Annotated in this window: 99 protein-coding genes, 5 tRNA genes and 3 rRNA genes (2 of these 107 cut by a window edge); 59 read left to right on the plus strand and 48 right to left on the minus strand. The window is 60.2% G+C overall.

Translation table 11 applies throughout. From position 1 onward, the window contains the following. Nucleotides 1-507, minus strand: the 5' portion of a protein-coding gene (locus AC5O5R_RS01780) for a ComFC family protein (RefSeq protein WP_172222982.1). The gene continues 225 nt to the left of window position 1, outside the view; only the first 507 of its 732 coding nucleotides appear in the window; its start codon is at nt 505-507; the stop codon falls past the left edge of the window. Between the two features lie 90 nt (nt 508-597). Here AC5O5R_RS01780 and bioB point away from each other — a divergent pair, with 90 nt between their 5' ends. The 9 genes from bioB (at nt 598) to AC5O5R_RS01825 (ending at nt 11033) form a co-directional block, all read left to right on the plus strand. Then, nucleotides 598-1656, plus strand: coding sequence for a biotin synthase BioB (gene bioB / locus AC5O5R_RS01785; protein WP_172222979.1), 1059 nt, complete (start codon nt 598-600; stop codon nt 1654-1656). 1 nt (nt 1657) lies between these two features. After that, nucleotides 1658-2830: an 8-amino-7-oxononanoate synthase gene (gene bioF, locus AC5O5R_RS01790; protein WP_172222976.1), complete on the plus strand. Its 1173-nt coding sequence runs from the start codon at nt 1658-1660 to the stop codon at nt 2828-2830. Beyond that, entirely contained in the window at nt 2823-3554 is a 732-nt protein-coding gene (locus tag AC5O5R_RS01795) for an alpha/beta fold hydrolase (RefSeq protein ID WP_172222973.1), read from the plus strand. Before bioF ends, AC5O5R_RS01795 begins: the two co-directional genes overlap by 8 nt. Continuing rightward, a complete protein-coding gene (gene bioC / locus AC5O5R_RS01800) occupies nt 3547-4365 on the plus strand; it encodes a malonyl-ACP O-methyltransferase BioC (protein WP_172222969.1) in 819 nt (272 codons plus the stop codon). The genes AC5O5R_RS01795 and bioC overlap by 8 nt, the downstream gene beginning before the upstream one ends. 10 nt (nt 4366-4375) lie before the next feature. Then, nucleotides 4376-5056, plus strand: a complete 681-nt coding sequence (gene bioD, locus AC5O5R_RS01805; RefSeq protein ID WP_172287092.1) for a dethiobiotin synthase — start codon at nt 4376-4378, stop codon at nt 5054-5056. A 143-nt stretch (nt 5057-5199) separates the two neighbouring features. After that, complete coding sequence (locus AC5O5R_RS01810) at nt 5200-5496, plus strand: pyrroloquinoline quinone biosynthesis protein PqqE (RefSeq protein ID WP_172225163.1); 297 nt, start codon at nt 5200-5202, stop codon at nt 5494-5496. A 286-nt stretch (nt 5497-5782) separates the two neighbouring features. After that, nucleotides 5783-7588, plus strand: coding sequence for a phenylacyl-CoA dehydrogenase (locus AC5O5R_RS01815; protein ID WP_172225160.1), 1806 nt, complete (start codon nt 5783-5785; stop codon nt 7586-7588). 258 nt (nt 7589-7846) lie between these two features. After that, on the plus strand, nt 7847-9130 hold the full coding sequence (locus AC5O5R_RS01820) for a GGDEF domain-containing protein (RefSeq protein ID WP_172225157.1): 1284 nt from the start codon (nt 7847-7849) through the stop codon (nt 9128-9130). 124 nt (nt 9131-9254) lie between these two features. Continuing rightward, entirely contained in the window at nt 9255-11033 is a 1779-nt protein-coding gene (locus AC5O5R_RS01825; protein WP_172225154.1) for an acyl-CoA dehydrogenase C-terminal domain-containing protein, read from the plus strand. A gap of 253 nt (nt 11034-11286) precedes the next feature. Here AC5O5R_RS01825 and AC5O5R_RS01830 read toward each other — a convergent pair whose 3' ends face one another. Continuing rightward, nucleotides 11287-12210 (minus strand): LysR family transcriptional regulator, encoded by a 924-nt coding sequence (locus AC5O5R_RS01830; protein WP_172225151.1) that lies wholly within the window; start codon nt 12208-12210, stop codon nt 11287-11289. A gap of 210 nt (nt 12211-12420) precedes the next feature. Between AC5O5R_RS01830 and AC5O5R_RS01835 the strand changes: the two genes are divergently transcribed. Then, nucleotides 12421-13701, plus strand: a complete 1281-nt coding sequence (locus AC5O5R_RS01835) for an aspartate aminotransferase family protein (RefSeq protein WP_172225148.1) — start codon at nt 12421-12423, stop codon at nt 13699-13701. A gap of 147 nt (nt 13702-13848) precedes the next feature. Continuing rightward, on the plus strand, nt 13849-14007 hold the full coding sequence (locus AC5O5R_RS01840) for a YqaE/Pmp3 family membrane protein (RefSeq protein WP_033727371.1): 159 nt from the start codon (nt 13849-13851) through the stop codon (nt 14005-14007). Nucleotides 14008-14127: 120 nt separating this feature from the next. Here the strand turns inward: AC5O5R_RS01840 and AC5O5R_RS01845 are convergent, their stop codons facing one another. From AC5O5R_RS01845 to AC5O5R_RS01890, 10 genes are all read right to left on the minus strand, one after another. Next, a complete protein-coding gene (locus tag AC5O5R_RS01845) occupies nt 14128-15951 on the minus strand; it encodes an alpha/beta hydrolase family protein (RefSeq protein ID WP_172225145.1) in 1824 nt (607 codons plus the stop codon). Continuing rightward, on the minus strand, nt 15917-17077 hold the full coding sequence (pqqE, locus tag AC5O5R_RS01850; RefSeq protein ID WP_172225142.1) for a pyrroloquinoline quinone biosynthesis protein PqqE: 1161 nt from the start codon (nt 17075-17077) through the stop codon (nt 15917-15919). Before pqqE ends, AC5O5R_RS01845 begins: the two co-directional genes overlap by 35 nt. Next, nucleotides 17049-17324: a pyrroloquinoline quinone biosynthesis peptide chaperone PqqD gene (pqqD, locus tag AC5O5R_RS01855; protein ID WP_172225139.1), complete on the minus strand. Its 276-nt coding sequence runs from the start codon at nt 17322-17324 to the stop codon at nt 17049-17051. Before pqqD ends, pqqE begins: the two co-directional genes overlap by 29 nt. After that, the gene (gene pqqC / locus AC5O5R_RS01860; RefSeq protein ID WP_172225136.1) at nt 17321-18076 is read right to left on the minus strand and encodes a pyrroloquinoline-quinone synthase PqqC; all 756 of its coding nucleotides are present in this window, start codon (nt 18074-18076) and stop codon (nt 17321-17323) included. The genes pqqD and pqqC overlap by 4 nt, the downstream gene beginning before the upstream one ends. 102 nt (nt 18077-18178) lie before the next feature. Beyond that, the gene (pqqB, locus tag AC5O5R_RS01865; RefSeq protein ID WP_172225133.1) at nt 18179-19090 is read right to left on the minus strand and encodes a pyrroloquinoline quinone biosynthesis protein PqqB; all 912 of its coding nucleotides are present in this window, start codon (nt 19088-19090) and stop codon (nt 18179-18181) included. A gap of 95 nt (nt 19091-19185) precedes the next feature. Beyond that, nucleotides 19186-19257, minus strand: coding sequence for a pyrroloquinoline quinone precursor peptide PqqA (pqqA, locus tag AC5O5R_RS01870; RefSeq protein ID WP_003243383.1), 72 nt, complete (start codon nt 19255-19257; stop codon nt 19186-19188). Nucleotides 19258-19428: 171 nt separating this feature from the next. After that, nucleotides 19429-21717, minus strand: coding sequence for a pyrroloquinoline quinone biosynthesis protein PqqF (gene pqqF / locus AC5O5R_RS01875; RefSeq protein ID WP_172225130.1), 2289 nt, complete (start codon nt 21715-21717; stop codon nt 19429-19431). A gap of 134 nt (nt 21718-21851) precedes the next feature. Next, complete coding sequence (locus AC5O5R_RS01880) at nt 21852-22646, minus strand: carbon-nitrogen hydrolase family protein (RefSeq protein ID WP_172225127.1); 795 nt, start codon at nt 22644-22646, stop codon at nt 21852-21854. 14 nt (nt 22647-22660) lie between these two features. Further along, nucleotides 22661-24343 carry a flavin monoamine oxidase family protein gene (locus tag AC5O5R_RS01885; RefSeq protein ID WP_172286312.1) on the minus strand — a complete coding sequence of 561 codons (1683 nt, stop codon included), beginning with the start codon at nt 24341-24343 and terminating at the stop codon, nt 22661-22663. Between the two features lie 161 nt (nt 24344-24504). Then, nucleotides 24505-24819, minus strand: a complete 315-nt coding sequence (locus tag AC5O5R_RS01890) for a helix-turn-helix domain-containing protein (protein ID WP_172228707.1) — start codon at nt 24817-24819, stop codon at nt 24505-24507. 550 nt (nt 24820-25369) lie between these two features. Here AC5O5R_RS01890 and AC5O5R_RS01895 point away from each other — a divergent pair. Continuing rightward, nucleotides 25370-25660 (plus strand): hypothetical protein, encoded by a 291-nt coding sequence (locus AC5O5R_RS01895; protein ID WP_172228709.1) that lies wholly within the window; start codon nt 25370-25372, stop codon nt 25658-25660. 12 nt (nt 25661-25672) lie between these two features. Here the strand turns inward: AC5O5R_RS01895 and AC5O5R_RS01900 are convergent, their stop codons facing one another. Then, a complete protein-coding gene (locus AC5O5R_RS01900; protein ID WP_172228711.1) occupies nt 25673-26134 on the minus strand; it encodes an Lrp/AsnC family transcriptional regulator in 462 nt (153 codons plus the stop codon). 274 nt (nt 26135-26408) lie between these two features. On the opposite strand from AC5O5R_RS01900, the gene AC5O5R_RS01905 reads away from it, so the two are divergent. From AC5O5R_RS01905 to drt3b, 5 genes are all read left to right on the plus strand, one after another. After that, nucleotides 26409-26963, plus strand: a complete 555-nt coding sequence (locus tag AC5O5R_RS01905; RefSeq protein WP_172228713.1) for a serine acetyltransferase — start codon at nt 26409-26411, stop codon at nt 26961-26963. A gap of 84 nt (nt 26964-27047) precedes the next feature. Then, nucleotides 27048-27290, plus strand: coding sequence for a DUF4160 domain-containing protein (locus AC5O5R_RS01910; protein WP_172228719.1), 243 nt, complete (start codon nt 27048-27050; stop codon nt 27288-27290). Next, nucleotides 27287-27820, plus strand: coding sequence for a DUF2442 domain-containing protein (locus AC5O5R_RS01915; RefSeq protein ID WP_172228715.1), 534 nt, complete (start codon nt 27287-27289; stop codon nt 27818-27820). Before AC5O5R_RS01910 ends, AC5O5R_RS01915 begins: the two co-directional genes overlap by 4 nt. A 311-nt stretch (nt 27821-28131) precedes the next feature. Then, nucleotides 28132-29484 carry an antiviral reverse transcriptase Drt3a gene (drt3a, locus tag AC5O5R_RS01920; protein ID WP_372242448.1) on the plus strand — a complete coding sequence of 451 codons (1353 nt, stop codon included), beginning with the start codon at nt 28132-28134 and terminating at the stop codon, nt 29482-29484. Continuing rightward, nucleotides 29477-31525 (plus strand): antiviral reverse transcriptase Drt3b, encoded by a 2049-nt coding sequence (gene drt3b, locus AC5O5R_RS01925; RefSeq protein ID WP_494514931.1) that lies wholly within the window; start codon nt 29477-29479, stop codon nt 31523-31525. The genes drt3a and drt3b overlap by 8 nt, the downstream gene beginning before the upstream one ends. Before the next feature lie 302 nt (nt 31526-31827). Here the strand turns inward: drt3b and AC5O5R_RS01930 are convergent, their stop codons facing one another. The 12 genes from AC5O5R_RS01930 to rpsU all read right to left on the minus strand — a co-directional run bounded on the left by AC5O5R_RS01930 (nt 31828) and on the right by rpsU (nt 47456). Continuing rightward, nucleotides 31828-32598, minus strand: a complete 771-nt coding sequence (locus AC5O5R_RS01930) for a hypothetical protein (RefSeq protein ID WP_274141703.1) — start codon at nt 32596-32598, stop codon at nt 31828-31830. A gap of 607 nt (nt 32599-33205) precedes the next feature. Continuing rightward, nucleotides 33206-34600, minus strand: a complete 1395-nt coding sequence (gene trbL / locus AC5O5R_RS01935) for a P-type conjugative transfer protein TrbL (protein ID WP_172230320.1) — start codon at nt 34598-34600, stop codon at nt 33206-33208. 201 nt (nt 34601-34801) lie between these two features. Continuing rightward, nucleotides 34802-35557 (minus strand): P-type conjugative transfer protein TrbJ, encoded by a 756-nt coding sequence (gene trbJ / locus AC5O5R_RS01940; RefSeq protein ID WP_172230323.1) that lies wholly within the window; start codon nt 35555-35557, stop codon nt 34802-34804. Between the two features lie 37 nt (nt 35558-35594). Next, the gene (gene traJ, locus AC5O5R_RS01945; RefSeq protein ID WP_104960669.1) at nt 35595-35969 is read right to left on the minus strand and encodes a conjugal transfer transcriptional regulator TraJ; all 375 of its coding nucleotides are present in this window, start codon (nt 35967-35969) and stop codon (nt 35595-35597) included. A gap of 303 nt (nt 35970-36272) precedes the next feature. After that, nucleotides 36273-36515: a TraK family protein gene (locus tag AC5O5R_RS01950; RefSeq protein ID WP_172230326.1), complete on the minus strand. Its 243-nt coding sequence runs from the start codon at nt 36513-36515 to the stop codon at nt 36273-36275. A gap of 916 nt (nt 36516-37431) precedes the next feature. Further along, nucleotides 37432-37650, minus strand: coding sequence for a helix-turn-helix domain-containing protein (locus AC5O5R_RS01955; protein ID WP_028633554.1), 219 nt, complete (start codon nt 37648-37650; stop codon nt 37432-37434). A gap of 206 nt (nt 37651-37856) precedes the next feature. Further along, nucleotides 37857-38948: a site-specific integrase gene (locus AC5O5R_RS01960; protein ID WP_156311185.1), complete on the minus strand. Its 1092-nt coding sequence runs from the start codon at nt 38946-38948 to the stop codon at nt 37857-37859. Between the two features lie 126 nt (nt 38949-39074). Next, a tRNA-Ile gene (locus AC5O5R_RS01965) sits at nt 39075-39151 on the minus strand. Between the two features lie 16 nt (nt 39152-39167). Continuing rightward, the gene (locus AC5O5R_RS01970) at nt 39168-42911 is read right to left on the minus strand and encodes an EAL domain-containing protein (RefSeq protein ID WP_172286309.1); all 3744 of its coding nucleotides are present in this window, start codon (nt 42909-42911) and stop codon (nt 39168-39170) included. Between the two features lie 127 nt (nt 42912-43038). Then, the gene (rpoD, locus tag AC5O5R_RS01975) at nt 43039-44889 is read right to left on the minus strand and encodes an RNA polymerase sigma factor RpoD (RefSeq protein ID WP_172229638.1); all 1851 of its coding nucleotides are present in this window, start codon (nt 44887-44889) and stop codon (nt 43039-43041) included. Between the two features lie 67 nt (nt 44890-44956). Beyond that, complete coding sequence (gene dnaG, locus AC5O5R_RS01980) at nt 44957-46939, minus strand: DNA primase (RefSeq protein ID WP_172229641.1); 1983 nt, start codon at nt 46937-46939, stop codon at nt 44957-44959. 301 nt (nt 46940-47240) lie between these two features. After that, nucleotides 47241-47456: a 30S ribosomal protein S21 gene (rpsU, locus tag AC5O5R_RS01985; RefSeq protein ID WP_003255575.1), complete on the minus strand. Its 216-nt coding sequence runs from the start codon at nt 47454-47456 to the stop codon at nt 47241-47243. Nucleotides 47457-47660: 204 nt separating this feature from the next. Between rpsU and tsaD the strand changes: the two genes are divergently transcribed. Next, on the plus strand, nt 47661-48686 hold the full coding sequence (tsaD, locus tag AC5O5R_RS01990; RefSeq protein WP_172229643.1) for a tRNA (adenosine(37)-N6)-threonylcarbamoyltransferase complex transferase subunit TsaD: 1026 nt from the start codon (nt 47661-47663) through the stop codon (nt 48684-48686). A gap of 16 nt (nt 48687-48702) precedes the next feature. Here tsaD and plsY read toward each other — a convergent pair whose 3' ends face one another. After that, nucleotides 48703-49272, minus strand: coding sequence for a glycerol-3-phosphate 1-O-acyltransferase PlsY (plsY, locus tag AC5O5R_RS01995; RefSeq protein WP_172229645.1), 570 nt, complete (start codon nt 49270-49272; stop codon nt 48703-48705). Between the two features lie 74 nt (nt 49273-49346). On the opposite strand from plsY, the gene folB reads away from it, so the two are divergent. Both folB and folK read left to right on the plus strand, forming a co-directional pair. Continuing rightward, nucleotides 49347-49703: a dihydroneopterin aldolase gene (gene folB / locus AC5O5R_RS02000; RefSeq protein WP_027907305.1), complete on the plus strand. Its 357-nt coding sequence runs from the start codon at nt 49347-49349 to the stop codon at nt 49701-49703. Beyond that, a complete protein-coding gene (gene folK / locus AC5O5R_RS02005) occupies nt 49694-50203 on the plus strand; it encodes a 2-amino-4-hydroxy-6-hydroxymethyldihydropteridine diphosphokinase (protein WP_172229647.1) in 510 nt (169 codons plus the stop codon). The genes folB and folK overlap by 10 nt, the downstream gene beginning before the upstream one ends. A gap of 260 nt (nt 50204-50463) precedes the next feature. On the opposite strand, the gene AC5O5R_RS02010 is transcribed toward folK, so the two are convergent. The 11 genes from AC5O5R_RS02010 to AC5O5R_RS02060 all read right to left on the minus strand — a co-directional run bounded on the left by AC5O5R_RS02010 (nt 50464) and on the right by AC5O5R_RS02060 (nt 64477). Further along, nucleotides 50464-51570 (minus strand): multifunctional CCA addition/repair protein, encoded by a 1107-nt coding sequence (locus AC5O5R_RS02010; protein ID WP_172233055.1) that lies wholly within the window; start codon nt 51568-51570, stop codon nt 50464-50466. 55 nt (nt 51571-51625) lie between these two features. After that, nucleotides 51626-53194, minus strand: a complete 1569-nt coding sequence (locus AC5O5R_RS02015; protein WP_172286314.1) for a SpoVR family protein — start codon at nt 53192-53194, stop codon at nt 51626-51628. Then, on the minus strand, nt 53191-54462 hold the full coding sequence (locus AC5O5R_RS02020; protein ID WP_172232959.1) for a YeaH/YhbH family protein: 1272 nt from the start codon (nt 54460-54462) through the stop codon (nt 53191-53193). Before AC5O5R_RS02020 ends, AC5O5R_RS02015 begins: the two co-directional genes overlap by 4 nt. 119 nt (nt 54463-54581) lie before the next feature. Next, on the minus strand, nt 54582-56504 hold the full coding sequence (locus AC5O5R_RS02025) for a PrkA family serine protein kinase (protein WP_494512000.1): 1923 nt from the start codon (nt 56502-56504) through the stop codon (nt 54582-54584). A gap of 282 nt (nt 56505-56786) precedes the next feature. Then, entirely contained in the window at nt 56787-57116 is a 330-nt protein-coding gene (glpE, locus tag AC5O5R_RS02030; protein WP_172230696.1) for a thiosulfate sulfurtransferase GlpE, read from the minus strand. A 15-nt stretch (nt 57117-57131) separates the two neighbouring features. Beyond that, nucleotides 57132-57998 carry a symmetrical bis(5'-nucleosyl)-tetraphosphatase gene (locus tag AC5O5R_RS02035; RefSeq protein ID WP_172230699.1) on the minus strand — a complete coding sequence of 289 codons (867 nt, stop codon included), beginning with the start codon at nt 57996-57998 and terminating at the stop codon, nt 57132-57134. Beyond that, nucleotides 57998-58378, minus strand: a complete 381-nt coding sequence (gene apaG / locus AC5O5R_RS02040; RefSeq protein ID WP_172230702.1) for a Co2+/Mg2+ efflux facilitator ApaG/CorD — start codon at nt 58376-58378, stop codon at nt 57998-58000. Before apaG ends, AC5O5R_RS02035 begins: the two co-directional genes overlap by 1 nt. A 205-nt stretch (nt 58379-58583) precedes the next feature. Continuing rightward, the gene (rsmA, locus tag AC5O5R_RS02045; protein WP_172230705.1) at nt 58584-59387 is read right to left on the minus strand and encodes a 16S rRNA (adenine(1518)-N(6)/adenine(1519)-N(6))-dimethyltransferase RsmA; all 804 of its coding nucleotides are present in this window, start codon (nt 59385-59387) and stop codon (nt 58584-58586) included. Then, nucleotides 59384-60373, minus strand: a complete 990-nt coding sequence (pdxA, locus tag AC5O5R_RS02050; RefSeq protein ID WP_172230708.1) for a 4-hydroxythreonine-4-phosphate dehydrogenase PdxA — start codon at nt 60371-60373, stop codon at nt 59384-59386. Before pdxA ends, rsmA begins: the two co-directional genes overlap by 4 nt. Further along, nucleotides 60370-61689 (minus strand): peptidylprolyl isomerase SurA, encoded by a 1320-nt coding sequence (gene surA / locus AC5O5R_RS02055; protein WP_494514932.1) that lies wholly within the window; start codon nt 61687-61689, stop codon nt 60370-60372. Before surA ends, pdxA begins: the two co-directional genes overlap by 4 nt. Then, nucleotides 61670-64477 (minus strand): LPS-assembly protein LptD, encoded by a 2808-nt coding sequence (locus AC5O5R_RS02060; protein ID WP_172230366.1) that lies wholly within the window; start codon nt 64475-64477, stop codon nt 61670-61672. Before AC5O5R_RS02060 ends, surA begins: the two co-directional genes overlap by 20 nt. 130 nt (nt 64478-64607) lie before the next feature. Here AC5O5R_RS02060 and AC5O5R_RS02065 point away from each other — a divergent pair, with 130 nt between their 5' ends. Genes AC5O5R_RS02065 through AC5O5R_RS02075 form a run of 3 tightly spaced genes read left to right on the plus strand, consistent with a single transcriptional unit; the run spans nt 64608 to nt 67067 of the window. Beyond that, nucleotides 64608-65627, plus strand: a complete 1020-nt coding sequence (locus AC5O5R_RS02065) for an aminoglycoside phosphotransferase family protein (protein WP_172230364.1) — start codon at nt 64608-64610, stop codon at nt 65625-65627. Further along, entirely contained in the window at nt 65624-66298 is a 675-nt protein-coding gene (gene murU / locus AC5O5R_RS02070; RefSeq protein ID WP_172230362.1) for an N-acetylmuramate alpha-1-phosphate uridylyltransferase MurU, read from the plus strand. The genes AC5O5R_RS02065 and murU overlap by 4 nt, the downstream gene beginning before the upstream one ends. A 1-nt stretch (nt 66299) precedes the next feature. Further along, nucleotides 66300-67067, plus strand: a complete 768-nt coding sequence (locus AC5O5R_RS02075; RefSeq protein WP_172230360.1) for a TerB family tellurite resistance protein — start codon at nt 66300-66302, stop codon at nt 67065-67067. Nucleotides 67068-67083: 16 nt separating this feature from the next. Here the strand turns inward: AC5O5R_RS02075 and AC5O5R_RS02080 are convergent, their stop codons facing one another. After that, nucleotides 67084-68082: an alpha/beta hydrolase family protein gene (locus AC5O5R_RS02080; RefSeq protein ID WP_172228134.1), complete on the minus strand. Its 999-nt coding sequence runs from the start codon at nt 68080-68082 to the stop codon at nt 67084-67086. 95 nt (nt 68083-68177) lie between these two features. Here AC5O5R_RS02080 and AC5O5R_RS02085 point away from each other — a divergent pair, with 95 nt between their 5' ends. The 9 genes from AC5O5R_RS02085 (at nt 68178) to trpE (ending at nt 79153) form a co-directional block, all read left to right on the plus strand. Beyond that, the gene (locus AC5O5R_RS02085; protein ID WP_172228132.1) at nt 68178-70619 is read left to right on the plus strand and encodes a PAS domain-containing sensor histidine kinase; all 2442 of its coding nucleotides are present in this window, start codon (nt 68178-68180) and stop codon (nt 70617-70619) included. Further along, on the plus strand, nt 70576-71205 hold the full coding sequence (locus AC5O5R_RS02090) for a response regulator (RefSeq protein WP_172286743.1): 630 nt from the start codon (nt 70576-70578) through the stop codon (nt 71203-71205). Before AC5O5R_RS02085 ends, AC5O5R_RS02090 begins: the two co-directional genes overlap by 44 nt. Before the next feature lie 295 nt (nt 71206-71500). Beyond that, nucleotides 71501-72625 carry an ABC transporter ATP-binding protein gene (locus tag AC5O5R_RS02095; protein WP_172228128.1) on the plus strand — a complete coding sequence of 375 codons (1125 nt, stop codon included), beginning with the start codon at nt 71501-71503 and terminating at the stop codon, nt 72623-72625. Nucleotides 72626-72665: 40 nt separating this feature from the next. Beyond that, nucleotides 72666-73700: an ABC transporter substrate-binding protein gene (locus tag AC5O5R_RS02100; protein ID WP_172228126.1), complete on the plus strand. Its 1035-nt coding sequence runs from the start codon at nt 72666-72668 to the stop codon at nt 73698-73700. A gap of 61 nt (nt 73701-73761) precedes the next feature. Continuing rightward, nucleotides 73762-75009: an ABC transporter permease gene (locus AC5O5R_RS02105; RefSeq protein WP_172228124.1), complete on the plus strand. Its 1248-nt coding sequence runs from the start codon at nt 73762-73764 to the stop codon at nt 75007-75009. Between the two features lie 11 nt (nt 75010-75020). Beyond that, entirely contained in the window at nt 75021-75848 is an 828-nt protein-coding gene (locus AC5O5R_RS02110; RefSeq protein ID WP_172228122.1) for an ABC transporter permease, read from the plus strand. 264 nt (nt 75849-76112) lie between these two features. Then, the gene (rpe, locus tag AC5O5R_RS02115; RefSeq protein WP_172228120.1) at nt 76113-76787 is read left to right on the plus strand and encodes a ribulose-phosphate 3-epimerase; all 675 of its coding nucleotides are present in this window, start codon (nt 76113-76115) and stop codon (nt 76785-76787) included. Then, complete coding sequence (locus AC5O5R_RS02120; RefSeq protein WP_172228118.1) at nt 76784-77602, plus strand: phosphoglycolate phosphatase; 819 nt, start codon at nt 76784-76786, stop codon at nt 77600-77602. Before rpe ends, AC5O5R_RS02120 begins: the two co-directional genes overlap by 4 nt. A gap of 69 nt (nt 77603-77671) precedes the next feature. Further along, nucleotides 77672-79153, plus strand: coding sequence for an anthranilate synthase component I (gene trpE / locus AC5O5R_RS02125; protein ID WP_172288472.1), 1482 nt, complete (start codon nt 77672-77674; stop codon nt 79151-79153). Between the two features lie 32 nt (nt 79154-79185). Here the strand turns inward: trpE and estP are convergent, their stop codons facing one another. Further along, nucleotides 79186-81078 (minus strand): esterase EstP, encoded by a 1893-nt coding sequence (gene estP / locus AC5O5R_RS02130; RefSeq protein WP_494514933.1) that lies wholly within the window; start codon nt 81076-81078, stop codon nt 79186-79188. Between the two features lie 368 nt (nt 81079-81446). Here estP and AC5O5R_RS02135 point away from each other — a divergent pair, with 368 nt between their 5' ends. The 4 genes from AC5O5R_RS02135 to AC5O5R_RS02150 all read left to right on the plus strand — a co-directional run bounded on the left by AC5O5R_RS02135 (nt 81447) and on the right by AC5O5R_RS02150 (nt 84712). Further along, nucleotides 81447-82040, plus strand: coding sequence for an aminodeoxychorismate/anthranilate synthase component II (locus AC5O5R_RS02135; RefSeq protein ID WP_172229499.1), 594 nt, complete (start codon nt 81447-81449; stop codon nt 82038-82040). Between the two features lie 9 nt (nt 82041-82049). Continuing rightward, nucleotides 82050-83099, plus strand: coding sequence for an anthranilate phosphoribosyltransferase (gene trpD, locus AC5O5R_RS02140; protein WP_172229497.1), 1050 nt, complete (start codon nt 82050-82052; stop codon nt 83097-83099). Then, nucleotides 83096-83929, plus strand: coding sequence for an indole-3-glycerol phosphate synthase TrpC (trpC, locus tag AC5O5R_RS02145; protein ID WP_172229495.1), 834 nt, complete (start codon nt 83096-83098; stop codon nt 83927-83929). The genes trpD and trpC overlap by 4 nt, the downstream gene beginning before the upstream one ends. Before the next feature lie 78 nt (nt 83930-84007). After that, nucleotides 84008-84712 (plus strand): lipoate--protein ligase family protein, encoded by a 705-nt coding sequence (locus AC5O5R_RS02150; RefSeq protein ID WP_172229493.1) that lies wholly within the window; start codon nt 84008-84010, stop codon nt 84710-84712. Here the strand turns inward: AC5O5R_RS02150 and crp are convergent. Further along, nucleotides 84709-85353: a cAMP-activated global transcriptional regulator CRP gene (gene crp / locus AC5O5R_RS02155; protein WP_172229491.1), complete on the minus strand. Its 645-nt coding sequence runs from the start codon at nt 85351-85353 to the stop codon at nt 84709-84711. The two genes, AC5O5R_RS02150 and crp, sit on opposite strands and share 4 nt — an antisense overlap. Nucleotides 85354-85545: 192 nt before the next feature. Between crp and AC5O5R_RS02160 the strand changes: the two genes are divergently transcribed. Next, nucleotides 85546-85968 (plus strand): OsmC family protein, encoded by a 423-nt coding sequence (locus tag AC5O5R_RS02160; protein WP_004376171.1) that lies wholly within the window; start codon nt 85546-85548, stop codon nt 85966-85968. Between the two features lie 43 nt (nt 85969-86011). Here the strand turns inward: AC5O5R_RS02160 and AC5O5R_RS02165 are convergent, their stop codons facing one another. The 6 genes from AC5O5R_RS02165 to hemJ all read right to left on the minus strand — a co-directional run bounded on the left by AC5O5R_RS02165 (nt 86012) and on the right by hemJ (nt 90437). Next, complete coding sequence (locus AC5O5R_RS02165; RefSeq protein ID WP_494514934.1) at nt 86012-87052, minus strand: DUF2157 domain-containing protein; 1041 nt, start codon at nt 87050-87052, stop codon at nt 86012-86014. A gap of 9 nt (nt 87053-87061) precedes the next feature. Continuing rightward, complete coding sequence (coq7, locus tag AC5O5R_RS02170; protein WP_494514935.1) at nt 87062-87709, minus strand: 2-polyprenyl-3-methyl-6-methoxy-1,4-benzoquinone monooxygenase; 648 nt, start codon at nt 87707-87709, stop codon at nt 87062-87064. A 65-nt stretch (nt 87710-87774) separates the two neighbouring features. Then, a complete protein-coding gene (locus tag AC5O5R_RS02175) occupies nt 87775-88113 on the minus strand; it encodes a histidine triad nucleotide-binding protein (RefSeq protein WP_172229755.1) in 339 nt (112 codons plus the stop codon). A gap of 63 nt (nt 88114-88176) precedes the next feature. After that, a complete protein-coding gene (locus AC5O5R_RS02180; RefSeq protein WP_172229753.1) occupies nt 88177-88959 on the minus strand; it encodes an SDR family NAD(P)-dependent oxidoreductase in 783 nt (260 codons plus the stop codon). Between the two features lie 67 nt (nt 88960-89026). Then, nucleotides 89027-89983, minus strand: coding sequence for an NAD(P)H-dependent flavin oxidoreductase (locus AC5O5R_RS02185; protein ID WP_172229751.1), 957 nt, complete (start codon nt 89981-89983; stop codon nt 89027-89029). Nucleotides 89984-90011: 28 nt separating this feature from the next. Next, nucleotides 90012-90437: a protoporphyrinogen oxidase HemJ gene (hemJ, locus tag AC5O5R_RS02190; protein ID WP_172229749.1), complete on the minus strand. Its 426-nt coding sequence runs from the start codon at nt 90435-90437 to the stop codon at nt 90012-90014. 142 nt (nt 90438-90579) lie between these two features. Here hemJ and argC point away from each other — a divergent pair, with 142 nt between their 5' ends. After that, nucleotides 90580-91614, plus strand: a complete 1035-nt coding sequence (gene argC, locus AC5O5R_RS02195) for an N-acetyl-gamma-glutamyl-phosphate reductase (RefSeq protein WP_008089527.1) — start codon at nt 90580-90582, stop codon at nt 91612-91614. A 146-nt stretch (nt 91615-91760) separates the two neighbouring features. Further along, the gene (gene erpA, locus AC5O5R_RS02200) at nt 91761-92111 is read left to right on the plus strand and encodes an iron-sulfur cluster insertion protein ErpA (protein ID WP_172229747.1); all 351 of its coding nucleotides are present in this window, start codon (nt 91761-91763) and stop codon (nt 92109-92111) included. 59 nt (nt 92112-92170) lie between these two features. On the opposite strand, the gene AC5O5R_RS02205 is transcribed toward erpA, so the two are convergent. Then, nucleotides 92171-93262: an anhydro-N-acetylmuramic acid kinase gene (locus AC5O5R_RS02205; RefSeq protein ID WP_172229745.1), complete on the minus strand. Its 1092-nt coding sequence runs from the start codon at nt 93260-93262 to the stop codon at nt 92171-92173. 3 nt (nt 93263-93265) lie between these two features. Continuing rightward, nucleotides 93266-94687: a peptidoglycan DD-metalloendopeptidase family protein gene (locus AC5O5R_RS02210; protein ID WP_172286700.1), complete on the minus strand. Its 1422-nt coding sequence runs from the start codon at nt 94685-94687 to the stop codon at nt 93266-93268. Between the two features lie 213 nt (nt 94688-94900). On the opposite strand from AC5O5R_RS02210, the gene tyrS reads away from it, so the two are divergent. From tyrS to rpoC, 20 genes are all read left to right on the plus strand, one after another. Continuing rightward, a complete protein-coding gene (gene tyrS, locus AC5O5R_RS02215; protein WP_172233284.1) occupies nt 94901-96100 on the plus strand; it encodes a tyrosine--tRNA ligase in 1200 nt (399 codons plus the stop codon). 647 nt (nt 96101-96747) lie between these two features. Next, nucleotides 96748-98284: ribosomal RNA gene (locus AC5O5R_RS02220) — 16S ribosomal RNA — on the plus strand. A gap of 318 nt (nt 98285-98602) precedes the next feature. Continuing rightward, nucleotides 98603-101494 (plus strand): 23S ribosomal RNA (locus AC5O5R_RS02225). Between the two features lie 143 nt (nt 101495-101637). Next, nucleotides 101638-101753: ribosomal RNA gene (rrf, locus tag AC5O5R_RS02230) — 5S ribosomal RNA — on the plus strand. The 16S, 23S and 5S rRNA genes sit together here, the layout of an rRNA operon. A 165-nt stretch (nt 101754-101918) precedes the next feature. Next, the gene (gene birA, locus AC5O5R_RS02235; protein ID WP_172221099.1) at nt 101919-102878 is read left to right on the plus strand and encodes a bifunctional biotin--[acetyl-CoA-carboxylase] ligase/biotin operon repressor BirA; all 960 of its coding nucleotides are present in this window, start codon (nt 101919-101921) and stop codon (nt 102876-102878) included. Continuing rightward, nucleotides 102868-103617, plus strand: a complete 750-nt coding sequence (locus tag AC5O5R_RS02240; RefSeq protein WP_172221102.1) for a pantothenate kinase — start codon at nt 102868-102870, stop codon at nt 103615-103617. The genes birA and AC5O5R_RS02240 overlap by 11 nt, the downstream gene beginning before the upstream one ends. A 7-nt stretch (nt 103618-103624) precedes the next feature. Continuing rightward, nucleotides 103625-104050: a hypothetical protein gene (locus AC5O5R_RS02245; RefSeq protein WP_172221105.1), complete on the plus strand. Its 426-nt coding sequence runs from the start codon at nt 103625-103627 to the stop codon at nt 104048-104050. 153 nt (nt 104051-104203) lie between these two features. Beyond that, nucleotides 104204-104287, plus strand: a tRNA-Tyr gene (locus AC5O5R_RS02250). 24 nt (nt 104288-104311) lie between these two features. After that, a tRNA-Gly gene (locus tag AC5O5R_RS02255) sits at nt 104312-104385 on the plus strand. A gap of 29 nt (nt 104386-104414) precedes the next feature. Next, nucleotides 104415-104490: transfer RNA gene (locus AC5O5R_RS02260), tRNA-Thr, on the plus strand. Nucleotides 104491-104568: 78 nt separating this feature from the next. Further along, complete coding sequence (gene tuf, locus AC5O5R_RS02265; RefSeq protein ID WP_172221108.1) at nt 104569-105762, plus strand: elongation factor Tu; 1194 nt, start codon at nt 104569-104571, stop codon at nt 105760-105762. 54 nt (nt 105763-105816) lie between these two features. After that, nucleotides 105817-105892: transfer RNA gene (locus tag AC5O5R_RS02270), tRNA-Trp, on the plus strand. A gap of 44 nt (nt 105893-105936) precedes the next feature. Further along, nucleotides 105937-106305, plus strand: a complete 369-nt coding sequence (gene secE, locus AC5O5R_RS02275) for a preprotein translocase subunit SecE (protein ID WP_112249307.1) — start codon at nt 105937-105939, stop codon at nt 106303-106305. 9 nt (nt 106306-106314) lie between these two features. Beyond that, entirely contained in the window at nt 106315-106848 is a 534-nt protein-coding gene (gene nusG / locus AC5O5R_RS02280; RefSeq protein WP_043199430.1) for a transcription termination/antitermination protein NusG, read from the plus strand. A gap of 119 nt (nt 106849-106967) precedes the next feature. Beyond that, nucleotides 106968-107399: a 50S ribosomal protein L11 gene (gene rplK, locus AC5O5R_RS02285; RefSeq protein WP_003255500.1), complete on the plus strand. Its 432-nt coding sequence runs from the start codon at nt 106968-106970 to the stop codon at nt 107397-107399. After that, nucleotides 107399-108094, plus strand: a complete 696-nt coding sequence (gene rplA / locus AC5O5R_RS02290; protein WP_172221111.1) for a 50S ribosomal protein L1 — start codon at nt 107399-107401, stop codon at nt 108092-108094. Before rplK ends, rplA begins: the two co-directional genes overlap by 1 nt. Before the next feature lie 197 nt (nt 108095-108291). After that, nucleotides 108292-108792 carry a 50S ribosomal protein L10 gene (gene rplJ / locus AC5O5R_RS02295; RefSeq protein ID WP_172221114.1) on the plus strand — a complete coding sequence of 167 codons (501 nt, stop codon included), beginning with the start codon at nt 108292-108294 and terminating at the stop codon, nt 108790-108792. Nucleotides 108793-108870: 78 nt separating this feature from the next. Continuing rightward, nucleotides 108871-109236: a 50S ribosomal protein L7/L12 gene (rplL, locus tag AC5O5R_RS02300; protein ID WP_033703494.1), complete on the plus strand. Its 366-nt coding sequence runs from the start codon at nt 108871-108873 to the stop codon at nt 109234-109236. Between the two features lie 220 nt (nt 109237-109456). Further along, complete coding sequence (gene rpoB, locus AC5O5R_RS02305; RefSeq protein WP_172221117.1) at nt 109457-113530, plus strand: DNA-directed RNA polymerase subunit beta; 4074 nt, start codon at nt 109457-109459, stop codon at nt 113528-113530. Nucleotides 113531-113593: 63 nt separating this feature from the next. Further along, nucleotides 113594-115343, plus strand: partial view of a DNA-directed RNA polymerase subunit beta' gene (gene rpoC / locus AC5O5R_RS02310; protein WP_172221119.1) — the start only. The gene runs 2450 nt beyond the window's last position; the window shows 1750 of its 4200 coding nt (coding positions 1-1750); its start codon is at nt 113594-113596; its stop codon lies beyond the right edge, outside the window.

Genomic DNA, 115343 nt, shown 5'->3' on the forward strand with positions numbered 1-115343 from the left:
CCGCGTGCGCAGGAGTATGCGCTGGTCGCCGGGGATCCCGAGTTGTGACGACAGCCATCGCCCCAGCATCCCGGCCTGGTTGAACCCCCGCTCACGCAGTCGACGCCTGGCCAGGGGCACAGGCAACAGCAGGTCGGGGCGCGGCAGCCCCTCTGCAAAGCGGTGCAAAAGCCCATGCCCGAGCAATTCGGCCATCAATCGCCCCAGCGGCCATTGGCGGTTGTGTTTGAAACGACTGATCAGGGTGTCCACTGGAAAGCCGAAATGCCACAGCGCTATCACCTGGTCGAACGCCGGTGGTCGACGGCAGCACTGCGCACAGGTGAGCCCGGCCATAGGCAAGGGCAGGGCGCAGCGGGTGCATTGATCGCCCAGCCAGGGCAGCGCCTGTTCGCAGGCAACGCAGACTGGGTAGGTCTGCCCGGCAGGCTCGTCACATAACAAGCACGACTGATTAATAAGTGACCACTTGTAAACCAGTTGTTTCAAGTGCGGTTGACAGTTCATAGGGCTTCCATGACTATGCGAGCTATCCGTGATGCGCTGGCGGGCTTTCCCTGTCCCGGCGCCAGCTTCAGCCTACACAAGGAAACGCCGATGAGCGCCAGCACAACTGCAACAACACGTCACGACTGGTCCCTGGCCGAGGTCAAGGCGCTGTTCCAGCAACCGTTCAATGACTTGCTGTTCCAGGCGCAGACCGTGCACCGCGCGCATTTCGACGCTAACCGCGTGCAGGTGTCGACCCTGCTGTCGATCAAGACTGGCGCCTGCCCGGAAGATTGCAAATATTGTCCGCAGTCCGGCCATTACAACACCGGGCTGGAAAAACAGAAGCTGATGGAAGTGCAGAAGGTGCTGGAAGAAGCCGCCCGCGCCAAGGCCATCGGTTCTACGCGCTTCTGCATGGGCGCGGCCTGGAAGCACCCGTCGGCCAAGGACATGCCCTACGTGCTGGAGATGGTCAAAGGGGTGAAGGCCATGGGCCTGGAAACCTGCATGACCCTCGGCAAGCTCGATCAGGAGCAGACCGCCGCGCTGGCCCAGGCTGGCCTGGACTACTACAACCACAACCTCGACACCTCGCCGGAGTTCTACGGCAGCATCATCACCACCCGCACCTACAGCGAGCGCCTGCAGACCCTGGCCTACGTGCGCGATGCGGGGATGAAGATCTGCTCGGGCGGCATCCTCGGCATGGGCGAGTCGCTGGACGACCGCGCCGGCCTGCTGATCCAGCTGGCCAACCTGCCAGAGCACCCGGAATCGGTGCCGATCAACATGCTGGTCAAGGTTGCCGGCACGCCGTTGGCCGAGGAAGAAGACGTCGACCCGTTCGATTTTATCCGCATGCTGGCGGTAGCCCGCCTGCTCATGCCCAAGTCGCATGTACGCCTGTCGGCCGGCCGCGAACAGATGAACGAACAGATGCAGGCATTGGCCTTCATGGCTGGCGCCAATTCGATCTTCTACGGCGAAAAACTGCTGACTACTGCCAACCCGCAGGCCGACAAGGACATGCAACTGTTCGCGCGCCTGGGCATCAAGCCCGAAGCGCGTGAAGAACACGCCGACGAAGTGCACCAGGCAGCCATCGAGCAGGCGCTGGTCGAGCAGCGCAGCAGCGAGATGTTCTACAACGCCGCGTCGGCCTGAGATGGCCTTCGACCTGGCGACGCGCCTGGCCGAACGGCGCGCCGCAGACCTGTATCGGCAGCGACCATTGCTGGAAAGCCCGCAGGGGCCGGAAGTAGTGGTTGATGGTCAGCGTTTGCTGGCCTTCTGCAGCAATGACTACCTCGGCCTGGCCAACCACCCCGAGGTGGTCGCCGCCTGGCAGGCCGGTGCCGAGCGCTGGGGTGTCGGCGGCGGTGCCTCGCACCTGGTGATCGGCCATAGCACCCCGCACCACCAGGTTGAAGAGGCGCTGGCCGAGCTCACCGGGCGCCCGCGTGCGCTGCTGTTCTCCACGGGCTACATGGCCAACCTGGGCGCCATCACCACGCTGGTGGGGCAGGGTGACACCGTGCTGCAAGACCGTCTCAACCATGCCTCGCTGCTGGATGGCGGGCTGCTTAGCGGTGCCCGCTTCAGCCGCTATCTGCACAACGACCCGGTCAGCCTGGCCAGCCGCCTGGACAAGGCCGTCGGCAATACCCTGGTGGTCACCGATGGCGTGTTCAGCATGGATGGCGACCTGGCCGACCTGCCGACGCTGGCCGAAGTCGCCCGTGCCCGCGGCGCCTGGCTGATGGTCGACGATGCCCATGGCCTGGGCACCCTCGGCGCCCAGGGCGGCGGTATTGTGGAGCACTTTGGCCTGGGGCTGGAGGATGTGCCCGTGCTGATCGGCACGCTGGGCAAGGGCTGCGGTACTGCCGGCGCCTTTGTTGCCGGCAGTGAAGAGCTGATCGAGGCGCTGGTGCAGTTCGCCCGCCCGTACATCTACACCACCAGCCAGCCACCGGCACTGGCCTGCGCCACGCTCAAGAGCCTGGAGCTGCTGCGCCGTGAAACCTGGCGCCGGGAACACCTGGCGGCGTTGATTCGCCAGTTCCGCGAAGGCGCGCAGCAGATCGGGCTGCAATTGATGGACAGCCCGACACCGATCCAGCCGATCCTGATCGGCGACAGCGCGCAGGCCCTGCGCCTGTCACGCATGTTGCGCGAGCGCGGGCTGCTGGTGACCGCCATCCGCCCGCCTACCGTGCCGGCTGGCAGCGCGAGGCTGCGAGTTACGCTGAGCGCCGCGCACAGCGAAGCGCAGGTGCAGCTATTGTTGAATGCATTGGCCGAGTGTTATCCACAACTGGAGAACGCCGATGCGTAATCGACTTGTTCTACTGCCCGGCTGGGGCCTGGGCACTGCTTCCCTGGAGCCGCTGGCGGCCAGCCTGCGCGCCCAGGACGCACGCCTGCAGGTGGAGCTGATGCCGCTGCCGGAACTTGCCCACAGCGATGTCGAGGCTTGGCTCGACCACCTTGATCGCAAGCTGCCGAGCGATGTCTGGCTGGGTGGCTGGTCGCTCGGCGGCATGCTGGCTACTGCGCTGGCGCGCAAACGCGGTGACCACTGCTGCGGCCTGCTGACCTTGGCCAGCAACCCCAGTTTCGTCGCCCGCCCGGACTGGCCCCACGGCATGGCCGAAGACACCTTCGGCACCTTCCTCGACGGCTGCCGCAGCCATACCCAGGTCACCCTCAAGCGTTTCCGCAGCCTGTGCAGCGATGGCGCCCTGCAGCCGCGCACGTTGTTGCGCCAGCTGGGTGTGGGGGTACCTGACACCGACCCGCTGTACTTGGCCACTGGCCTGGAAGTGCTGGCCAAGCTGGATACCCGCGAAGCCCTTCAGGCCTACCCCGGGCCGCAACTGCACCTGTTTGCCGGCAGCGATGCGCTGGTGCCGGCAGAGGCGGCAAAGGCATTGAGCGAGTTGTTGCCCGATGTGGAAGTGGGCCTGGTCGAAGACAGTTCCCACGCGTTCCTGCTGGAGTACCCACAGGAGCTGGCGTCGGGCATCAAGATTTTCCTGCATGAGAGTGGCGATGACTGATCTATCCCGTCCGACCCTGCCCGGCGCGCTACCCGACAAGCGCCAAGTGGCTGCTTCGTTCTCCCGCGCTGCGGCCAGCTACGACAGCGTGGCGGCGTTGCAGCGGGCTGTGGGCCTGCACTTGCTCGAGCAATTGCCGCAGGGTCTGCAGCCGTCGCGCTGGTTGGACCTGGGCAGCGGCACCGGTCATTTCAGCCGGGCCCTGGCCGAGCGGTTCGTGCAAGCCAGCGGTGTGGCGGTGGATATCGCCGAAGGCATGTTGTGCCATGCCCGCAACGAACAAGGTGGGGCGCACTACCACGTGGTCGGTGACGCCGAGCGTTTGCCACTGCGTGATGTCAGCGTCGACCTGGTATTCAGCAGCCTGGCCGTGCAATGGTGCGACCAGTTCGCCAGCGTGCTGGCAGAAGCCCTGCGCGTGTTGCGCCCGGGTGGTGTGCTGGCCTTCAGCAGCCTGTGCGTGGGCACCCTCGACGAGCTGCGCGCAAGCTGGCAGAAGGTGGATGGCCTGGTGCACGTGAACCGCTTCCGACGTTTCGAGGACTACCAACGCCTGTGCGCAGCCAGTGGCTTCGAACCACTTGGGCTGCAGCGTTGCCCGCATGTGCTGCACTACCCGGATGTGCGCAGCCTGACCCACGAGCTGAAGGCCCTCGGTGCGCATAACCTGAACCCTGGGCGGCCTTCCGGCCTCACCGGCCGGGCCCGTATGCAGGGCCTGTTGCAGGCCTATGAGGCATTTCGCCAGCCAGAGGGGCTGCCAGCCACCTATCAGGTGGTCTATGGTGTGTTGCGCAAGCCACAGGCGTAAGGGGAGCGAGATGAACCAGGCCTATTTCATTGCCGGTACCGACACCGATGTCGGCAAGACCACCATTGCAGCGGGATTGCTGCATGCAGCGCGCTTGCAGGGGATGAGCACGCTGGGGGCCAAGCCGGTCGCTTCCGGCTGCACGATGACGGCGAAGGGACTACGAAACAGCGATGCCCAGGCGCTGATCGATGAAAGCTCGATCAAACTGCCCTACGAGCAGGTCAACCCGTTTGCCTTCGAACCGGCCATTGCCCCGCATGTAGCGGCCCGCGAGGCCGGGGTGACGCTTGGCGTGACGCCGCTGCTGGCGGCGATGCGCAATGTGCTGGATCAACGGGCCGACTTCACCCTTATCGAGGGGGCTGGCGGCTGGCGTGTGCCGCTGGCTGGCCTGGAGAACTTGTCCGATCTGGCCGTCGCCTTGGACTTGCCGGTGATCCTGGTAGTAGGGGTGCGGCTGGGTTGTATCAGCCATGCCTTGCTGAGCGCCGAGGCGATTGCGCGGGATGGCTTGCAGTTGGCGGGTTGGGTGGCGAACATCATCGAGCCCCGTACCTCGCGACTGGAAGAAAACCTGGCCAGCCTGGCCGAGCGTCTGCCAGCGCCTTGCCTGGGGCGGGTGCCCAAGCTGAAGCAGGCCAGCGCAGACATGGTGGCCGAGCACCTGCAGCTGGATCTGCTGGATTAGTGGCTTGCCGGCGATAGGGCCGGTGCAGGAATGCCCAAGGCCTATCAACTGGCACCAGGCCATTAGGGATTTAAACGGGCCTTTTTGCCTGTGGCCTGCTTTAATTGGGCCTGTTAGTCATCCAGCGTCAATGGAGTAATGACATGGAAATCACCGGTAGCTCCGCCTACTATGCCGGCCTGAGCGCGATCCAGTCCGGCCAGAACCGCATCGATCAGGCCGCCGGCCAGATCGCCAACACCAGCGCCGAACGTACCGCAACCAGCCAGTCCAGCGACTTCCAGGCCGAGCGCCTGCGCGCAGTTGACCGCAGCCAGCAGATGGACCTTGCCACCAGCACCGTGCAGATGGCGGTGGGCAAAACTGAAGTCGAGCTTGGCGCAAAGGTCGCCAAGGCATCCGACGAAATGCTCGGCCGGTTCATCGATACTTACGCCTGACGGAACCCCTCGAATCAAACACAGCCCCCTGTGGGAGCGGGCGTGCCCGCGAATGCGTCAGGTCAGGCACCTCAAGCGTCTGGCCGGGCCCTTTCGCGGGCACGCCCGCTCCCACCGGGGCAGCGGTTTTTCTGAGATTGGCGTAAAAGCCATTTTTCGTGGCGTAAATGGCACTATAGTCCATCCTTGACATAAGTCCGTGCTAAACGTAAGTTTCAAACAACTGTTTGATCGACGGCCGCTCTGAGCTCGTCACCCCACGGAACTGACACAGAGGTTCACCGCAATGCCTGATTACAAAGCCCCCTTGCGTGATATCCGCTTCGTTCGCGACGAGCTGCTTGGCTATGAGGCGCACTATCAGAGCCTCCCGGGCTGCCAGGACGCAACGCCGGACATGGTCGATGCGATCCTCGAAGAAGGCGCCAAGTTCTGTGAGCAGGTGCTGTCCCCGCTGAACCGTGTCGGTGATCTGGAAGGCTGCACCTGGAGCGAGTCCGGGGTTAAAACCCCGACTGGCTTCAAGCAAGCCTACGAGCAGTTTGTCGAAGGCGGCTGGCCGAGCCTGGCGCACGACGTCGAGCATGGCGGCCAAGGCTTGCCAGAGTCCCTGGGCCTGGCGCTGAGCGAAATGGTCGGCGGTTCGAACTGGTCGTGGGGTATGTACCCAGGCCTGTCGCACGGCGCGATGAACACCATTTCCGCGCACGGTACCGAAGAGCAACAGCACACCTACCTGACCAAGCTGGTATCCGGCGAGTGGACCGGCACCATGTGCCTGACCGAGCCACACTGCGGCACCGACCTGGGCATGCTGCGCACCAAGGCCGAGCCACAGGCTGACGGCAGCTACAAAGTCTCGGGCACCAAGATCTTCATTTCGGCCGGTGAGCACGACATGGCCGATAACATCGTCCATATCGTCCTGGCCCGCCTGCCGGACGCACCGGCCGGCACCAAGGGTATTTCGCTGTTCATCGTGCCGAAGTTCCTGCCCAACGCCGAAGGCGGCGTGGGCGAGCGCAACGGCGTGAGCTGCGGCTCGCTCGAGCACAAGATGGGTATCCACGGCAACGCCACCTGCGTGATGAACTTCGACAGCGCCACTGGCTACCTGATCGGCCCGGCCAACAAGGGCCTGAACTGTATGTTCACCTTCATGAACACTGCGCGTCTGGGCACCGCTCTGCAGGGCCTGGCGCACGCCGAAGTGGCCTTCCAGGGTGGCCTGAAATACGCCCGTGACCGCCTGCAGATGCGTTCTCTGACTGGCCCGAAAGCGCCGGACAAGGCCGCCGACCCGATCATCGTGCACCCGGACGTGCGCCGCATGCTGTTGACCATGAAAGCGTTCGCCGAAGGCAACCGTGCCATGGTGTACTTCACTGCCAAGCAGGTGGACATCGTCAAGTACAGCCAGGACGAAGAAGAGCGCAAGAAGGCTGACGCCCTGTTGGCCTTCCTCACTCCGATCGCCAAGGCGTTCATGACCGAAGTCGGCTTCGAGGCTGCCAACCACGGCGTACAGATTTACGGCGGCCATGGTTTCATCGCCGAGTGGGGCATGGAGCAGAACGTGCGCGACAGCCGCATTTCCATGCTGTACGAAGGCACCACTGGCATCCAGGCGCTGGACCTGCTCGGTCGTAAGGTGCTGATGACCCAGGGCGAGGCGCTGAAGGGCTTCACCAAGATCGTGCACAAGTTCTGCCAGGCACAGGAAGGCAATGCCACGCTCAAGGAGTTCGTCGAGCCACTGGCGGCGATCAACAAGGAGTGGGGCGAACTGACCATGAAAGTGGGCATGGCCGCGATGAAGGACCGCGAGGAAGTGGGTGCGGCCTCGGTCGACTACCTGATGTATTCCGGTTACGCCTGCCTGGCCTACTTCTGGGCCGATATCGCCCGCCTGGCGGCCGAGAAACTGGCAGCCGGCACCAGCGAAGAGGCCTTCTACACCGCCAAGCTGCAGACTGCGCGCTTCTACTTCCAGCGTATCCTGCCGCGTACCCGTACGCATGTGGTGACCATGCTGTCGGGTGCCAGCAACCTGATGGACATGGACGAAGAAAGCTTCGGCCTGTCGTACTGATCCACCCGCTGTAGCCAAAACCCGCCTGCCTTCATCGGCAGGCGGGTTTTGTGCGTTTTGGGGCCGCTGTACGGCCCATCGCCGGCAAGCCAGTTCCCACAGGAATCAAGGTGGCCTGAAAGGCAGTGCAGTACCTGTGGGAGCTGGCTTGCCGGCGATGAGGCCATCTGATCCAACCGCAAATTCAACTGTTCATGTGCACTGCCGATGAAGTAAGGGCACAATGCCATCATTGATCTGCCGGGTTGGAGATTACCCTTGTTTCGTTTTAATGCTGTTCGGGCAAGCCATTTTCTGCCTTCGCTGTTTTTGTTGCTGGCAGGGCTGGCCGCAGCCTACGTTAGAGACCTCAGTGTCTTTTTCACTTCGCTGTTCAATGTACTACCCACCTTGGTCCTGCTGCTGGGCGGCGCTTACTGTGCGGTTTACCGGCGCCAGCGGGAGCTGTTCCTGATGCTCACGGTGTACATCGCCTACTTCCTGCTCGACGCCCAGACCGACTTCTACCGGGATCACGGCCGCGTGCGCGAGGACGCGGCGGTAATCTTCCATCTGGTGTGCCTGCTGCTGCCGGCCCTGTTCGGGTTGTACGGGGCCTGGCAGGAGCGTACCCACCTGCTGCAGGACCTGGTTGCCCGCGGCGCCGTGCTGTTTGCCGTGGGCAGCGTGGCGGTAGCCCTGGAGCAAAGCTACCCGCAGGCGCTGCTGAGCTGGTTGGCGGAGATCCGCTGGCCGGCCTTGCATGGCCAGTGGATGAGCCTTATCCAGCTGGTCTACCCGATGTTCATTGTCGTGTTCATCCTGCTGGTGGTGCAGTACCTGCGTGCACCACGGCCACTGCACGCCGCGCAAGTGACGGGCTTGCTGGGCATTTTCTGGATGCTGCCGCAAACGTTCATCCTGCCGTTCACCCTGAACATCATGTGCAGCCAGGTGATGCTGATGATCGCTGCGGCGGTAGCGCATGAGGCCTACCAGATGGCCTTCCGCGACGAGTTGACCGGCCTGCCCGGGCGGCGCGCACTGAACGAGCGCATGCAGCGCCTGGGGCGCAATTATGTGATCGCGATGACCGATGTCGACCATTTCAAGAAATTCAACGACACCCATGGCCACGACGTCGGCGACCAGGTGTTGCGCCTGGTTGCCAGCCGCCTGGCCAAGGTTACCGGCGGTGGTCGCGCCTATCGCTATGGCGGCGAAGAGTTCGCCCTGGTGTTCGCCGGCAAGACCGCCGAGGAATGCGTGCCGCACGTGGAAGCCGCGCGCGAACTGATCGCCAACTACGTGATGCACCTGCGCGACCAGCATAGCCGCCCGCAGGATGATGCAGCCGGGCGTCAGCGGCGGGCCGGCAGCGCTGGGGGGACAGTTTCGGTCACCATCAGTATTGGCGTGGCCGAGCGCCAGATCGACCATCGCAACCCCGAGGCCGTGTTGAAATCCGCCGATCAGGCGCTGTACAGCGCCAAGGGCGCGGGGCGCAATTGTGTCATGGTGCATGGACAACAATCGCAGCGTGGAGCAGTACGTACGGCGTGACCGAAACGGACCCTGCGGTCTATTGATGACCCTATGTCTCGTAAAAGTTGTTCGGTTACACTGCCAGTAACCCCAGTGTCGCGGTTCTCCGAGACCGCGCCGACCCGATTAGCGAGAGGTTGTCATGGCTGACTATAAAGCGCCGCTGCGCGACATGCGCTTCGTACTGAATGAAGTCTTCAACGTGGCCGAGCAGTGGGCCCAGTTGCCCGGGCTGGCCGAGGTTGTCGATGCCGAAACAGCCATGGCTGTGCTGGAAGAAGCCGGCAAGGTCACCGCCAGGTCCATCGCGCCGCTCAGCCGCGCCGCCGATGAAGAGGGCTGCCACTGGGAAAACGGCGCGGTGCGCACACCGGCCGGTTTCATCGAGGCCTACAACACCTACGCCGAAGGCGGCTGGGTAGGCGTGGGTGGCGACCCGTTGTTTGGCGGCATGGGCATGCCCAAGGCCATCTCGGCGCAGGTCGAGGAAATGGTCAATGCTTCCAGCCTGGCATTCGGCCTGTACCCGATGCTGACCGCCGGTGCCTGCCTGTCCATCAATGCCCATGCCAGCGAGGCACTGAAGGAACAGTATCTGCCAAACATGTATGCCGGCGTGTGGGCCGGCTCCATGTGCCTGACCGAGCCGCATGCCGGCACCGATCTGGGCATCATCCGCACCAAGGCCGAGCCCCAGGCCGATGGCAGCTACAAGGTCAGCGGCACCAAGATATTCATTACCGGTGGCGAGCACGACCTCACCGAGAACATCATTCACCTGGTGCTGGCCAAGCTGCCGGATGCCCCGGCCGGGCCGAAAGGCATTTCGCTGTTCCTGGTGCCGAAATTGCTGGTCAACGCAGACGGTAGCCTGGGCGCACGCAACCCGGCCACCTGTGGTTCGATCGAGCACAAGATGGGCATCCAGGCCTCGGCCACGTGTGTGATGAACTTCGACGAAGCGGTCGGCTACATCGTCGGCGAGCCGAACAAGGGCCTGGCGGCCATGTTCACCATGATGAACTACGAGCGCCTGGGCGTTGGCATCCAGGGCCTGGCGTCTGCCGAGCGCTCCTACCAGAACGCCGTGGACTACGCTCGCGACCGCCTGCAAAGCCGTGCCCCGACAGGCCCGCAGGCCAAGGACAAGGCCGCGGACCCGATCATCGTGCACCCCGATGTGCGGCGCATGTTGTTGACCATGAAAGCGCTGATCGAGGGTGGCCGAGCGTTCTCCACCTACGTGGCGATGCAGCTGGACAGTGCCAAGTACAGCGAAGACGCCATCGTGCGCAAACGCAGCGAAGAACTGGTGGCGCTGCTGACGCCGGTGGCCAAGGCGTTCCTGACCGACCTGGGCCTGGAGTGCACGGTGCACGGCCAGCAAGTGTTCGGCGGGCATGGTTACATCCGGGAGTGGGGCCAGGAGCAGCTGGTGCGTGACGTGCGGATCACCCAGATCTACGAAGGCACCAACGGTATTCAGGCCCTGGACCTGATGGGCCGCAAGGTAGTGGCCAGTGGCGGGGCGTACTACAAGCTGTTCTCCGAAGAGATTCGCCAGTTCATTGCCAGTGCAGGGAGTGAGTTGCAGGAATTTGCCAAGCCACTCGGCGCTTCGCTCGACAAGCTCGACGGGTTGACCGAGTGGGTGCTGCAGCAGGCCAAGGGCAACCCGAATGAGATCGGCGCGGCTTCGGTCGAGTACCTGCATGCCTTTGGCTATGTCGCCTACGGCTATATGTGGGCGCTGATGGCTCGCGCGGCGCAGGCTGGCGAGGGGGATGAGGGCTTCTATTCGGGCAAACTGGGCACGGCGCGGTTCTACTTTGCGCGGTTGCTGCCAAGGGTGGATTCGCTGGTGGCTTCGGTGCAGGCAGGCAGCGAGTCACTGTTCCTGCTGGACGCCGAGCAGTTCTGACACTTCGGCGGATTTGCGAGTGAATCCCCCTGTGTAAGCTTTTTCCTACACGCCGTGGTGACTTTTCACCACTGTTCTCAGATTGGATCCACGGTTAATCTTTACCACATGGACGTTGCGCAGGAAGCGCAAAGGACAGATCAAGGATGACGACGAAGGACCACCTGCCAGGATGGCGGGGCGATACGGATGTCACAGGGAAACAGTCTGGAAAACCCCGCTTCGGCGGGGTTTTCTTTGTGCGGGTGTTTTTTCAGGCCAACACATCCAGCGGTGATGCCGCCAACAGGCGAGCATCCGTTTCTTCCTCCAGCAGCGTGCGCAGCAGTTCCACGGAGGCCTGCTGGCGCTGTGCATCGCGGAATACCAGGCCGACCTTCAGCGGCACCCGCGGCTCGCTCAAGGGCTTCCACAGCAGCCCCTGGTCATCCTCGGCGGCTTCCTTGGCCCGCCCCGGCAAGATGGTGGCCAGCGCCGTGTGGCCCAGGCTGTCGAGAATCCCCGCCATGTTGTTCATCTCCGCCTGCACCTGCGGCCGGCGGCCCAGGCTGGCCAGCTGGGCCTGCCAGATCTGGCGGATCTGAAACTCCTCGCCAAGCATCAACATCGGCAGCTCTGCGGCCTGGCGGATAGACACCTTCTTGAAATCCTTGAGTGGGTGGGTATCGGGGATGACCAGTTGCAGCTCGTCTTCGTACAACAACAGGCCATGCAAACCGGGCTGACGGGGCGGCAGGTAGCTGATACCGATGTCCAGGTTGCCGCTAAGCAAGCGCCGTTCGATCTCCAGCCCCGATAACTCATAGATCTGCACCACAAGGTGCGGCTGCGCCTTGCGCAGCCGTTCGAGCAGTTGTGGCACCAGGCTTGGCCGTACGGTCTGCAACACGCCGATCGCCAGGGTGCGCAGCGACTGGCCCTTGAAGTTGCGCATGGCCTCGTGGGCGCGCTGCATGCCGTCCAGCAGTGGCAGGGCATGGTTGTACAGTGTGTGTGCGGCCAGGGTCGGCAGCAGGCGTTTATTGCTGCGCTCGAACAGGCTCAGGTCGAGGCTGTGCTCCAGCTGACGGATCTGCTGGGAAAGGGCTGGCTGCGACAGCGACAGGCGCTCGGCGGCGCGGCCGACGTGGCCTTCTTCATACACCGCGACGAAATAACGCAGTTGGCGGAAATCCATAAGCGACACTTATCAATAATGCTGGGAAAACGAAATGGTCGAAACCCCTCGCTGGGCCTAGTCTATCGCCGTATTCCAACGGGTTACAGCGACATTCAGGTTGATTGTTACCCCGGATGAAAAACACTTTTGATAGGCAAGGCAAAATATCGAGTGTCGGCACCAAGACCGCACCGAGGCCGCCCCTTACCGTGATTGGTTGGAGCCCTGATGAACCTGTTCAACCTGCGCCGCCAGGCGCCTGCCGCCATCCCGGAGGCCAAGCGTGTGCCGGTGGTTGTGGCGCAAGCACCCGAGCTTTCGCGTGAGTGCCTGATGCCCAGCGCCGAACGGGCAGCGCAGGTATTCGTGCGCGGGCAGGGCTCCTGGTTGTGGGACAACCAAGGGCACGCCTTTCTGGACTTCACCCAAGGTGGCGCAGTCAACAGCCTGGGCCACAGCCCCAGCGTGCTGGCGAAAGCGCTGGCCGACCAGGCCCAGGCGCTGATCAATCCGGGCGCGGGCTTCCACAGCCGCGGCCTGCTCGGGCTGGTCAATCGCCTGTGCCAGAGCACCGGCAGCGATCAGGCGTACCTGTTGAACAGCGGTGCCGAGGCCTGTGAGGGCGCGATCAAGCTGGCGCGCAAGTGGGGCCAGCTGCACCGCAACGGCGCCTATCACATCATCACCGCCAGCCAGGCCTGCCATGGTCGCAGCCTGGGTGCACTGTCGGCTTCCGACCCACTGCCTTGCATCCGCTGTGAGCCCGGCCTGCCTGGTTTCAGCAAAGTGCCGTTCAACGACCTGGCAGCCCTGCACGCCGAGGTGGACTCGCGCACGGTGGCGATCATGCTTGAGCCGATACAGGGCGAGGCGGGGGTGATCCCTGCCACCCAGGAATACCTCAAGGGTGTGGAAACACTGTGCCGCGAACTGGGCATCCTGCTGATCCTCGATGAAGTGCAGACCGGTATCGGCCGCTGTGGCGCGATGTTGGCAGAGCAGACCTACGGCGTACGGGCCGACATCATCACCCTGGGCAAGGGCCTGGGTGGTGGCGTGCCGCTGGCCGCCCTGCTGGCCCGTGGTACAGCGTGCTGCGCCGAGCCAGGCGAACTGGAAGGCAGTCACCATGGCAATGCACTGATGTGTGCCGCTGGCCTGGCGGTGCTGGATACCGTGCTGGAGCCGGGCTTTTTCGAACAGGTGCAGGACAATGGTCGCCACCTGCGCGAAGGCCTCTGCCGCCTGACCGGGCGTTATGGCCAGGGCGAGGTGCGCGGGCAAGGCCTGTTGTGGGCGCTGCAGTTGAAAGAAAACCTGGCCCGCGAGCTGGTGGCCGCAGCTCTGCATGAAGGCCTGCTGCTCAATGCGCCGCAAGCGGATGTGGTGCGTTTTTCGCCTGCGCTGACCGTGAGCAAGGGCAACATCGACGAAATGCTGCTGCGCCTGGCCCGCGCCTTCGCCCGCCTGCATGCCCGGCAGCAGGCCCACCGCGAGATGCCGGCTTAGCGGTCTGGCAAAGAATTCTACGAACCGTCTGGCGTTCCTGCGCATCGCCCCTGGCCTGTTTCATTCGGCCCGGGGCGTTTTTTTTTGCCTGTGGAACCTCTACGGCGGGCGGCTAGTCTTTGATGTAACCCTTCAGGAGAGACTCGCATGGACTTTATTCGCATCATCATCGCCATTCTTCTGCCACCGCTGGGTGTGTTTCTGCAGGTGGGGTTTGCCGGAGCATTCTGGCTGAATATTTTGTTGACCTTGCTGGGTTACATTCCGGGCATCGTGCACGCCGTGTATATCATCGCCAAGCGCTAGCCACTCAGGGCCTCATGGCCGGCAAGCCGGGCTCCCAGAGGATTGCGCCGCACTCAAGGCCAGTGCAGTAGCTGAGGGAGCTGGCTTGCCGGCGATTGGGGCTGCAACGCAGCCCCGGGGTCAGCCCTCCAATACCTTGCAATAGAACTTCCACTCTTCTTCCAGCGCATGGGCCAGGTTCTCCGCCTTGCGGAACCCATGGCGCTCTCCCGCGTAGAAGTGCGCCTCAGCTTCGATCCCGTTAGCCTGCAACGCGGCCAGCATCGACCGTGTCTGCTCGGGCACCACCACCGCATCCAGCTCACCCTGGAAGAAAATCACCGGCACCTTGATCTGCCCCGCGTGCAGCAGCGGTGTGCGCTGGCGATAGCGTTCGGCATCCTGTTGCGGGTCGCCGATCAGCCAGTCCAGGTAATCCCCTTCGAACTTGTGCGTGGCAACGCCCAGGGCAATCGGGTCGCTGACCCCGTACAGGCTGGCGCCGGCGCGGAACACGTCGTGGAATGCCAGGGCGCACAAGGTGGTGTAGCCACCGGCGCTGCCGCCGCGGATAAACGCCTTGCGCCCGTCGATCAAGCCCTGGGCAGCCAGGTATTCGACTGCCGCGCAGGCATCGGCCACATCGCTTTCGCCCCAGCGCAGGTGCAGCGCCTGGCGGTATTCCCGGCCATAGCCGGTGCTGCCTCGGTAGTTGAGGTCGGCTACGGCGAAACCGCGCTGGGTCCAGTACTGGATGCGCGGATCGAGCACCGGGTAACAGGCCGAGGTAGGGCCGCCGTGGATGAATACCACCAGCGGCGTGGCACGTTCACCGCCGGCCGCCGGGTAGAAGAAACCGTGGGCCTGGTTGCCTGCCTTGCCATAGTGGATCGACTGCGCAAGGCTGATCTGCTCCGCCGGGAGTATCTCGGCACCACCGGCGAGCACGCGCACCTCGTGGTTGCTACGGTCGACGGCTATGACTGCTGGCGGACTGATTGGCGAGGCGGCAATGGCATAGATGTGTTGGCAATCCATGGCCAGGTGGCGAAAGCGCGTATACGCACTGGCGAACCGTTCCGTGGGGGCGTCGGGCGTGCGCAGTCCCAGTTGCCCGAAACCGTCTTCGAACCAGCTGGCCAGGTAGCGTTGCGGCCCTAGCGCCAACCAGGTGCAGGTACCCAGTTGCCAAGGTGCAGCGGCATGGTCGGCAGGCTCTGCTGGCAGCGGCTGCCAGTGCCCATCGACCTCGCCCCAGGGCTGCCAGAAGCCATTGCGGTCGGACAGGCAGTAGAGCCGGCCCTCGGCATCGAACCGTGGTTGCTGCAACGACTCTTCAGCGGCGGCCACACACCGCGCCTGCCCCCAGTGGCCGTGGGCGTCGCGCGTGCGACACATCAGCCGGGTGACGGTCCAGGGCTGTGCCGGGCGGTCCCATTCGATCCACGCCAGGCGCTGGCCATCTGCACTCACGGTGGGTGCGGCGTAGAAGTCGGCGCCCTCGGCCAGCACCTCGCGGCAGCCTTCACCCAACGCCACCAGGCGATGCTCCACCTGCTCGGCATGCTGCTCCTCGATGGCCAGAATCGTGCCGTTGTGCCACTGCACGTCGCCGTAGCGGCAGCTGGCATCACAGGTCACGGCGCGCGGCGGTGAGTCGTACAGATGCTGGGTGTAGACCTGCTGATCCTTTTCGTTGACGAACACCAGCCCGTCGTCGCTCAGGCAAAAGCTGCCGCCGCCATACTCGTAAACCCGGCTTCGCACACTGAAGCCGTCGGGCGTCAGGCAGCGGGCCTGCTGGTACTGCCAGTGCCAGATGCGGCAAGCGCCATCGGCCGGGCGGAATTCGTTCCAGAACAGGCCTTGGTCGCTGACCTTCAGTTCAGTGAAGTCGGTGCCGGCGGCAACCGCTTGTGCCGCGCTGAATTCAGCCGCGGGCGATGACACGTGAGTTTCGTTCATTGCGGAAGGTCATCTCTTCGATGGCGAGCTGGGCGGTTTCTGCCTCCTCGCGGGCCTTGAGGATGATGCCGTGGTCGGCCGATTTGGCGCACACCGGGTCGGCGTTGCTGGCATCGCCGGTCAGCATGAAGGCCTGGCAGCGGCAGCCGCCGAAGTCCTTTTCTTTCTCGTCGCAGGAGCGGCACGGTTCGCGCATCCACTCGTAGCCACGGAAGCGGTTGAAGCCGAACGAGTGGTACCAGATGTGTTTCAGGTCGTGATCCCGCACGTTGGGGAACTGCACCGGCAGCTGGCGAGCGCCGTGGCAGGGCAGGGCGGTGCCGTCGGGGGTGATGGTGAGGAACAGGTTGCCCCAGCCGTTCATGCAGGCCTTGGGGCGCTCTTCATAGTAGTCCGGGGTGACGAAGATCAGCTTGCACGGGTTGCCCTCGGCCTTGAGCTTGTCCCGGTATTGGTTGGTGACGCGCTCGGCCCGCTCCAGCTGGGCGCGGGTCGGCAACAGGCCCAGGCGGTTGAGGTGCGCCCAGCCGTAGAACTGGCACGTGGCGAGCTCGACGAAGTCGGCCTCCAGGGCGATGCACAGCTCGATGATACGGTCGGTCTTGTCGATATTGTGCCGGTGGGTGACGAAGTTGAGCACCATCGGGTAGCCGTGGGCCTTCACTGCGCGAGCCATTTCCAACTTTTGCGCAAAGGCCTTCTTCGAGCCGGCCAGCAGGTTGTTGACCTGCTCGTCGCTGGCCTGGAAACTGATCTGGATGTGGTCCAGGCCGGCTTTTTTGAAGTCGGCGATGCGCGCTTCGGTCAGGCCGATGCCGGAGGTGATCAGGTTGGTGTAGTAGCCCAGTCGGCGGGCCTCGCCGATCAGTTCGGCGAGGTCCTGGCGTACCAACGGTTCGCCCCCGGAAAAGCCGATTTGTGCCGCGCCCATTTCCCGCGCTTCGGCCATTACCTTGAACCATTGTTCGGTGTTCAGCTCTTGACCCTGGGCCGCGAAGTCCAGCGGGTTGGAGCAGTACGGGCACTGCAACGGACAGCGGTAGGTGAGCTCGGCCAGCAGCCACAGCGGCAGGCCGACCTCGGGCGTGGGCGGCACGTCAGGCGAGGACGATCCAGTGTTCGGCACGGGCCACCTCCATGAATTGCTCGATGTCATCGGCCACTTCCGGGACACCGGGGAATTGCTGTTCGAGTTCGCTGATGATAGCGGCCACGTCACGCTGGCCGTCTATCAGGCCACCGATCAGGCTGGCGCTGTCGTTGAGTTTGATCATGCCCTCGGGGTACAGCAGCACATGGCCTTTTTGCGCCGGCTCGTACTGGAAGCGGTAGCCGGGGCGCCAGCTGGGCACCTGGTTGCGGTCGAGACTCATAGGGTGATCCCCTTGTGCCACACCCGTTGCTGGGTGACAGAGTGATAGGGCGGGCGGTTCAGCTCGTAGGCCATGCTCATGGCGTCGAGCATGCTCCAGAGGATATCCAGCTTGAACTGCAGTATTTCCAGCATACGCTCCTGGCCGGCGCGGGTGGTGTAGTGCTGCAGGGTGATCGCCAGGCCGTGCTCCACGTCACGCCGAGCCTGGCCCAGGCGGGTGCGGAAGTACTCATAGCCGGCCGGGTCGATCCACGGGTAGTGCTGCGGCCAGCTGTCCAGGCGCGACTGGTGGATTTGCGGGGCGAACAGCTCGGTCAGCGAGCTGCTCGCCGCTTCCTGCCAGCTGGCCCGGCGGGCGAAGTTGACGTAGGCGTCCACGGCAAAACGCACGCCCGGCAGCACCAGTTCCTGAGAACGCAGCTGGTCCGGGTCGAGGCCCACGGCCTGGCCCAGGCGCAGCCAGGCTTCGATGCCGCCGTCCTCGCCGGGAGCGCCATCGTGGTCGAGCAGGCGCTGGATCCACTCACGGCGTACTTCACGGTCCGGGCAGTTGGCCAGGATCGCGGCATCCTTCATGGGGATGTTGACCTGGTAGTAGAAACGGTTGGCCACCCAGCCCTGGATCTGCTCACGGGTGGCGCGGCCCTGGTACATCGCCACGTGGTAGGGGTGATGGATGTGGTAATAGGCGCCCTTGGCGCGCAGGGCCTGCTCGAATTCGGCAGGGGACATTGGCAGTGCGTCGCTCATTCCGCTGGCTCCTGTAGAAGGATTGTCTGGCCGGACATACACGGCCCCTGTGGGAGCGGGCGTGCCCGCTCCCACAGGGTCTTGTGTTGCCTTGCAGAGTGTTTACAACTCGATGCTCATGCCATCGAAGGCGACTTCCACGCCCCGGCGCAGTACCTCGGCGCGCTCGGGCGAATCTTCGTCGAGAATCGGGTTGGTGTTGTTGATGTGGATAAGTACCTTGCGCTGGCGCGGGAAGCTGTCGAGCACTTCCAGCATGCCGCCGGGCCCGTTCTGTGCCAGGTGGCCCATCTCGCGGCCGGTGCGGGTGCCCACGCCGCGGCGCTGCATTTCATCGTCTTCCCACAGGGTGCCATCGACCAGCAGGCAGTCGGCGCCATGCATCATCGCCAGCAGCTTCTCATCGACCTGCCCCAGGCCCGGGGCGTAGAACAGCTTGCCGCCGGTGCGGGTGTCCTCCACCAGCAGGCCTAGATTGTCGCCCGGGTGCGGGTCGAAACGGTGCGGCGAGTAGGGCGGCGCGGCGCTGCGCAGGGGGAACGGGGTGAAGCGCAGGTTGGGGCAGGCGTCGATCACGAAGCTGCCTTGCAGCTCGATGCGGTTCCACTGCAGGCCACCGTTCCAGTGGCTGAGCATGTTGAACAGCGGGAAGCCGGTGGAGAGGTCCTGGTGGACCATTTCGGTGCACCACACCTGGTGCGGGCAGCCTTCGCGCAGGCTGAGCAGGCCGGTGGTGTGGTCGATCTGGCTGTCCAGCAGGACGATGGCGTTGATGCCGGTGTCGCGCAGGGCACGGGCCGGCTGCATGGGCGCGAATGCCTGCAGCTGGGCGCGGATGTCGGGGGAGGCATTGCACAGCACCCAGTGCACGCCGTCGTCGGACAGGGCAATGGACGACTGGGTGCGTGCCGTGGCCCGCAGGGTGCCATCGCGCAAGCCTTTGCAGTTGACGCAGTTGCAGTTCCACTGTGGGAACCCGCCACCGGCGGCGGAGCCGAGAACCTGGATGAACATGGCCACTCTCTATGCAGAAAACCGGCTATGCAGAAAACCGGATCGGAAAAACGAAAACGCCCCGGCGGGCCGAGGCGTGGAACCGTAAGCCGGGCTTAGCGGTTAGCGAAGTACATGGTGACTTCGAAGCCGATACGCAGATCAGTGTAAGCAGGTTTGGTCCACATGGGATTACTCCTTCCGGATGGGTTTTGGGTGGCTGAGCTACTACTTGGGTACCGCCATGTGCAGGAGGTTCCCCAAACTGGGATTGCGCTATCTTACAAGAAAATTTTGTACCGAAAGGTTAATTATTCGAAAAGTGCCCTTGCAGTTCGCGTAACAATCGCCGGACTGGCTCAGCGCCAGAAAGAGTCTGGCGCGGCAGCGTTGGCCAGGCATAGCCAGGTGGACCCTGGGTCGAGCAGGTTGCTCAGCAGCTGGTCCAGATCCGTCTGCCGCGTTTTCAGAATAGTCCTATTTAGCGCCTGTAGCTGGCCAGGTTGTGTAGCCAGGTGTGTCTGCCACGCCCATTCGGCGACTTCGGCATTGGCCATGGCGGCTTCGTCGAATTGCCCGGCCAATGCTTGGCGGGCAGCCGGATCCAGGCTGACGCCGTGACCCAGCAGGGTGAGTATGTGGTCGAGGATGCGGGCAGGGCTGGTGTGCGGCGACTGCACGCCGAACAACAAGCCGCCCACGCCCTCGACCTGACGAAAGGCGCTGAATACCGCGTAGCCGAGTTGCAGCTCGACCCGTAGCCGTTGGTAGACCGGACCTTGCAGCAATTGGGCGAGCAGCCGGCCTGTGGCTTCGTTGTCCGCAGGGACAGGGCAGAACAGCAGCAATGCATGCTCACTGCCAGCCACCACGGCATGCTGCCAGCGTCGCTTTGCCCATCTGGGCGCTGGGGCGACCGACGAACCTTGCCCCGGGCAGTGCTGCAGTGCGGCAGCCAAAGCGGCTAGCGCGGCATCTTCGAAGCCTGCGGCCAGCCCCTGCCAATGGGTGTGCTGCCACAGGCTGTCGAGTTGCGCTTGTTCCAGCGTGCGGGCAGTTACAGGGGCGGGCTGCCCGCCTGATACTGCCTGCGGCAATTGTTCGAGCAAGGCCCGGATGGGCACCAGCGCCGGACGCGCTGCTGCGCAGGGCTGCCAACAACTGGCTGGGGGCTTGCGCATCAGGGCCAAGGCCTGTTCCACGGCCCGAAGCACAGCTGCCGGCAGCCCGGCGCAGCGTAATTGCCAGTACTCGCCAGCGCTGCTGAACTGCAACTGCACCGATGCACGCCCGCAGCGCTCCTGCAGTGGCACGAGGGCTTGTTCGAGCACGCCCTGCAAGTGCTGGCGCAGCGTCGAAGTTACATGCCAGCGCAAGTACAGCGCAGCGTACTGGCGGGTGCCAGGGAGTAGCTCGCTTACTTTCAGCGCCACCGGCAGTGGCTGCGGCGGGGCCGTGGGCAAATCTGCCATCAGCAAAGCGTCGACAGGGGGCAGGTGCCATTGACCACCCTCGGTGCAGGGCAGGCCTTCCAGCAGGGCACGGAAGCCTTGCATCGCTTGCGCATCCAGCCCGGCGAACGGCTGTTTGCTGCTGTCCCGGCGGGCCAGCTCAAGCGCGCTGACACTGCGTTCGCGGCTGTGCTGCAGCAAGCCGAATTCGCGGTTCAACAGGGCAGGCTCGGCCCGGCGAATGAAACCGAACCAACTGTGCAGCAGGGCAGTGGCTTCGTCGGTGCACGCGTCTGCGCCGAGCTTCAGCTCAATGTGCCACAGCAGCTGCCCGCCGAAGGCGTATAGCGGCTCGGCCTTGAAACTGTGGAGCCAGCCACGTTGGCGCAGTGCACCCAACCAGGTACCTGGGCGACTGTCGCCGAGCAAGGCGATCAGCAGCTCCAGTGCCTGCTCGGCACCTGCCGGGAGGTTGTCGTGCGTGAAAACATGCGGCATGGGCGTCGGCGCCAGTGGCGGCGGCGGGACTTGCGGTACGTGCTCACCCGTTGCGAACAACGCGGCATGTTGCCGACCCAGCTGTTCCAGCTCATCCAGCGGCTGCGGGCCGCACAGGCTCAAGACGATCTGGCCGCCCTGGTAGAAGCGCTGGTGAAAGCCTGCAAGCGCCTGCTGAAAAGCCGGGTCGTGCAGGGCCAGGGTGTGTCGGTTACCGGCATGAAAAGCGCCCAGCGGATGCGCGCGCGACACGGATTGCAGCAAGGCAAACTGCTGCTGGGCCTGCGGGTTGCGCGACCAGGCAATGAACTCGGCGTGGATCACCTCCCGTTCACGGCGTTGGCGCTGGATGCCCAGGTCTGGCTGGGCAAGCATCTGGCACAGGCGTTCGAGGCCTCCGGCAAAGGCAGCGGAAGGCACCTCGAAGAAAAAGTCGGTGTTGCGCTCACGAGTGCTGGCGTTGACCTGGCCGCCGAGGGCCTGCACATAGCGCATCAGGCCGTCATGCAGCGGGAAGCGCGCAGTGCCGAGGAAGAACAGGTGTTCGAGAAAGTGGGCCAGGCCGGGCCACTTGGCCGGGGCGTCATGGCTGCCCGCGTGCACCCGCAGGGCCGCCGCCGAGCGCTTCAGGCGCGGGGCGTGGCGCAGGGTCAGCTGCAGGCCGTTGGCGAGCGTGAGGTGGCGGGTGGCATCAGGCATGGGGGCTCCGGTGGATGTTGTCCATGCTAACCCATTTGTTGGCAGGCCCGGCCGCATAGGGATCGCATCAGGGCTCAAAGGTGCTTGCCTGATGCAATCTGCCAAAAGACCCGAGAAGCTCCCGCTGGTAGCCATCACCCCTTGCGCAGGTGCAGCTCCTGGCGCAAGTCGGTGAGGTAGGGAAAAGCCTCGCGCCCTTGACTCACCCGCTCATGCTCCAGCTCCGCCAGCAACTGGCACTCATCGCGCCCAGCCATGGCCAGCACGCTGCCATCCGGGCCGATGATGCTGCTCTGCCCGCAATAGTGGATCTCGTCTTCCGCGCCGCAGTAGTTGGCATACACCAGGTAGCACTGGTTCTCCTGCGCCCGTGCCCTAACGGTCACCTGGCAGACAAAGTCATAGGGCTCCATGTTCGCCGTCGGCACCAGGATCAGCTCGGCACCTTCCAGCGCCAGGCGCCGGGCATTCTCCGGGAACTCGATGTCGTAGCAGATCAGCAGGCCAACCTTCCAGCCGTCAAGCTCGACCACCGGGAAGTGGTCGCTGCCGGCGCTGAACATCGAGCGGTCCAGTTCGCCGAACAGGTGTGTCTTGCGGTAGTTGCTCAGGCTGCGGCCGTGCGCATCGATCAGCTGCACACTGTTGTAGATTGCCCCATCATCGCCGCGCTCCGGGTAGCCGTAGACGATGGCGATGCGGTGCGCCTGTGCGATCTCCACTACAGCCATGGCTGCCAGGCCGTCGCTGGTTTCGGCCAGGCGCTCGACCTGGCCCAGGCCGATGTTGTAGCCGCTGATGAACATTTCCGGGCACACCAGCAACTGCGCACCGCGCTCGGCCGCCAGCTGCGCCTGGTGGCGCAGCCGCTGCAAGTTACCGGTCACGTCCAGCGGCTGGGGGGTGCCCTGGAACAGAGCAATGCGCATGGCGCCTCCTTCAATCAGTCAGCCAGGGCGATCGGGCCGATCTCGTCGAACACATCGCCTGGGCCGGGGTTGTCCGGGTGGGTGCTGCCACCGAAGTGGTTGATGATACCCCACACTGCATTCAGCGACGTCTGCACCGCGCCTTCTACCCAGGCCGGGGTCCATGACACGTCGTCACCGGCGATGAAGATACCGCGCTGCTCGGCAGGCATGTCCTGTTGCATGAAGTGCGCGTACATGCGCTGGTTATAGCGGTAGTGCCCCGGCAGTGCGCCTTTGAAGGCGCCAAGGAAGTACGGGTCCGCTTCCCAGGAAACGGTGATCGGGTCGCCGATGATGTGCCCGGCGATATCGGTTTTCGGGTAAATCTTCTTCAGCGCGTCGAGCGCCAGCTGCACGCGTTTTTCCACCGGGTGCGGCAGCATCTTCAGCGCATCGCTCATCCAGGCGTACGACAGGCAGATTACCCCGGGCTTGTCGTCACCATTGTCGAACAGGTAAGTGCCGCGGGTGAGGCGGTCGGTAAGGGTCATGCTCATCAGGTCGCGGCCGGTTTCCGGGTCCTTGTCCTTCCAGAATGGCCGGTCGACCATGACAAAGGTTTTCGACGACTGCATGTAGCGGGTGCGGTCCAGGGCCATCCACATCTTCTGCGAGAACAGCGATTCCTCGCAGTCGATCTGGGTGGTCAGCAACCAGGTCTGGCAGGTAGCAAGCACGGCGCTGTAGTGCCGGGTATCGCCCCAGGTGTCCGTGACTGCCAGGCGGCCATCGGCGGCACGGGCAATGCGTTTCACCCCGCCACGCGGCGCGCCGCCGTGCAGTGCGCTCAGGCTGGTGCCCTGCGGCCAATGCACGCAGCGTTCCGGTACATGGCGCCAGATGCCCTGCGGTACCTGCTCGACGCCGCCCACCACCAGGTGCTGGTGGTCGTCGCAGTTGGTCATCACCACGCGGAAGATTTCCAGCATCGAGTTGGGGAAATCCGAGTCCCAGCCGCCGGTGCCGAAGCCCACCTGGCCGAACACTTCACGGTGCTGGAAGCTCAGCTGGGCAAACGAGCGCGAAGTGGCGACAAAGTCATAGAAGGTGCGGTCGTCCCACAGCGGCACCAGCTTGTTCCACAGTTCTTTCAGGCGCGGCACATCACGGTCGCGAATAGCTTGCTGGATGTCGGCGAATTGGGCACCGCTTTCCAGCGCGTCGGCCCAGGCGTCGGCCACTTCGTGGAACAGTTTGGGCAGGTCGCTGGTTTTTTCGGCGTAGTAGGTCTGGCCTTCGAGGTCGATCACCGTGCTGCCCGAAGCCGGGGTCAGCGGGTTGGGGAAGGGGCGGGTCTCCAGGCCCAGCTTGTCCACATAGTGGTAGAAGGCGGTGGACGACACCGGGAAGCGCATGCCGCCCAGTTCGGCGATGATCCCGTCGGTGCCGTTGAAGGCTTGCGAGCGTAGCCTGCCACCCAGCTTGGAGGCTTCGTATACCACCGGCTTGAGGCCCAGCTTCATCAGCTCGTAGGCCGCCACAAGGCCGGCGATGCCAGCACCCACGATTGCCACTTCCTCGCCTTGGCGCGCAGCCGGAATGCTACCAAGGCCTGCCGGGTGTTCCAGCCAGTCGTCGAAGGCGAATGGGAAGTCCGGGCCAAAAATGGTGATGGGCTTTTTGCCGTCGGCGGGGTGGCGGTTCTTGTTGTTCATGAAATGACCTTGCCAGAGGGCTGCGCGGGGAGCGGAGCCTGAGTATAGGAGATGCCTGGGGGTCATTTTAGGGAGTGGGGTGTTCGTAATTAAGATGCAGAGTGTTGTCTGAATGTAGCTTTGTTCGTCGTATTAGCCACTTTTTAATTATTTTTGACGAATCAGGCCAAAGATGCCAAATGATCCACCGTCTCAGGGTATTTCTGCACTAGACGAATCAGTGCGACTGCTTGCGCATTGGGCCTGAAGCGGCCTTGCTCCCAGTTTTCCAGCGTTCTGGAATTGGTTCGGAGAGGCTTTGCGAACAGTGCCCTGGACATGTTGAGGCGCTGGCGCAGCTCCAAAAGCTCATTAGGGGCAAAGGGTGTCAGTTCGGTGAAGCTGACCTTGTGCGAGCGTAGCGTCTTCTTGCCTTCGCGCTCTTCGGCCAGCGCGTCAAAACCTTCAGCGAGTTCAGTGAACAGGTTGCGTGGCATTGGGGGAGCCTCTTGTGAATATCCCCATTCTGCATATGTCTACGTGATTTACGTACGGTCAATTGGTGACAAAAAGCATCAGCGCGTCTGATGGGCTTGTAGCTGCAACGCTGAGATCGCTGGTGCACCGCGTACTCTGTGGGAGCGGGTTTGACCGCGAATGCGTCGGTGGATTCACAGCAGCATTCGCGGGTAAACCCGCTCCCACAGGGAAACGTTCTGGCTTTGCGATTCGGGTGATCAGACAGTTCTTACACCCGTTCCATTAAATAAAGAATTACCCTACGCCCGCTATCGCCTCGGTCTGGCTTCGCGGGAATCGTTTCATCGTTAACTTCACGGGGTCGCCGCAAATTCGGCGATCGGGCGTGAGAACCCGCTGATCTTTCTGGAGGCGCACTGCTATGGCAGCTGTGCGCGGGCAGGCTTTGCCTGGCCGGGTACGCGCCTCCAAGTTCGCCGGTTCTCACCTCGCGCATGGCTGCCACCCTATTCCCGTGAGAAGGATGCGATTGGCCGCCAATCACCCCTGTGATGTGGAGGCTATACCATGACCGACCGCTTACCCGACCAACCCAAAAAGCTCAAACCAACCGCTGAAAAACCCTTCTGCAACTGCGAATCCAGCCACCCACCGCTCTTCACCCTCCGCCCCGGCATCGACGCCGCCGACGCCCTGGTTCACGCCTGCCTGCTGGCCCGCGGCCTCAACCAGATTGCCACCGACTACGCCCAGCACCACGCCCCAGAGCGCAGCCGTGACATCGTCTGGTCAATGCAGCATTCCGCCGAAAGCCTTTCGGCAATTCTGGAGGGCCTGCTCGACGGCCAGGAGGTCTGACCGCCAGCGGCCTCAGAGCGGCTGCCCGCGGTCCACCTTACTGCTGAGAATGATCGACGTGGTGGTCTTCTCCACCCCGTCGACGCTACCGATCTGGTCGAGCAACTGGTCCAGCTGTTCGGGCGAGTCCGTCCGCAGCCAGGCCACATAATCGAACTCGCCGCTCACCGCGCACAGTTGCTGCACCTGCCCCATTGCACTCAGGCGTCGCACCACTTCCTTGCCGGAGCGCGGCTGCACCTTGATCCCTACATATGCCTGCAGCCCGCCGCCGATCACAGTCTGGCCCAGGCGTACGCCATAGCCGGAGATGACTTTGTTCTTCTCCAGCCGCTCCAGGCGCGAGTTGACCGTGGTCCGGGCGATGCCCAGCTGGCGGGCGAGGGTGGCGACGCTTTCGCGGGCGTTGATCTGCAGCAGGGCGATCAGCTGGCGATCGATTTCATCCAGCGTGATGGAGCGGGAATCCGACATGGCGAGTCTCTACGGTTGGCCTGCTAGCCTAGCCAGCCAGTGCCGATCAGGGCAAGGCCAGTCACCACCGGCCCAGCCGAAGCGGTCTTTGTGGGAGCGGCCTTGTGTCGCGAAAGGGCTGCGCAGCAGCCCTGGCAATATCTGCAGCGGAGCTGAAATCGTGGGGCCGCTGCGCGCCCCATCGCGGCACAAGGCCGCTCCCACAAAGGGACCGCGCTGGCTCGACGGCTTCGCGTTCGGCATGATGAAACGCTAGTCCAACGAGAACCTCAGTGTGAACCTCGACCACCTGCTCGAATGCTGGCGACTGGAAGTCTCCAACAAGAAAAGGCCCGGACGCCGCATCAGCCTGCTGTTCAACGTGCTGCGTCGCGCGCGCAAGGACAACAAGCTGGGTTTCCTCTTCGCCTTCCGGGTGGCCCAGTACCTCGATGCCCGCGGCGGCCTGGCCCGGCGTCACGCCAGGCGCATGCAGCAGCGGCTTAACCTCAAGTACGCTGTGGACATCGACATCGGCGCGCAGATCGCACCCGGCCTGCGCATCGCCCACCTGCCGGGTGTGGTCATTACCCGGCATGTGGGCATCGGGCGCAATTTCTTCATCCGGCAGAATTGCTCGATCGGCATCAAGACCCTCGGTCTGGAAGACTACGCGCTGCGCATTGGCGACAACGTGAGCATGGGCGCCAACAGCTGCATCGTTGCTGACCGTATCGACATTGGTGATAACGTGGTGATTGGCGCGATGTCGCTGGTTACGCGGGATGTTCCGGCTTGTATGACTTTCTACAACCCGCGGCAGGTCGAGATGCGGCCGATCGGGGAGTAATCAGAAGAGTTACATTTTTGGAGCTGTGGGCGGGATGCTCGGATGGTACTGTCTGGTGCAACCATTGCACTGTATGATAATCCCATGCCCACGATCCACCGGTTGTCCAATTGCGTGATTTGCCTGTATGCGAATGACCATCTGCCGCCGCATTTCCATCTGCGATTCAGTGACGGTCGTCAGGCACTGATTGCGATCAATGACCTAACTCCGTTGGCCGGTTTCGGTGGTTCGCGGCTGTCCCTGCGTGAGATGAGTGAAGCGCTCGAGTGGGCTTCGCGAAACAGAGCTCGATTGCTAGCAATGTGGGAGGAGCTGAATCCATGACCAACAAACATTTCCAGCTGACAGAGGTTTCCGTGTTGGCCCCCGGGTCATTGCGGCTTACCTTTGCGGATGGACAGCAATTCAGCGTGGCTTTGGACGAAGTCATCGGGAAGCACGCGACATTGGCCCCCCTTACCGATCCCAAGATTTTCGCAACGGCTGCAATCGGGGAGTGGAAAGATACGGTCATCTGGGCCGGTGACGATAATCTTGAACTTGCTGCTGACAACCTTCGTGCACGCGCAGTGGAACAGGCGGGAGAGTGCTCACATGAACTCATCTGGAACTGGATGGCCAAGCATGAACTGACGCTGGATCGTGCCGCCCAGGAACTGGGGCTGAGCAGGCGGATGTTGGCCTATTACCGTAGTGGCGAAAAACCCGTGCCGAAGACCGTTGCCTTGGCTATGAAGGGGTGGGAAGCACACCGGTTGGCGGACGCGGAAGCAGGTGGTGTCTCCCGTCATACGTCTGGCAAGTACGCAAGCAGGTCGGTTGGTACAGGGCATGCCCCGAAGAAACGAGCGTAGTTTCCTGGCTAACAGAAAGGCATGAAAAAGCCGCGCAATCGCGCGGCTTTGTCGTATCTGGTGGGCCCACACGGACTCGAACCGTGGACCAAAGGATTATGAGTTGCCGAAGATCTCACCAAGCCAAGCGAAATCAATGAAAGCCTAGCATAGGTACAGTTAGCATCTTGTAGGCCTGTACAGTAATTTTGCGGAACTGATCAAAAGGTAGCCAATGATGGCACTGTACCGCTATTGTACCTTTTTGGGACAAGGCTAGCCCCGTCAACAGGGGGTATAGACAGCCAGGCTCGCTAACAGGGTAGTTGTTTGTGTCTATTGATCAGGCTTTTTCAATAAGAAATCTCAATAATCTGCTCAATGAAGACCGTGAAAAGGGTGGTGATCTAGAAGAACGATATATTCCTGATGCATATACGATGCGAATGCATGTTTATGATCTAAAAAAATCTAGATCTATTGTCCGTTACAAGCACCGGACCGGAGCAGTAACAACTCAATTCTATGAACTTCGTACTCGTCGACTGAATCAAGTCATTAAGGGGCGCAAAGAACAACATTCTGCTCTTGTAGAGAGCAAGCTGGGGGGAATAGCTAAGAGGATCTTGTCTAAAGATTTTAGGGTCGAGCTTAGTGCTTTACCTATGCCCATTAGAAGCAAAACTGTGTATGGCGTAGGCAGAGATCTAGCGCAGGTTCTTGCAATCAGATTTGTGCAGAAAATTCTGAGGGATGTCTACGATATAAAAATGCCTTCTAGAGATATTTTGGTGGCGCAAGTCAAATCATTAGCCATGGATGGTTCACCAAAATTTATTTTGCGAGCTGATGTTGACTCATTTTATGAGTCGGTACAGCACAAGGATCTGTTAGAAAGCATTCATCAATCGCCCGAGCTTTCCGTTTTGGTCAAAAGAATAATTACTAGGCTTTTAGGTGACTACTTAATACTGACCGGCGCAGATAGAGGATTGCCGAGAGGGGTTGGAGTTAGTGCTTATTTGTCAGAAATCTACTTGGCGTATGTGGATTCTGAGGTTAGCAGGCACAATGAAGTTTTTTATTATGCTAGATACGTCGATGACATGGTGATGATGTTTGCGCCGGAGAAAAGAGAATCGGCCGATAGCTATTTGGCTTCGTTTGGAGATCTTTTAGGAAAAAAAGGTTTGTCTTTAAATGATAAAACCCAAGCGTTAAATCTCATAGATGAGCAGCGTGGTAAATTTACCTATCTGGGTTATGAGTTTGACGTTTCTCCAAGCAGTCGCGGTGTGAGGATGAGTGCCGCTAAACTCCGAAAATATCGAGAGCGGATAGAAAAGTCGTTTAAAGACTATAACGCAAAAGCAGCGTTCATTCCCAAAAAAGCAGCAAATGAACTCATTATGCGATGTCTGTTTTTAACGGGAAACATGCGCCTTTTTAATAGAAAGAGTAACGCGTTTATTGGGGTCTACTACAGCAATAAGTACATAACCGACATCTCTCAGTTACGAGGTCTGGATAGGTATCTTGGCTCTAAAATAAATCTGCTGACGGATGTGCGCTTGAAGAGAAGGCTTTCTCGAATGTCCTTCGAGAAAGGCTTTGCTGAGAAGATATTCAGGAATTTTAGTACGAAAAAGCTTTCTGAAATATCTCGGGGGTGGAAACATGCCTAAGAAAGCACTTTCAATTAACTTCCCTATTCAAAGGGTGGTCCTTTCGGATGTTCTGCCTTACGAAGTTCCTATTGTTTTTTCCAATAGGTACTTTTACAGGTTTCTATGTGAGCATGATGTAAAGTTCTCCGGTTCTAAGATAGAGTGGATTTCCAAGGATTCGACTCTCGATAGTCTAGTCAAAATGTTGCTAGGTATCTCGCCAAGTGTCCCGGTAGAGCGCGACACCACAGGTGCGTTTGAAAGATCTCTCATAGATATTTCACAGACGAGGTCTGAATACCATAGTGTCCCTTTCGCTTTCTTTACTACGCATAAGCAGGATCAACTGAGGCAGCTTGCTCTAATGCATCCCAAAGCTCAGCTGTTGGTTGTGGACTTCTACGACCAATATAAAGAGCTAATTATTTATTTTACTGGTCAGAGCAGCTTTAGCCTGCGGTCTCCTAAAAGAGTCGCAGGGTGTACATTTATTGATAATAGGGCTCAAATAGAAAAGCAAGACAGGTTAGACACCTTGGTTGAGGTTTCTGGCGAGAATTATGAAAACCTGAGATCTTTTTTCGTTTACGAAAAGTTTAGTAATGTCTTTAAGTTTTATGAGTCAAAGGAACATCTCCAGTGTGAGCGAGACTTTAAATTTCTAACTAAATACGATATTTCCGGATGCTTCGATGGTGTATATACGCACTCACTTCCTTGGGCCGTTTATGGCAAAGGATATTCTAAGGTCCATATGTCGCCCTTGAGAGAGTCCTTTGCCAGCAAATTCGACTCGTTGATGCAAAGAGTGAATTACAATGAGACTAATGGGATCCTCATTGGCCCCGAGGTTTCTAGGATATTTGCTGAAATTATTTTGCAATCTGTAGATTCTGAGGTGTTGGCTCAACTTACTGGCAAAGGGTGGAGGCCTGATGAAGATTTTAAGATTTATCGATATGTAGATGACTATTTTGTTTTTTATAATAACGAGGAGTGTTGCTATCAGGCAAAGATGTTGCTTCAAGAGGTTTTAAAGCGATTCAAGCTTTCTCTCAATAAGGGTAAAGAAGAAACCTTATCGAGGCCTATGATTACTCCTATATCCATCGCGAAAAAGAGAATATCCGACTTATTTGATAAGACACTTACATTCAAGGTTGCGGACGATATCAAGGACGGCGAAAGTCTTCCTCGTGGGGAGCTTTATATAAATCGATCTTCCTTGGTCACTGATTTCAAATCAATCCTCTCAACATCTGGCGTCGATTATGGTGACGTTCTTAATTATTCGCTTTCCGTGGTCGAGAGAAAAGTTGGCGCGTTGATTGATGGTTACGAAAAAATAGAAAAACTTCCAGGGCTTGATAAAAGTTTCTCCAAAGCAATAGAGTCCCTTTTGTGGTTTGTATTTTTTGTTTATGCGGTCTCGCCGAAAGTCAATACAACCATTAAGCTTTGTAGGATTTGTCAGCGTGTTCTAAGTTTTTATGCTGACAATTCAATCGGACTTAGTTATGGGTCTTTAATTTCGCAAGTGATTTACGAGCGATGCCGTAGTATTATTGATAAATATTCTGATGGCAAAGGTGCTCGTATTGAGGTGATGTATCTTCTGGTACTCATGGGGCAGCTTGGAAGGAACTATCGAGTAAGCGAAAATCTCCTCGCTCGCTGTTTTGGCTTTGAGGAGATCGATGGTGTGTATGTGGTCAAAAATGATCTAGATTACTTTTCTGTCATTACTTTGTTCTTTTATATAGGTAAGAAGGTTCGGTATTCTCGAATTCGAGTTGCATTAGAGTCGTGTGTTCTTCGGCGTTTTGCTAGCGACAGAGATGCATTGATTGGTAGTTCAGAGATGACTCACATGGCGCTGGATCTTCTAGTGTGCCCATATGTAAGTCGAGAGGCCAAGGATATAATTGTAGGCTATTATGGAATGGCCGGCTCCGACATCTCCAGAATTCAACGATACAATGACTATTGGTTTACTAAATGGGCTGACTTCGATTTCTCTAAAGAGCTGGACGCTAAGGTCAGTCAGGAAGTATACTAATGCTGCGCGCTACATGCACTATGAAGACCGTTTGCGGTCGCACACACCAGCGCTTTGAACGAGCTGTTCTATGCATGAAAGCTCGTTCTCTTAGAGTCCGCATGTACTCTGGGGTCTTGACTCCTCGTCCCTTCTCAGAAGGCCTAGGCCGACTGAAGAAGGGGCAGGGGGCTAGATTTCAATGCTACCTATCTATTATTGTTTTGAGAGCGCCCATCCTGAATCTGTCTGGGCAGAGCACTCTGACCTTTCCCGCCAGGTATGGAAAAGCCCCCACCGCGCGGGGCTTTTTTTGTGTTAGGTCAGTCCACTTGTACAACGGCCGAATGACCCAGGCTCACTCGAAATGTCTTGAAGCAGTCGCGGCAATTGAAAGGTTTCCAAATTGCGTCTAGTTGCACTGGGATGCGTGCGTCGCATTCACATTTGAAAAAGATGGTGTCAACCGGGGTAAGCACTTTTTCGCCTTTTTCATTAATTACCTTATTGAAAAGCTTGCTGCACTTTGTATTGCCGCACACAACAAGCAAGTCATTTTCAAATTCTGCTTCGCCTGCGAATATTCTCGTCCCGCACGCAGGGCAGTCAGTGTGGCGCACATTTTTATATGCGACGATTGCCGTAGTGGCTTCAACTCGCTCGAGTTCGCGAATAATTTCGTCAAGAGACTTCTTGTCGGGAGAACTAGCTGTTGGCTCTTTTGAGGCGTGCAAGTATGAGCCAAGCTTATTATAGTACTTCCGAAATTTTCCCCATTTTATTGCTTGTACTTGCCCGATGCTGATCCATTTCTTTGGCTCCACATTTGGATCAGTTTCCGCTCCAATGGAAATGTCACCGCTTTGGTCGGATATGGGGTCAAATGAGGCTAAAAGCTTGATGATTTGGTCGGCTCGCCATTCTTTAACGAGAGCGCCAGGGATAATGTCCCCATATTGCTTGAGTTGCCGATAGGCCACGGTCTCGAAGCAAAATCTCAGTTCCAAGCATGCATATTTGAACTCGTTCTCATCATTGGAACTTAAAAGCTTTTTGGCACGATTAAGGGTGCTAGAAATATTAAATAAGTCCATTACTATCTCTCATGAAATGTGCTACCACTCTCCGGACGATTTTGTATCACAAAAACTACAGAAATAAACCCCCGTGACAACGGCTTTTTGTGGCTAGTCTGACTAAATTTGGAAGTCGTGCTTCGCTAGAGAGGCGCTCACCTGGCTATTGGGATGGCGGCGTAACGGCCGGCTTCCTTGGCCGAGCGGATAGGTGGCTACAAAGACCACGGTTTCATTCATGCCACTGTGCCACCTCTTGCGTCGGGCATCCTTAGGCAAAGTACGCAAGACGGCCTCTAGCTTGTCGACCCCACACGACATCACTGATCCCGCTGAGGGTGCCAAGGTAGCTAGGCGAGACTCATTTTGAGTCTAGTGGCTTCCGGTGTGTCGATGTGGCTGGATGAACGTCAAGATCCAATAGCGTCTCTGCCCTGTTTTCTCGGAGAATTGACCGAAGTGTTGTTCTCGTGACAAAGATCGGCATCGGACAGAAAAGGCCATTATGCTCGTCAGTGAATTTGGGATTTGGTGAAAATTTGTCATTTATCATTTTTATTCTCAGAAAGTTAACAAATAGTTCTATTTGGGTGTGATAATTTATTGGCTATGTTTATAATGTCTGCTAATCATGAGGTGGGCGTTTGTTAATGAAGTCAGATATTTCATCTGATTTAGCACCCATATCATCGCCTTGGCAAACTTGGCTTCCTTCTAGATTCATTTTTCCCCTTTCATTAATTGTGGCCGCTAGCCTTCCTCCTGCTGTGCATGCTAGTGCTACACTGGCTTGGCCGCTGATGCTATGCCCGATGTTCTCTGAGAGCAGTGAGCCCGCGTTTGCTGCGACTCTGAGCGCGGTCGAAAGCCTGGAAGCGTAGTCCGAATCCTGGCCCTTCTTGACCGTCTCCATAGCTTTTCCTAAAGCAGACTGCGTCGAACCATTCGGCGCGTTCTGTTCTTTCACAAGATCACTGGCACTGTTCCCGCTTTCGTAGGGAACATCATGGATGTTGGCTTGAGCAGCCTTGAACGCAGCGGTAAGGGCTGAGGCACCTCCTGCAATCTCTTTTGCTCCCGCTAGCGCGGAAGCGCCCGCTGACGTGATTGCCGAGGCCGCCAGAGTAGCGGCACCGACTGCAGCACCTGCCCCAAAGCTACCAATCCCGGCGCTTTGACCAGCAGCTCCTACGATTCCTGCCAGCATGGGAGGGAGCTTGTTGACCAAGGAAAGCAAAATCACTGCTGCGACCAACAACACGCAGAGGCTGTTCAAGTCCGGAGTTCCGGTTGCAAAGGCCCTGTAATACTGATCCAGGAATGACTTACCTACTCCAATTAAAAACGTCATGGTAAAAAGCTGGACGCCAATCCCGAGCACCGTTTTGTAGAAGCTAATCGCAATATCTGATGTCCACCTACTACCGCCAAATCCCAAGAGGAGGATCCCCGCGTAAGCAAGCAGCCAAGCCGATACGAGTAATAGGAGCATGTTCACGGCGATGAGTGCCAAGATCACTAAAACCACTATCGCGGCGGCGAGCATCAATGCGGATACCACTGGTGACAAAACCGAGGCAGAAGCGCTGACCTTGGTCAGGATGCCGAATCCGATATCCACAATGCTTGACGGAGATAATCCGGTACCTAGCCCCGCCGCCTTGGCGCTTATCGCCCGCATCGTATTGATGATGGACATTGAAATCGCTGGGCCATTTTGGAGCAGCCACCAGAAAAAGCCCATGGTGCCGAAGAAGCGGATGGTTTCGGCAAAAAATGACTGTAGATCAGCATTTCGTAATGCCATGAGGCCGTAAGTCCACACCATGCTGATCAGCGCGAGGCTCCAGAACAGCCATGACGCGCTGGAGGTGATCTCGGATTGCCAAGTGGTGGCAACGGTCGAGAAGCTGTCGAGGATTTTATTGAGCATGTTTCCGCTATCGAGCCCACCAGCGAGTGCGGTCTTGCTGAACGAAAGTGCTGTTATGGCTAGGTAGATGGTCAATGATCTTTTCATGGGTCACCATTTCCTATCATCGCTTTGGGTGTTTTTATGCCCAAGGACGCAAGCGTCGTAGCTATTTTTTTGAGATGTATCTCGTCCTTCCGTCGGGGTATCGCACTCAACAGAGGTAGGCGTTTGTGGAGCATCACAGCCGTTGAGCAGCAGTGCGCTCAGAATGAGAATTCGTTTAAGTTGTGCGTGCATGCTCTTTCCTCACCAGCCTTTATCAGCGCTTGGGCTGTTTCGGCTACTCAGTGCTCGTTTGTCAGCGGCGGTGTGTTGAGCGTCGCGATCAATACGGACTTGAGCGCTGGTGGCCTGGGCGTTTTGCTGAGCAATCAGCAAGCTGCGAATTTGCAGAAGCTGATTTGCCTGTGCGCTAGCAAGCTGATTGGCTGCCTGGATGGCTTGCATCTGACCTTCCGCGCTGGTTGCCTGTCGCTGTAGGCCTGCGAGCTCACCAGCGTCTTTGCGCAATGTTTCCTGTTGCTTTGAGACGCTGGTCAGTAGGGCATCATTCGCGCGCTTCTTTGTGGAGCTGGCCTCTTTCTGTGCTTGTGCAATGGCTTGTTGATCCGATACACCGCACGCGTCCGAGCCTATGCAAGATGCGCTTTCGTAGTGGGCCGTATCCTGGTAACGCTCAAGATATTTCTCCAGACTGCCAGCTTGGGTCTTGTAGTAGCTGAGTGTGTCCTGAGCAGCGAGAAGCATAGAAATCGTCTGATCGGCCTGACTCCAGATGTAGTCTGCTGGAGCCGCTGAGTTTCGCAGCATGATCTGGTACTGCTGCAGTTGGGTTTTGTACTGCTCGATCTGCTTCGTCACCGCAGCGACATTTTGAATCGCGCTGACAGTTGTCTGGCTCAGATTCACTCCATCCACGACAGGGATTCCGGCGAATGCAAGGTGCAAGGGCAGGGCGCTGGCTATCGCGAAAATCCACTGCTGTTTCTTCGATCTTTTCATAGGGACTCCAGAAGCGAAGGCTCGATTTTTTTAGCCGCTAAAATTTCAGTGCCTGGACCAGCCGAAGCATTTCGTCTTGATTGGCCTCAATGCGTTTCAGCAGCGCTCGTACCATGCCTGGTGTTAGCGGAGTACCGCAGGCCGTCAATTTGGCGTCATCGGTTAGCCATAGCTTCAGAAGCCCACCAAGGCGGCCTTGGTCAGCGTTGATCTTTACGATCTGCGCTACGTACTGGGAGTCGAGCGTGCTTGTAATCTCATAGCCGAGGCTCAGGCGCCGCAGGTACTCAGCGACCGTCAGGCTCGCCTTGGATGCGTTTTCTTTAATGGTTAGCTCCTCACTCGGTAATACCGGCACACGTAAATGCTTTCCGTGTTTACGTGTATCTCTCGCAGCTTCATTGCGGTTCATGGTCTGACCTCTCTTTGGTGTTCACAGAGTCGCGGCAGCGACTGCCTCGCAGAGCAAGACAGCATTGAGCGCCGAAGGCGCGAATACGCGAGAGTGAAATTAGATAGCCGACTTGTCGGTTAGCTAACTTCACCTGTCTTGCCCTGAATATTCGTATGGCTGGCATGAATGTCAGCAGTGATCTCGGGTAAACAATAGGGTTGCTACAGCGTTCAGTTATGAGGTGATCGCTGAAACAATTGTATTGATCGAATATTGAACGCCTGGGCAACGATTGTTCGGCTCAGCAACGGTGTTCAATAGCTATTGAACGCCGCAGTGTACGGGTAGCAATCGCTTGGCGTAGCGACGAAACGCTTGATAGCCAAAGTCGATAGATCCCTCATCATGCAAGGTCGTCCATATCCCTAACAAAGACCAACCTCCTTCAATCGCTTGCAGAATATCCTCGCGTAGCAGGATGAACTTGGCCAAGTTGGTAGCAGGGCTTGAGGGCGGATAGGTTGCAGCTACTCGTTCCGCGATCCACACAGTAAGTGGTTTCATTTCAACCTCTTGGACGACTATGTCTCAGAGCTAGGCTCTGGACCCTCAACTGTCAAAATCCGAACTGGTGATAAGCCAGAGCTAGACCTGTTTACCTTTAACTTCTTTAAATATTCCTTTCCTACGGTAGACCGACTCTCGTTCTTGACAGTTGAGGGGCTTTCTTTCGGACTTGCTGTCGGGGTCCTTGGAGGCGCGTTATCGGAACTCGCTGGCTCCCATGAAGATGATTGGTCCTTGAAGTTATAACTGCCGTCTCGGTAGCGCTTGATCACTCCGTGGAACCACCTGATCGCTGTGGTTTTGATCGATCCTGCTTTGATTGCAGCTGACAGCTCGTTCAGCATCCGCTGCTGGTCAATGGGCGCAACCTGCTCCAGCGCCTTGAAAATTTGGCTCCTGGTTTCCGCGGAGACCAATGCCGCCAACCGTAGCGGAGGATCCCCGGCCGCCGGGGCTGGGTTGGGCGACGTAGTAGTTTTTTTATTTTTTGGTTTTATTGTTTGTTTAGTATTTATATGTGCTTGTTTCTCCGGGTGCGGCTGATCCGTCGTCGGTTTATCCACGTTTGGGTTTTCGCAATATGGTGCAGAGTCGGCCCTTTCAGACGGTTCGTCAGAGATATGCCACACCGTCTTTGCGAATCGACCTCGAGAGTCGTGGGTGCGCTCGATGCTCAAATAGCCTGCGGTCTCAAGCTCTTGCAGTCCGCTCCTGGTTGCGGCTGCACCAGTACCATTTTTCTTGGCTAGCGATTCCATTGTCAGATACGGATAGCCTGGGGGTAGGGAAAGCAATTTCACCAATAGTCCTAACGATTTCCAACTCAAGTTTTGGTCACTTATTACATCGTTAGGGATGATTGTGAAATGACTTGATACCTTCCTTTTTACAATTAGGGATATAGACATCGTCGTCAGCCCTGCTCGAGAACCTTGGCTACATCTGCGGTTCTAAAGTAAATCCTTCTGCCAATTCTGACCTTGCAAGGAAGAAATTTTCTCGATACCTCATTGTCGCCACTCAGGCTGATTCTCAGGCCGTCCTTGCTTCTATGTAATACCTCTGCAAGCTGCTCAAGGGACAAAAGTGGAGCCCCAGAGAATAAGTCGCGTATGTATTCTTCCGTGGTCATGTTAGGTGTCCTCCGCTTAATTTCGGATATCCTATGACACCTAACGCGATTTTTAAAAGTATTTTTTCAAACTCCACTTGACGGTGAAAAAGTTTAGCTATAGCTCCTCTTAATTGTTTAGTTAAACTTTTCCAGAGTTGTAGTTTTTTAGCGGCTAAAATTTATTTTCAGCTTGTGGGTCGCGATAGAAGAGCTAAGGACTTTAGCTAAACTACCTTTTGGGGTTTAGCTAAACTTTTCTTTCTTTTTGACATGCTATCTAGTCGGGCAACTAGATCCTCGGAGCGTAAGTGCGTATATCTTTTCAACATTTGCATTGATTTGTGGCCGCTGATGCTCGATACCTCTTGGTCGGAGAGACCGCCCTCCACAAGGCGGCTTACCGCCTCATGTCTCAAGTCGTGAAATCTGAAGTCGGATAGCTGTAGCTTCTTGACCAGTAGCCCCCAGATTTTTGTGAACGCGTAGGGGCGACGTTTCCCGTCCTTCCCAGGTTCACCAAAAAACACCAGATTGCAATCGCTAGGGCGAGCGGGATTCATCATCGCGGCTTTGAAAAGCGCAGTCGCTCGCTTGCTCAGTGGCACAGTTCGTTGACCATCATTTTTCGTGTCAACGAGTCTTACGATGCGTCGCTCTGTATCCACCTGAGGTCTGCGTAGCGACGCGATTTCACCTGAGCGCATACCAGTTTCCAGAGCGATGCCAACGATCCACCCAAGCATTGGATTGCTATGCCGATTCACCTCTGCGAACAGCCGCCGTTCCTCATCCGGCGAGAGTCTACGATTGCGACCCTCCCCGGGGCTTGGCTTGCGTATATTCAACACGGGGTTAAACGTCAGGCCCAGCCCCCATTCTTGGATCGCGACCGTGAAAACGTGGCTCAGTAGAGCCAGCTCCAGGCGAACGGTGTTGTTGCTGGTCGTGCCTGCGCGGCCTGGCTCGTTAAGGCGCTTGTCGCGATAGTTGGCAATGGTTTCAGCGGAAAGGGCTGCGAGAGAATACTTGCCCAGATGCTCCGTTAGCTTTTTAGCCTTGGAGATCTCACCGCGTTGAGTCGTAGGCTTCTTTGTAGGTGTAATGTCGGTCAGGTAGCGCTTGAGCGCTATTTCCAGCGTCATGCGCTCAGAGCCGCTGCGCTGGATGTACACACCGCGCACCATCTCGTCTTCGGTGCGTCGTGACCAATCCTCAGCGTCGCGTTTGGTGCGGAAGGTTTTGGCGTTGGTCGGCCATCCGGTCTTGCGGATAACGGCCTTCCAGGTGCCGGCAGGGGTTTTGACGATTGTAGCCATCTGAAGGACTCCAAAGGCGTGCAAGCGAAGCCGCACTGTACCTAATTTGTACCTTTAGACCATAGGACTGTATCTGAGGTGGTTCCGCCAAAAACACGAAAGCCGCGCAGTGCGCGGCTTTGAGTGTGGTGGGCCCACACGGACTCGAACCGTGGACCAAAGGATTATGAGTCCTCTGCTCTAACCAACTGAGCTATAGGCCCTCAGTAAGTGGCCGGATTATAACGAGGGTTTCGCACCTGTGCCATCTGAAAGATCCGATAGTGCTATGCGCAGAAACGCGGCGGCGAAATCTTCTGCGGGCAGTGGCAGGCTGACGATGTAGCCCTGGATCTGCTCGCAGCCTTCGGCAGCCAGAAAACGTTGCTGGGCCTGGTTCTCGACGCCTTCGGCGATGATGGTCAATTGCATGCTGCGGCCCAAGGCAATGATCGCGCGGGCGATGGCGGCGTCGTGAGGGTCGTCGGGCAGGCCGCGGATGAAGGACTTGTCGATCTTGAGGATGTCCAGCGGCAGGCGCTTGAGGTAACTCAGCGAGGAATAGCCGGTGCCGAAGTCGTCGATGGCCAGTTGCACGCCGAGTTTTTTCAACTGGTGCAGCACAGCCAATGCTTCCTCGGCCTGGCTCATGATGAAGTTTTCGGTAATCTCCAGCTGCAAATCGCCGGCTTTCAACCCATAGGTCTTCAGCAGCTGCTCAATACGCTTGGCCAGGCCATGGTGGCGCAACTGGGCGCCGGCGAGGTTGATTGACAGCGGGCCGAATGCCTCGTAGTCCCTTTTCCAGCGATGCATCTGCCGACAGGCCTGCTCCAGCACCCAGTCGCCCAGCTGAAGAATGGTGCCGTTCTCTTCCGCCAGGTGGATGAAGTGCTCGGGCGGTACTTCACCAAAGGTCGGGTGGCTCCAGCGGATCAGCGCTTCGGCGCCGACCAGGCTGTGGGTCTTCAGGCTGAGCTTGGGCTGGAAGCACAGGCTCATTTCATTGCGTTCGACGGCGCGGCGCAGTTCGTGCTCCAGGGCGATACGTTCGCTGGCCTGGGCGGTGAGGTCGCGGGTGTAGGCCTCTACGCGGTTGCGGCCTTTGGCCTTGGAGCGGTACATGGCGGCGTCGGCGTTGCGGATCAGGGTGGCGACGTCAGTGCCGTCCTGTGGATAAAGGCTGATGCCGATGCTGGCGCTGGTGAAGAACTCGTGCTCGCCGGCCTGGAACGGGGCGTTGAAGCAGGTCAGCAATTTATTGGCGATGGTGCTGGCGTCACTGGGTTTGTGCAGGCCGGGCAGCAGGATGATGAACTCGTCGCCGCCCAGGCGGGCCACGGTGTCCACGTCGCGTACCTGCTCCTTCAGGCGCTGGGCGATGCCCTTGAGCAGCAAGTCGCCGACCGGGTGGCCGAGGCTGTCGTTGATGTGCTTGAAGCGGTCCAGGTCGAGGAACAGCACTGCGCCCTGGCGGTTGGATAGCTGCGCGCAAGTGAGTACGGCTTGCAGGCGGTTTTCGAACAGTGCGCGATTGGGCAAGCCGGTGAGCGGGTCGTGATGGGCCTGGTAATCGAGTTTGGCCTGGGCGTGCTTGAGGCTGGAGATGTCGGCGAACACGGCGACAAAGTGGGTGATCTCACGGTCGCTGTTGCGCACGGCGCTGATCGTCAGCCAGCCGGGGTACAGTTCGCCGTTCTTGCGCTTGTTGTAGATCTCGCCTTGCCAGTGGCCTTCGGCGGTCAGTTGGTGCCACATGGCGGCATAGAAGGCGCTGTCATGCTGGCCGGAGGCGAGCAGCCGCGGGGTCTGGCCAAGGGCTTCGATCTCGCTGTAGCCGGTGATTTCGCTGAAGGCGCGGTTGACCGCACTGATGCGCTGGTCGATGTCGGTGATCAGCACGCCTTCGGCGGTGTTTTCGAACACAGTGGCGGCCAGCTGCAGTTTCTCCTGCATCAGGTGGCGTTCGGTGATGTCGCGGGCGATGGTCAGCATGCAGTCGACGCCGGCGATCGGCAGCGGCCGCGCAGACAGCTCGCAAAGGCGGATCTGCCCGTCGCTGCGGCGGATGTGGCAGGTGAAGTCGCGCACGTAGCCGTCGCGGTTCAGCTGGTCGACCAGCCGCTTGCGCTCGTTGAGGTCGACCCAGATGCCCAGGTCCAGCGAGGTCTGGTCGATGCTTGGGTTGAGGTCATAGCCGGTAAGGCGGCAAAAGCCCTCGTTCACTTCCAGCAGCAAGCCGTCGCTCTGGCGCGACAACAGCAGGCCGTCGGGCGAGGCGTGGAAGGCCTTGGCGAATTTTTCTTCGGAGGTTTGCAACTGCTGCTGGGTTTGCTTGAGCTGGCTGATGTCGCGTACCGCCACCACCAGCGCGGGGGTGCCGTCGAGCTCGAAGGTTTCGGCCGAAGTCAGGCCGGTGAACAACTCGCCGTTGCTGCGCCGGAAGCTCATTTCCAGGTTGCGGATACCACCCTGGTGCAGGCGTTGCAGCAGCAGAGGGCCCGCGCCTTCTACGCCCCACAGGTCCAGGTCGGTGGCGGTGCGGCCGATCACCTGGCCAGGTGTCAGGCCGATCTGCTCTTCGAAGGCTTCGTTGACCTCCAGCAGGCAGCCATCGCTGTGGCGGGCGATCAGCAAGATGTCGGGGCATTGCTGGAACACCGAGGCAAATTTCTGCTCGGAAAGCCGCAGGGCGTCCTCGGTGCGCTTGGTCTCGCTGATGTCGATCATCAGCCCGCGCATCACCGGCTGGTGGCCATGCTCGATCATGCTGACGATATTACGCACCCACAACGGCTGGCCGTCGGCGCGGATCACCCGGTAGTCCAGGCTGTGGTCACGGCCGGCTGCAGTTTCACTGTCGCAGTAGGCCTGGGCCCAGAGTGCGTCCTCCGGGTGCAGGATGCTGCGCCAGAAGCCAGGTTTGAGCCACTCGGTGAGCGGAAAACCGAGCAGGTCCTCGGCATGGGGAGAGACGTAACTGTAGGTGTAGTCGTTGGCGTCGGCCTCCCAGGCAATGGCCGACAGGCTTTCGACCAGGCTGCGGTAATGGTACTCGCTGCTGCGGAGCTCTTGTTCCAGGGCAATGCGGCGGGAAATTTCCGAGCTGAGCCGACGGTTGATGCGGATCACCACGGCCAGGACGGCCATCAGCACCAGCACTGCCGGCAAGCCATACAGCAGCAGGTCTGACCAGAACATCCGCTGGTCGACCACATTACCAACCCAGTGCTGCTGGATCTGCGCTACTTCGCCACTCGTCATGTCGGCCATCACTTTGTCGAGAATACCCACCAGCACCTTGTTGTCGCGTGGGGCGGCCATGGCCAGCTGATAGCGGTAGGGCGTTTCGCCACTCACATACAAGCCGTCGAGCTTGAGCTGGCGCAGGCTCCAGATGCTCGAAGCAAGGTCCCCGACCACGGCGTCCACTTCGTCGGTGGCCAGTGCCTGCAAGGTTGAACTGACGTTGGGCATGGCCACCAGGTTGAGATCCGGGTGGTGGCTGCGCAGCAGTTCATGGGGGGCGTAGTTCTCGACCACGGCGATCTTCAGGCCGTACAGGTCATCGAGCTTGCGCGGCTGGGCGCCGCCTTTGTGCGCGAGAATGACGATGGGAAAGTCGAGGTAGGGGCGGGTGAAGGCCAGGTAGCCCTGGCGTTCTGGCGTCGACATGATGCCGGGCAGCAGGTCGATACGGTTATCGCGCGCCTGCGCGAGGACCTCGGTCCAGCTGCTGGGCTCGACCGGTTTGAGCGTCACGCCCAGGCGTTGCTGGATAGTGGCGATGTAATCGGCGGCCAATCCCTGGTACCGGCCCTCCTGGTCGCGAAACTCGAACGGTGGCCAAGAGGCATCCACGCCCAGGCTCAGCTGCGGGTGGGCAGCCAGCCAGGCCTTCTCCTCGTCTGTCAGGGTCAGGGCGCCGGCCGTTGTGTTCCACAGGACAAGGAGCAGCAACAGGATGGCCGGCATCAGCGGCATAGCGGCCTCGCATTCAGGTGGTCTGAAGTCGAGTGTAGACGGGCATTGCTGCAGATGTGCGGTGCAAGATCGGCTTTATGTTACGGAACCCTAAAGAAAAACCCCGGCCTGGGCCGGGGTTTTGTCATCACTCGTCGAGGAACGAGCGCAGATGCTCGCTGCGAGTCGGGTGGCGCAATTTGCGCAACGCCTTCGCTTCGATCTGACGGATCCGCTCACGCGTTACGTCAAACTGCTTGCCAACCTCTTCCAGGGTGTGGTCCGTGTTCATGTCGATACCGAAACGCATGCGCAGCACCTTGGCTTCGCGTGCGGTCAGGCCGGAGAGCACGTCCCGGGTGGCTTCCTTGAGGCTTTCGACCGTGGCCACGTCGATCGGGGACTGCATGGTCGAGTCCTCGATGAAGTCGCCCAGGTGCGAGTCTTCGTCGTCACCGATCGGGGTTTCCATGGAGATCGGCTCTTTGGCGATCTTCAGTACCTTGCGGATCTTGTCCTCAGGCATTTCCATGCGTTCACCCAGCTCTTCCGGGGTCGGTTCGCGACCCATTTCCTGCAGCATCTGCCGGGAAATGCGGTTGAGCTTGTTGATCGTCTCGATCATGTGCACCGGAATACGGATGGTGCGTGCCTGGTCGGCGATCGAGCGAGTGATCGCCTGTCGGATCCACCAGGTGGCATAAGTCGAGAACTTGTAGCCGCGACGGTATTCGAACTTGTCCACCGCCTTCATCAAGCCGATGTTGCCTTCCTGGATCAGATCGAGGAACTGCAGGCCACGGTTGGTGTACTTCTTGGCGATCGAGATCACCAGACGCAGGTTCGCCTCGACCATTTCTTTCTTGGCGCGGCGGGCCTTGGCTTCACCGATCGACATGCGACGGTTGATTTCCTTGATCTCGGCAACGGTCAGGCCGGTTTCGGTCTCAAGGTCGATCAGCTTCTGCTGGCAAGCAACGATGGCGGCGTCCTTTTCACCCAGGGCAGCAGCCCATTTGGTGTTGCGCTTGGCCAGGTCACCGCTCCAGGTCTGGTCGGTTTCGTTGCTTGGGAACATGCGCAGGAAGTCGGCACGCGGCATGCGGGCGTCACGCACGCACAGCTGCATGATGGCACGCTCTTGCTGACGCAGGCGGCTCAAGGCATCACGTACACGCTCGACCAATACCTCGAACTGCTTGGGTACCAGCTTGATCGGCATGAACAGGTCAGCCAGGGCCTGCAGGGCCGCGATGCTTTCCTTGTGGCCGCGACCGTTTTTCTTCAGGACCTTGTTGGTGGCCTGAAGCTGGTCGTTGACTGCACCGAAACGCTGGGCTGCGACCACCGGATCGGGACCGCTTTCGGTCTCTTCCTCGTCGTCACTGCTGTCACCGTCTTCTTCTTCGTCGTCCGATTCTTCCTTGGCCGCAGGGGCCTTGGCGCCAGGTACCGGTACTTCTTCGGTCGGCGCGGCGATGCCGTCGTCAGGGTCGATGTAACCGCTGAGAACGTCGGACAGACGGCCACCTTCGGTGGTAACGCGGTCGTATTCGCCGAGAATGTAGTCGACAGTGCCCGGGAAGTGCGCGATGGCACCCATCACTTCACGGATGCCTTCCTCGATACGCTTGGCGATTTCGATCTCGCCTTCGCGGGTCAGCAGCTCGACAGTACCCATTTCGCGCATATACATGCGCACCGGGTCGGTCGTGCGGCCGATATCGGTTTCAACTGCCGCCAACGCAGCAGCGGCTTCTTCGGCCGCTGCTTCGTCGGTGTCGGCTTCCGCCAACAGAAGGGCATCCGCATCCGGAGCACTCTCGAATACGTTGATCCCCATGTCGTTGATCATGCGGATGATGTCTTCCACCTGTTCAGGATCTGAAATATCCTCAGGCAGGTGGTCGTTGACCTCCGCGTAAGTCAGGTAGCCCTGCTCACGACCGCGGGTGATCAACTCTTTGATACGAGACTGCTGTTGCGCTTTTCCGGACATAACACCCTATCCACTGAAGGTCTTGGCGGGCAAAAAACAAGCCGAGGATTATACCCGAGCATGGGCCTCACGCGCCAGATGAGGTCGGCGTTTGTGCGGGAACATTCCGGCTCAGCAGCGCGAGAAGCTGGGTTTTTTCCTCGCTGGTCAATTCACTTTGACGTGATTTCCTGAGCAGTTGTTCCAGGCTGCGCTCGCGTTGGCGGGCGGACAAGCTAGTTATAGTGTCGAAAAACTGTTGTTCAAGGTTGTCGGCCACGATCAGCCATTCCTTTTCTGCCAGGGCCCGCAGCAGGCGGCCCTGTTCCGTGCCGTGCCAGCGTGCTATCAGCTGCATTGAGCTTAGCCCAGGATTTTTCTGTGCGGCTTCGATCAGTGCCACCAGCAGCTGGCTGTACAGATGCTGTTCGTCGGCGAAGTGGCTGGCATCTTCCACCTTGCCGGCCAGCAGCGGGTGGTGCAGCAGGGTGCGCAGGGCCGCCAGGGTGGGCGGCTCGACTGGCGCCGGCACGCGCGGCGGCGCTTCGTCGCGTTGCTGCCAGGGCTTGCCGCCCTTGCGGTTCTTGTCCCAGGGCTTGTCGCTCCACTGCTTCTTGCCGCCGCCCTTGTTCGGCTTCCATTCCTGTTCCTGGTGCACCGGCGCGTAGTCGTGCTGCGGCATGTCGCCGTAGTCAGGGGTATAGCTGGCCATGGCGTCGTAGTCGTAGCCAGGGTCGTAGTCCGGCACAGTGCTGGTCGCTGGCGCTTGTTGCGCCAGTTGCTCGACCTGCTGCGGGTCCAGCCCGGTGATTTCCTTCAGGCGATTGCGCATCAGTTGCCGCAGGTTGGCGCCCGGGACTTTTTCGATCAACGGTGCGGCCAGGGTGGCCATATGCGCCTTGCCTTCCAGCGAGCGAGGGTCTGCTTCTACGCCCAGCTGCTCGAAAAAGTAGTCGGCCAGCGGCTGGGCGTGCTGGTTGATACGGGCCATGAAGGCATCGGTGCCTTCGGCGCGCACCAGGCTGTCCGGGTCTTCGCCTTCGGGCAGGAACAGGAAGCGCGCGCGGCGCCCGTCCTGCAGGTTCGACAAGGTCGACTCCAGTGCCCGCCAGGCAGCCTTGCGCCCGGCCTGGTCGCCGTCGAAACAGAACAGCACGCTGGGCACCACGCGAAACAGACGCTTGAGGTGCTCTTCACTGGTGGCTGTACCGAGGGTGGCCACGGCATTGCGCAGGCCTTGCTGGGCCAGGGCGATGACGTCCATGTAGCCCTCGACGACAATGATCTCGTCGAGGTTGCGGTTGTGCTTGCGCGCCTCGTACAACCCGTAGAGTTCCTGGCCCTTGTGGAACACCGGGGTCTCCGGGGAGTTCAGGTACTTGGGCTTGTCGTCGCCGAGCACCCGGCCACCGAAGGCGATGATGCGCCCGCGGCTGTCGCGGATCGGGAACATCACCCGGTCGCGGAAGCGGTCGTAGCGCTTGCCGCTTTCGGCGTTCTCGATCAGCAGGCCGGCATCGATCATCACCTTCTGCTGCAGGGTGTCGGCACCCAGGTGCTTGAGCAGGTTGTCCCAGCCAGGTGGGGCGAAGCCCAGGCCGAAGTCGCGGGCGATTTCCCCGGACAGGCCACGGCCCTTGAGGTAGTCCACTGCTGCCTTGCGGGTCGGGTGGCTGCGCAGGGCCTGGCGGTAGAACTCCGAGGCGGCGTCCAGCAACGGGTACAGCGGCGAATCGGTTGGCTGGCGTGGTTTCTGGTCACGGCGGCCTTGCTCGCGGGGTACTTCCATGCCAGCGGCGCGGGCCAGTTCCTCGACAGCCTGGGGAAAGTCCAGGTTGTCGTGGTCCATGACGAAGCCCAGTGCGTTGCCGCCGGCGCCGCAGCCGAAGCAGTAGTAGAACTGCTTGTCGGGGCTGACCGTGAACGAAGGGGTTTTTTCCTTGTGGAACGGGCAGCAGGCGGAGTAGTTCTTGCCGGTTTTTTTCAGCTGGACGCGCGAACTCACCACGTCGACGATATCGAGGCGGTTGATCAGGTCGTCAATGAAACTCTGGGGAATCAGCCCGGCCATGGCAGTCTCGTCATCTGGCAACTGGCAAGTCTAATCGCTCACGCGCCTGATGGGGCGTGTGACGCTTGGGGAAGTGCGAGGGAATGTGTGCTCGTCGCCAGCCCCTAGGGGCTCGTCAGTCGGACGTGCACGTCTGGTCATACAGCAAGAAGGACCAGCTCTGACGTTTCAGGCAGGTTGCCCGGGCAGTTCGCATGAAGCTCGTGCAGGGCCTTGAGCTAGCTGCTCAAGTTTGAAGCGACCACTGCCGTCGCCCGGCGGGTAGCCGGGCAGGGCAGAAGCTTTGCGTTGAACGTCTGTATTAGTACAGACGGACGGCGCGGCGCTGTTCGCGCTGTACTTTCTTGGCGTGACGCTTAACAGCGGCTGCTGCTTTGCGCTTACGCTCTGCGGTCGGCTTCTCGTAAAACTCGCGGCTACGAACTTCAGCCAGTACACCGGCTTTTTCGCAGGAGCGCTTGAAACGACGCAGAGCTACGTCGAAGGGTTCGTTCTCTTTAACTTTGACGGCTGGCATCCAGGGCTACCTTAATTCATTACCGGGGTAGACGTGCTCCTGGCAAAACAAAGGTGTGCTGGAGTACGTCGGTTTTCAAGGGTTGCGGATGTTAACCCTTAGCAAGCCGGAATGCAAAGCCTCTGATCGAAAACCGCTGGTCGGCATTCGACACGGGGACTATCATGCGCGCCTTCGAATTCAGCCCCCACAAGGGACGAACCCATGCTAGTACTGGGATTGGAAACATCCTGCGACGAAACTGGTGTCGCATTATACGACAGTGAACGTGGTCTTTTGGCCGACGCGCTGTTCAGCCAGATTGACCTGCACCGCATGTTCGGTGGCGTGGTGCCCGAGCTTGCCTCGCGTGACCACGTCAAGCGGATGCTGCCGCTCATCCGCCAGGTGCTGGACGAGGCGGACTGCGTCGCCACCGAGATCGACGCCATCGCCTATACCGCGGGCCCTGGCCTGGTCGGCGCATTGCTGGTGGGCGCTTCCTGCGCCCAGGCGCTGGCCTTTGCCTGGGATATTCCGGCGCTTGGCGTGCACCACATGGAAGGCCACTTGCTGGCCCCGATGCTGGAAGAAAGCCCACCCGAGTTCCCGTTCGTCGCTTTGTTGGTGTCGGGTGGCCACACGCAGCTGGTTCGCGTTGATGGCATCGGCCAATACGAGCTGTTGGGCGAGAGCCTGGATGATGCCGCTGGCGAAGCGTTCGACAAGACCGCCAAGCTGATCGGCCTGAATTATCCCGGCGGTCCGGAAATCGCCCGCCTGGCCGAGCAGGGGGTACCTGGGCGCTTCGTGTTCCCGCGGCCGATGACCGATCGCCCGGGCCTTGAGTTCAGCTTCAGCGGCCTCAAGACCTTCGCGCTCAACACCTGGCAGCAATGCAAGAACGCTGGCGACGACAGCGAGCAAACCCGTTGCGACCTGTCGCTGGCATTCCAGCAGGCGGTGGTGGAGACTTTGACCATCAAGTGCAAGCGGGCGCTCAAGCAGACCGGCCTCAAGCGCCTGGTCATCGCCGGTGGCGTCAGTGCCAACAAAGCGCTGCGCGCCTCTCTGGAGGACATGCTCGGCAGTATCAAGGGTAACGTGTACTACGCCCGCCCGCAGTTCTGCACCGACAATGGCGCAATGATCGCCTACGCTGGCTGTCAGCGCCTGTTGGCCGGGCAGCAGCAGGACCTGGCGATCAGCGTGCAGGCGCGCTGGCCGATGGAGCAGTTGCCGCCGCTGTAAGGTTTGCGAAGTGTTTTCAGAAGTGCCGCTCGCGCCCGGCAAACAGGTCGCGCAGGTTGTTGCGGTGGCGCCACACGATCATCACGGTCAGCACGGTGATCGGCAGCAGCGCCTCCGGCTCGCGCCAGGCCAGCAATGGCAAGGTCAGCGGTGTGGCGACCAGCGCCGCCAGCGAGCTGGTGCGGGTGAGGTAGAAGGTCAGCAGCCAGGCGCCGATGGCCAGCAGCGCGGCCGGAAAGTACAGGCCCATGAGCATGCCGGCAGCCGTCGCCACGCCCTTGCCGCCCTTGAAGCGGAAGTACAGCGGCAGCAGGTGCCCCAGCACCGCGCATACGCCTACCCAGGCCTGCTCTTGCAGGCCCAGCCCGGCAAGGCGGGCAAGCAATACCGGCACCAGGCCCTTGCACAGGTCGCCGAGCAGGGTCAGGATCGCCAGTCTGCGGCCTGCCAGGCGTAGCATGTTGGTGGCGCCGGCATTGCCTGAACCGCTGGAACGTGGGTCCGGGCTGCCCGAAAGGCGGCTGAGGACAATGGCGAAGGACAGCGAGCCGAGCAGGTAGGCGAGCAACGCCAGTAACCAAAACATGCTAACTATTCCGGGCGAGGACGCCCTGATTCTAACGGCGCCAGTCGCCCTTGTCGTGCTGTGGAGAGAAGTGCTTGGACAGAGTGTTCATCGAAGGCCTGGAAGTCGATACCGTGATCGGTGCCTATGACTGGGAGCGGGATATTCGCCAGTGCTTGCGCCTGGACCTGAGCTTTGCCTGGGACAACCGCCCGGCTGCGGCGGGCGACGACCTGAGCCTGGCGCTGGACTACGCCAGCGTATCGGCGCGCATCCAGGCGTTTGCCGAGCAGGCCCGCTTCGAACTGGTGGAAACCTTTGCCGAGCGCCTGGTGGCCGCGTTGATGGAAGAGTTTCACATCCCGTGGGTACGGTTGAAGCTGACCAAGCCGGGTGCGGTGCCTGCGGCCCGTGGTGGTGTTGGCGTGGAGATCGAGCGCGGATGTCTCTGAGTACGGTCTACCTGGGCCTTGGCAGCAATACCGACCGTCACACGCACCTGTGTGCGGGGCTCGATGCGTTGGCGGGCATCCTCACCAACATGCGTTGTTCGCCCGCGTTCGAAAGCCAGGCCGTGGGTATCAAGAGCGGGCCGTTCATCAACTTCGTGGTCACCGGGCAAACCGGACTGCCGTTGATCGAGCTGGACCGCCGGCTGAAGTTCATCGAGGCCGAGAATGGCCGCTATGCCCCGGACCGCAAGGGGCTGCCGCTGGATATCGATGTGCTGATGTATGACGATTTGCACGGCACGTTCGATGGGCTTGTGCTGCCCCGGGCCGAGATCCTGAAGAATGCCTTTGTGCTGTGGCCGCTGTCGCTGCTGGCACCCGAGCTGGTGCATCCAGGGGCAGGCAAGAGCATGGGGCAATTGTGGCAGGACGCGCAGATTGATCAGGTGCTGGCCCCGGTTGCCTTTGAGTGGCGCGGGTTGCAGTTGACGCCTGGCTGACACTGACGCGGCCGGTGGGGGAGTAACTCTCTTGCGCAAAATTTAAACAGCGTACGCGATCCCTGTGGGAGCGGCGGTGCGGCGATCCGATTTACCCGCGAATGCGGTGGCGGCGGCAACAGTGAGTGCCCAAGGATATTGGCCGGCAGGTCCGGCCTCTTCGCGGGTAAATCGGATCGCCGCACCGCCGCTCCCACAGGGATAGCGCACGCTTCATAAATTTTGCGCAAGACAGTTGCTCCCACGGGAAGAAGCGCTACTCAGTTGAGTTTGTAAGCCTCGAGAGCGTGCAGTCGCTCGCTTTTGAGCGCCTCGCCCAGTGCCTGGCCGGTCAGCCCCGCCTGCACCAGCGGCTTCACATCCACCGCCCGTGCCGCCGCCGCCGCCCCTCGCAGATACCCAGCTTGTGGGTAACCCGCTTTGCCTTCGCCCAGTGCGATCATCTCGCAAGCGATCAGGAAATCCTCGAAGCGCTGCGGTCGCCGATACACATCGAATTTCTGCAGCAATTCCAGCAGCGCGCTGGCAGGCAGCTCTAGCGCCTTATCAGCCAGCGCCAAGCATTCCCCCGTCAGCAATGCCAGCTCCTGGCACTCCCGCGGCGCCTTCAGGCGCTGGTTGACGGCTTTGATCGAGGCAGGCGGCAACAGCCGCAGCAGGCAGGCCCAGCGCACGTGCAAGGGCTGCCCATGCGCTGCAGCCTGCTCCAGCGCCGCCAGGGCCTGCGGGGCAGCCTGAAGCTCAGGCAGCAGCTCTTGCAGGGCATTGCAGGCCCCCAGCACCTGGAAAAACACTTGGGGCTGCGCCTCCATCAGCGCGCGTTCGATTTCCTTCCAGCTACGTTCGGCAGTCAGCGCCTGCAACTCACCGGAGGCACTGATCTGGCGCATTAGCTCCAAGGTTTCCTCGGCAACCCGGAACCCCAGCGGCGCATAGCGGGCAGCAAAGCGTGCGACACGCAGCACGCGCAGCGGATCTTCGGCGAATGCCGGAGAAACGTGGCGTAAAATACGGTTTTCCAGGTCGGTTTGACCATGGTACGGGTCGTACAGCGTACCCGCTTCATCCTCAGCTATTGCATTGATGGTCAGGTCGCGCCGAGTCAGGTCTTCTTCCAACGTGACATCAGGGCTGGCGTGGAAGGTGAACCCGCCATAGCCACGCCCGCTCTTGCGCTCGGTGCGCGCCAGGGCGTATTCCTCGCCGGTTTTCGGATGCAGAAACACCGGGAAGTCGGCACCGACCGGCCGATAGCCCTTGGCGTGCATTTCTTCGACGGTGGCGCCGACCACCAGCCAGTCGATATCGCTGACAGGGCGGCCGAGCAGGCGGTCGCGCACGGCGCCGCCGACTTTGTAGATGTGCATGTGCAGCTCTCCATAACTGCCGACAGGATAACCCGTCGGCAGCCATGGCGTAGCGCTAGAGGTGGTGGATGACTGCCAGGTCCATGCGGCCGTAGTCGGCGCTTTCGCCGTGCTCGCCGCGCGGTGGCATATGATGGGTCTTCATCACCTGGTCGCCTTGCACGGTTTCCAGGTGGATGTCGAAGCCCCACAGGCGGTGCAGATGCTTGAGCACTTCCTCGGTCGATTCGCCTAGCGGTTTGCGGTTATGCTGCTGGTGGCGCAGGGTCAGGGAGCGGTCGCCGCGGCGGTCAACGCTCCAGATCTGTACGTTCGGCTCACGGTTGCCCAGATTGTATTGCGCCGCGAGTTGCTCGCGAATGAACCGATAGCCGCTTTCGTCGTGGATAGCGGGTACCAGCAGATCGTCACGCTGGTCATCATCGAGGATGCTGAACAGCTTGAGATCGCGCATCACCTTGGGCGACAGGTACTGCAGTATGAAGCTCTCGTCCTTGAAGCTGCTCATGGCAAACTTGATGGTAGAAAGCCAATCACTGCCGGCAATGTCGGGGAACCAGTGGCGATCTTCTTCGGTTGGGTTTTCGCAGATGCGACGTATGTCGGTGTACATCGCAAAGCCCAGCGCGTACGGGTTGATGCCGTTGTAATACGGGCTGTCGAAACCAGGCTGGAACACCACGCTGGTATGCGACTGCAAGAACTCCATCATGAACCCTTCGGTGATCAGCCCCTCGTCGTACAGGTCGTTCATCAGGGTGTAGTGCCAGAACGTCGCCCAGCCTTCGTTCATTACCTGGGTCTGGCGCTGCGGGTAGAAGTACTGGGCGATCTTGCGCACGATGCGCACTACTTCACGCTGCCAGGGCTCTAGCAGAGGGGCGTTCTTCTCGATGAAATACAGGATGTTTTCCTGCGGTTCGCTGGGGAAGCGCGCATCATCGCGTTCGTTACCCTTCTCGGCGCTTTTCGGGATGGTGCGCCATAGGTCGTTGATCTGCCGCTGCAGATGCTCTTCGCGCTCCTTTTGCCGACGCCGCTCTTCTTCGGCAGAAATCGGATAGGGGCGCTTGTAGCGGTCCACGCCGTAGTTCATCAAGGCATGGCAGGAGTCGATCAGGTCTTCCACCGCATCGATGCCGTGGCGCTCTTCGCATTGCGCGATGTACTGCTTGGCAAACACCAGGTAGTCAATGATGGAACTGGCATCGGTCCAGGTGCGGAACAGGTAGTTTCCCTTGAAGAAGCTGTTGTGGCCGTAGCAGGCATGGGCGATCACCAGTGCCTGCATGCACATGGTGTTTTCTTCCATCAGGTAGGCGATGCAGGGGTCGGAGTTGATCACGATTTCGTAGGCCAGGCCCATCTGGCCACGGCTGTACGACTTTTCGGTGCTGAGGAACTGCTTGCCATAGGACCAGTGGTGATAGCCCAGCGGCATACCGACGGAGGCGTAGGCGTCCATCATCTGCTCGGCGGTGATGACCTCGATCTGGTTGGGGTAGGTGTCCAGGGCATAGCCTTCGGCCAGGCGGCTGATTTCCCGGTCGTAGGTCTGGATCAGTTCGAACGTCCACTCGGACCCGGTGGAAATGGGTTGGCGTCTCTGTGCTCTGGCGGTCATGTGGCTAACCTGCGCTGGAAGAGTTCACGGAAGACCGGGTAGATGTCGCCGGCCGATACCAACTGCTGCTGGGCGAACGTGTCGGGGAACCCTTCGCCGATGCGCTCGTACTCGTACCACAGCGCCTGATGCTCACGGGGGGTGATCTCGACGTAAGTGTAGTACTGCACGTGCGGCATGATCTGCTTGGAGAGAATTTCGCGGCAGATGGGCGAGTCGTCGTTCCAGTTGTCGCCATCGGAGGCCTGGGCGGCGTAGATGTTCCAGTCGCTGGCCGGGTAGCGTTCGGCCATGATCTCCTGCATTAGCTTGAGCGCACTGGAAACGATGGTGCCGCCGGTTTCCCGGGAGTAGAAGAACTCTTCCTCGTCCACTTCGCGGGCACTGGTGTGGTGGCGAATGAATACTACCTCGATGCGGTCGTAATTACGCTTGAGGAACAGGTACAGCAGGATGAAGAAGCGCTTGGCAATGTCCTTGGTGGCTTGGGTCATCGAACCGGACACGTCCATCAGGCAGAACATTACCGCCTTCGAGCTTGGGTTGGGCTGCTTTACCAGCAAGTTGTACTTCAGGTCGAACGTGTCGAGGAAGGGCAGGCGGTTGATACGCGCTTTCAGGCGCTCGATTTCCTGCTCGACTTCCTGGATGTCGGTAAAGTTGTCGGGCTCCTCGACTTTCAGTCGGGCCAGCTCTTTTTGCGCTTCGCGCAACAGCGCGCGGCTGCTGCCGGTCAGGGCGATTCGCCGGGCGTGAGCCGAGCGCAGGGTGCGGACAATGTTGATGCGCGAGGGGTTGCCCTCGTTGGCGATACCGGCACGCACGGTCTTGAACGTATCGGCACCGGTCAGGTGGCGTTTGACCAGGTTGGGCAGCTCGAGGTCCTCGAACATGAACTCGAGGAATTCTTCCTGAGTGATCTGGAAGACGAATTCATCCATGCCTTCGCCAGAATTGCCGGCCTTGCCACGGCCTCCACCGCCCCCACCACCTTGGGGTCTGGGGATATGCTCACCTGCGGTGAATTCCTTGTTGCCCGGGTGCACGATGGTCTGTTTGCCGCCGCGACCATGGTGCAGCACAGGTTCGTCGATGTCCCGTCCCGGAATGCTGATCTGCTCGCCATGCTCCATGTCCATGATGGAGCGACGGCTAACCGCCTCTTCGACGGCCTTCTTGATATGTTCGCGGTACCGCCGCAAGAAGCGCTGGCGGTTGACCGTGCTCTTGTTCTTGCCGTTCAGGCGTCGGTCTATAACGTAGCTCATGGTCCCTCCGGTAGCTGGGAACAGCTGCACGCTTCAAGCTACGAGCTGCACGTAAAGACAGCTGCCGCCGCCCGAGGCTGGAACGCCAGCCTTGGGCGTGCGGTGTGTAGCTTGTCGCTTTATTGCGATTTCCTGACCCGCAGGTACCATTCCGACAGCAGACGAACCTGTTTGTCGGTGTAGCCACGCTCCACCATCCGGGTGACGAAGTCGTTGTGTTTCTTCTGGTCCTCTTTGCTGGCCTTGGCGTTGAAGCTGATGACCGGCAGCAGGTCTTCGGTGTTGGAGAACATTTTCTTCTCGATCACCACCCGCAGCTTTTCATAGCTCAGCCAGCTTGGGTTCTTGCCGTTGTTGTTGGCGCGTGCGCGCAGTACGAAGTTGACGATCTCGTTGCGGAAGTCCTTCGGATTGCTGATGCCGGCGGGCTTCTCGATCTTTTCCAGCTCTTCGTTCAGTGCAATACGGTTGAGGATTTCGCCGGTTTCTGGGTCGCGGTACTCCTGGTCCTGGATCCAGAAGTCGGCGTACAGCACGTAGCGGTCGAAGATGTTCTGGCCATACTCGCTGTAGGACTCGAGGTAGGCGGTCTGGATTTCCTTGCCGATGAACTCGATGTAGCGCGGTGCCAGATATTCCTTGAGGTAGCGCAGGTAGCGTTCGCGCACTTCGGCAGGGAATTGCTCCTGCTCGATCTGCTGCTCCAGCACATACAGCAGGTGTACCGGGTTGGCCGCAATCTCGTGCGGGTCGAAGTTGAAGACCTTGGACAGGATCTTGAAGGCGAAGCGGGTCGACAGGCCGTTCATGCCCTCGTCGACGCCTGCCGAGTCGCGGTATTCCTGGATCGACTTGGCCTTGGGGTCGGTATCCTTCAGGTTTTCGCCATCGTAGACGCGCATCTTCGAGTAAATGTTGGAGTTTTCAGGCTCCTTGAGACGCGAGAGAACGGTGAACTGGGCGAGCATCTTCAGCGTGTCCGGGGCGCAATGGGCCTTGGACAGCGAACTGTTGACCAGCAGCTTGTCGTAGATCTTGATCTCGTCACTGACCCGCAGGCAGTACGGCACCTTGACGATGTAGATCCGGTCGATGAAGGCTTCGTTGTTCTTGTTGTTGCGGAAAGTGTGCCACTCCGATTCGTTGGAGTGGGCCAGCAGGATGCCGGTGTAGGGGATCGCGCCCAAGCCTTCGGTACTGTTGTAGTTGCCTTCCTGGGTGGCAGTGAGCAGAGGGTGCAGGACCTTGATCGGTGCCTTGAACATCTCGACGAATTCCATCAGGCCCTGGTTGGCCCGGCACAGCGCGCCCGAGTAGCTGTAGGCGTCGGCGTCGTTCTGCGGAAACTCCTCGAGTTTGCGGATATCGACCTTGCCCACCAGTGCAGAGATGTCCTGGTTGTTTTCATCGCCGGGTTCGGTCTTGGCAATGGCAATCTGGTTGAGAATGGATGGGTAGAGCTTGACCACTTTGAACTTGGAGATGTCACCGCCAAATTCTTGCAGGCGCTTGGTGGCCCAGGGCGACATGATGGTGTTCAGGTAGCGCCGTGAGATCCCGTACTCTTCCTCGAGAATGGCCCCATCTTCGGTGGCGTTGAACAAACCCAAGGGCGATTCGAATACCGGCGAGCCCTTGATGGCATAGAACGGCACTTTCTCCATCAGCTGCTTGAGTTTCTCGGCCAGCGACGACTTGCCGCCGCCTACCGGGCCCAACAGATAGAGGATCTGTTTCTTCTCTTCCAGGCCCTGGGCGGCATGGCGGAAGTACGACACGATCTGGTCGATGCACTCTTCCATGCCATGGAAGTCGGCAAAGGCCGGATAGCGACGGATCACCTTGTTGGAAAAGATTCGCGACAGCCTGGAGTTGGTTGAGGTGTCGATCAGTTCTGGCTCACCTATGGCCAGCAACAGCCGTTCGGCCGCCGATGCGTAGGCACTGCGATCCCCTTTGCACAGCTCGAGGTACTCTTGCAGCGAGAGTTCTTCCTGGCGCGTAGACTCGAAACGTTGTTGGAAGTGGCTAAAAATACTCATGACGTCACCTCGCTCGATACATGGAGACGACGCCGGATCAGTCAGCTGATGCTGGCATGCAACCGGGTTTGCCGATTGCCGTATACCCCCCAGAACACCCTGTAACGCTACCGATGACCCGCACGCCGGTGTACCGGCTCTCCCCTTTTTTGGATGGCCTGTGCTTAAGAGTAGTTGGTTATCCGCAAGGTCAAGGGCGAGGGGCGGAGAAGTTGCGAACGACCGTTCGTCAGATAAGCCGCGAGCCCGCACGGGGCGCGGGCTGCAGTAGAAATGAAAAAATTATTCGGCGGTGCCTTGGGCGGTCTCGGCCGGGTAGGTGGCGCGCCACAGTTCGAAGCCGCCATCCACGCTGTACACGTCGGAAAAACCTTGGCCTACCAGGTAGGCAGCAGCGCTCTGGCTGGAGTTGCCGTGGTAGCACACCACCAGGGTCGGGGCATCGAGGTCGGCGTTACGGATGAAATCGGCGACCGAATGGTTATCAAGATGCCGGGCACCGGCAATGTGGCCGGCGGCAAAGGCCTGCGAGTCGCGAATGTCGACGACTACCGCACCTTGCGCGCGCAGGGCCAGGGCCTGTTCGGGAGGGATGCGCTTGAATTCGCTCATGGGTAGGGCTTTCCTTCAGGGCTGATCGTTCAGTGTAGTGGGTTGGGCCGGTTGACGCAGGGTGCCGTCGTCGGCGCATTCGCAGCGGTGGTACTCGCCGCTGTCGATGTTGTACAGGGTCATTGCACCGCCCCATACGCAGCCGGTGTCCAGGGCGATGACGTCAGGCGCGTCGACGCGCCCTTCAAGCGCCGCCCAGTGGCCGAAGATGATCTTCACGTGGCGAGAGCGGCGGTCCTTGTGCGCAAACCAGGGCTTGTAGCCTTTGGGGGCGGTGCCCACGCCTTCCTTGCTCTTGAGGTCGAGTTTGCCCTCGGCGGTGCAGAAACGCATGCGGGTGAAGTAGTTGGTGATGACCCGCAGGCGCTCGATGCCGCTGAGGTTCTTGCTCCACCTGTTCGGCTCGTTGCCGTACATGCCGTCAAGGTACAGCTTCAGGCGGCCATCATCGCGCAGCACCTGCTCTACCTCTTCAGCAAGCTTCAGGGCCTGGCCGAGCGTCCACTGAGGCGGGATGCCGGCGTGGGCCATGGCGATGCCCCTGGCTTCATCGTAATGCAGCAGCTTTTGCTGGCGCAGCCAGTCGAACAACTGGTCGGCATCCGGCGCTTCGATGATCTCGCGCAGGGTGTCGCTTTTTTTCAGGCGCTCGACGTTGTGCCAGGCGGCCAGCAGGTGCAGGTCGTGGTTGCCAAGCACGCACACCAGTGACTGGCGGATCGAATACAGGAAGCGCAAGGTTTCCAGCGATTCCGGGCCGCGGTTGACCAGGTCGCCGACCAGCCACAGGCGGTCGACGGCCGGGTTGAAGCGAACGCGTTCGAGCAGGCATTTGAGGGGCTGCAAGCAGCCCTGCAGATCACCGACGGCGTAGGTTGCCATCAGTGCAGCGCCCCCGGCACCGCCAGCCGGAAGGGTGCGATCTGGGCGTCGAAGCGTTTGCCGTCTTCGGCGAACATCTGGTAACTGCCCTGCATCGTACCCACGCGCGTGCTGATCACTGCACCGCTGCTGTAGGTGTGGCTCTGGCCTGGGTCGATGCTGGGTTGCTGGCCGACCACGCCGGCGCCGCGTACTTCTTCGACCTCGCCATCACCGTTGGTGATCAGCCAGTGGCGTGACATCAGCTTGGCCTGGACCAGGCCGCTGTTTTTTACGGTAATGGTGTAGGCGAAAGCGAAACGACTGTTCTCGGGGTCGGATTGTTCTTTCAGGTAGCGGGTCACGACGCTGACGTCGATCTGATAGCGGGGGTCGGTCATGCAAGGGCCTTGGGCGAACTGACGCAATAATGCAGTCTAGGCCATTGAGAGGGGGGAGGGCCAGCGGTGTGGGGCTTGGGGATTGTGTTATCAGTTCCGGCCCTATCGCCGGCAAGCCAGCTCTCACAGGTAAAGCACAGGTCTTAGGTGCTGTGGTGTTCCTGTGGGAGTTGGCTTGCCGGCGACAGGGCCGATACAGGCTGGATCAGGCCGGTTGCTGATCAGCCAGCTGGTCGGCCAGGCGTACGAAAGCTGCCAGGTCCAGCTGCTCAGGGCGCAGGCTGCCATCCACGCCAGCTGCCTCGATGGCTGCGCTGTCGAGCAGGCCTTTCATGGTGTTGCGCAGGGTCTTGCGGCGCTGGTTGAACGCCTCGCGCACCACGCGCTCCAGCAGCAGGTGATCCTTGGCCGGATACGGCAGCACTTCGTGCGGTACCAGGCGGACAATCGCAGAGTCCACTTTTGGCGGCGGGTTGAAGGCGCCAGGGCCAACATTGAACAGGTGCTCGACCCGGCAGTGGTACTGCACCATGATCGACAACCGCCCCCAGTCACCACCGCCAGGGCCGGCGGCCATGCGTTCTACCACTTCCTTCTGCAGCATGAAGTGCATGTCGCGGATCAGCCCGGCGTGGCTGAGCAGGTGGAAGATCAACGGGGTGGAGATGTTGTAGGGCAGGTTGCCCACCACCTTCAGGCTGCGCGCTGGCACGCCCAGCTGGTTGAAGTCGAACTTCAGGGCGTCGCCCTGGTGCAGGCGGAAGTTGCCGCGGTCAGCGAACTTGTGCTGCAGGATCGGCACCAGGTCCTTGTCCAGTTCCACAACGTCCAGTTGTGCACCGCTGCCCAGCAGGCCTTCGGTGAGGGCGCCCTGGCCCGGGCCGATTTCCAGCAAGTGTTCGCCGGCCTTGGCGTTGATGGCGCGCAGGATACGGTCGATAACACCGGCGTCGTGCAGGAAGTTCTGGCCGAAGCGCTTGCGCGCCCGGTGTTGGTATTGCTCGTTCATGGTCGGTTCTCGGCCATCTGGTAGGCGGTGTCCAGCGCAACGCGCAGGCTGCCGGTGTCGATCTTGCCGGTGCCGGCAAGGTCCAGGGCGGTGCCGTGGTCAACCGAGGTACGGATGATCGGCAGGCCCAGCGTCACGTTGACCGCAGCGCCAAAGCCTTTGTACTTGAGTACGGGCAGGCCCTGGTCGTGGTACATCGCCAGCACTGCATCGCAGTGCTCCAGATATTTGGGGGTAAACAGGGTATCGGCCGGCAGTGGTCCGCGCAGGTCCATGCCTTCGGTGCGCAGGCGGGCCAGGGTCGGTTCGATGATGTCGATTTCTTCGCGGCCCAGATGGCCGCCCTCGCCCGCGTGCGGGTTGAGGCCGCACACCAGGATGCGCGGGTTGGCGATGCCGAACTTGTCGCGCATGTCGGCATGCAGGATTCGTGTTACACGCTCGACGCGCTCGGCGGTGATGGCGTCGGCGATGTCGCGCAGCGGCAGGTGCGTGGTCACCAGGGCGACGCGCAGGCCGTGCGTGGCCAGCATCATTACCACTTGCGCGGTGTGAGTCAGCTCGGCGAGGAATTCGGTATGCCCAGAGAAGGCGATGCCACTCTCGTTGATCACGCCCTTGTGCACAGGGGCGGTGATCATCCCGGCGAAATGCCCGTCCAGACAGCCTTGCCCGGCACGGGTCAGGGTTTCCAGCACGAACGCCGCGTTCGCCTGGTCGAGCTGGCCTGGCACTACCGGGGCTGCAAGGGGGGTGTCCCAGACGTACAGGCTACCTGCAGGCGCTGGCTGCTCGGGCCATTGGCCCGGCGCTACCGGCAGCAGGTTGACTGCAACCGCCAGCTGGGTGGCCCGCTCTGCGAGCAGGTCACGGCTGGTGATGGCGATCAGGGGGTGGGGCTGGGCGTCTGCGGCGAGCAGCAGGCACAGGTCGGGACCTATGCCGGCTGGCTCACCGGGGGTGACGGCGAAGCGCTGCGGCTTCACTGGGCGGCCTGGTCAGCGCCAGGCAGCTTGATTTCAACGTAGGCTTCGTCGCGGATCTGGCGCAGCCAGGTTTGCAGCTCTTCGTCATACTTGCGGTTACGCAGCACGCTCAGGGCCTGCTGTTCGCGCGCCTGCTCGGTGCTGTCGGTGGCGCGGCGGCCCAGCACTTCCAGGACATGCCAGCCGTACTGGGTCTTGAACGGTTTGGTCACGACGCCTTGCTGGGCGTTGGCCATCTGTTCGCGAAACTCCGGTACCAGGCTGTTCGGGTCAACCCAGTTCAGATCGCCGCCGTTAAGCGCCGAGCCCGGGTCTTCCGAGAAACTCTTGGCCAGGGTGGCGAAGTCTTCACCGTTGTTGATCCGCTCGTAGAGCTTCTCGGCCAGCTGTTCGGTGGCTGCATCGCTGCGCACTTCGCTTGGCTTGATCAGGATATGGCGCACGTGCACTTCGTCACGCAGCACGTTCTCGCTGCCGCCACGCTTCTCCTCGAGCTTGAGGATGATGAAGCCGTTGGGGATGCGGATGGGCTGGGTGATCTCGCCAACCGGCATGCTGCTGAGCATCTTGGCGAAGTCGGGTGGCAGCTGGGCGGCTTTACGCCAGCCCATCTCGCCGCCTTCCAGGGCGTTTTCGCTGGCGGAGCGGGCAATGGCCAGTTGGCCGAAGTCCGCGCCTTGCTTGAGCTGCTGGTACACGTCGCCGACCTGGCGCGCGGCGGCCTGGATGGCTTCCGAGTTGGCGGCTTCCGGGGTCGGGATCAGGATGTTGGCCAGGCGGTACTCTTCCGACATCTGCATCTTGCCCATGTCCGAATTGAGGAAGTTCTTCACTTCCTGCTCCGACACCTGGATACGCTCGGCCACCCGGCGCTGGCGCACGCGGCTGATGATCATCTCGCGCTTGACCTGCTCGCGGGCGTCATCGAACGACAGGCCGTCGTGGGCCAGGGCGGCGCGGAACTGCTCCAGCGACATGCCATTGCGCTGGGCAATGGTGCCGATGGCCTGGTTCAGTTCCTCGTCGGTGATGCGGATGCCGGAGCGTTCGCCGATCTGCAGCTGCAGGTTTTCGACGATCAGGCGTTCCAGCACCTGCTGTTCCAGAGCGCTGGTCGGCGGCACGCCGCCGCCGCGCTTGGCGATGGTTTGCTGCACCTCGCGGACACGCTGGTCCAGCTGGCTTTGCATGACCACGTCGTTGTCGACGATGGCCGCCACGCGATCAAGAGGTTGTACCGCGGCATGCACCGCGCCACTCAGCAAAGCGGCGCCCAGCAACACTGGGCGCAGACGATCAATAAGCTTGGTCTTCACGTGTACGGTAACCTTGAATGCCTTGGTCGAGGAAAGATTCGACCTTGTTGCCCACTACACCACCGAGGCCTTTCAGCACGATCTGCAGGAAGACACCATGGTCGCCTTTTTCGTTCTGTGGAAGGGCCTGGCTGAAATCGTCGTAGTCGATCCAGTAGCGGTTGACCAGACGCAGCTTCCAGCAGCAGTTGTCATATTCGAAGCCGCCCATGGCTTCCAGGGTGCGGTTGCGGTTGTAGTCATGCTGCCAGCGCGCGATGACGCTCCACTGCGGCACGATCGGCCAGATAACCGAGAAGTCATGCTGCTGGATCTTGTAGTAATCCTTGATGTAGTTCGGATCACCCGGGGTGCCATAGTCACCGCCGCCCACTTTCCAGGTACCCGTGGTCGAGTCGTAGGCGATGGTGTCGTTACGGTAGCGATAGCCGAGGTTGACGATCTTGTTCGGATTGTCTTCAGGCTGGTAATGGAACATCGCGCTGCCCGAACGGGTGCTGCGGCTGTCCGGGTCCCAGTTGAAGTCCGAATTGAAGCGCCAGTCGCGGTTGAAGTAGTAGTTGTACACCAGCGCGTACGGCGACACATCGGACTGCGAATCCTTGCGGGTGCGGTAGTCGATGCCCGGCAACTGGACCTTGCGATCCTTGAAGTAGTAGGCCTGGCCGATGCTGAAGTTCTGGCGCTCGAAACCGTTATCTTCGATCCAGCGGCTGGTTACGCCCAGCGACAGCTTGTTCTCGTCGCCGATACGGTCGGTACCGCTGAAGCGGTTGTCGCGGAACAGCGAATCGTAGCTGAACAGGGTTTCGCCGGTGTCGAACAGCGGGATGTCCATCTGGTCCTTGTAAGGGACGTAGAGGTAGAACAGGCGCGGTTCGAGGGTTTGGCGGTAGTTGGTGCCGAACATCGACGTGTTGCGATCGAAATACAGGCCACTGTCAACGCTGAAAATCGGGACGTCGCGGTTCTGGTTGCTCTTGAAATCGCCGAACAGGTCCAGGGTCTCGGCATTGGAGCCCGCCACGTCAGCCTTGCCTTCGCTGTCCAGGTCAAGATCGTAGTGGGTGTACATGTACTTCAGCTTCGGCGTGACGAAGCCGTAGCTGGCTTGCATTGGCAGGCTGATGGAAGGGGCGACGTTCAGACGGGTGCCGTTGGCGCGGGCTACACCGAAAATGTTCTCGTCGAGGCGCCGTCCGGGGAATCCTGCGCTTGCGTCCGGGTTGCCATCTTTGTCGAAAACGAAGTCGTCTTTCAGGTCGCGATCAAAGCGCACGGCTTCAGTTTCGTAACCGAAGTTCAAACCGCCAGGCTGGAACGGCAGCGTACCGTTGAAAGTAACCTGCGGCAGGCTGTCATACGGCGTGATCTGCGAGATGGTGGCCATTTCGTGCGCATGCACGTTCAGCCGCGCGGTATAGCTGTCGCCACGGTAGGTCAGGGCGCCTTGCTGATTCAGGATGTCGCGGCTTTCGACACCGATCTGGTCGGACTCCAGGTCCTGGAAGTAGAACGGGTCGCTGATGTCGGTGTAATCCACCTCGGTCATCAGGCGCTCGTCCAGGCCACCTTTGTGCTGCCAGTTGACCATCCAGCGCTGTTCTTTGTAGTCCGTCTGGTCTTTGCGGTCGTCGTTCTTGTCGTTCAGGTAGGCGCCACCGAACTGGCCTTCGCTCGAAGGTGTCAGGTAGCGGAATTCGCCTTCCATCAACAGGCCGCGCTTGGTCATGTAGCGCGGGTACAGCGTGGCGTCGTAGTTCGGCGCCAGGTTGAAGTAGTACGGCGTGACCAGCATGAAGCCGGTGTCGCTGCTGGTGCTGAACGATGGCGGCAGGAAGCCGGACTGGCGACGGTCGTCGATCGGGAAGTAGATGTACGGTGTGTAGAACACCGGGAAATCCTTGACCCGCAGGGTGACGTTGGTCGCGGTACCGAAGCCGGTAGCCGGGTTCAGGGTGATGTTGTTGCCCTTCAGCTGCCAGGCGTTGCTGCCCGGTTCGCAGGTGGTGTACGTACCGTCCTTGAGACGGATAATGGCGTTTTCGCCACGCTTGGCGTACAGGGCGTTGCCGCGGATGTGCGACTTGTGCATCACGTATTCGGCGTTGTCGACCTGGGCTTCGCCGGTGTCGAGCTGGATCTGCGCCTGGTCACCTACCACCAGCGAGCCGTTGTCACGGATCTTGACGTTGCCCTTGAGCTCGCCGCGGTTTTCGGTCTGGTACAGGTTGGCCTCGTCGGCCTCGGCCTGCATGCTGCCCTGGCGCATGACCACGTTACCCGCCAGGGTAGCGATCTGCTGCTCCTGCTGGTATTTGGAAACCTTGGCGTTGATGTAGGTCGGCGACTCGTCCTTTGGCGTGGTGTCGGCCATGCCCGGGCGGGGCGGCTCGACGTACGCACCACCGCAGTAGGGACCGGTTTCGGCCAGCTGGGCAGCGGTAAGCTTGTCACGCGGGACCCAGTCCAGGTGGCTGTAATCTTCGCTGCGCGATTTCAGGCCACGGCCTTTGGCCTCGGTGACCAACATCGGCTGGTCCGCGGTTTCGGCTTCGCTCGCGGCTTCGCTGCCGGCACTGACGGCTGCACCCTCGTGCACCGGGCGCGGCGGCAGGTTGTTGACTGGGGCCTTGGGCTTGCAGTCCCAACCACCGGCGGCGGACACTTGGCAGTCGAACTGTTCGGCTGCCACGACGTAAGACGTGGCCAGAGGTTGCAGGGCCAGCAGACCGCCGGTTACCAGCAACGGAAACTTTCTACGAAACGCGGGGGATTTCAATGCCATCTTATTAGTCCGGGCTTCCTGCGTGCCATCTGCCCGCGTGTGGGGCCGCACGCCTCTCGATGGTCTGAAAAAGATGCTGGATAATAAAGCATGACCCGCTTGACGGCTAGGGCCGTCGGAGACCCTTGTAATGCCTGAACACGATGTACGCCTGCAACAACTGACGGTCTGGCTCGATGAGCAGCTCAAAGATCTTTTCCTGAACAACGCCTGGGGCGACGTGCCGGCAGGCAGCCTTACCGCGGCCAGCAGCGATGCCAGCTTCCGCCGTTACTTCCGCTGGCAGGGCGCCGGGCACAGTTTCGTGATCATGGACGCGCCACCGCCCCAGGAAAACTGCCGACCGTTCGTCGCCATCGACCATCTGCTGGCCAGCGCCGGCGTGCATGTGCCGGTGATTCACGCCGAGGACCTGGAGCGTGGCTTCCTGCTGCTGGGGGATCTGGGCCACCAGACATACCTTGATATCATTGACTCTGACAGCGCCGACCGCCTGTTCGCCGATGCCATCGATGCGCTGCTGGCATTGCAGCGCCTGCCGATGGATGCACCTCTGCCCAGCTACGACGACGCCTTGCTGCGCCGTGAAGTCGAGCTGTTCCCCGAGTGGTACGTAGGGCGTGAACTTGGCCTGGTCTTGAACGATGCGCAAATGGCCACCTGGCAGCGCGTCAGCCAACTGTTGATCGACAGCGCCCTGGCCCAGCCCAAGGTGCTGGTGCACCGCGACTACATGCCGCGTAACCTGATGCAGAGCACGCCCAACCCTGGCGTGCTGGATTTCCAGGATGCCGTGTACGGTCCGGTCACCTACGACATTACCTGCCTGTTCAAGGACGCCTTCCTCAGCTGGCCACAGGCACGGGTCGAAGGCTGGCTGCGGGACTACTGGCAAAAAGCACAGGCAGCGGGCATCCCGGTACAGGCCGACTTCGAAACATTCCAGCGTGCCAGCGACCTGATGGGCGTACAGCGGCACCTGAAAGTGATCGGTATCTTCGCCCGCATCTGCCATCGTGATGGCAAACCGCGCTACCTGGGCGACGTACCGCGCTTCTTCGCCTATATAGATGAAGTGATCAGCCGTCGGCCCGAATTGGCGGAGCTGGGTGAGCTGATTGCCGAGTTGCAGGCCGGAGCGCGTGCATGAAGGCAATGATCCTGGCAGCGGGCAAAGGCGAGCGCATGCGCCCGCTGACGCTGCATACCCCGAAACCGTTGCTGCCGGTTGCCGGCCAGCCGCTGATCGAATACCACCTCCGGGCCCTGGCGGCAGCAGGCGTTACCGAAGTGGTGATCAACCATGCCTGGCTCGGCCAGCAGATCGAAGACCACCTGGGTGACGGTAGCCGTTACGGCCTGAGCATCCGCTACTCGCCCGAGGGCGAGCCGCTGGAAACCGGCGGCGGCATCTTCAAGGCGCTGCCATTGCTCGCAGACGCGCCGTTCCTGCTGGTAAACGGTGATGTCTGGACCGACTACGACTTCACGCAGTTGCACGCCGCCCCGCTGCAAGGCCTGGCGCACCTGGTGCTGGTCGACAACCCTGGCCATCACGGCCGCGGTGACTTCCGCCTGGAACACGGACGGGTCGTCGATGGCGATGACGCGCCAGGCACGCTGACCTTCAGCGGCCTGTCGGTGCTGCATCCGGCGCTGTTCGAAGGCTGCGAGCCGGGTGCCTTCAAGCTGGCCCCCCTGCTGCGCCGGGCCATGGCGGCTGGCAAGGTCACAGGTGAGCACTACCGTGGGCACTGGGTGGATGTTGGCACGGTCGAGCGCCTGGCCGAGGCCGAGCGACTGATTGGCGGGCGCGCCTGACATGTGGTGGCCAGGCACGGTGATTGGAGTGGGCGCCGGCTTTGCCGTTGCCAGCATTCCGGGGGCGTTGCTGGGTGCGTTGCTCGGGCAGGCCATGGACCGCCGGCTGCGTTTGCAAGGTTGGGAGGACATGCGCGAACGCCTGGGCGGGCGTTCGGCGCTGCGCGACGACGAGTTGCTGTTCGTGATGCTCGGGCGCCTGGCCAAATGCGATGGCCGGGTGGCCGAGCAGCATATCCAGCAGGCGCGCCAGGAAATGGTGCGCCTGGACCTGGCCGAGGCGGCCAGGCTGCGGGCGATTGCCGCGTTCAACCGCGGTAAGGCGGGCAAGGACCGGCTGGGCGGGCACCTGCGGCGTATTCGCCAGCAGCCGCATGCGGCGGAAGGTACCCTGCGCGCCTGTTGGCGCATGGTCTGGGCTGACGGCAAGATGGGCAACAAGGAGCGTGCGCTGCTGCTGGACTGGGGGCAGAAACTGGGCCTGAGTCGGCGGCAGGTGCAGGCCATGTCGCTGGAGTACGAGCCGCGCAAGGTCGCCCGGCCAGAAGGCGTGGCCATGACCTACGCGGCGGCGCTACGCTTGCTGGCGGTCGAGGCAGACACCGACGGCGACAAGGTCAAGCAGGCGTATCGTCGGCTGGTCAGCCGGCACCACCCCGACAAGCTTGCAGGGAGTGGTGCCAGCGAGGCGCAGGTGCGTGAAGCTACCGAGCGCACCCGCGAGTTGCACCAGGCCTATGCCATGATCCGCAAGCGGCATGGGCTGTAGCGGCCCGCTCGGCGCATTATCCCTGCGGGCTCATCCAGCCCCGCACCCGGCGGAACAGTTGCTCCTGCTCCGCCGCCTTGTTCCCCGGCATGGCAATCAGCGACAGCTGCTTGTACTGGCTGTCCTTCTGCCGCTTGCTGGCCTGTAGGCGTTGCGCGGCCGCATTGCGATCAGGGCTTCGGGTGGCGTAATAGATGTCGGCGGTCGGTAGCTTCAGGGTCGGCGCCAGGCTTTCCAGGTCATGCTCCACCCGAGCCGGGGTCTGCGCCGCGACCATTACCAGCTTCTGCACCTGTGGTGGCTGTTTCTCGCTCAGGTAGCGGGCCGCCCAATAGGCGCCGCTGCCATGGCCGATCAGCACGATGCTGCGGGCATTGTGCTGCTGGGCGAAAGCCACTGCGGCATCCAGGCGAGCGAAGATGCGCTCGGCATCGGCCGGATCGGTCTGCTCGCTGGCCTGTTCGGCGTCGGTGCTCTCGGCGGTGTCGGCATCGGCGGCAGTGGCCTGGGCGACGTTTGCATTGGCGTCGGCGGGCACATCCTTGGCCGGTGCACTTTCACCTTTGGGTTTTTCGGGCTCGGCTGCCGGCTTGGCTTCGACCCGGGCCTGCGGGCTGTCGGCGAGCAGGTCGGGCAGGCTGATGCTCAGGCTGTGCCAGCCGATATCGGGGAATTTCTGCCGCAGCGGGCCGACGGCGTTCGGCCAGTCGGCAGTTTCGCCAGCGCCTGGGACGATGATCACTGCCCCTTGCGGGTCGCTGTCGTTGGCCGGCTTCCACAGGGCCAGGAAGCTGTCGGCACCCGCCTGCAGGGGCTGCTGTTCGGCCTTGGGGACCAGCCGCTCAAGGGCTTGGGCATCTTCCTGGCTACGCTCCAGCAGCGGCGGTCGCGGCGCTTCGGCAACAGGTGCCGCAGGGGCGCTGGTGGGTGGGTCGGCATCGGCGGCAAGGGCGCCGAGTGGAAGGATCGAGGCCAGGCAGCACATTGCCAGCGTCGTGCGATAAAGTGTGGACATGAGTCAACCCGGGGCCAGAATGATACCGGCAGCCTAATAGTATTTGCCCGTGACGGCCATGCTGCATGGCCGCCTTTGCCAGGACGAGCGTGTAGATGAAGCGAGTGCGTCGCCTGTTGGTTATCGGCTGCTTGTGGCTGCCCTTGATTGCATTGGCCAGGCCCGAGGTAGTGCCCACCGTTGTGCTGGAACCTGCGCAACAGCAGTGGCTGGATAGCCACCGTAGCCTGCGCGTCGGCCTGGTGCTGCAGGCGCCCTACGCCCAGTTCGACCGACGCCTGCAGCAACTGTACGGGGCCAACGTCGAGCTGGTAAGCAGCCTGGCGCAGGCATTGCGCCTGGACCTTACCTGGCGCAACTTTGCTGACCAGGCCAGCCTGGAGCATGCCCTGAAGGCGGGGGAAATCGACTTCGCTCCCGGCCTTTCCCAGACCCCGGCCAGCCTGCGACTGTGGTTGTTCAGCGACCCCTACATGCGCGTGCCGCAACTGGTGGTAGGGCCGCGCACCGGGGCCATGGCCATAGAGCTGGAAAAGCTCGACAGCGAGCAGCGCGTTGCGGTGCGCATGCCCAGCCAGTTGGCGGAATACCTGCGTGGTAACTACGGCAATCTCAACCTGCAGGGCGTGCCCAATGAGCGCGAGGCCTTGCAACTGGTGGTCGGCGGCCAGGCCAGCTTCGCGGTGCTGGATGAAGCCCAGCTCAGCCGCCTTTCCCGCGAGAGCGAGTTCGGTGAGCTGGCGGTGGTGGGCGATATCGGCCTGCCGCAACTGTTGCGTATCGGCTCGCGGCGTGACTGGCCGCTGCTGGCCGATGTGCTCGAGCGTGGTCTGCAGGCGCTGCCCGCCAAGGAGCTGGAACAACTGCACCAGCGCTGGCTGCAGCCGAAATACCCGCGCCTGAGCGAGTCGCCCGGCTTCTGGCAGAACCTGGCCCTGCTGTTCGGGATGTTGCTGTTGTGCGCGCTGGCGACCCTGATGTGGCAACGTCGGCAGCAGCACCGGCTGGAGCGCAGCCTGCTCACCGCGCGGGAAAGCCTGGTGGAGCGGCAAGTCCGTGAAGAAGTGCTGCGCCTGAGCCAGTTCGCCATCGACCAGAGCACGGTAGGCATCCTCTGGGTCAACTGGGACAGCCACGTGCGCTACGCCAACCACGCCGCCGAGCGCATGCTGGGTTACGCGGAAGGCGCATTGCTGGAGCGGCCGTTGAGCGACTTCGAGCCCAGCCTGAACATGGATCGCTGGCTGCAGCTTTGGAAGGGCGCGCGCACCGGGGAGGGCGGTGCAGGGCAGTTCGAAACGCACTGCCAGCGCGCTGACCAGAGCCTGCTGCCGGTAGAACTGTCGCTGAGCTTTCTGCGCTTTCGTGACGCCGAATACCTGGTGGTCTATCTGGCCGATGTTACCGAGCGTCATCGTGCCCTGGCGGCCCTGCGTGAAAGCGAAGCACGGCTCAAGGGTATAGCCGGCAACGTGCCGGGGCTGGTGTTTCGCCTGGAGCGAGACCCCGCCGAGGGCGACCTGGAGTTTCCCTATGTCAGCGAGGGCAGCGAGGCCCTGGTGGGTTATGCGCCCAGCGAAATTCAGCAACCGCACATGGGCCTGCGCAACCTGGTGCACCCCGAAGACCGTGCCGACTACCATCGGGTGCAGGACCTGGCGCTGGCCAGCGATCAGGACTGGTCCTGGCAGGGCCGCATCCTCACCCGTCACGGCGAGCAACGCTGGGCCGATATCAAGGCCAGTACCCGACGCCTGGCCAACGGCCAGGTGGTCTGGGATGGTGTGGTGTGGGACATCACCCAAGGGAAACGGGCCGAGCTTGCCCTGGCGAAATCCCAGGAGCAGTTGCGCGAGCTGTCGGCCCACCTTGAGAGTGTGCGCGAGGAAGAAAAGGCCCGCATCGCCCGCGAAGTGCACGACGAGCTGGGGCAGATGCTGACCGTGCTCAAGCTGGAGGTGTCGATGTGCGAACTGGCCTTTGCCGAGCTGGACCCGGCCCTGAACGAACGCCTGGCCAGCATGAAGCGCCTGATCAGCCAACTGTTCCAGTTGGTGCGCGATGTGGCCACCGCCTTGCGCCCGCCGATTCTCGACGCGGGGATTGCTTCGGCCATCGAGTGGCAGGCGCGGCGATTCGAAGCGCGCACGCAAATTCCCTGTCTGGTGCAAGTACCGGATAATCTGCCAGCCTTGAGCGATGCCAAGGCCACGGGGTTGTTCCGTATCCTGCAGGAAGCACTGACCAATGTAATGCGCCATGCCCAGGCGCACAGTGTCGAGATCGAACTGGTACGAGAGGGCGGGCAATTGCGCATGACCGTCAGCGATGACGGGCAAGGCTTTTGCCGCGAGCAGCCCCGGCCGACCTCGTTTGGCCTGGTGGGGTTGCGCGAGCGGGTGCTGATGCTGGGCGGCAGCATGGCGCTGCACAGTGAACCGGGCGAAGGCACCAGCCTGAGCGTGGCCATTCCGTTGGAACAGGAGAGCGAGCGTGATTCGAGTGCTGGTGGCCGAAGACCACACCATCGTCCGTGAAGGCATCAAGCAATTGATTGGCCTGGCCAAGGACATGCAGGTGGTGGGTGAGGCCGGTAACGGTGAGCAACTGCTCGAAACCCTGCGCCACACGCCGTGCGAGGTGGTGCTGCTGGATATCTCGATGCCGGGCGTCAATGGCCTGGAAGCGATCCCGAGGATTCGTGCGTTGCACGCTGCGCCGGCGATCCTGATGCTGTCGATGCATGATGAGGCGCAGATGGCGGCGCGGGCGTTGAAGGCCGGCGCGGCAGGCTATGCCACCAAGGACAGTGACCCGGCGCTGTTGCTGACTGCGATTCGCCGGGTAGCCGGGGGGGGGCGCTATATCGACCCGGCGCTGGCCGATCGCATGGTGTTCGAAGTGGGCCTGACCGAGTCGCGGCCGTTACATACCTTGTTATCGGAGCGGGAGTTTTCGGTATTCGAGCGCTTGGCCCAGGGTGCCAATGTCAACGACATCGCCCAGCAACTGGCGCTGTCGAGCAAGACCATCAGCACCCACAAGGCGCGGCTGATGCAGAAGCTGAAGGTGAACTCGCTGGCAGAGCTGGTGAAGTACGCCATGGAGCACAAGCTGGTCTGATTGCGACATACCTGTCTATCAGCCTGTAGCGAATCCCTGTGGGAGCGGGTTCACCTGCGAAAGGGCCAGGCCTGCCATGTGCGTTGCCTGGGCTGACCCCTTCGCGGGTGAACCCGCTCCCGCAGGGTGAGCAGCGCGGCTGAAGTGAGTATTCCAATCCCGCCATCTTTGTAGGGGGATCCCTACAGTCAATCTTCCATCCGGATGATGGCATTCTCTCAGCACCCCCGATTTCCGGGCGCTTGCCGCTTGTCTAGTCTTTGCCTACGCAGTCATCCAACAAAAAGGTGCAGGCATGAGCGAGGCGAAGTCGAATGCTGCAACCAGCGAAACGCTGGTCAGCTTCCGTGGTGTGCAGAAGAGCTACGACGGCGAGTCGCTGATCGTCAAAGACCTCAATCTGGACATCCGCAAGGGCGAGTTCCTCACCCTGCTTGGCCCGTCCGGCTCGGGCAAGACCACCAGCCTGATGATGCTGGCCGGCTTCGAAACACCCACCGCCGGTGAAATCCAGCTGGCCGGGCGCTCGATCAATAATGTGCCTCCGCACAAGCGCGACATCGGCATGGTGTTCCAGAACTACGCGCTGTTCCCGCACATGACTGTCGCCGAAAACCTGGCCTTCCCGCTGAGCGTGCGCAACCTGAGCAAGACCGACATCAGCGAGCGGGTCAAGCGGGTGCTGAACATGGTCCAGCTCGACGCCTTTGCCCAGCGCTACCCCGGCCAGCTGTCCGGCGGCCAGCAGCAGCGCGTGGCCCTGGCCCGGGCGCTGGTGTTCGAGCCGCAACTGGTGCTGATGGACGAGCCACTGGGCGCCCTGGACAAGCAACTGCGTGAACACATGCAGATGGAGATCAAGCACATTCACCAGCGCCTGGGTGTGACGGTGGTGTACGTGACCCACGACCAGGGTGAAGCACTGACCATGTCGGACCGCGTGGCGGTGTTCCACCAGGGTGAAATCCAGCAGATCGCCGACCCCCGCACGCTGTACGAAGAACCCTGCAATACCTTCGTCGCCAACTTCATCGGTGAGAACAACCGCATCAACGGCACCCTGCTGGCCAGCGATGGCAAGCGCTGCCAGGTGCAGCTGCCGCGCGGCGAACGGATCGAGGCGCTGGCGGTGAATGTCGGCCAGGCCGGCGAGCCGGTGACCCTGTCGATCCGCCCCGAGCGGGTGCGCCTGAACGGCCACAGCGAAAGCTGCGTGAACCGGTTCTCCGGCCGGGTGGCCGAATTCATTTACCTGGGCGACCACGTGCGGGTGCGCCTGGAGGTTTGCGGCAAGGGCGACTTCTTCGTGAAGCAGCCGATTGCCGAGCTGGATCCGGCCTTGGCCGTAGGCGATGTGGTACCGCTGGGCTGGGAGGTGGAGCACGCCCGCGCGCTCGATCCGATTGCCGAAGCCCATTGATGGATTGCTTCACCAACCCTGTACTGTGGAGAGAATAATAATGCGCAAGCAGTTGAAACTGACCGCCCTGGCCTTGGGGCTGTTCGCCGCTGGCCAGGCACTGGCAGCAGACCTCACGGTGATTTCGTTCGGCGGCGCCAACAAGGCGGCCCAGGAAAAGGCCTTTTACGCGCCGTGGGAAAAGGCCGGCAAGGGCAAGATCGTGGCCGGCGAGTACAACGGTGAAATGGCCAAGGTCAAAGCGATGGTCGATACCAAGAGCGTGTCCTGGAACCTGGTGGAAGTAGAGTCGCCAGAGCTGGCACGCGGTTGTGACGAGGGCATGTTCGAAGAGCTCGACCCGGCATTGTTCGGCAATGAAGGCGACTATGTTTCCGGTGCCATTCAGCCCTGCGGCGTCGGCTTCTTTGTCTGGTCCACGGTAATGGCCTACAACGCTGACAAACTCAAGACTGCACCTACCAGCTGGGCTGATTTCTGGGATACCAAGCAGTTCCCGGGCAAGCGTGGCCTGCGCAAAGGCGCCAAGTACACCATGGAATTCGCCCTGATGGCCGATGGTGTCGCACCCAAGGATGTGTACAAGGTGCTGGCGACCAAGGAAGGCCAGGACCGCGCCTTCAAGAAGCTCGACGAGCTGAAACCCAGCATCCAGTGGTGGGAGGCCGGCGCCCAGCCGCCACAGTTCCTGGCTTCGGGTGACGTGGTCATGAGCTCGGCCTACAACGGCCGGATTGCTGCGGTGCAGAAAGAGAGCAACCTGAAAGTGGTATGGAACGGCGGTATCTACGACTTTGATGCCTGGGCCATCCCGAAGGGTGCCAAGGATGCAGAGGCGGCTAAGCAGTTCATCGCGTTCAGCGTGCAGCCCGAGCAGCAGAAAACCTACTCCGAGAACATCGCCTACGGCCCGGCCAATTCCAAGGCTGTGAGCCTGCTGTCGGACGAGGTGAAGAAAGACATGCCGACCACGCCTGAGAACATCGCCAACCAGGTGCAGATCGACGTGGCCTTCTGGGCCGACAACAGCGAACAGCTGGAACAACGCTTCAACGCCTGGGCGGCGAAGAAGTAGACGGCCAGCGTTAGGGGGCCGCTTTGCGGCCCTATTTTCAGTTCGTATCGCGGAGTTCGCCATGGCCATCGCAGTGCCCCTCAACGAAGGCGCAGGTCAAAGTCTCAAGCAGCGCCTCAAGCACGCCGAGCGGGTCAACCGCTGGAAGGCGCAGGCGTTGATCGCGCCGCTGGCGCTGTTCCTTGTGCTGGTGTTTCTGGTACCGATAGCCGCGCTGCTGTACAAAAGCGTCGGCAATCCGGAAGTGGTCGCCGGCCTGCCGCGCACGGTAGACATCATTACCCAGTGGGATGGCAAGAGCCTGCCGGGCGAGGATGTGTACAAGGCACTGAGCCAGGACCTGGCCGAGGCGCGCAAGAACCAGACGCTTGGCGACCTATCCAAACGCTTGAACATGGAACTGGCAGGCTACCGCAGCCTGTTGACCAAGACTGCCAGGGCGCTGCCGTTCAAGGCTGAACCGGCCTCCTATAAAGAAGCCTTGCAGGCGCTGGACGAGCGCTGGGGCGACCCTGCCTACTGGCAGGCGATCCGCCGCAACACCAGCACGGTGACCTCGTTCTACCTGCTGGCTTCTGTCGATCACCGTATCGATGACCTTGGCGAACTGGCCAAGGCCACCCCGGACCAGGCCATCTACCTGGACATCTTTGCCCGCACCCTGTGGATGGGTGTGGTGATCACCGCCATCTGCCTGGTGCTGGCCTATCCGCTGGCCTACCTGCTGGCCAATCTGCCGACCCGGCAGAGCAACCTGCTGATGATCCTGGTGCTGCTGCCGTTCTGGACCTCGATCCTGGTGCGGGTAGCGGCGTGGATCGTGCTGTTGCAATCCGGTGGCCTGATCAACAGTGCGCTGATGGCCATGGGTATCATCGACCAGCCGCTGGAACTGGTGTTCAACCGCACCGGCGTGTACATCTCGATGGTGCACATCCTGCTGCCGTTCATGATCCTGCCGCTGTACAGCGTGATGAAAGGTATTTCGCCCAGCTACATGCGCGCGGCGATTTCGCTGGGCTGTCACCCGTTCGCCAGTTTCTGGCGTGTTTACTTCCCGCAGACCTACGCTGGTGTCGGCGCCGGTTGCCTGCTGGTGTTCATCCTGGCCATCGGCTACTACATCACCCCGGCGCTGCTGGGCAGCCCCAACGACCAGATGGTCAGCTACTTCGTCGCCTTCTATACCAACACCAGCATCAACTGGGGCATGGCTACCGCGCTGGGCGGGCTTTTGCTGCTGGCGACCGTGCTGCTGTACCTGATCTATAGCTGGCTGGTTGGCGCCAGCCGCCTGCGCCTGAGCTGAGGAGCCTTGTCATGCTGAGCCCATATATGTCGCCGGTGGAGCGGGTCTGGTACTACAGCCTGCGCATTCTTTGCGGCCTGATCTTGCTGTTCCTGATCTTGCCGGTGCTGGTGATCGTGCCGCTGTCGTTCAACAGTGGCAGTTTCCTGGTGTACCCGCTGCAGGGCTTTTCGCTGCAGTGGTACCAGGACTTCTTCGGCTCGGCCGAGTGGATGCGGGCACTGAAGAACAGCATCATCGTTGCCCCGGCGGCGACGGTGCTGGCCATGGTATTCGGTACACTGGCGGCCATCGGCCTCACCCGGGGCGACTTCCCCGGCAAGTCGCTGGTGATGGCGTTGGTGATTTCGCCAATGGTGGTGCCGGTGGTGATCATTGGCGTGGCCAGCTACCTGTTCTTCGCCCCGCTGGGCCTGGGCAACAGTTTCACTTCGCTGATTCTGGTGCATGCGGTGCTGGGTGTGCCGTTTGTCATCATTACCGTGTCGGCGACCTTGCAGGGCTTCAACTACAACCTGGTGCGTGCTGCCGCCAGCCTGGGCGCTTCGCCGCTGCTGGCGTTCCGCCGGGTGACCCTGCCGCTGATCGCACCAGGGGTGATCTCCGGGGCATTGTTCGCGTTTGCCACCTCGTTTGACGAAGTGGTGGTAACGCTGTTCCTGGCCGGGCCGGAGCAGGCGACCCTGCCACGGCAGATGTTCAGTGGTATTCGCGAGAACCTGAGCCCGACCATTGCGGCGGCGGCAACCTTGCTGATTGCGTTTTCGGTGGTGCTGTTGCTGACCCTGGAGTGGTTGCGTGGGCGCAGCGAGAAGTTGAGAACACAGCAGCCTGCCTGAGGGTGTGTTGCCTTTTCCGGCCTCTTCGCGGGTAAACCCGCTCCCACAGGGATCGCGCACGGTTTTTAAATTCTGCGCAAGACAGTTGCTCCCACAGGATTTGTGCAAAATTTGAAATTGCGCGGTCCCTGTGGGAGCGGCTTTAGCCGCGAAGAGGCCGGCACAGGTTGTAACAACTGGTCGACACCCTTTGATACCAATCAGCCCTCATCCCTTTCCCTGAGTTACAATGCGCGCCACCGTGATTCTGCCAACAGGTGCGCCATGCAGCCCTACGCTATTGCCCCCTCCATCCTTTCCGCCGATTTCGCCCGCCTGGGTGAGGACGTCGACAAAGTGCTGGCTGCGGGTGCCGACATCGTCCACTTCGATGTCATGGACAACCACTACGTACCCAACCTGACCATCGGCCCGATGGTGTGCACCGCCTTGCGCAAGTACGGCGTCACCGCGCCGATCGATGTGCACCTGATGGTCAGCCCGGTCGACCGCATCATCGGCGACTTCATTGAAGCCGGTGCCACCTATATCACCTTCCACCCGGAAGCGTCGCAGCATGTCGACCGTTCGTTGCAGCTGATCAAGGACGGCGGCTGCAAGGCTGGCCTGGTGTTCAACCCGGCCACTAGCATGGACGCCTTGAAGTACGTGATGGACAAGGTCGACATGGTGCTGCTGATGAGCGTCAACCCGGGCTTCGGCGGGCAGAAGTTCATCCCTGGCACCCTCGACAAGCTGCGCGAAGCGCGTGCGCTGATCGACGCCAGCGGGCGTGACATTCGCCTGGAAATCGACGGCGGCGTCAACGTCAACAACATCCGCGACATCGCTGCCGCTGGCGCCGATACCTTCGTGGCCGGCTCGGCGATCTTCAACGCCCCGGACTACCGGGAAGTCATCGCCAAGATGCGCGCCGAACTGGCCCAGGCCCGCCCATGAGCGGCTTCGAGCAGCTGTTCCCCGGGGCGCTGCCCAGGCTGGTGATGTTCGATCTGGACGGTACCCTGATCGATTCCGTGCCCGACCTGGCCGCCGCCGTGGACTGCATGCTGCTCGAACTGGGGCGCCCGCCCGCTGGCCTGGAGGCAGTTCGCCACTGGGTCGGCAACGGCGCCCAGGTGCTGGTGCGCCGGGCGCTGGCGGGTGACATCGATCACACCGCCGTGGACGATGCGCTGGCCGACCAGGCGCTGGCGCTGTTCATGGACGCCTACGCCGAAAGCCATGAGCTCACCGTGGTCTACCCCGGTGTGCAGGACACCCTGCGCTGGTTGCGCAAGCGGGGTGTGGAAATGGCGCTGATCACCAACAAGCCCGAACGCTTTGTCGGCCCCCTGCTGGACCAGATGAAGATCGGCAACTACTTCCGCTGGATCATCGGCGGCGATACCCTGCCGCAGAAAAAGCCAGACCCGGCGGCGTTGCTGTTCGTCATGCAGATGGCCGGCGTTACCCCGCAGCAATCGCTGTTCGTCGGTGATTCGCGCAGTGACGTGCTGGCGGCCAAGGCAGCTGGCGTGCAGTGTGTTGGCCTGACCTACGGTTACAACCATGGCCGGCCGATCCACGACGAATCCCCCAGCCTTGTCATCGACGACCTGCGCGCATTGCTGCCCGGTTGCGCAGACCCGGCCACTGGGATAACGTTGGCGGACCTTCAAGCCTCACAAGACAGAGAGTCCACCGTGGCGGTTACTGGCAAATTCTGGATGAAAGTCATCAAGGCCCTGGCCCGTTGGCGTTGGCGCGCCTGACTTCAGCCTGCCGGCGCGTGCCGGCCCGTCCGTTTGCCTGACCCATTGCTGCTTGCCACGAGGCTACTCATGAACCGCGAAGAATTCCTGCGCCTGGCCGCTGCCGGCTACAACCGCATTCCCCTGGCCTGCGAAACCCTGGCCGACTTCGATACGCCGCTGTCCATCTACCTGAAACTGGCCGACCAACCCAACTCGTACTTGCTCGAATCGGTGCAGGGCGGCGAAAAGTGGGGCCGTTACTCGATGATCGGCCTGCCGTCGCGCACGGTGATGCGGGTGCACGGTTACCACGTCAGCATCCTGCAGGATGGCGTCGAGGTTGAAAGCCACGATGTCGAAGACCCGCTGGCATTCGTTGAAACCTTCAAGGACCGCTACAAGGTCGCCGACATTCCTGGCTTGCCGCGTTTCAACGGCGGCCTGGTCGGCTACTTCGGCTACGACTGCGTGCGCTACGTGGAAAAACGCCTGGGCGCGAGCCCTAATCCGGACCCGCTGGGCGTGCCGGATATCCTGCTGATGGTGTCGGACGCGGTAGTGGTATTCGACAACCTGGCGGGCAAGATGCACGCCATCGTGCTGGTCGACCCGGCTGAAGAACAGGCCTTCGAGCAAGGCCAGGCTCAGCTGCAAGGTCTGCTGGAAACACTGCGCCAGCCGATCACCCCGCGCCGCGGCCTGGACCTGAGCGGCCCGCAAGCTGCCGAGCCGGCATTCCGCTCCAGCTATACCCGCGACGACTACGAAAACGCGGTTGGCCGTATCAAGGAATACATCCTCGCCGGCGACTGCATGCAGGTGGTGCCGTCGCAGCGTATGTCGATCGACTTCCAGGCCGCGCCTATCGACCTGTATCGCGCGCTGCGTTGCTTCAACCCGACGCCGTACATGTACTTCTTCAACTTCGGCGACTTCCACGTGGTCGGCAGCTCGCCCGAGGTGCTGGTGCGGGTCGAGGACAACCTGGTCACCGTGCGCCCTATTGCCGGTACCCGCCCGCGTGGCGCGACCGAAGAGGCTGACCGCGCACTGGAAGACGACCTGCTGTCGGACGACAAGGAAATTGCCGAGCACCTGATGCTGATCGACCTGGGCCGCAACGACGTCGGCCGTGTGTCTTCGACCGGCAGCGTGCGCCTGACCGAGAAGATGGTGATCGAGCGTTATTCCAACGTCATGCACATCGTTTCCAACGTTACCGGACAGCTGCGCGAAGGGCTGACGGCGATGGACGCACTGCGGGCGATCTTGCCGGCCGGTACCCTGTCGGGCGCGCCGAAGATCCGCGCGATGGAGATTATCGACGAGCTGGAGCCGGTCAAGCGCGGTGTTTATGGAGGGGCTGTCGGGTACTTTGCCTGGAACGGCAACATGGACACCGCGATTGCCATCCGTACCGCAGTGATCAAGGACGGTGAACTGCATGTGCAGGCCGGTGGCGGCATCGTTGCCGACTCGGTGCCAGCGCTGGAGTGGGAAGAAACCATCAACAAGCGCCGGGCGATGTTCCGTGCTGTGGCGTTGGCTGAGCAAACTTGCGCCAAATAAATTGATTGGGGCCGCAAAGCGGCCCCAGCAACCTAGAAGTCCACACTAACCCCCAAGCTAACCCCCTGCTGCGTCAACTCATCACTCTTGCGCCAGTTGTAGTTCCCGCGCAAATGCACCCCCGCCACCACTTCATGGCTCACCCCCAGGCTCGCTCGGGTCAGATCGCTATTTGGCGTGTACCCGGTCAGCGTAAAGTCATTGGCGGGCAAGCTGGTCAGGTGCATGGTCACATCCTGCCGGTCATCCTCGAACTCGTGCTCCTGCGCCACCTCGGCAAACAGCCGGGTGCTCGGCAGCACCTGCACGCTCCCGAGCAACCCTACCCCCAGGCGGCGGGAGGTGCGCTCCTGGTCATCGAAGCCCAGTGCTGTCGAGCGGCCACTTTTCTCGTCGTAGCCGTCGACTTTTACCCGCGCATAGTCGGCGCTGATGAACGGCGCCAGCTGCCAGGTGCTGCCTTCGGCTGCGAGGTTGTAGCCAAGCCGCCCTGACATGGCCCAGGCTTCGCCATCGGTATCGCCCTTTTCACTGCGATCGTTTACGCCCAGAGCGAAGGTGCGCTTGAGGTCGCTGTAGTCCAGATGCCCTGCGGTCAGTGCGGCATCGGCCCACCAGCGGTCCTGGCGGTATTGGGCGAAGGCGCTGGCCAGGTAGCTGTTCAGCGTGTATTCCGAATCTTGCTGGCCAGCTTCCAGCTTCTGTCGGTAGACACCCCCAGCCAGGCCCAGACGCCAGGCGTCGTTCACCCGGTAGCTGCCGCCCACGGTCAGGTTGTAGCCGCGGCCATCACCGCTGGCCGCGCTGCGCTGGCCGTCGAAGTCCAGGTCCTGGGCACCGCTGGCGACAAAGGCCTGCCACTGGCCAACGGCCTGCCAAGGTGTCTGCCACTGGTTGCGCAGTTCATCCTGGTGGGCACGCAGGCTGGCATGGGCCATCTCCGGCAGCAGGGTCAGTTCCCAAGGGGCGGAAAGGATCGAGTAGCCGTAGTCGGCGATCAGTTGCTGGCCGGCGATGGTCGGGTGTACCGAGTCATTGAACAACAGCTTGGTCGGGTCTGGCGTGGAGCCGTTGATGCCGTACACCGGGTTGGCCACGCAGCCTTCGCCGCTGTAGCAGGTGCCGACCAGATTCTGCCCGGTGGCCAGGCCGAACTGGCTGGGGTTGGCCAGGGCCTCGCCCAGCAACATGGGAACATTCAGCGGGATGATTTCGGCATCGATCTGCCTCAGCTGTCCAAGCAGCGACTGATTGAACACACTCGAGAGCTGCGACAGTGGATTTTGCAATGGGGTGCCGCTGTAGTTTGGCGTCTGCCCAAGGTCGGGGAGCAACCACACCATGATGTAGCGGGCACCGCCTTGCTGCAGAGCCTGGGCGCTGGCCGCCAGGCGGCCACCGGCTGCAGCAGCGTCGGCCGGGCTGCTCACCAGGCCTTGCAGGAAATCGTTGCCGCCGCCCGTCAGGTAGTACAACGCGTTGGGGTCGGCGCGCAGGCCGTTGGCGAGGTAGCCCGGTTTTTCTCGTAATACATCACCGGCGCCGGGGCGACCTGGCGGGATTACGGTTTTCGACGTGGTGGTGATCGAGTCGAGGATCTGCTGGGTGGTGTAGCCGCCCACCGCCCAGTTGTTACCGTCGGGCAGCCCCAGCACCGGGTTGAGGGGGGAGGTGGAAGGGCCTAGTTCCGATGGGGCCACTCCCAGTCGCCCGCCAAGGATCATCGGCGATACCGGGGCGTAGTTGCCATCGGCATCGCGGTTGGTGAAGCGCATGCCGCCAAACTGCCCGGCGTCGCTCAGGCTGTCGCCGAACACGATCATGCTGGAGTAGGGCGAGGGTGCAGCGAACGCCTGGCTGCAGGCTAACGCCAGCGAGGCCAGGGTAAAACGCAACAACGAAGCTTTTAACGGGGCTTTTCGCATCAGGGAACATCCTTTTCATTGTTTTTGTCGGAACAACCTGACCGACCTTAGCAAATCGCAGGGCTTCGCTTCCAAGTCCATTCGTTTCCCCGTGTTTACGGGCATATTGCGCCCATCGCCCCGGTAGGCTACTGTGCCGGGACGTATGAGCGAGACCTATCCTGTGTTGATCGTCAGCAAACTCTTGATGCGCGTAATCAAGGCCCACGCCCGTTGGCGTTGGCGCGCCTGACTCTATTCCCTGCCGGCCCGTCCGGCCCGCCCCCGTTTACCTTTCTGTTTTTGCGCCCCTGGTGGCAAAGCCGCGCCTGTGGCTTGTGCGGGAAGGTTCGAATTTTGAAGTCAGTAGATTCAAGAGGTTTAACCCAATGTTACTGATGATCGACAATTACGACTCATTCACTTACAACGTCGTCCAGTACCTTGGCGAGCTCGGTGCCGAGGTCAAGGTCATTCGCAATGACGAAATGACCATTGCCCAGATCGAAGCCCTCAACCCCGAGCGCATCGTCGTTTCCCCGGGGCCGTGCACGCCTAGCGAGGCGGGCGTGTCCATCGAGGCCATTCTGCACTTTGCCGGCAAGCTGCCGATCCTTGGCGTTTGCCTGGGCCACCAGTCCATCGGCCAGGCCTTTGGCGGCGACGTGGTGCGTGCGCGCCAGGTAATGCATGGAAAGACCAGCCCGGTCCACCACCGCGACCTGGGCGTATTCGCCACACTGAACAACCCGCTTACCGTCACCCGCTATCATTCTCTGGTGGTCAAGCGCGAGACCCTACCTGACTGCCTGGAAGTGACTGCCTGGACTGCCCATGAAGATGGTTCGGTCGACGAGATCATGGGCCTGCGCCACAAGACATTGAATATCGAAGGGGTGCAGTTCCACCCCGAGTCGATCCTGACCGAGCAGGGCCACGAGCTGTTCGCCAACTTCCTCAAGCAAACCGGCGGCCGCCGCTAAGGACCGAACATGGATATCAAGAGCGCGTTGAGCCGTATCGTTGGCCAACTGGATCTTTCCACAGACGAAATGCGCGATGTCATGCGCCAGATCATGACCGGCCAGTGCACCGAGGCACAGATTGGCGCCTTCCTGATGGGCATGCGCATGAAAAGCGAAAGCATCGACGAAATCGTCGGTGCGGTATCGGTGATGCGTGAGCTGGCCGACAAGGTCGAGCTGAAGAGCCTTGATGGCGTGGTCGACATCGTCGGTACCGGCGGTGATGGCGCCAATATTTTCAACGTCTCCACCGCTTCCTCGTTCGTCCTGGCGGCGGCGGGTTGCACCGTGGCCAAGCATGGCAACCGCGCAGTCTCGGGCAAGAGCGGCAGTGCCGACCTGTTGGAAGCCGCCGGTATCTACCTGAACCTGACACCCATCCAGGTCGCCCGCTGCATCGACAGCCTGGGCATCGGCTTCATGTTCGCGCAAAGCCACCACACGGCCATGAAGCATGCCGCCGGTCCGCGTCGTGACCTGGGTTTGCGTACCCTGTTCAACATGCTCGGCCCGCTTACGAATCCGGCCGGGGTCAGGCATCAGGTGGTTGGCGTGTTCGCCCAGACCCTGTGCCGCCCACTGGCCGAGGTGCTGCAGCGCCTGGGCAGCAAGCATGTGCTGGTGGTGCACTCGAAGGATGGGCTGGACGAGTTCAGCCTGGCCGCGCCCACCTTCGTCGCCGAACTGAAGAATGGCGAAGTCACCGAGTACTGGGTCGAACCGGAAGACCTCGGCATGAAGAGCCAGAGCCTGCACGGGCTGGCTGTCGAGAACCCGCAGGCATCGCTGGAGCTGATCCGCGATGCGCTGGGTCGGCGCAAGACTGAAAATGGCCAGAAAGCCGCAGAAATGATCGTGCTCAATGCCGGCGCCGCGTTGTACGCGGCGGATCATGCGATGACCCTGGCACAGGGCGTTGAACTCGCCCATGACGTGCTGCACACCGGTCTGGCCTGGGAAAAGTTGCAGGAACTGGGTGCCTTTACTGCAGTATTCAAGGTGGAGAACGAAGCATGAGTGTGCCGACGGTGCTGGAAAGGATCATTGCCCGCAAGTTTCAGGAAGTCGCCGAGCGCAGCGCACGCGTCAGCCTCGCCGAGCTGGAGCGCCTGGCCAAGGTCGCAGATGCCCCGCGTGGCTTTGCCAACGCGCTGATCGAGCAGGCCAAGCGCAAGCAGCCGGCGGTGATTGCCGAAATCAAGAAAGCCTCGCCAAGCAAGGGCGTCATCCGCGAGCACTTCGTGCCAGAGGAAATCGCAGTCAGCTACGAAAGGGGCGGGGCGACCTGCCTGTCGGTGCTGACCGATGTCGATTACTTCCAGGGTGCCGACGAATACCTGCAGCAGGCACGTGCAGCAGTTTCGCTGCCGGTGATCCGCAAGGATTTCATGGTCGACCCTTACCAGATCGTCGAAGCCCGAGCCTTGGGTGCAGACTGTGTGCTGTTGATCGTGTCGGCGCTGGATGACGTGAAGATGGCCGAACTGGCTGCCACGGCCAAGGATGTCGGCCTGGATGTGCTGGTGGAAGTGCACGACGGTGATGAACTCGAGCGTGCGCTGAAGACCCTGGATACGCCGCTGGTGGGCGTAAACAACCGCAACTTGCACACCTTTGAAGTCAGCCTGGAAACTACTCTGGACCTGCTGCCGCGCATTCCACGTGATCGCCTGGCGATTACCGAGAGCGGCATTCTCAACCGGGCCGATGTCGAGCTGATGGCAATCAACGAGGTTTACTCGTTCCTGGTCGGTGAGGCATTCATGCGCGCCGAACAGCCAGGGCTGGAGCTGCAGCGATTGTTCTTCCCGGAACAGGTGAAGAAGACTGTTCAGCAACTGGACTGATCGAAACGAAGCCGGCGTTGTTGCCGGCTTTTTTGTATGCCTGAACAGGCCATCAATAACAACATCAAAGGTGGATCAATGACCGATCAACCCCTGGCCCTGACCGTCGAACAAGGCCTGCACGCCGAACAGGAACTGTTGGCTGCCGTCTGCCGAGGCGAACAAGACAGTGGTGTGCTGTTCTGGCGCCCGAACGACCACGCCCTGGTCATGCCGCGGCGCATGAGCCGGCTGGACAATTTCGAAGCCGCCTGCTCGGAGCTGGCGATTGCCGGGTGGCCGGTGCTGCTGCGCGAAACCGGCGGGGAGCCGGTGCCGCAGTCGCATTCGACGGTGAACGTGGCGCTGGTCTACGTAGCCCCGCGCAGCGAGGGCGACCATGGACGTATCGAGAACGCCTACGAACGGCTGTGCCTGCCATTGTGCGATGTGCTGCGCGAGTGGGGTGGGGTGGCCTCGGTGGGCGAAATCGATGGGGCCTTCTGCGACGGCCGCTACAACGTCAACCTCAATGGCCGCAAACTGGTCGGCACCGCCCAGCGCTGGCGCCAGGGGCTGGGCGGCAAGCGCCCGGTGGTGCTGGTGCATGGCGCACTGCTGCTGGACAACGAGCGTGAGTCGATGGTGGCGGCGGTCAACCGTTTCAACGAGTGCTGCGAGCTGGAGCAGCGCTGCCGTGCCGATGCCCATATCGCGCTGCACGAAGTAGCGCCAGAAGCGCCGTGGTTCGAGCGCTTGTCGCAGGCCTATGCCAAGGTATTGGCTGACCTGCCCAAGGACTAGCGAGTGCCGTAGACCACCATGGTCTTGCCCTTGACCTGTACCAGGCTGCGCTCCTCGAGGTCTTTGAGGACGCGGCCGACCATTTCCCGTGAGCAGCCGACAATCCGGCCGATTTCCTGGCGGGTGATCTTGATCTGCATGCCATCCGGGTGGGTCATGGCATCGGGTTGCTTGCACAGCTCCAGCAGGCAACGTGCCACCCGCCCGGTAACATCAAAGAATGCCAGGTCGCCGACCTTGCGGGTGGTGTTGCGCAGGCGCTGGGCCATCTGGCCACCCAGGGCGTAGAGGATCTCCGGGTCCTGGCGAGCGAGTTCGCGAAACTTCTCGTAACTGATTTCGGCCACTTCGCATTCGGTCTTGGCGCGTACCCACGCACTGCGCTGCTGCTCACCGTCAACGGGCTCGAACAGGCCCAACTCGCCAAAGAAATCACCTTGGTTGAGGTAGGCGATGATCATTTCATGGCCGTCGTCGTCCTCGATGATGATGGTGACCGAACCCTTGATGATGAACGAGAGTGTCTCGGCCCGGTCGCCAGCGCAGATGATGTTGCTTTTGGCGGTGTAGCGGCGGCGCTGGCAATGGACCAGCAGCTTGTCGATGTTCTTGATCTTGGCGGCTAGGGCGGAGGCAACCATCACGAAATCCTGTTCGATACGAGGCATAGGCTTTTTATAGGGGTGGGGCTGGCGGCAGGCGCCAGTCAATTGGCGCCAGCTTATCAGACACTACAGGATGTTTCGGTACTAAACCGACACGTCTCGTGCTTTTCCCACAGCCGCACAAGGTCTAAGCTGACACCCTTTTCCGAAAATCAGGAGTCCGGGTAGATGAAGGCACGTATCCAGTGGGCCGGTGAGGCAATGTTTCTCGGCGAATCGGGCAGCGGCCATGTCGTCGTGATGGACGGTCCGCCCGAGGCCGGCGGCCGCAACCTGGGTGTGCGACCGATGGAAATGCTGCTGCTGGGCCTGGGTGGCTGCAGCAGCTTTGATGTGGTCAGCATTCTGAAGAAGTCGCGCCAGGCGGTGGAAAGCTGCGAAGCGTTCCTGGAAGCCGAGCGTGCCAGCGAAGACCCGAAGGTGTTCACCAAGATCCACATGAACTTCGTGGTCAAGGGGCGTGGGCTGAAAGAGGCACAGGTCAAGCGCGCGGTAGAACTGTCGGCGGAGAAGTACTGCTCGGCGTCGATCATGCTTGAGCGTGCCGGGGTCGAGATTACCCATGGCTACGAAATCGTAGAGCTGGGTTAAGGCTGAGACTTCAGGGCCGCTTCGCGGCCCTTGTGGGGCAATATCAGTTGCGAAGCGCCGGCAACGCAGCCTGCACCCAGACCGGCAAGCATCCTCGCATCACCTGGCTCAGCTTCTCCCGCCGCTTCTGGTAGACCAGCCCCAACCAGATAACCCCCAAGCCGATCAAGGTAACTACCAGCGGGAACAGCAGCGACTGGGCAAACACCTCATACGACAGGTATCCCAGGTACGCCGCCACCCCCAGCGCCCCGAACACCATGAACACAGGCCGGCGCAACAGCACCGCCATGCCCATAAGCGCGATATTGATCAGGCAGTACATCGCCTTGGCCCATTCGCTGCCGTTGTCCACCAGGGTAAGGCCGCCCCAGAATGCTGCCAACCCTGCCAGGTAACCCCAGTGGGCATAGTCCTCACGTGTGCGCCCGTCGACTCCGAGGAACACCAGCAGCAAGCCCAGCCCGAACCACAGCGAAACTTCGCGCCGCTGGTCCCAGTTGAACGGCGAGCCGAAGAACCATTCGCTCAGGTCCATCGACATGAACCACAAGGCCACGGCAATCGGCATGACGATGAACGGGTAGGGGATCAGCCGCAGCATCAGCAGCCCGGCAAGCACTGTGGCGGCTTCCATGCCCAGCCAGCCGGCCTGCACATGGGTGTAGTACTGGTGGTAGCGCGCCTGCGCGTCATCCAGCGGCCACCAGCCGATCAGGCGCTCGATGGCGAATACCGCCAGCGGTACGATACTGACCGCGACTGCCGCCAGCACCCCGGCGGCAACAGGTTGGGCGCGTCGCTGCAGGTTGAGCGCGAACAAGGTAATCAGCAAGATATAGAGGCTGGCGATGATCAGCAGCGCCCAGTCACCGATGCTCAGCCACGCTTCAGTGAGCAGCCAGCCCATGGCCGCCATGATCAACAAGGCGCCGAAATAGAAGGCGACATGCGCCAGCTGGAAGCTGCCGCGCTGCGCCGGTTGCTTGCGCAGGAATGCCAGCAGGGCCTGGTCCTGGCCCTGCTGGAGAACGCCGGCGTGCACGGCGCGCGCCAGGTCCTTGGCGTCGAATCGGTCCGTCATGCTAATCCTTCAGATGCGGTAAGTGCTCTTGGTCATGACCTTGGCCAACAGGCTCATGCCCAAGCGGACTGGGGCCGGGAAGCGATAGCCGCCGGCTTCCAGGGCCGATTCGGCGTGCTGCTCTTCGTCAACGCGCATTTGCTCGAGAATGGCCCGGGATTTTTCGTCCTCGTGCGGGATCTGCTCCAGGTGCTCGTCAAGGTGCTTGCACACCTGGTGCTCGGTGGCGGCGACGAAGCCCAGGCTGACCTTGTCACTGACCAGCCCGGCGAGGGCGCCGATGCCAAACGACATGCCATAGAACAGCGGGTTGAGCACACTCGGGTGGCTGTTCAGCTGGCGGATGCGCTGCTCGCACCAGGCCAGGTGGTCCACTTCTTCCTCGGCTGCATGTTCCATGGCCTTGCGTACTTCAGGCAGCTTGGCGGTCAGCGCCTGGCCTTGGTACAGCGCCTGCGCGCAGACTTCACCGGTATGGTTGATGCGCATCAGCCCCGCTACGTGGCGGGACTGCTGCTCGTCCAGCTCGATGTCCGGCTGGATGATGGCCGGCGATGGGCGGGCAGGCTGGCCGCTGAAGGGCAGCAAGGTGCGCATGGCGGTATCGGCCTGCAGCAACAAGCGGTCGAGCGGCGAGTAGTGACGTTCGGTAGCCATCGGGCACCTCCGCAAGAATGTGCCCGACAGTTTACCGCAATAGCGCCAGGGTCGCTTGCCGTGGATCAGCCCGGTGGCCAGTTCATCTGGCGCTGGCCAAGCACGTGCATGTGGATGTGGTAGACGGTCTGGCCACCTTTCGGGTTGCAGTTCATGACCACGCGGAAACCTTCCTCGCAGCCTTGCTCCACAGCCAGGCGCTGGGCGGTGAACAGGATGTGGCCGGCCAGGGCCTTGTCCTCTTCGGACAGGTCATTGAGGGTACGGATGTGTTTCTTCGGGATAACCAGAAAATGTACCGGTGCCGCGGGTGCAATGTCCTTGAAGGCCAGGATCTGGTCGTCTTCGTAGATGATATCCGCCGGGATTTCCCGGTTGATGATTTTGAGGAATAGATCGTCCACAGCACTTGCTCCATGGTGAGGGTCGGGCCGAGTGTACTCAGCCAGGCGCCGCGCGCCCAGTGGCTATTCCATGCCGGCGGGGCAGTAGCGGCGGTGGATGGCCCCGGCCAGCTTGCGCACCAGCCAGCGTGGCAGCAGGCGCGGGGCAAACGCCAGCCAGCGGTTGCGCCGGCCGGGCATGATCAGCGCGCGGTTCTTGTCCAGGGCGCGCACGGTGTACAGCGCTACTTCCTCTGCGCCGAGGCAGCGCGGCTTGCCATCGAGCCGTGGAATACGCCGGCGCGAGGAGCGCACCGGGCCGGGGCATAGCACCGAGACCTTGATGCCCGTGCGCTTGAGTTCTTCGCGCAGTGCCTGGGAGAAACTCAGGACGTAGGCCTTGCTGGCAGCATAGGCTGCCATCCACGGCCCAGGTGCCACCCCGGCCAGGCCGGCGACGTTGAGGATCTGCCCGCCACCCTGCACGGCCATCAGGTTGCCAATGGCGTGGCAAAGACGGCTCAGGGCCAGCACGTTTACCTCCAGCAGGTCCTGCTCGTCGGCCCACTCGTGGGCCAGCAGCGGCCCGTAGGTACGCAGGCCGGCACAGTTGACCAGCAAGTCGATACGCCGTTCGCCTTCTTCCAGTTCCAGCACGAAGCCTGACAGGCGCAGGGGCTGGCTGAGGTCGCAGGCGCGGAACAGCACCTCGACGCCGAAACGCTGGGTCAGCTCCATGGCCACAGGTTCCAGCGTTTCACGCTGGCGTGCCACCAGGATCAGGTTGCGCCCGCGCCGTGCCAGGGCTTCCGCCAGGGCCAGGCCCAGGCCGCTGGAAGCACCAGTGATCATGGCGTAACGGGTCATGCAAGGCTCCTGGGGGCTGTAGAAGGCGCCTAGTGTACAACTTGGCCGGGCAAGGTGTTGCCTTTTGCTACACGGTGCGCAAGCGCAAGCCCTGGCAGCGTTCCAGTGCGTGTTGGTACTCGTTATGGAGGCGTTCGATCAGCAAGCTGGCGCTGGGCAGATCGGTGATGCCGCCGACCCCCTGGCCAGCCGACCATACGGTCTTCCAGGCTTTGGCCTCGTCGTCTATGGGTTTCAGTTTGCCGGTTTCGTGGGCGTTTTGGAGGGCGTTCATGTCATAGCCGGCCTGCTCCAGGCTCGGGCGCAGGAAGCTGGCAGGGATGCCGGACACTGCTGGGGTGTGGATGATGTCGACGGCGTGGGCATGCACCAGCATTTGCTTGTAGGCGTCCTGGGCCTGGCTTTCTGTGGTGGCAATGAAGCGCGTGCCCATGTAGGCAAGGTCTGCCCCCAGCAGCTGCGCGGCCACGATTTCGTGGCCGTGGTTGATACAGCCGGCCAGCAGCAGGGTCTTGTCGAAGAACTGGCGAATCTCCGCAGCCAGGGCGAACGGGCTCCAGGTGCCGGCATGGCCGCCCGCGCCAGCGGCGACTGCGATCAGGCCATCGACACCGGCTTCGGCGGCTTTTTCCGCATGGCGGCGAGTAGTGACATCGTGGAACACCAGCCCGCCGTAGCTGTGCACCGCATCGACCACTTCTTTCACCGCCCCCAGGCTGGTAATGACGATCGGCACGCGGTGCTCCACGCACAGGGCCAGGTCTGCCTGTAGCCGCGGGTTGGTCGGGTGAACGATCAGGTTGACGGCGTAGGGCGCTGGCGCTTGAAGTTGCGCCAGCCCAGCCCCGATCTGCTCCAGCCAGGCCTTGAAGCCGGCGCTGTCGCGCTGGTTCAGGGCCGGGAAACTGCCGACCACACCGCTGGCGCAGCAGGCCAGCACCAGCTTGGGGTTGGAGATGAGGAACATCGGCGCGGCAACCACAGGCAGGCGCAGGCGTTGTTCGAGCGAGGCGGGTAGCGACATGGCAAGGCTCCTTGGGCGGGTGGCTATGTCAGAACGGTTTGACCACCACCAGAATTACGATGCCCAGCAGGAACAGCACGGGCACTTCGTTGAACCAGCGATAGTAGACGTGGCTGCGGGTGTTGCCTCCGTTGGCGAAGCGTTTGCGTTGGGCGCCGCACATGTGATGGTAGCCGGTCAGCAGGATGACCAGGGTGAGCTTGGCATGCAGCCAGCCCTGGCTCAGCCAGCCTGGGGTGAGGTACAGCATCCAGGCACCGAACACGTAGGTGGCAATCATCGCCGGGTTCATGATGCCGCGGTACAACTTGCGCTCCATGGTCACGAAGCGTTCCTGGCTGACGCTGTCCTGGCTCTGGGCGTGGTAGACGAAAAGCCGCGGCAGGTAGAACAGGCCGGCGAACCAGCAGACCACGCTGACGATATGCAGCGCTTTGATCCATAGGTAAAGCATGGAGGGAGTTCCTTCAGGTAATCACGGTCGTCAGATAGTAGTGGTCAAGCGCCCACAGGGGCACCCCAAGAGTTGTTACAGACGCTGTGCGCCCCTATTATCGTGCGCTTTCCAGACGGCTCGTTGATAAGGGGCAAGCGTTATGATCAAGGTCGGTATCGTCGGCGGCACGGGTTACACCGGCGTCGAACTGTTGCGTCTGCTGGCACAGCATCCACAGGCCGAAGTGGCGGTCATCACTTCGCGCTCCGAGGCGGGCGTGGCGGTGGCGGATATGTACCCGAACCTGCGCGGCCACTATGACGGGCTGGCGTTCAGCGTGCCGGACAGCAAGGCCCTGGCTGCCTGTGATGTGGTTTTCTTCGCCACACCGCACGGTGTTGCCCACGCCTTGGCCGGCGAGTTGCTGGCGGCGGGCACCAAGGTGATCGACCTGTCGGCCGATTTCCGTCTGCAGGATGCCACCGAGTGGGGCAAATGGTACGGTCAACCACACGGTGCGCCAGAGCTGCTCAAGGACGCGGTGTACGGCCTGCCTGAAGTCAACCGCGAGAAAATCCGCCAGGCGCGCCTGATCGCCGTACCGGGTTGCTACCCGACCGCGACCCAGCTGGGCTTCCTGCCGCTGCTCGAAGCTGGCCTGGCCGACCCGTCGCGCCTGATCGCCGACTGCAAGTCGGGTGTCAGCGGTGCTGGCCGGGGTGCGGCGGTGGGTTCGTTGTTCTGTGAGGCTGGCGAGAGCATGAAGGCTTACGCGGTCAAGGGGCACCGCCACCTGCCAGAAATCAGCCAAGGCCTGCGCCTGGCTGCCGGCAAGGACATCGGTCTGACCTTCGTGCCGCATCTGACACCCATGATCCGTGGCATTCACGCCACCCTGTACGCAACCGTTGCCGATACTTCGGTCGACCTGCAGGCGCTGTTCGAGAAGCGCTACGCCGATGAACCGTTCGTCGACGTGATGCCGGCGGGTAGCCATCCGGAAACCCGCAGCGTGCGCGGCGCCAACGTCTGCCGCATTGCTGTGCATCGCCCACAGGGCGGCGATCTGGTGGTGGTGCTGTCGGTGATCGACAACCTGGTCAAAGGCGCGTCCGGCCAGGCGGTGCAGAACCTGAACATCCTGTTCGGCCTGGACGAGCGCATGGGCCTGTCGCACGCCGGCCTGCTGCCGTAAGCCTGTGGTGCAGGAAAAGGCCCGCCATGTGCGGGCCTTTTTGTCGGTCACGACTAAAGGCGCACAATTCTTGACCAATTTTCTCGGAGAAGCGGATAATGCGCGTCATCGAGTTTTATGGCGGCTACCGCGCCGGGAGAATCAACATGAGCGTCGAAACCTTCACCCCTACGGCTTTGGAATTCACCCACGGCGCTGCACAAAAGGTGAAGAACCTGGTTTCCGAAGAAGGCAACGATCGTCTGAAGCTGCGCGTGTTCGTCACCGGTGGCGGCTGTTCGGGCTTCCAGTATGGCTTCACCTTCGATGAAGATGTCGCCGAGGATGACACCATTGTCGAGCGCGAGGGCGTGTCTCTGGTGGTCGACCCGATGAGCTTCCAGTATCTGGCTGGCGCCGAGGTGGACTACCAGGAAGGCCTGGAAGGTTCGCGTTTCGTGATCAAGAACCCTAACGCCTCCACCACGTGTGGCTGCGGTTCCTCGTTCTCGATTTGAGCCCTGAGCTTATGAAAACGCCGCGCAATTGCGCGGCGTTTTACTTTGTGGCGTAACCGTCAGGCCGGGTAGATCGCGCCAAGTACGCGCAGGCCCCTGGCGGCAGTGACGCTGGGACGGTTGGCAGCGATGCCTTCCAGGCAGCAGTGGGCAAGCCAGGCGAATGCCATGGCCTCTACCCAGTCCGGGTCTATGCCATGGGCGCCGGTACTGGCGACGCGGGCTGCCGGCAGCAGCTGGCCGAGGCGGGCCATCAGTGCCCCGTTACGCGCACCACCCCCGCAGACCAGCAGTGCTTCGGTGCTCTTCTGGGCATTGCTCAGCGAGTCGATGATGCTGCGTGCGGTCAGCTCCAGCAGCGTTGCCTGCACATCCTCGTCGCGGTAAGCGGGCAGGCGGGCGAGGTGGCCATCCAGCCAGTGCAGGTTGAACACTTCGCGGCCAGTGCTTTTCGGGCCGCTCCCGGCAAAGAACGGGTCGGCCAGCAGTGTGCGCAGCAAGTCCGCCTGCACTGCACCGGAAGCGGCCCAGGCGCCATCGGCATCGTAGGTCGCGCCGCGCTTGCGCTCGATCCAGGCATCCAGCAGCACGTTACCGGGGCCGCAGTCGAAGCCGTGGACCGGCTGGTCTTGCTCGATCAGGCTCAGGTTGCTGAAACCGCCCACGTTGAGCACCGCCAGACGCTGGCCGAGGTGGCTGAACAGGGTTTCGTGGAAGGCGGGCACCAGCGGCGCACCTTGGCCACCGGCAGCAACGTCGCGCCTGCGGAAGTCGGCGACCACGCTGATGCCGGTAAGCTCGGCCAGCAGCGCCGGGTTGCCGATCTGCACGGTAAAGCTGCGTGCGGGCTCGTGGCGAATGGTCTGGCCATGGCTGCCGATGGCACGGATGGCACCGGCCTGCAGGCCTTCGCGGGCCAGCAATTGGCCAATACCTTCGCCTGCCAGGCTGGCCCAGCGGTTTTCTGCCAGCGCAGCACGCGCGATTTCGTCAGGGCCGCTGCTGCACAAGGCAAGCAGCTCCTGGCGCAGGTCGACGGGCATTGGCAGGTAATGGGTGGCGAGCAGTTTCAGATGCTCGCCTTGCTCGATCAGGGCAATGTCCAGGCCGTCGAGGCTGGTACCAGACATCACCCCCAGGTAAAGCGCCATGGCTTAGCGCTTGTTCGCTGCGAGCATGGTGGCCTTTTCCTGGTCCATGCGCGCGATCAGGGGTTGGCTCTGCTGCATGAAGCGCTGGCGTTCGCTCTTGGCGATCGGGTCTGCCATTGGCACTTTCTGGCTCAGCGGATCGACGTGCACGCCGTTGACCTGGAACTCGTAGTGCAGGTGCGGGCCGGTGGACAGGCCGGTGGTACCGATGTAGCCGATGATCTGGCCCTGCTTCACCGAGCTGCCGGTCTTGATGCCTTTGGCGAAGCCCTGCATGTGCCCGTACAGCGTCTTGTAGCGGTTGCCATGCTGGATGATCACGGTGTTGCCGTAACCGCCACGGCGCCCGGCCAGCTCGATGCGGCCGTCACCGGCAGCCTTGATCGGGGTACCGCGTGGGGCAGCGTAGTCGACACCTTTGTGGGCGCGGATCTTGTTCAGGATCGGGTGCTTGCGGCCAGCGGAGAAGCGCGAGCTGATGCGGGCGAAATCTACCGGGGTACGGATGAAGGCCTTGCGCAGGCTGTTGCCATCGGCGGTGTAGTAGTTGGTATTGCCCTGCTTGTTGGTGTAGCGCACGGCGGTGTAGGTCTTGCCGCGGTTTGTGAAGCGCGCGGACAGTATGTTGCCGGTGCCGACGACCTTGCCGTCCATCACCTTCTGCTCGTAGACCACATCGAATTCGTCACCTTGGCGAATGTCCTGGGCGAAGTCGATGTCGTACCCCAGCACTCGGGCCATGTCCATGGTCATGCTGTGAGACAGGCCGGCGCGCTGGGCCGAGGCGGACAGGGAGCTCTTGATCACGCCGTGGGCATAGGCGGTACGCACCACCGGCTTGCTGATTTCACGGTTGAAGGTGTAACCCTTGGCGGTTTTGGTAAGGCGAATGGTCTCGAGGTTGCCGACCTTGCTGTGCAGGCTCGCCAGCTGGCCGTCCTTGTCCAGTTCGAATTGCAGCACCTGGCCATGCTTGAGCTGGCTGAACTGCTTGGCTTGCTTGTTGCTCGCCAGCAGGTCGTGTACTGCATTGGTTGGCAGCCCCACCTTGGCAAACAGGGTAGACAGCGTGTCGCCGCGGGCCACGGTAACTTCGCGATGTCCGGGCTCCTTGGCAGCCTCGACGACCGGTTCGGCGGCAGGGGCTTGTTGCTCGGCGTTCTGGGTCTCGGCGGTGGCGTCTTCGATCTGGGCGAACGGCGAGCCTTGCTCCCCATTGGTTTGCACCAGGGGAGCAGCACGAGATTCGTCTTTCAGTTGCTCGGCCGGGCTCTCCAGCTCGAGGTTGAGGGTGGTTTTCTTGGCTTCCACTTCGCTGGAGGGAAACACCAGCAAAGCCAGGCTGAGCAGGGCGGCGATGCCGCTGGCGGCCAACAGATGGCTTTTCGGATAAAGCGGGGGCGCTTTAGGCGGTTCGTTGGTCATGAGTAAGGTGACTTTGAAAAAAGTGAAATGGAATAGATGAATGACATGATGAAGATGAAATAACTGTATAAAATATAACCAAATCCAGTTTCACGCAAGGGCGCATAGACGCCGCAACCCCGTGTCCGGGTCACATTCCTTTGCGAAACTTGTAATTGACGGCCGATCTTGTATGGTTGGCTCCCCCTGAATCTGAGCCTTGCGGGTTTGTCTATGAAGTCGGTTGAAGAGCAGCTGGCGCTTATCAAGCGCGGTGCGGAAGAAGTACTGGTCGAGTCGGAACTGGTGGAGAAGCTCAAGCGCGGCCAACCTCTGCGCATCAAGGCCGGCTTCGACCCGACCGCACCCGACCTGCACCTGGGTCACACGGTGCTGATCAACAAGCTGCGCCAGTTCCAGGAGCTGGGGCATACGGTCATCTTCCTGATTGGTGACTTCACCGGCATGATCGGCGACCCCAGCGGCAAGAGCGCCACGCGCCCGCCGCTGACTCGCGAGCAGGTGCTCGACAACGCCGAGACCTATAAACAGCAGGTGTTCAAGATCCTCGACCCGGCAAAGACGGAAGTCGCGTTCAACTCCACCTGGATGGACACGCTGACCCCGGCCGACTTCATTCGCCTGGCGTCGCAGTACACCGTGGCGCGCATGCTCGAGCGCGATGACTTCGACAAACGCTACACCACCAATCAGCCGATCGCGATCCACGAGTTCCTTTATCCGCTGGTGCAGGGCTATGACTCGGTGGCGCTCAAGGCGGATGTCGAGCTGGGTGGTACCGACCAGAAGTTCAACCTGCTGATGGGGCGCGAGTTGCAGCGTGCCTACGGCCAGGAGGCGCAGAACATCGTGACCATGCCGCTGCTCGAAGGGCTTGATGGCGTGAAGAAGATGTCCAAGTCGCTGGGCAACTATGTAGGTATCCAGGAAGCGCCGGGCGTGATGTACAGCAAGCTGGTGTCGATCCCGGATACTTTGATGTGGCGTTACTTCGAACTGTTGAGCTTCCGTTCTATGGAAGAGATCGAGCAGTTCCGTGCCGATGTGGCCAATGGTGCCAACCCGCGGGATATCAAGATCAAGCTGGCGGAAGAGATTGTTGCGCGGTTCCATGGTGAGGAGGCAGCGGCTAATGCTCACCGTGCGGCGGGTAATCGCATGAAAGAGGGGGAGCTGCCGGAAGATCTGCCGGAAGTCGAAGTGGCCGCGGCTGAGGAGTTGCCGATTGCTGCCGTGCTGAACCGGGCGGGGCTGGTGAAGAACTCGGCGCAGGCGCGGGACTTGCTGAGTGGTGGTGCCGTCAAGGTTGATGGTGCGGTGGTGGATCGTGACTTCGTATTTGCGCTGGGCGCGACACATGTGTGCCAGGCAGGCAAGAAGTCGTTTGCGCGGGTCACGCTCAAGGCTGAGTGAGCGGCTGGTGGTGTAGCTATATAGAAGCGGGGAGGCCGGTAGGCCTCCCCGCTTTGTTTTTGGGGTTGTTCGCCTTGGGTCTCACAGGCGAGGGAAGGGTTGTGGCAGGCACTTGTCGGCCTTGATGCGGTCTTTGCCCCTATATTTCACTTTCTTGAAATTAAAGGTTGACGCCCTCTCGAATCCCCTTATAATGCGCCCCACTTCCAGCGACAACGGAACGACAAACTCCTTGATATTCAACGAGTTAGGTAGTTCAGAAGGTGCTGTAAGGGCTTCGATCGAAAGATCGGCAGCGGTGATAAAGGCAGTTGACAGCGGATTTAAACGCTGTATTATTCGCCTCCCGCTACGAGAGATCGCAGCGAGCCAAGTGTTTGAAGCTAAACGGGTTTCTCGGAAAAAACTTCAAAATAAACGCTTGACAGGCTCTGAGGAAAGCGTAGAATGCGCGCCTCGGTTGAGACGAAAAGCTCTTAACCAAACGCTCTTTAACAAATTGAATCAAGCAATTCGTGTGGGTGCTTGTGAGTACGGACTGATAGTCAAAAAGATTATCAGCATCACAAGTGACCATGCGAGAAATCACATAGTCATTTGAGATTGCTGAGCCAAGTTTAGGGTTTCTTAAAAACCCAAGCAGTATTGAACTGAAGAGTTTGATCATGGCTCAGATTGAACGCTGGCGGCAGGCCTAACACATGCAAGTCGAGCGGATGACGGGAGCTTGCTCCTGGATTCAGCGGCGGACGGGTGAGTAATGCCTAGGAATCTGCCTGGTAGTGGGGGACAACGTTTCGAAAGGAACGCTAATACCGCATACGTCCTACGGGAGAAAGCAGGGGACCTTCGGGCCTTGCGCTATCAGATGAGCCTAGGTCGGATTAGCTAGTTGGTGGGGTAATGGCTCACCAAGGCGACGATCCGTAACTGGTCTGAGAGGATGATCAGTCACACTGGAACTGAGACACGGTCCAGACTCCTACGGGAGGCAGCAGTGGGGAATATTGGACAATGGGCGAAAGCCTGATCCAGCCATGCCGCGTGTGTGAAGAAGGTCTTCGGATTGTAAAGCACTTTAAGTTGGGAGGAAGGGCAGTAAGCGAATACCTTGCTGTTTTGACGTTACCGACAGAATAAGCACCGGCTAACTCTGTGCCAGCAGCCGCGGTAATACAGAGGGTGCAAGCGTTAATCGGAATTACTGGGCGTAAAGCGCGCGTAGGTGGTTTGTTAAGTTGGATGTGAAAGCCCCGGGCTCAACCTGGGAACTGCATCCAAAACTGGCAAGCTAGAGTACGGTAGAGGGTGGTGGAATTTCCTGTGTAGCGGTGAAATGCGTAGATATAGGAAGGAACACCAGTGGCGAAGGCGACCACCTGGACTGATACTGACACTGAGGTGCGAAAGCGTGGGGAGCAAACAGGATTAGATACCCTGGTAGTCCACGCCGTAAACGATGTCAACTAGCCGTTGGAATCCTTGAGATTTTAGTGGCGCAGCTAACGCATTAAGTTGACCGCCTGGGGAGTACGGCCGCAAGGTTAAAACTCAAATGAATTGACGGGGGCCCGCACAAGCGGTGGAGCATGTGGTTTAATTCGAAGCAACGCGAAGAACCTTACCAGGCCTTGACATGCAGAGAACTTTCCAGAGATGGATTGGTGCCTTCGGGAACTCTGACACAGGTGCTGCATGGCTGTCGTCAGCTCGTGTCGTGAGATGTTGGGTTAAGTCCCGTAACGAGCGCAACCCTTGTCCTTAGTTACCAGCACGTTATGGTGGGCACTCTAAGGAGACTGCCGGTGACAAACCGGAGGAAGGTGGGGATGACGTCAAGTCATCATGGCCCTTACGGCCTGGGCTACACACGTGCTACAATGGTCGGTACAGAGGGTTGCCAAGCCGCGAGGTGGAGCTAATCTCACAAAACCGATCGTAGTCCGGATCGCAGTCTGCAACTCGACTGCGTGAAGTCGGAATCGCTAGTAATCGCGAATCAGAATGTCGCGGTGAATACGTTCCCGGGCCTTGTACACACCGCCCGTCACACCATGGGAGTGGGTTGCACCAGAAGTAGCTAGTCTAACCTTCGGGAGGACGGTTACCACGGTGTGATTCATGACTGGGGTGAAGTCGTAACAAGGTAGCCGTAGGGGAACCTGCGGCTGGATCACCTCCTTAATCGACGACATCAGCCTGCTGATGAGCACCCACACGAATTGCTTGATTCATTGTCGAAGGCGATCAAGGCCATTTGTAGGCCTGATGCTGTTCCTGATCAGAACTCAGAAATGAACATTCGTGACTGAATGCTGATTTCTGACTTTTGTCAGATCGTTCTTTAAAAATTCGGATATGTGATAGAAATAGACTGAACACCAGTTTCACTGCTGGTGGATCAGGCTAAGGTAAAATTTGTGAGTTCTGCTCGAAAGAGCGACGTGCGAATTTTCGGCGAATGTCGTCTTCACAGTATAACCAGATTGCTTGGGGTTATATGGTCAAGTGAAGAAGCGCATACGGTGGATGCCTTGGCAGTCAGAGGCGATGAAAGACGTGGTAGCCTGCGATAAGCTTTGGGGAGTCGGCAAACAGACTGTGATCCAGAGATCTCTGAATGGGGGAACCCACTCAGCACAAGCTGAGTATCTTGTACTGAATACATAGGTGCAAGAGGCGAACCAGGGGAACTGAAACATCTAAGTACCCTGAGGAATAGAAATCAACCGAGATTCCCTTAGTAGTGGCGAGCGAACGGGGACCAGCCCTTAAGTTGGTTTGAGATTAGTGGAACGCTCTGGAAAGTGCGGCCATAGTGGGTGATAGCCCCGTACACGAAAATCTCTTATCAATGAAATCGAGTAGGACGGAGCACGAGAAACTTTGTCTGAATATGGGGGGACCATCCTCCAAGGCTAAATACTACTGACTGACCGATAGTGAACCAGTACCGTGAGGGAAAGGCGAAAAGAACCCCGGAGAGGGGAGTGAAATAGATCCTGAAACCGTATGCGTACAAGCAGTGGGAGCCTACTTGTTAGGTGACTGCGTACCTTTTGTATAATGGGTCAGCGACTTATATTCAGTGGCGAGCTTAACCGAATAGGGGAGGCGTAGCGAAAGCGAGTCTTAATAGGGCGTTTAGTCGCTGGGTATAGACCCGAAACCGGGCGATCTATCCATGGGCAGGTTGAAGGTTAGGTAACACTGACTGGAGGACCGAACCGACTACCGTTGAAAAGTTAGCGGATGACCTGTGGATCGGAGTGAAAGGCTAATCAAGCTCGGAGATAGCTGGTTCTCCTCGAAAGCTATTTAGGTAGCGCCTCATGTATCACTGTAGGGGGTAGAGCACTGTTTCGGCTAGGGGGTCATCCCGACTTACCAAACCGATGCAAACTCCGAATACCTACAAGTGCCGAGCATGGGAGACACACGGCGGGTGCTAACGTCCGTCGTGAAAAGGGAAACAACCCAGACCGTCAGCTAAGGTCCCAAAGTCATGGTTAAGTGGGAAACGATGTGGGAAGGCTTAGACAGCTAGGAGGTTGGCTTAGAAGCAGCCACCCTTTAAAGAAAGCGTAATAGCTCACTAGTCGAGTCGGCCTGCGCGGAAGATGTAACGGGGCTCAAACCATGCACCGAAGCTACGGGTATCATCTTATGATGATGCGGTAGAGGAGCGTTCTGTAAGCCTGTGAAGGTGAGTTGAGAAGCTTGCTGGAGGTATCAGAAGTGCGAATGCTGACATGAGTAACGACAATGCGAGTGAAAAACTCGCACGCCGAAAGACCAAGGTTTCCTGCGCAACGTTAATCGACGCAGGGTTAGTCGGTCCCTAAGGCGAGGCTGAAAAGCGTAGTCGATGGAAAACAGGTTAATATTCCTGTACTTCCAGTTATTGCGATGGAGGGACGGAGAAGGTTAGGCCAGCCTGGCGTTGGTTGTCCAGGTTTAAGGTGGTAGGCTGAAATCTTAGGCAAATCCGGGATTTCAAGGCCGAGAGCTGATGACGAGTTGCCTCTAGGCGACGAAGTGGTTGATACCATGCTTCCAAGAAAAGCTCCTAAGCTTCAGATAACTGGGAACCGTACCCCAAACCGACACAGGTGGTTAGGTAGAGAATACCAAGGCGCTTGAGAGAACTCGGGTGAAGGAACTAGGCAAAATGGCACCGTAACTTCGGGAGAAGGTGCGCCGGCGAGGGTCAAGGACTTGCTCCGTAAGCCCATGCCGGTCGAAGATACCAGGCCGCTGCGACTGTTTATTAAAAACACAGCACTCTGCAAACACGAAAGTGGACGTATAGGGTGTGACGCCTGCCCGGTGCCGGAAGGTTAATTGATGGGGTTAGCGCAAGCGAAGCTCTTGATCGAAGCCCCGGTAAACGGCGGCCGTAACTATAACGGTCCTAAGGTAGCGAAATTCCTTGTCGGGTAAGTTCCGACCTGCACGAATGGCGTAACGATGGCGGCGCTGTCTCCACCCGAGACTCAGTGAAATTGAAATCGCTGTGAAGATGCAGTGTATCCGCGGCTAGACGGAAAGACCCCGTGAACCTTTACTATAGCTTTGCACTGGACTTTGAATTTGCTTGTGTAGGATAGGTGGGAGGCTTTGAAGTGGGGACGCCAGTTCTCATGGAGCCATCCTTGAAATACCACCCTGGCAACTTTGAGGTTCTAACTCAGGTCCGTTATCCGGATCGAGGACAGTGTATGGTGGGTAGTTTGACTGGGGCGGTCTCCTCCCAAAGAGTAACGGAGGAGTACGAAGGTGCGCTCAGACCGGTCGGAAATCGGTCGTAGAGTATAAAGGCAAAAGCGCGCTTGACTGCGAGACACACACGTCGAGCAGGTACGAAAGTAGGTCTTAGTGATCCGGTGGTTCTGTATGGAAGGGCCATCGCTCAACGGATAAAAGGTACTCCGGGGATAACAGGCTGATACCGCCCAAGAGTTCATATCGACGGCGGTGTTTGGCACCTCGATGTCGGCTCATCACATCCTGGGGCTGAAGCCGGTCCCAAGGGTATGGCTGTTCGCCATTTAAAGTGGTACGCGAGCTGGGTTTAGAACGTCGTGAGACAGTTCGGTCCCTATCTGCCGTGGACGTTTGAGATTTGAGAGGGGCTGCTCCTAGTACGAGAGGACCGGAGTGGACGAACCTCTGGTGTTCCGGTTGTCACGCCAGTGGCATTGCCGGGTAGCTATGTTCGGAAGAGATAACCGCTGAAAGCATCTAAGCGGGAAACTTGCCTCAAGATGAGATCTCACTGGGATCTAGAATCCCCTGAAGGGCCGTCGAAGACTACGACGTTGATAGGTTGGGTGTGTAAGCGCTGTGAGGCGTTGAGCTAACCAATACTAATTGCCCGTGAGGCTTGACCATATAACACCCAAGCAATTTGCTCATGCAGATTGCGGTGGTGAAGATGACACGAACCGAAAGTTCGCACTGTTCACAAAGCATCACAACTATCACATATCCGAATTCGCTGGGCTGTCCATCTGGACATTCTGGCTACAGAATTTCTTGACGACCATAGAGCATTGGAACCACCTGATCCCATCCCGAACTCAGTAGTGAAACGATGCATCGCCGATGGTAGTGTGGGGTCTCCCCATGTGAGAGTAGGTCATCGTCAAGATTCATTTCGCAAAACCCCTATCTGCGCATGCAGGTAGGGGTTTTGTCTTTGTAGGCAAAAATCCAGGACCACATAGGTCGTTTGCCCTTGTTTTGCCGGCCCTTTTCCTATGCAAGCCAGCAGCCCGTGGCTATCATGCCTGCCTTATTCCAAGTCGAGACTGGCATGCTGAAGTTGTTGAATCTCCTCAAGGATGGCCGGTTCCATTCCGGAGAAGCCTTGGGGGCAGCCCTCGGGGTGAGTCGCAGCGCCGTTTGGAAGCAGCTGCAGCATCTGGAAAGTGAGCTGAACCTCACCATTCACAAGGTTCGTGGTCGTGGCTATCAGCTGGCGGCGCCACTCGCATTGCTCGAAGCGCAGGCAATCGCTGATTTCGCCGAGGGCGAACAGTGGCCTGTTTTCATCTACGAAAGCATCGATTCGACCAACGCCGAGGGCCTCCGGCTCGCCGGTGAGGGGCAGGCGGCTCCGTTCCTGGTCTTGGCTGAGCGCCAGAGTGCCGGGCGCGGTCGGCGTGGCCGGCAATGGGTCAGCCCCTTCGCGGAAAATCTTTATTACAGCCTGGTGCTGCGGATTGATGGCGGCATGCGCCAGCTGGAAGGCTTGAGCCTGGTGGTGGGGCTGGCGGTAATGCGCACCCTGCAGGCGTTCGGTGTGAAGGATGCAGGGCTCAAATGGCCTAATGATGTGCTGGTTGGCAAGCAGAAGATTACCGGTATTCTGCTGGAACTGGTGGGTGATCCCGCCGATGTCTGCCATGTGGTGCTGGGAATTGGCATCAACGTGAACATGCAGGCCAACGACCAGGTCGATCAGCAGTGGACCTCGATGCGAAGGGAGGTGGGTACGGCAATCGACCGAAACCGTCTGGTTGCATCGCTCAGTCAGCAATTACAGCACGAATTGGCCCGTCATCGTCGCTATGGGTTTGCCGCATTCCAGGAAGAGTGGGAGCAGGCACATCTCTGGCAGGGGCGTAATGTCTCGCTGGTTGCCGGTACTACGCATATTGATGGCAAGGTTCTTGGCGTCGACGGGCAGGGTGGTTTGCGCCTTGCAGTGGACGGGGTAGAAAAGAGCTTCAGCGGTGGTGAGCTCAGTTTGAGGTTGCGTGATGATTCTTGAGCTCGATTGCGGTAACAGCTTCATCAAGTGGCGGGTTATCCATGCCGCTGATGCAGTGATTGAAGGCGGTGGCATTGTCGATTCCGATCAGGCGCTATTGGCGGAAGTCGCTGCGCTCGCTTCGCTATGCCTTACCGGCTGCCGTATTGTCAGTGTCCGCAGCGAAGAGGAAACCGCAGCCCTGTGCGCGCTGATCGCGCAAGCGTTTGCCGTGCACGCGCGCGTGGCGCAGCCTGCTCAGGAAATGGCCGGGGTGCATAATGGCTATGACGATTATCAGCGTCTGGGCATGGATCGGTGGCTTGCGGCATTGGGTGCATTTCACCTGGCCAAAGGCGCGTGCCTGATCATCGACCTGGGTACGGCTGCCAAGGCGGATTTCGTTGCGGCGAACGGCGAGCATCTGGGCGGCTACATCTGCCCGGGTATGCCATTGATGCGCAGCCAGTTGCGTACTCACACCCGGCGTATCCGCTACGACGATGCCTCCGCGGAGCGAGCGTTGACCAGCTTGTCACCAGGTCGTTCGACTGTAGAGGCGGTGGAGCGCGGTTGTGTATTGATGCTGCAGGGTTTTGCGCGCACTCAGCTTGAGCAGGCGCGTGCGCTATGGGGTGAACAATTCACGGTGTTCCTCACCGGCGGTGATGCGCCACTGGTCAGGGAGGCTCTGCCGCAAGCGCGTGTTGTACCTGACCTGGTTTTTGTTGGCCTGGCCATGGCCTGCCCACTGAATTGAGGTGCCTATGCGTTGGTTGTTTCTGTTGTTGGTGGTGCTTAACGTCTGTTATTACGTGTGGCATCAGCAGGAAGCCCCGCTGAAGGTCAAGGAAGTCGCCCCGCTGTCGCTGTACAAGGGGAATCAGCAAGAAATTCGCCTGTTGCGTGAAACGGGTGCGTCTGCACCTGCCAAGCGCCGTGACGAATGCCTGGTAGTCGGCGGCGATTTGGGGCAGGGGCAGCTCGAGGCCCTGCGTCAGCGCCTGCTGAGCCTGGATATCACTGCCTTGCCGGTGCTGGGACAGTTGCCTGGCGCGGAGGGTCGCTGGCTCAAGGTTGCCGCAGAAAGCGAGCGTTTGCTGGACCAAACGGTGCTCTCAGCTCTTTCCAATGATTTCAAAGACTTAAAACACAAAATTATTTTCTGCCAGGGTATTGCAACTGGCGAATAGCTTGATAGAATGGCGCCCGCTTCACAGGGAACACCACTCAGGTGGCAGAACTGGAAGCGGTGTCAAAGCAGCTAAGTTTCAGATTTGATTGAAAAAATTTGAAAAAAACGCTTGACACTAGGACGGCAGACAAATAGAATGCCGGCCACATCTGGAGGGATTCCCGAGCGGCCAAAGGGGACGGACTGTAAATCCGTTGCGAGAGCTTCGAAGGTTCGAATCCTTCTCCCTCCACCAGTTTTAGCGAGAGCCGCAAGCTCCGCGGGTATAGTTTAGTGGTAGAACCTCAGCCTTCCAAGCTGATGATGCGGGTTCGATTCCCGCTACCCGCTCCAAGTTTGCCGGATTTTGCACAAAGTGTTTCGCTCTTGTAGCTCAGTTGGTAGAGCACACCCTTGGTAAGGGTGAGGTCAGCGGTTCAAATCCGCTCAAGAGCTCCATACAAACAAGGCAGATATGAAAATATCTGCCTTTGTTTTATCAGCGCAAGACTATTTCTTCTGCGGAGGATTGTATCGATGGCTAAGGAAAAGTTTGATCGTTCCCTTCCCCACGTTAACGTCGGCACTATCGGCCACGTTGACCACGGTAAGACCACTCTGACCGCAGCTCTGACTCGCGTTTGCTCCGAAGTTTTCGGTTCGGCAATCGTTGAGTTCGACAAGATCGACTCGGCTCCGGAAGAAAAAGCGCGCGGTATCACCATCAACACCGCTCACGTCGAATACAATTCGACCATTCGTCACTATGCTCACGTCGACTGCCCAGGTCACGCTGACTACGTGAAGAACATGATCACCGGTGCTGCCCAGATGGACGGCGCGATCCTGGTTTGCTCGGCCGCCGATGGTCCGATGCCGCAAACCCGTGAGCACATCCTGCTGTCTCGTCAGGTAGGCGTTCCGTACATCGTGGTCTTCCTGAACAAGGCTGACCTGGTAGATGACGCTGAGCTGCTGGAACTGGTCGAGATGGAAGTTCGCGACCTGCTGTCCACCTACGACTTCCCAGGCGACGACACCCCGATCATCATCGGTTCGGCTCGTATGGCCCTGGAAGGCAAAGACGACAACGAAATGGGCACTACCGCTGTCAAGAAGCTGGTAGAAACTCTGGATAGCTACATCCCGGAGCCAGTTCGTGCCATCGATCAGCCGTTCCTGATGCCGATCGAAGACGTATTCTCGATCTCGGGTCGCGGCACCGTTGTTACCGGTCGTATCGAGCGTGGTATCGTCCGCGTTCAGGATCCGCTGGAAATCGTTGGTCTGCGTGACACCACCACCACCACCTGCACTGGTGTTGAGATGTTCCGCAAGCTGCTGGACGAAGGTCGTGCTGGCGAGAACTGCGGCGTTCTGCTGCGTGGTACCAAGCGTGACGACGTTGAACGTGGTCAGGTTCTGGTCAAGCCAGGTTCGGTCAAGCCGCACACCAAGTTCACTGCAGAAGTCTACGTCCTGTCGAAGGAAGAGGGCGGTCGTCACACGCCGTTCTTCAAAGGCTACCGTCCTCAGTTCTACTTCCGTACCACTGACGTGACCGGTAACTGCGAACTGCCGGAAGGTGTTGAAATGGTAATGCCAGGTGACAACATCCAGATGGTTGTCACCCTGATCAAGACCATCGCAATGGAAGACGGTCTGCGCTTCGCTATCCGTGAAGGCGGTCGTACCGTCGGCGCCGGCGTCGTAGCAAAAATTATTGAATAAGTAGTTGATTTACTTGATCAGGCCGGTATAATGGCCGGCCTGATACAGCGTTACAGGTCAGTAGCTCAATTGGCAGAGCGACGGTCTCCAAAACCGTAGGTTGGGGGTTCGATTCCCTCCTGACCTGCCATTTCACCTCGGTGTGATGGCTTTCTTCTTACAGGATCCTCCTCGATGACCCCCAAAACTGAAGCCCAAGAATCGCGTTTTGATCTGTTCAAGTGGCTGGCTGTAGTGGCTTTGGTGGTTGTTGGTGTAGTGGGTAATCAATACTACTCCGCCTCTCCTATCCTGTACCGCGTTCTCGCACTTCTCGTCCTGGCCGCTGTCGCGGGCTTTGTAGCTCTGCAGACTGCGAAGGGCAAGTCGTTCTTTACGTTGGCGAAGGAAGCTCGTACCGAGATCCGTAAAGTCGTGTGGCCGACCCGCCAGGAAACCACCCAGACCACGCTGATTGTCGTGGCTGTCGTGCTGGTTATGGCACTGCTGTTGTGGGGTCTCGATTCCCTGCTCGGCTGGGCGGTCTCCCTGATCGTTGGCTAAAGGTGTCCCGTGGCTAAGCGTTGGTATGTTGTGCATGCTTACTCGGGTTACGAGAAGCATGTAATGCGCTCCCTGATTGAGCGCGTCAAGCTGGCTGGCATGGAAGACGGTTTCGGCGAGATCTTGGTTCCGACCGAAGAAGTCGTCGAAATGCGCAACGGCCAGAAGCGCAAGAGTGAGCGTAAATTCTTCCCTGGCTATGTACTGGTCCAGATGGAGATGAACGAAGGGACTTGGCACTTGGTCAAGGATACTCCTCGTGTGATGGGCTTTATTGGTGGTACTGCAGACAAGCCTGCGCCAATCACCGATAAAGAAGCCGAGGCTATCCTGCGTCGCGTTGCCGACGGTAGCGACAAGCCGAAGCCCAAGACGCTGTTCGAACCAGGTGAAGTGGTTCGAGTCGTTGACGGTCCGTTCGCTGACTTCAACGGTAGTGTCGAAGAGGTTAACTACGAAAAGAGCCGCCTGCAGGTTGCGGTGCTCATTTTCGGTCGCTCTACTCCGGTGGAGCTCGAGTTCAGCCAGGTCGAAAAGGTCTAGGCGGACGAAGCATCCCATACCCCGCAGCCCTGTGTGCTGCGGGGTTTTGTCGTCACTGGGATAAAACGCAAGTCATCCGGGGAGCCATCAGGCGTTCGTACCCGATTTTGGAGTAGCTCATGGCTAAGAAGATTCAGGCTTACATCAAGCTGCAAGTTAAGGCCGGCCAGGCCAACCCAAGCCCACCCGTTGGTCCAGCACTGGGTCAACACGGTGTGAACATCATGGAATTCTGCAAGGCCTTCAACGCCCGTACTCAGGGTCAAGAAGCCGGCCTGCCGACTCCTGTGATCATCACTGTCTACAGCGACCGTAGCTTCACCTTCGAGACCAAGAGCACCCCTGCCTCGGTTCTGCTGAAGAAAGCTGCTGGCCTGACCAGTGGTTCGGCTCGTCCGAACACCGTTAAAGTCGGTACCGTGACCCGTGCTCAGCTGGAAGATATCGCCAAGGCCAAACAGGCTGATCTGACTGCCGCTGACCTGGACGCTGCTGTACGCACCATCGCTGGCTCTGCCCGCAGCATGGGCCTGAACGTGGAGGGTGTGTAATGGCTAAGCTGACCAAGCGTCAAAAGGCAATCGCCGAGAAAATCGAAGCAGGCAAGGCCTACAACTTCGAAGAAGCGGCAACTCTGCTGGCTTCGCTGCCGGCTGCCAAATTCGTAGAGTCCTACGACATCGCCGTTAACCTCGGTGTTGACCCGCGTAAATCCGACCAGGTCGTACGTAGCGCTACTGTGCTGCCACACGGCACTGGCAAGACCGTTCGCGTTGCTGTCTTCACCCAGGGTCCAGCTGCCGAGGCCGCTCTGGCTGCCGGCGCTGACCGTGTAGGTATGGACGATCTGGCTGCCGAAATGAAAGCCGGCGACCTGAACTATGACGTCGTCATCGCATCGCCTGATGCCATGCGCGTTGTAGGTCAGCTGGGTCAGGTTCTGGGTCCTCGCGGCCTGATGCCTAACCCGAAAGTTGGTACCGTTAGCCCAGACGTAGCCACTGCCGTGAAAAACGCCAAGGCTGGTCAGGTTCGCTACCGTACCGACAAGAACGGTATCATCCATACCTCCGTTGGCAAGATCGGCTTTGAAGCTGGCAAGCTGAAGGAAAACGTTGAAGCCCTGATCGCTGATCTGAAGCGTATCAAGCCTGCTTCCTCGAAAGGTATCTACGTCAAGCGCGTTACCCTGAGCACCACCATGGGCCCAGGTCTGGTCATCGATCAGAGCTCGCTGGACGTGTAAGAACATGGCGGCGCGACCTGTCGCGCCGCCAGCAAAAATTGGGGTCCCTGCCTGGCGGGGGCTATCCAAGACCGTAGGTGGCGCAAGCCTTAAAATACCAGCCCACGCAGATGGTGCTCCCGATTCGTTCGCGAATCAGACACCAAAACGACATCCGGCTTCGGCCAGATGAAACGGTAAAAACCAGGAGTAAACCCGTGGCAATTAAACTCGAAGACAAGAAGGCCATCGTCGCTGAAGTCAACGAGGCTGCCAAAGTCGCTCTGTCCGCTGTCGTGGCTGATGCCCGTGGTGTGACTGTAAGCGCAATGACCGGACTCCGTAAAGAGGCTCGCGAAGCTGGCGTATACGTACGTGTCGTACGTAACACCCTGCTCAAGCGCGCTGTTGAAGGCACCGAATTTTCGATCCTCAACGACGCGTTCAAAGGCCCGACCCTGATTGCTTTCTCCAACGAACACCCGGGCGCTGCTGCTCGTCTGTTCAAAGAGTTCGCCAAGGGTCACGACAAGTTCGAGATCAAGGCAGCTGCGTTTGACGGCAATTTCATTGCCGCCAACCAGATCGATGTACTGGCTACCTTGCCGACCCGTGACGAAGCTATCGCACGTCTGATGAGCGTGATTCAAGGCGCCACCAGCAAGCTGGCTCGTACTCTGGCGGCCGTTCGCGACCAGAAAGAAGCTGCTGCTGCCTAAGGCAGCGTAAAATCTTTCAAAATCATATGTTTAATTTGATGGCTGCGTAGGCTGTCACCCCAATACAGGATTTAAGTCATGTCCCTGACTAACGAACAAATCATCGAAGCAATCGGCCAGAAAACCGTTCTGGAAGTTGTTGAGCTGATCAAAGCTATGGAAGAAACCTTCGGCGTGACCGCTGCTGTTGCCGCTGCTGGCCCAGCTGCTGCTGCTGCCGTTGTTGAAGAGCAGACTGAGTTCAACGTTGTTCTGCTGGAAGCTGGCGAGAAGAAAGTGAACGTGATTAAAGCCGTTCGCGAACTGACCGGTCTGGGCCTGAAAGAAGCCAAAGAGAAAGTCGACGGCGCTCCTCAGGTCGTAGCTGAAGGCGTTTCGAAAGAAGCCGCTGAAGACGCCAAGAAGAAGCTGGAAGAAGCAGGCGCTAAAGTCGAGCTGAAGTAATCTCGACCTTGCGATGCCAGCCTGAGCGTTGAGCAAAGGGCTGATGGCTGGTGGCTTATGCCACCGGCCTTTTTCCGTTATTGGTGGCCGGTCAGGCCGGCCCCGATAACAAGCTGCAAGACACCCATGTGGGTGGCGCAAACCAAGGGGTTTGCACGATTTTCTGGCTGCTCCCGTCGGGAGAAGCCAAACAAGCAGGTGACCAAGCTGGGGAACGCTGATGGCTTACTCATACACTGAGAAAAAACGTATCCGCAAGGACTTTAGCAAGTTGCCGGACGTTATGGATGTGCCTTACCTCCTGGCCATCCAGCTGGATTCGTATCGCGAATTCCTGCAAGCGGGAGCATCCAAGGATCACTTCCGCGACGTCGGCCTGCACGCGGCCTTCAAATCGGTATTCCCGATCATCAGCTACTCCGGCAATGCTGCCTTGGAGTACGTAGGCTATCGCCTGGGCGAACCCGCCTTCGATGTGAAGGAATGTGTCCTGCGTGGCGTGACCTTCGCGGTTCCACTGCGGGTCAAGGTGCGCCTGATCATCTTCGACAAGGAATCGTCGAACAAAGCGATCAAGGACATCAAAGAGCAAGAAGTCTACATGGGTGAAATCCCCCTGATGACTGAGAACGGTACCTTCGTAATCAACGGTACCGAGCGTGTGATCGTTTCCCAGCTGCACCGTTCGCCTGGTGTGTTCTTCGACCACGACCGTGGCAAGACTCACAGCTCCGGCAAGCTGCTGTACTCCGCTCGCATCATCCCTTACCGCGGTTCGTGGCTGGACTTCGAGTTCGACCCTAAAGACTGCGTGTTCGTGCGTATCGACCGTCGCCGCAAACTGCCGGCCTCGGTGCTGCTGCGTGCCCTGGGTTACAGCACTGAAGAAGTGCTGAACACCTTCTACACCACCAACATCTTCCACATTTCCGGCGAGAGCCTCAGCCTGGAACTGGTGGCGCAGCGTCTGCGTGGTGAAGTTGCAGTCATGGACATCCATGACGAAACCGGCAAGGTCATCGTTGAGCAAGGCCGCCGTATCACCGCGCGCCACATCAACCAGATCGAGAAAGCTGGCGTCAAGCAGCTGGACGTTCCGATGGAGTACGTCCTGGGCCGCACTACCGCCAAGGCGATCGTGCACCCGGCGACTGGTGAGATCCTGGCCGAGTGCAACACCGAGCTGACCACCGATCTGCTGATCAAGATCGCCAAGGCTCAGGTCGTCCGTATCGAGACCCTGTACACCAACGACATCGATTGCGGTCCGTTCATCTCCGACACGCTGAAGATCGACACCACCAGCAACCAGCTGGAAGCCCTGGTCGAAATCTACCGCATGATGCGTCCTGGCGAGCCGCCAACCAAGGATGCTGCCGAGACCCTGTTCAACAACCTGTTCTTCAGCGCCGAGCGTTACGACCTGTCTGCCGTCGGCCGCATGAAGTTCAACCGTCGTATCGGTCGTACCGAGATCGAAGGTTCGGGCGTGCTGAGCAAGGAAGATATCGTCGAGGTTCTGAAGACCCTGGTCGATATCCGTAACGGCAAAGGCATCGTCGACGACATCGACCACCTCGGTAACCGTCGCGTACGCTGCGTCGGCGAGATGGCCGAGAACCAGTTCCGTGTTGGCCTGGTGCGTGTTGAGCGCGCGGTCAAGGAACGTCTGTCGATGGCAGAAAGCGAAGGCCTGATGCCGCAAGACCTGATCAACGCCAAGCCGGTCGCGGCGGCGGTGAAAGAGTTCTTCGGTTCGAGCCAGCTGTCCCAGTTCATGGACCAGAACAACCCGCTCTCCGAGATCACCCACAAGCGCCGCGTCTCCGCACTCGGCCCGGGCGGTCTGACCCGTGAGCGTGCAGGCTTCGAAGTCCGCGACGTACACCCGACCCACTATGGCCGCGTGTGCCCGATCGAGACCCCTGAAGGTCCGAACATCGGTCTGATCAACTCCCTGGCAGCCTATGCCCGCACCAACCAGTACGGCTTCCTGGAAAGCCCGTACCGCGTGGTGAAGGAAGGCGTGGTCAGCGATGACATCGTGTTCCTGTCGGCCATTGAAGAAGCGGATCACGTCATCGCCCAGGCTTCGGCCGCGATGAACGAGAAGAAGCAGCTGATCGATGAGCTGGTAGCTGTTCGTCACCTGAACGAGTTCACCGTCAAGGCGCCGGAAGACGTCACCCTGATGGACGTTTCGCCGAAGCAGGTTGTTTCTGTCGCAGCTTCGCTGATTCCGTTCCTTGAGCACGACGACGCCAACCGTGCGTTGATGGGTTCGAACATGCAGCGTCAGGCTGTACCAACCCTGCGTGCCGACAAGCCGCTGGTAGGTACCGGCATGGAGCGCAACGTTGCCCGTGACTCCGGTGTCTGCGTGGTTGCTCGCCGCGGTGGTGTGATCGACTCGGTCGACGCCAGCCGTGTGGTTGTTCGCGTTGCCGACGACGAAGTGGAAACCGGTGAAGCAGGTGTAGATATCTACAACCTGACCAAGTACACCCGTTCGAACCAGAACACCTGCATCAACCAGCGTCCGCTGGTGAGCAAAGGTGACAAGGTTCAGCGTGGCGACATCATGGCCGACGGCCCGTCCACCGACATGGGTGAACTGGCACTGGGCCAGAACATGCGCATCGCGTTCATGGCGTGGAACGGCTTCAACTTCGAAGACTCCATCTGCCTGTCCGAGCGTGTGGTTCAGGAAGACCGCTTCACCACGATCCACATCCAGGAACTGACCTGTGTGGCGCGTGACACCAAGCTTGGCCCAGAGGAAATCACTGCGGACATCCCGAACGTGGGTGAAGCCGCACTGAACAAGCTGGACGAAGCCGGTATCGTCTACGTGGGTGCCGAAGTAGGCGCGGGCGACATCCTGGTCGGCAAGGTCACGCCAAAAGGCGAAACCCAGCTGACGCCGGAAGAGAAGCTGCTGCGTGCGATCTTCGGTGAAAAAGCCAGCGACGTTAAGGACACCTCCCTGCGCGTGCCAACCGGCACCAAAGGTACTGTCATCGACGTACAGGTCTTCACCCGTGATGGCGTAGAACGCGACAGCCGCGCCCTGGCCATCGAGAAGATGCAGCTCGACGAGATCCGCAAGGACCTCAACGAAGAGTTCCGCATCGTCGAAGGCGCAACCTTCGAGCGTCTGCGTTCTGCCCTGAACGGCCAGGTGGTCGACGGTGGCGCAGGCCTGAAGAAGGGCACTGTGGTCACTGACGAAGTGCTGGACGGTCTGGAGCACGGCCAGTGGTTCAAACTGCGCATGGCCGAAGATGCACTGAACGAGCAGCTGGAAAAGGCTCAACAGTACATCGTCGATCGTCGCCGTCTGCTGGACGACAAGTTCGAAGACAAGAAGCGCAAGCTGCAGCAGGGCGATGACCTGGCACCGGGCGTACTGAAGATCGTCAAGGTCTACCTGGCAATCCGCCGTCGCATCCAGCCGGGTGACAAGATGGCCGGTCGTCACGGTAACAAGGGTGTCGTCTCGGTAATCATGCCGGTTGAAGACATGCCACACGATGCCAACGGTACTCCGGTCGACGTCGTGCTGAACCCGCTGGGCGTACCTTCGCGTATGAACGTCGGTCAGATCCTCGAAACTCACCTGGGCCTCGCGGCCAAAGGTCTGGGCGAGAAGATCGACCGCATGATCGAAGAGCAGCGCAAAGCCGCTGAGCTGCGCGTGTTCCTGACCGAGGTCTACAACGAGATCGGCGGTCGTCAGGAAAACCTCGACGAGTTCACCGACGAAGAGATCCTGGCCCTGGCGCACAACCTGAAGAAGGGCGTGCCGATGGCTACCCCGGTCTTCGATGGTGCCAAGGAGCGCGAGATCAAGGCCATGCTGAAGCTGGCTGACCTGCCTGAGAGCGGCCAGATGGTGCTGTTCGATGGCCGTACCGGCAACAAGTTCGAGCGTCCTGTGACCGTTGGTTACATGTACATGCTCAAGCTGAACCACTTGGTGGACGACAAGATGCACGCGCGTTCCACTGGTTCCTACAGCCTGGTTACCCAGCAGCCGCTGGGTGGTAAGGCGCAGTTCGGTGGTCAGCGTTTCGGGGAGATGGAAGTGTGGGCGCTGGAAGCATACGGCGCGGCATACACCCTGCAAGAAATGCTCACAGTGAAGTCGGACGACGTGAACGGCCGTACCAAGATGTACAAGAACATCGTGGATGGCGATCACCGTATGGAGCCGGGCATGCCCGAGTCCTTCAACGTGTTGATCAAAGAGATCCGTTCGCTCGGTATCGACATCGATCTGGAAACCGAATAACACGTGACGCGAAGGGGAGTGGGGCGGTAATGCCCACTCCCTGCTCCGCCAGGAGGAAAGGCCTTGAAAGACCTACTGAATTTGCTGAAAAACCAGGGTCAAGTCGAAGAGTTCGACGCCATCCGCATCGGTCTGGCGTCACCTGAAATGATCCGTTCGTGGTCGTTCGGTGAAGTCAAGAAGCCGGAAACCATCAACTACCGTACGTTCAAACCAGAGCGTGACGGCCTGTTCTGCGCCAAGATCTTTGGCCCAGTCAAGGACTACGAGTGCCTGTGCGGCAAGTACAAGCGCCTCAAGCACCGCGGCGTGATCTGCGAGAAGTGCGGCGTTGAAGTTGCCCTGGCCAAGGTTCGTCGTGAGCGCATGGCGCACATCGAACTGGCCTCGCCGGTTGCTCACATCTGGTTCCTGAAGTCGCTGCCGTCCCGTATCGGCCTGCTGATGGACATGACCCTGCGTGACATCGAGCGCGTGCTCTACTTCGAGAGCTACGTCGTTATCGATCCGGGCATGACCACCCTGGAAAAGGGCCAGCTGCTGAACGACGAGCAGTACTTCGAAGCGCTGGAAGAGTTCGGTGACGACTTTGATGCCCGCATGGGTGCCGAAGCTGTCCGCGAGCTGCTGCACGCTATCGACCTGGAGCACGAGATTGGTCGCCTGCGCGAAGAAATTCCGCAGACCAACTCGGAAACCAAGATCAAGAAGCTGTCCAAGCGCCTGAAGCTGATGGAAGCTTTCCAGGGCTCGGGCAACCTGCCTGAGTGGATGGTCCTGACCGTCCTGCCAGTGCTGCCGCCGGACCTGCGTCCGCTGGTACCGCTGGATGGTGGCCGCTTCGCGACCTCCGACCTGAACGACCTGTATCGTCGGGTGATCAACCGTAACAACCGTCTGAAGCGCCTGCTCGATCTGTCGGCGCCGGACATCATCGTGCGCAACGAAAAGCGCATGCTGCAGGAAGCGGTCGACGCCCTGCTGGACAACGGCCGTCGCGGTCGCGCCATCACTGGCTCGAACAAGCGTCCGCTGAAGTCCCTGGCTGACATGATCAAAGGTAAGCAAGGTCGCTTCCGTCAGAACTTGCTCGGTAAGCGCGTGGATTACTCCGGCCGTTCGGTAATTACCGTAGGCCCGACCCTGCGTCTGCACCAGTGCGGTCTGCCGAAGAAGATGGCCCTCGAGCTGTTCAAGCCGTTCATTTTCGGCAAGCTGGAAATGCGTGGTCTGGCGACCACCATCAAGGCTGCCAAGAAGATGGTCGAGCGCGAGCTGCCAGAGGTGTGGGACGTGCTCGCCGAGGTGATCCGCGAACACCCCGTGCTGCTCAACCGTGCACCGACCCTGCACCGTCTGGGTATCCAGGCCTTTGAACCGGTTCTGATCGAAGGTAAGGCCATTCAGCTGCACCCGCTGGTCTGCGCCGCGTACAACGCCGACTTCGACGGTGACCAGATGGCCGTTCACGTGCCGCTGACGCTGGAAGCCCAGCTTGAAGCGCGCGCGCTGATGATGTCGACCAACAACATCCTGTCGCCAGCCAACGGTGAGCCAATCATCGTTCCTTCGCAGGACGTGGTACTGGGTCTGTACTACATGACCCGTGAAGCCATCAACGCCAAGGGCGAAGGTCGCGTGTTCGCCGACCTGCAGGAAGTCGACCGCGTATTCCGCGCCGGCGAAGCTGCCCTGCACGCGAAAATCAAGGTTCGTATCAACGAAACCGTGAATGACCGTGATGGTTCCTCGACCAAGAACACCCGTATCGTCGACACCACCGTCGGCCGTGCGCTGCTGTTCCAGGTTGTAC

The organism is Pseudomonas sp. 8_5_2 (assembly GCF_059295255.1).

Coding starts and splice junctions, on each gene's coding strand:
- bioB (WP_172222979.1), top strand. CDS start 598: ATGAGCGCCAGCACAACTGCAACAACACGTCACGACTGGTCCCTGGCC.
- bioF (WP_172222976.1), top strand. CDS start 1,658: ATGGCCTTCGACCTGGCGACGCGCCTGGCCGAACGGCGCGCCGCAGAC.
- AC5O5R_RS01795 (WP_172222973.1), top strand. CDS start 2,823: ATGCGTAATCGACTTGTTCTACTGCCCGGCTGGGGCCTGGGCACTGCT.
- bioC (WP_172222969.1), top strand. CDS start 3,547: ATGACTGATCTATCCCGTCCGACCCTGCCCGGCGCGCTACCCGACAAG.
- bioD (WP_172287092.1), top strand. CDS start 4,376: ATGAACCAGGCCTATTTCATTGCCGGTACCGACACCGATGTCGGCAAG.
- AC5O5R_RS01810 (WP_172225163.1), top strand. CDS start 5,200: ATGGAAATCACCGGTAGCTCCGCCTACTATGCCGGCCTGAGCGCGATC.
- AC5O5R_RS01815 (WP_172225160.1), top strand. CDS start 5,783: ATGCCTGATTACAAAGCCCCCTTGCGTGATATCCGCTTCGTTCGCGAC.
- AC5O5R_RS01825 (WP_172225154.1), top strand. CDS start 9,255: ATGGCTGACTATAAAGCGCCGCTGCGCGACATGCGCTTCGTACTGAAT.
- AC5O5R_RS01830 (WP_172225151.1), bottom strand. CDS start 12,210: ATGGATTTCCGCCAACTGCGTTATTTCGTCGCGGTGTATGAAGAAGGC.
- AC5O5R_RS01835 (WP_172225148.1), top strand. CDS start 12,421: ATGAACCTGTTCAACCTGCGCCGCCAGGCGCCTGCCGCCATCCCGGAG.
- AC5O5R_RS01840 (WP_033727371.1), top strand. CDS start 13,849: ATGGACTTTATTCGCATCATCATCGCCATTCTTCTGCCACCGCTGGGT.
- AC5O5R_RS01845 (WP_172225145.1), bottom strand. CDS start 15,951: ATGAACGAAACTCACGTGTCATCGCCCGCGGCTGAATTCAGCGCGGCA.
- pqqD (WP_172225139.1), bottom strand. CDS start 17,324: ATGAGTCTCGACCGCAACCAGGTGCCCAGCTGGCGCCCCGGCTACCGC.
- pqqC (WP_172225136.1), bottom strand. CDS start 18,076: ATGAGCGACGCACTGCCAATGTCCCCTGCCGAATTCGAGCAGGCCCTG.
- pqqB (WP_172225133.1), bottom strand. CDS start 19,090: ATGTTCATCCAGGTTCTCGGCTCCGCCGCCGGTGGCGGGTTCCCACAG.
- pqqF (WP_172225130.1), bottom strand. CDS start 21,717: ATGCCTGATGCCACCCGCCACCTCACGCTCGCCAACGGCCTGCAGCTG.
- AC5O5R_RS01880 (WP_172225127.1), bottom strand. CDS start 22,646: ATGCGCATTGCTCTGTTCCAGGGCACCCCCCAGCCGCTGGACGTGACC.
- AC5O5R_RS01885 (WP_172286312.1), bottom strand. CDS start 24,343: ATGAACAACAAGAACCGCCACCCCGCCGACGGCAAAAAGCCCATCACC.
- AC5O5R_RS01890 (WP_172228707.1), bottom strand. CDS start 24,819: ATGCCACGCAACCTGTTCACTGAACTCGCTGAAGGTTTTGACGCGCTG.
- AC5O5R_RS01895 (WP_172228709.1), top strand. CDS start 25,370: ATGACCGACCGCTTACCCGACCAACCCAAAAAGCTCAAACCAACCGCT.
- AC5O5R_RS01900 (WP_172228711.1), bottom strand. CDS start 26,134: ATGTCGGATTCCCGCTCCATCACGCTGGATGAAATCGATCGCCAGCTG.
- AC5O5R_RS01910 (WP_172228719.1), top strand. CDS start 27,048: ATGCCCACGATCCACCGGTTGTCCAATTGCGTGATTTGCCTGTATGCG.
- AC5O5R_RS01915 (WP_172228715.1), top strand. CDS start 27,287: ATGACCAACAAACATTTCCAGCTGACAGAGGTTTCCGTGTTGGCCCCC.
- drt3b (WP_494514931.1), top strand. CDS start 29,477: ATGCCTAAGAAAGCACTTTCAATTAACTTCCCTATTCAAAGGGTGGTC.
- AC5O5R_RS01930 (WP_274141703.1), bottom strand. CDS start 32,598: ATGGACTTATTTAATATTTCTAGCACCCTTAATCGTGCCAAAAAGCTT.
- trbL (WP_172230320.1), bottom strand. CDS start 34,600: ATGAAAAGATCATTGACCATCTACCTAGCCATAACAGCACTTTCGTTC.
- trbJ (WP_172230323.1), bottom strand. CDS start 35,557: ATGAAAAGATCGAAGAAACAGCAGTGGATTTTCGCGATAGCCAGCGCC.
- traJ (WP_104960669.1), bottom strand. CDS start 35,969: ATGAACCGCAATGAAGCTGCGAGAGATACACGTAAACACGGAAAGCAT.
- AC5O5R_RS01950 (WP_172230326.1), bottom strand. CDS start 36,515: ATGAAACCACTTACTGTGTGGATCGCGGAACGAGTAGCTGCAACCTAT.
- AC5O5R_RS01955 (WP_028633554.1), bottom strand. CDS start 37,650: ATGACCACGGAAGAATACATACGCGACTTATTCTCTGGGGCTCCACTT.
- AC5O5R_RS01960 (WP_156311185.1), bottom strand. CDS start 38,948: ATGGCTACAATCGTCAAAACCCCTGCCGGCACCTGGAAGGCCGTTATC.
- AC5O5R_RS01970 (WP_172286309.1), bottom strand. CDS start 42,911: ATGCCGCTGATGCCGGCCATCCTGTTGCTGCTCCTTGTCCTGTGGAAC.
- rpoD (WP_172229638.1), bottom strand. CDS start 44,889: ATGTCCGGAAAAGCGCAACAGCAGTCTCGTATCAAAGAGTTGATCACC.
- dnaG (WP_172229641.1), bottom strand. CDS start 46,939: ATGGCCGGGCTGATTCCCCAGAGTTTCATTGACGACCTGATCAACCGC.
- rpsU (WP_003255575.1), bottom strand. CDS start 47,456: ATGCCAGCCGTCAAAGTTAAAGAGAACGAACCCTTCGACGTAGCTCTG.
- tsaD (WP_172229643.1), top strand. CDS start 47,661: ATGCTAGTACTGGGATTGGAAACATCCTGCGACGAAACTGGTGTCGCA.
- plsY (WP_172229645.1), bottom strand. CDS start 49,272: ATGTTTTGGTTACTGGCGTTGCTCGCCTACCTGCTCGGCTCGCTGTCC.
- folK (WP_172229647.1), top strand. CDS start 49,694: ATGTCTCTGAGTACGGTCTACCTGGGCCTTGGCAGCAATACCGACCGT.
- AC5O5R_RS02010 (WP_172233055.1), bottom strand. CDS start 51,570: ATGCACATCTACAAAGTCGGCGGCGCCGTGCGCGACCGCCTGCTCGGC.
- AC5O5R_RS02015 (WP_172286314.1), bottom strand. CDS start 53,194: ATGACCGCCAGAGCACAGAGACGCCAACCCATTTCCACCGGGTCCGAG.
- AC5O5R_RS02020 (WP_172232959.1), bottom strand. CDS start 54,462: ATGAGCTACGTTATAGACCGACGCCTGAACGGCAAGAACAAGAGCACG.
- AC5O5R_RS02025 (WP_494512000.1), bottom strand. CDS start 56,504: ATGAGTATTTTTAGCCACTTCCAACAACGTTTCGAGTCTACGCGCCAG.
- glpE (WP_172230696.1), bottom strand. CDS start 57,116: ATGAGCGAATTCAAGCGCATCCCTCCCGAACAGGCCCTGGCCCTGCGC.
- AC5O5R_RS02035 (WP_172230699.1), bottom strand. CDS start 57,998: ATGGCAACCTACGCCGTCGGTGATCTGCAGGGCTGCTTGCAGCCCCTC.
- apaG (WP_172230702.1), bottom strand. CDS start 58,378: ATGACCGACCCCCGCTATCAGATCGACGTCAGCGTCGTGACCCGCTAC.
- rsmA (WP_172230705.1), bottom strand. CDS start 59,387: ATGAACGAGCAATACCAACACCGGGCGCGCAAGCGCTTCGGCCAGAAC.
- AC5O5R_RS02060 (WP_172230366.1), bottom strand. CDS start 64,477: ATGGCATTGAAATCCCCCGCGTTTCGTAGAAAGTTTCCGTTGCTGGTA.
- AC5O5R_RS02065 (WP_172230364.1), top strand. CDS start 64,608: ATGCCTGAACACGATGTACGCCTGCAACAACTGACGGTCTGGCTCGAT.
- murU (WP_172230362.1), top strand. CDS start 65,624: ATGAAGGCAATGATCCTGGCAGCGGGCAAAGGCGAGCGCATGCGCCCG.
- AC5O5R_RS02075 (WP_172230360.1), top strand. CDS start 66,300: ATGTGGTGGCCAGGCACGGTGATTGGAGTGGGCGCCGGCTTTGCCGTT.
- AC5O5R_RS02080 (WP_172228134.1), bottom strand. CDS start 68,082: ATGTCCACACTTTATCGCACGACGCTGGCAATGTGCTGCCTGGCCTCG.
- AC5O5R_RS02085 (WP_172228132.1), top strand. CDS start 68,178: ATGAAGCGAGTGCGTCGCCTGTTGGTTATCGGCTGCTTGTGGCTGCCC.
- AC5O5R_RS02095 (WP_172228128.1), top strand. CDS start 71,501: ATGAGCGAGGCGAAGTCGAATGCTGCAACCAGCGAAACGCTGGTCAGC.
- AC5O5R_RS02100 (WP_172228126.1), top strand. CDS start 72,666: ATGCGCAAGCAGTTGAAACTGACCGCCCTGGCCTTGGGGCTGTTCGCC.
- AC5O5R_RS02105 (WP_172228124.1), top strand. CDS start 73,762: ATGGCCATCGCAGTGCCCCTCAACGAAGGCGCAGGTCAAAGTCTCAAG.
- AC5O5R_RS02110 (WP_172228122.1), top strand. CDS start 75,021: ATGCTGAGCCCATATATGTCGCCGGTGGAGCGGGTCTGGTACTACAGC.
- rpe (WP_172228120.1), top strand. CDS start 76,113: ATGCAGCCCTACGCTATTGCCCCCTCCATCCTTTCCGCCGATTTCGCC.
- AC5O5R_RS02120 (WP_172228118.1), top strand. CDS start 76,784: ATGAGCGGCTTCGAGCAGCTGTTCCCCGGGGCGCTGCCCAGGCTGGTG.
- trpE (WP_172288472.1), top strand. CDS start 77,672: ATGAACCGCGAAGAATTCCTGCGCCTGGCCGCTGCCGGCTACAACCGC.
- estP (WP_494514933.1), bottom strand. CDS start 81,078: ATGCGAAAAGCCCCGTTAAAAGCTTCGTTGTTGCGTTTTACCCTGGCC.
- AC5O5R_RS02135 (WP_172229499.1), top strand. CDS start 81,447: ATGTTACTGATGATCGACAATTACGACTCATTCACTTACAACGTCGTC.
- trpD (WP_172229497.1), top strand. CDS start 82,050: ATGGATATCAAGAGCGCGTTGAGCCGTATCGTTGGCCAACTGGATCTT.
- trpC (WP_172229495.1), top strand. CDS start 83,096: ATGAGTGTGCCGACGGTGCTGGAAAGGATCATTGCCCGCAAGTTTCAG.
- AC5O5R_RS02150 (WP_172229493.1), top strand. CDS start 84,008: ATGACCGATCAACCCCTGGCCCTGACCGTCGAACAAGGCCTGCACGCC.
- crp (WP_172229491.1), bottom strand. CDS start 85,353: ATGGTTGCCTCCGCCCTAGCCGCCAAGATCAAGAACATCGACAAGCTG.
- AC5O5R_RS02160 (WP_004376171.1), top strand. CDS start 85,546: ATGAAGGCACGTATCCAGTGGGCCGGTGAGGCAATGTTTCTCGGCGAA.
- AC5O5R_RS02165 (WP_494514934.1), bottom strand. CDS start 87,052: ATGACGGACCGATTCGACGCCAAGGACCTGGCGCGCGCCGTGCACGCC.
- coq7 (WP_494514935.1), bottom strand. CDS start 87,709: ATGGCTACCGAACGTCACTACTCGCCGCTCGACCGCTTGTTGCTGCAG.
- AC5O5R_RS02180 (WP_172229753.1), bottom strand. CDS start 88,959: ATGACCCGTTACGCCATGATCACTGGTGCTTCCAGCGGCCTGGGCCTG.
- AC5O5R_RS02185 (WP_172229751.1), bottom strand. CDS start 89,983: ATGTCGCTACCCGCCTCGCTCGAACAACGCCTGCGCCTGCCTGTGGTT.
- hemJ (WP_172229749.1), bottom strand. CDS start 90,437: ATGCTTTACCTATGGATCAAAGCGCTGCATATCGTCAGCGTGGTCTGC.
- argC (WP_008089527.1), top strand. CDS start 90,580: ATGATCAAGGTCGGTATCGTCGGCGGCACGGGTTACACCGGCGTCGAA.
- erpA (WP_172229747.1), top strand. CDS start 91,761: ATGAGCGTCGAAACCTTCACCCCTACGGCTTTGGAATTCACCCACGGC.
- AC5O5R_RS02205 (WP_172229745.1), bottom strand. CDS start 93,262: ATGGCGCTTTACCTGGGGGTGATGTCTGGTACCAGCCTCGACGGCCTG.
- AC5O5R_RS02210 (WP_172286700.1), bottom strand. CDS start 94,687: ATGACCAACGAACCGCCTAAAGCGCCCCCGCTTTATCCGAAAAGCCAT.
- tyrS (WP_172233284.1), top strand. CDS start 94,901: ATGAAGTCGGTTGAAGAGCAGCTGGCGCTTATCAAGCGCGGTGCGGAA.
- birA (WP_172221099.1), top strand. CDS start 101,919: ATGCTGAAGTTGTTGAATCTCCTCAAGGATGGCCGGTTCCATTCCGGA.
- AC5O5R_RS02240 (WP_172221102.1), top strand. CDS start 102,868: ATGATTCTTGAGCTCGATTGCGGTAACAGCTTCATCAAGTGGCGGGTT.
- AC5O5R_RS02245 (WP_172221105.1), top strand. CDS start 103,625: ATGCGTTGGTTGTTTCTGTTGTTGGTGGTGCTTAACGTCTGTTATTAC.
- tuf (WP_172221108.1), top strand. CDS start 104,569: ATGGCTAAGGAAAAGTTTGATCGTTCCCTTCCCCACGTTAACGTCGGC.
- secE (WP_112249307.1), top strand. CDS start 105,937: ATGACCCCCAAAACTGAAGCCCAAGAATCGCGTTTTGATCTGTTCAAG.
- rplK (WP_003255500.1), top strand. CDS start 106,968: ATGGCTAAGAAGATTCAGGCTTACATCAAGCTGCAAGTTAAGGCCGGC.
- rplA (WP_172221111.1), top strand. CDS start 107,399: ATGGCTAAGCTGACCAAGCGTCAAAAGGCAATCGCCGAGAAAATCGAA.
- rplL (WP_033703494.1), top strand. CDS start 108,871: ATGTCCCTGACTAACGAACAAATCATCGAAGCAATCGGCCAGAAAACC.
- rpoB (WP_172221117.1), top strand. CDS start 109,457: ATGGCTTACTCATACACTGAGAAAAAACGTATCCGCAAGGACTTTAGC.